General features: G+C 60.5%; 100 protein-coding genes, 1 pseudogene and 1 riboswitch (1 of these 102 cut by a window edge). Of the genes and pseudogenes, 24 read left to right on the top strand and 77 right to left on the bottom strand.

The features are described 5' to 3' along the window. A protein-coding gene (locus CIC07_RS02030) for a S8 family peptidase (protein WP_157742003.1) crosses the window boundary here: on the bottom strand, positions 1-619 show its 5' portion. 560 nt of this gene lie to the left of the window's left edge; 619 of the gene's 1,179 nt are visible here — the first part of the coding sequence; it begins with the start codon at positions 617-619; the stop codon falls past the left edge of the window. 292 nt (positions 620-911) lie between these two features. Continuing rightward, positions 912-1,085, bottom strand: coding sequence for a hypothetical protein (locus CIC07_RS02025; RefSeq protein ID WP_157742001.1), 174 nt, complete (start codon positions 1,083-1,085; stop codon positions 912-914). A gap of 123 nt (positions 1,086-1,208) precedes the next feature. Between CIC07_RS02025 and CIC07_RS02020 the strand changes: the two genes are divergently transcribed. Continuing rightward, on the top strand, positions 1,209-3,071 hold the full coding sequence (locus CIC07_RS02020; protein WP_076359007.1) for an ABC transporter substrate-binding protein: 1,863 nt from the start codon (positions 1,209-1,211) through the stop codon (positions 3,069-3,071). 330 nt (positions 3,072-3,401) lie between these two features. Here CIC07_RS02020 and CIC07_RS02015 read toward each other — a convergent pair whose 3' ends face one another. The 3 genes from CIC07_RS02015 to CIC07_RS02005 form a co-directional block, all read right to left on the bottom strand. Continuing rightward, positions 3,402-4,796, bottom strand: a complete 1,395-nt coding sequence (locus tag CIC07_RS02015; RefSeq protein ID WP_076359008.1) for a sensor histidine kinase — start codon at positions 4,794-4,796, stop codon at positions 3,402-3,404. Then, positions 4,793-5,479 (bottom strand): response regulator transcription factor, encoded by a 687-nt coding sequence (locus tag CIC07_RS02010; protein ID WP_076359009.1) that lies wholly within the window; start codon positions 5,477-5,479, stop codon positions 4,793-4,795. The genes CIC07_RS02015 and CIC07_RS02010 overlap by 4 nt, the downstream gene beginning before the upstream one ends. A 135-nt stretch (positions 5,480-5,614) precedes the next feature. Next, positions 5,615-7,192 carry a BclA C-terminal domain-containing protein gene (locus tag CIC07_RS02005; RefSeq protein WP_159442450.1) on the bottom strand — a complete coding sequence of 526 codons (1,578 nt, stop codon included), beginning with the start codon at positions 7,190-7,192 and terminating at the stop codon, positions 5,615-5,617. 301 nt (positions 7,193-7,493) lie between these two features. On the opposite strand from CIC07_RS02005, the gene CIC07_RS02000 reads away from it, so the two are divergent. Continuing rightward, positions 7,494-8,111 carry a TetR/AcrR family transcriptional regulator gene (locus CIC07_RS02000; RefSeq protein ID WP_076359010.1) on the top strand — a complete coding sequence of 206 codons (618 nt, stop codon included), beginning with the start codon at positions 7,494-7,496 and terminating at the stop codon, positions 8,109-8,111. A gap of 72 nt (positions 8,112-8,183) precedes the next feature. Here the strand turns inward: CIC07_RS02000 and CIC07_RS01995 are convergent, their stop codons facing one another. From CIC07_RS01995 to CIC07_RS01935, 13 genes are all read right to left on the bottom strand, one after another. Beyond that, positions 8,184-10,013, bottom strand: coding sequence for a stalk domain-containing protein (locus tag CIC07_RS01995; protein WP_076359011.1), 1,830 nt, complete (start codon positions 10,011-10,013; stop codon positions 8,184-8,186). A 176-nt stretch (positions 10,014-10,189) separates the two neighbouring features. Further along, entirely contained in the window at positions 10,190-10,936 is a 747-nt protein-coding gene (locus CIC07_RS01990; protein ID WP_076359012.1) for an SDR family NAD(P)-dependent oxidoreductase, read from the bottom strand. Between the two features lie 355 nt (positions 10,937-11,291). Further along, complete coding sequence (locus CIC07_RS01985) at positions 11,292-11,465, bottom strand: hypothetical protein (RefSeq protein WP_165895284.1); 174 nt, start codon at positions 11,463-11,465, stop codon at positions 11,292-11,294. A 232-nt stretch (positions 11,466-11,697) separates the two neighbouring features. Then, positions 11,698-12,162 carry a RidA family protein gene (locus tag CIC07_RS01980; RefSeq protein ID WP_076359013.1) on the bottom strand — a complete coding sequence of 155 codons (465 nt, stop codon included), beginning with the start codon at positions 12,160-12,162 and terminating at the stop codon, positions 11,698-11,700. 85 nt (positions 12,163-12,247) lie between these two features. Then, positions 12,248-13,867 (bottom strand): N-acyl-D-amino-acid deacylase family protein, encoded by a 1,620-nt coding sequence (locus CIC07_RS01975; protein WP_076359014.1) that lies wholly within the window; start codon positions 13,865-13,867, stop codon positions 12,248-12,250. Positions 13,868-13,885: 18 nt separating this feature from the next. Beyond that, the gene (locus CIC07_RS01970; protein ID WP_234993055.1) at positions 13,886-15,202 is read right to left on the bottom strand and encodes an alanine racemase; all 1,317 of its coding nucleotides are present in this window, start codon (positions 15,200-15,202) and stop codon (positions 13,886-13,888) included. Next, complete coding sequence (locus tag CIC07_RS01965; RefSeq protein ID WP_076359015.1) at positions 15,202-15,861, bottom strand: helix-turn-helix transcriptional regulator; 660 nt, start codon at positions 15,859-15,861, stop codon at positions 15,202-15,204. Before CIC07_RS01965 ends, CIC07_RS01970 begins: the two co-directional genes overlap by 1 nt. Before the next feature lie 267 nt (positions 15,862-16,128). Continuing rightward, entirely contained in the window at positions 16,129-17,889 is a 1,761-nt protein-coding gene (locus tag CIC07_RS01960) for a glycoside hydrolase family 2 protein (RefSeq protein WP_076359016.1), read from the bottom strand. 48 nt (positions 17,890-17,937) lie between these two features. Then, the gene (locus CIC07_RS01955) at positions 17,938-20,289 is read right to left on the bottom strand and encodes a glycoside hydrolase family 43 protein (RefSeq protein WP_157741998.1); all 2,352 of its coding nucleotides are present in this window, start codon (positions 20,287-20,289) and stop codon (positions 17,938-17,940) included. A 106-nt stretch (positions 20,290-20,395) separates the two neighbouring features. Beyond that, a complete protein-coding gene (locus CIC07_RS01950; protein ID WP_076359017.1) occupies positions 20,396-21,235 on the bottom strand; it encodes a carbohydrate ABC transporter permease in 840 nt (279 codons plus the stop codon). Between the two features lie 24 nt (positions 21,236-21,259). Next, entirely contained in the window at positions 21,260-22,141 is an 882-nt protein-coding gene (locus tag CIC07_RS01945) for a carbohydrate ABC transporter permease (protein ID WP_076359018.1), read from the bottom strand. 75 nt (positions 22,142-22,216) lie between these two features. Next, positions 22,217-23,599 carry an ABC transporter substrate-binding protein gene (locus CIC07_RS01940; RefSeq protein WP_076359019.1) on the bottom strand — a complete coding sequence of 461 codons (1,383 nt, stop codon included), beginning with the start codon at positions 23,597-23,599 and terminating at the stop codon, positions 22,217-22,219. A gap of 300 nt (positions 23,600-23,899) precedes the next feature. Beyond that, entirely contained in the window at positions 23,900-24,823 is a 924-nt protein-coding gene (locus CIC07_RS01935; RefSeq protein WP_076359020.1) for an ArsR/SmtB family transcription factor, read from the bottom strand. A 273-nt stretch (positions 24,824-25,096) separates the two neighbouring features. Here CIC07_RS01935 and CIC07_RS01930 point away from each other — a divergent pair, with 273 nt between their 5' ends. Continuing rightward, on the top strand, positions 25,097-27,586 hold the full coding sequence (locus CIC07_RS01930; protein WP_076359021.1) for a family 43 glycosylhydrolase: 2,490 nt from the start codon (positions 25,097-25,099) through the stop codon (positions 27,584-27,586). 100 nt (positions 27,587-27,686) lie between these two features. Here CIC07_RS01930 and CIC07_RS01925 read toward each other — a convergent pair whose 3' ends face one another. Then, positions 27,687-28,616 carry an aldo/keto reductase gene (locus tag CIC07_RS01925; protein WP_076359022.1) on the bottom strand — a complete coding sequence of 310 codons (930 nt, stop codon included), beginning with the start codon at positions 28,614-28,616 and terminating at the stop codon, positions 27,687-27,689. A gap of 210 nt (positions 28,617-28,826) precedes the next feature. On the opposite strand from CIC07_RS01925, the gene CIC07_RS01920 reads away from it, so the two are divergent. Further along, positions 28,827-29,411, top strand: a complete 585-nt coding sequence (locus CIC07_RS01920) for a TetR/AcrR family transcriptional regulator (protein ID WP_076359023.1) — start codon at positions 28,827-28,829, stop codon at positions 29,409-29,411. 59 nt (positions 29,412-29,470) lie between these two features. On the opposite strand, the gene CIC07_RS01915 is transcribed toward CIC07_RS01920, so the two are convergent. Next, positions 29,471-29,629, bottom strand: coding sequence for a hypothetical protein (locus tag CIC07_RS01915; protein ID WP_157741996.1), 159 nt, complete (start codon positions 29,627-29,629; stop codon positions 29,471-29,473). Between CIC07_RS01915 and CIC07_RS01910 the strand changes: the two genes are divergently transcribed. The 7 genes from CIC07_RS01910 (at position 29,628) to CIC07_RS01880 (ending at position 37,218) form a co-directional block, all read left to right on the top strand. After that, positions 29,628-30,449 (top strand): ABC transporter permease subunit, encoded by an 822-nt coding sequence (locus tag CIC07_RS01910; RefSeq protein ID WP_076359024.1) that lies wholly within the window; start codon positions 29,628-29,630, stop codon positions 30,447-30,449. The genes CIC07_RS01915 and CIC07_RS01910 overlap by 2 nt on opposite strands. Before the next feature lie 78 nt (positions 30,450-30,527). After that, complete coding sequence (locus tag CIC07_RS01905; RefSeq protein WP_076359025.1) at positions 30,528-31,601, top strand: taurine ABC transporter substrate-binding protein; 1,074 nt, start codon at positions 30,528-30,530, stop codon at positions 31,599-31,601. Between the two features lie 57 nt (positions 31,602-31,658). Beyond that, positions 31,659-32,576 carry an ABC transporter ATP-binding protein gene (locus CIC07_RS01900; protein ID WP_076359026.1) on the top strand — a complete coding sequence of 306 codons (918 nt, stop codon included), beginning with the start codon at positions 31,659-31,661 and terminating at the stop codon, positions 32,574-32,576. Positions 32,577-32,698: 122 nt separating this feature from the next. Then, on the top strand, positions 32,699-33,823 hold the full coding sequence (ssuD, locus tag CIC07_RS01895; protein ID WP_076359027.1) for an FMNH2-dependent alkanesulfonate monooxygenase: 1,125 nt from the start codon (positions 32,699-32,701) through the stop codon (positions 33,821-33,823). 59 nt (positions 33,824-33,882) lie between these two features. Further along, positions 33,883-33,992: riboswitch (TPP riboswitch) on the top strand. 154 nt (positions 33,993-34,146) lie between these two features. After that, positions 34,147-34,752: an ECF transporter S component gene (locus CIC07_RS01890; RefSeq protein WP_076359028.1), complete on the top strand. Its 606-nt coding sequence runs from the start codon at positions 34,147-34,149 to the stop codon at positions 34,750-34,752. A gap of 4 nt (positions 34,753-34,756) precedes the next feature. Then, positions 34,757-36,439: an ABC transporter ATP-binding protein gene (locus CIC07_RS01885; RefSeq protein WP_234993056.1), complete on the top strand. Its 1,683-nt coding sequence runs from the start codon at positions 34,757-34,759 to the stop codon at positions 36,437-36,439. Continuing rightward, positions 36,430-37,218, top strand: a complete 789-nt coding sequence (locus tag CIC07_RS01880) for an energy-coupling factor transporter transmembrane component T family protein (protein WP_076359029.1) — start codon at positions 36,430-36,432, stop codon at positions 37,216-37,218. The genes CIC07_RS01885 and CIC07_RS01880 overlap by 10 nt, the downstream gene beginning before the upstream one ends. Positions 37,219-37,435: 217 nt before the next feature. Here the strand turns inward: CIC07_RS01880 and CIC07_RS01875 are convergent, their stop codons facing one another. The 12 genes from CIC07_RS01875 to CIC07_RS01820 form a co-directional block, all read right to left on the bottom strand. Then, positions 37,436-39,379, bottom strand: coding sequence for a M28 family metallopeptidase (locus CIC07_RS01875; RefSeq protein WP_076359030.1), 1,944 nt, complete (start codon positions 39,377-39,379; stop codon positions 37,436-37,438). A 298-nt stretch (positions 39,380-39,677) separates the two neighbouring features. Then, on the bottom strand, positions 39,678-39,878 hold the full coding sequence (locus tag CIC07_RS01870) for a cold-shock protein (RefSeq protein WP_048745005.1): 201 nt from the start codon (positions 39,876-39,878) through the stop codon (positions 39,678-39,680). Between the two features lie 166 nt (positions 39,879-40,044). Continuing rightward, on the bottom strand, positions 40,045-41,592 hold the full coding sequence (locus CIC07_RS01865; RefSeq protein ID WP_159442452.1) for a sigma-70 family RNA polymerase sigma factor: 1,548 nt from the start codon (positions 41,590-41,592) through the stop codon (positions 40,045-40,047). A gap of 171 nt (positions 41,593-41,763) precedes the next feature. Further along, complete coding sequence (locus CIC07_RS01860) at positions 41,764-41,967, bottom strand: DUF6953 family protein (RefSeq protein ID WP_076359135.1); 204 nt, start codon at positions 41,965-41,967, stop codon at positions 41,764-41,766. A gap of 186 nt (positions 41,968-42,153) precedes the next feature. After that, positions 42,154-42,777 (bottom strand): C40 family peptidase, encoded by a 624-nt coding sequence (locus CIC07_RS01855; protein WP_076359032.1) that lies wholly within the window; start codon positions 42,775-42,777, stop codon positions 42,154-42,156. A 429-nt stretch (positions 42,778-43,206) separates the two neighbouring features. Next, a complete protein-coding gene (locus CIC07_RS01850; RefSeq protein WP_076359034.1) occupies positions 43,207-43,989 on the bottom strand; it encodes a sulfite exporter TauE/SafE family protein in 783 nt (260 codons plus the stop codon). A 64-nt stretch (positions 43,990-44,053) separates the two neighbouring features. Continuing rightward, positions 44,054-45,181 (bottom strand): MBL fold metallo-hydrolase, encoded by a 1,128-nt coding sequence (locus CIC07_RS01845; protein WP_076359035.1) that lies wholly within the window; start codon positions 45,179-45,181, stop codon positions 44,054-44,056. Positions 45,182-45,261: 80 nt separating this feature from the next. Then, the gene (locus CIC07_RS01840) at positions 45,262-45,837 is read right to left on the bottom strand and encodes a sulfurtransferase TusA family protein (RefSeq protein WP_076359036.1); all 576 of its coding nucleotides are present in this window, start codon (positions 45,835-45,837) and stop codon (positions 45,262-45,264) included. Positions 45,838-45,907: 70 nt separating this feature from the next. Continuing rightward, positions 45,908-46,204: a rhodanese-like domain-containing protein gene (locus CIC07_RS01835; protein ID WP_076359037.1), complete on the bottom strand. Its 297-nt coding sequence runs from the start codon at positions 46,202-46,204 to the stop codon at positions 45,908-45,910. A gap of 59 nt (positions 46,205-46,263) precedes the next feature. Next, the gene (locus CIC07_RS01830) at positions 46,264-46,749 is read right to left on the bottom strand and encodes a DsrE/DsrF/DrsH-like family protein (RefSeq protein WP_076359038.1); all 486 of its coding nucleotides are present in this window, start codon (positions 46,747-46,749) and stop codon (positions 46,264-46,266) included. A 68-nt stretch (positions 46,750-46,817) separates the two neighbouring features. After that, positions 46,818-47,045: a sulfurtransferase TusA family protein gene (locus tag CIC07_RS01825; RefSeq protein ID WP_076359039.1), complete on the bottom strand. Its 228-nt coding sequence runs from the start codon at positions 47,043-47,045 to the stop codon at positions 46,818-46,820. A gap of 109 nt (positions 47,046-47,154) precedes the next feature. Beyond that, a complete protein-coding gene (locus CIC07_RS01820) occupies positions 47,155-47,415 on the bottom strand; it encodes a metal-sensitive transcriptional regulator (protein WP_076359040.1) in 261 nt (86 codons plus the stop codon). A gap of 182 nt (positions 47,416-47,597) precedes the next feature. On the opposite strand from CIC07_RS01820, the gene CIC07_RS01815 reads away from it, so the two are divergent. Continuing rightward, complete coding sequence (locus CIC07_RS01815; RefSeq protein ID WP_083688608.1) at positions 47,598-48,047, top strand: DUF6376 family protein; 450 nt, start codon at positions 47,598-47,600, stop codon at positions 48,045-48,047. A 112-nt stretch (positions 48,048-48,159) separates the two neighbouring features. Here CIC07_RS01815 and CIC07_RS01810 read toward each other — a convergent pair whose 3' ends face one another. The 3 genes from CIC07_RS01810 to CIC07_RS01800 form a co-directional block, all read right to left on the bottom strand. After that, entirely contained in the window at positions 48,160-48,720 is a 561-nt protein-coding gene (locus tag CIC07_RS01810; RefSeq protein WP_076359041.1) for a DUF420 domain-containing protein, read from the bottom strand. Between the two features lie 127 nt (positions 48,721-48,847). Beyond that, entirely contained in the window at positions 48,848-49,711 is an 864-nt protein-coding gene (locus CIC07_RS01805; protein WP_076359042.1) for a class I SAM-dependent methyltransferase, read from the bottom strand. Positions 49,712-49,901: 190 nt separating this feature from the next. Then, positions 49,902-51,167: a WD40/YVTN/BNR-like repeat-containing protein gene (locus CIC07_RS01800; RefSeq protein ID WP_076359043.1), complete on the bottom strand. Its 1,266-nt coding sequence runs from the start codon at positions 51,165-51,167 to the stop codon at positions 49,902-49,904. Positions 51,168-51,347: 180 nt separating this feature from the next. Between CIC07_RS01800 and CIC07_RS01795 the strand changes: the two genes are divergently transcribed. Beyond that, positions 51,348-52,832, top strand: a complete 1,485-nt coding sequence (locus tag CIC07_RS01795) for an amidase family protein (protein WP_076359044.1) — start codon at positions 51,348-51,350, stop codon at positions 52,830-52,832. 133 nt (positions 52,833-52,965) lie between these two features. Here CIC07_RS01795 and CIC07_RS01790 read toward each other — a convergent pair whose 3' ends face one another. After that, entirely contained in the window at positions 52,966-57,324 is a 4,359-nt protein-coding gene (locus tag CIC07_RS01790; protein WP_083688610.1) for a glycosyl hydrolase, read from the bottom strand. A gap of 341 nt (positions 57,325-57,665) precedes the next feature. Here CIC07_RS01790 and CIC07_RS01785 point away from each other — a divergent pair, with 341 nt between their 5' ends. Continuing rightward, on the top strand, positions 57,666-58,274 hold the full coding sequence (locus CIC07_RS01785; protein WP_234993057.1) for a manganese efflux pump: 609 nt from the start codon (positions 57,666-57,668) through the stop codon (positions 58,272-58,274). A gap of 4 nt (positions 58,275-58,278) precedes the next feature. On the opposite strand, the gene CIC07_RS01780 is transcribed toward CIC07_RS01785, so the two are convergent. After that, complete coding sequence (locus tag CIC07_RS01780; RefSeq protein ID WP_234993058.1) at positions 58,279-58,923, bottom strand: peptide-methionine (S)-S-oxide reductase MsrA; 645 nt, start codon at positions 58,921-58,923, stop codon at positions 58,279-58,281. A gap of 152 nt (positions 58,924-59,075) precedes the next feature. Between CIC07_RS01780 and CIC07_RS01775 the strand changes: the two genes are divergently transcribed. Beyond that, positions 59,076-60,962 (top strand): S-layer homology domain-containing protein, encoded by a 1,887-nt coding sequence (locus tag CIC07_RS01775; protein ID WP_076359046.1) that lies wholly within the window; start codon positions 59,076-59,078, stop codon positions 60,960-60,962. A gap of 111 nt (positions 60,963-61,073) precedes the next feature. On the opposite strand, the gene CIC07_RS01770 is transcribed toward CIC07_RS01775, so the two are convergent. After that, the gene (locus CIC07_RS01770) at positions 61,074-62,660 is read right to left on the bottom strand and encodes an MDR family MFS transporter (protein WP_076359047.1); all 1,587 of its coding nucleotides are present in this window, start codon (positions 62,658-62,660) and stop codon (positions 61,074-61,076) included. Between the two features lie 176 nt (positions 62,661-62,836). On the opposite strand from CIC07_RS01770, the gene CIC07_RS01765 reads away from it, so the two are divergent. From CIC07_RS01765 to CIC07_RS01760, 3 genes and pseudogenes are all read left to right on the top strand, one after another. Then, positions 62,837-63,739: a TetR/AcrR family transcriptional regulator gene (locus tag CIC07_RS01765; RefSeq protein WP_159442453.1), complete on the top strand. Its 903-nt coding sequence runs from the start codon at positions 62,837-62,839 to the stop codon at positions 63,737-63,739. Positions 63,740-63,807: 68 nt separating this feature from the next. After that, positions 63,808-64,262: pseudogene (locus CIC07_RS25805) on the top strand (DUF6978 family protein). Further along, positions 64,249-65,022, top strand: coding sequence for a DUF1829 domain-containing protein (locus CIC07_RS01760; protein WP_076359049.1), 774 nt, complete (start codon positions 64,249-64,251; stop codon positions 65,020-65,022). The pseudogene CIC07_RS25805 and the gene CIC07_RS01760 overlap by 14 nt, the downstream one beginning before the upstream one ends. Before the next feature lie 99 nt (positions 65,023-65,121). Here the strand turns inward: CIC07_RS01760 and gntK are convergent, their stop codons facing one another. The 30 genes from gntK to CIC07_RS01610 form a co-directional block, all read right to left on the bottom strand. Further along, a complete protein-coding gene (gene gntK / locus CIC07_RS01755; protein WP_076359139.1) occupies positions 65,122-66,645 on the bottom strand; it encodes a gluconokinase in 1,524 nt (507 codons plus the stop codon). Positions 66,646-66,923: 278 nt separating this feature from the next. After that, complete coding sequence (locus CIC07_RS01750) at positions 66,924-68,282, bottom strand: GntP family permease (protein WP_076359050.1); 1,359 nt, start codon at positions 68,280-68,282, stop codon at positions 66,924-66,926. Between the two features lie 21 nt (positions 68,283-68,303). Further along, positions 68,304-69,947, bottom strand: coding sequence for a response regulator transcription factor (locus tag CIC07_RS01745; RefSeq protein ID WP_076359051.1), 1,644 nt, complete (start codon positions 69,945-69,947; stop codon positions 68,304-68,306). Continuing rightward, positions 69,925-71,760, bottom strand: coding sequence for a sensor histidine kinase (locus CIC07_RS01740; RefSeq protein WP_234993059.1), 1,836 nt, complete (start codon positions 71,758-71,760; stop codon positions 69,925-69,927). The genes CIC07_RS01745 and CIC07_RS01740 overlap by 23 nt, the downstream gene beginning before the upstream one ends. After that, entirely contained in the window at positions 71,717-73,039 is a 1,323-nt protein-coding gene (locus tag CIC07_RS01735) for an ABC transporter substrate-binding protein (RefSeq protein WP_076359053.1), read from the bottom strand. The genes CIC07_RS01740 and CIC07_RS01735 overlap by 44 nt, the downstream gene beginning before the upstream one ends. A gap of 1,105 nt (positions 73,040-74,144) precedes the next feature. Further along, entirely contained in the window at positions 74,145-74,471 is a 327-nt protein-coding gene (locus tag CIC07_RS01730; protein WP_048744404.1) for a DMT family transporter, read from the bottom strand. Between the two features lie 269 nt (positions 74,472-74,740). Further along, on the bottom strand, positions 74,741-75,571 hold the full coding sequence (locus tag CIC07_RS01725) for an energy-coupling factor transporter transmembrane component T family protein (RefSeq protein WP_076359054.1): 831 nt from the start codon (positions 75,569-75,571) through the stop codon (positions 74,741-74,743). Then, on the bottom strand, positions 75,568-77,286 hold the full coding sequence (locus tag CIC07_RS01720) for an ABC transporter ATP-binding protein (RefSeq protein WP_076359055.1): 1,719 nt from the start codon (positions 77,284-77,286) through the stop codon (positions 75,568-75,570). The genes CIC07_RS01725 and CIC07_RS01720 overlap by 4 nt, the downstream gene beginning before the upstream one ends. 146 nt (positions 77,287-77,432) lie before the next feature. Further along, positions 77,433-77,996 (bottom strand): ECF-type riboflavin transporter substrate-binding protein, encoded by a 564-nt coding sequence (locus CIC07_RS01715; protein WP_076359056.1) that lies wholly within the window; start codon positions 77,994-77,996, stop codon positions 77,433-77,435. Positions 77,997-78,723: 727 nt separating this feature from the next. Beyond that, positions 78,724-79,119, bottom strand: coding sequence for a hypothetical protein (locus tag CIC07_RS01710; protein ID WP_139334454.1), 396 nt, complete (start codon positions 79,117-79,119; stop codon positions 78,724-78,726). 149 nt (positions 79,120-79,268) lie between these two features. Continuing rightward, positions 79,269-80,621 (bottom strand): LLM class flavin-dependent oxidoreductase, encoded by a 1,353-nt coding sequence (locus tag CIC07_RS01705; RefSeq protein ID WP_076359057.1) that lies wholly within the window; start codon positions 80,619-80,621, stop codon positions 79,269-79,271. A 17-nt stretch (positions 80,622-80,638) separates the two neighbouring features. After that, on the bottom strand, positions 80,639-81,115 hold the full coding sequence (locus CIC07_RS01700) for a DinB family protein (RefSeq protein ID WP_234993060.1): 477 nt from the start codon (positions 81,113-81,115) through the stop codon (positions 80,639-80,641). Beyond that, a complete protein-coding gene (locus tag CIC07_RS01695; RefSeq protein ID WP_076359140.1) occupies positions 81,112-82,332 on the bottom strand; it encodes an amidohydrolase in 1,221 nt (406 codons plus the stop codon). The genes CIC07_RS01700 and CIC07_RS01695 overlap by 4 nt, the downstream gene beginning before the upstream one ends. 167 nt (positions 82,333-82,499) lie before the next feature. Beyond that, complete coding sequence (locus CIC07_RS01690; protein ID WP_076359059.1) at positions 82,500-83,567, bottom strand: LLM class flavin-dependent oxidoreductase; 1,068 nt, start codon at positions 83,565-83,567, stop codon at positions 82,500-82,502. A 30-nt stretch (positions 83,568-83,597) separates the two neighbouring features. Then, complete coding sequence (locus CIC07_RS01685; RefSeq protein ID WP_076359060.1) at positions 83,598-84,350, bottom strand: amino acid ABC transporter ATP-binding protein; 753 nt, start codon at positions 84,348-84,350, stop codon at positions 83,598-83,600. Beyond that, complete coding sequence (locus tag CIC07_RS01680; protein WP_076359061.1) at positions 84,347-85,057, bottom strand: amino acid ABC transporter permease; 711 nt, start codon at positions 85,055-85,057, stop codon at positions 84,347-84,349. The genes CIC07_RS01685 and CIC07_RS01680 overlap by 4 nt, the downstream gene beginning before the upstream one ends. Beyond that, the gene (locus tag CIC07_RS01675; RefSeq protein WP_076359062.1) at positions 85,054-85,830 is read right to left on the bottom strand and encodes an amino acid ABC transporter permease; all 777 of its coding nucleotides are present in this window, start codon (positions 85,828-85,830) and stop codon (positions 85,054-85,056) included. The genes CIC07_RS01680 and CIC07_RS01675 overlap by 4 nt, the downstream gene beginning before the upstream one ends. 28 nt (positions 85,831-85,858) lie before the next feature. Then, positions 85,859-86,710, bottom strand: a complete 852-nt coding sequence (locus CIC07_RS01670; RefSeq protein ID WP_076359063.1) for a transporter substrate-binding domain-containing protein — start codon at positions 86,708-86,710, stop codon at positions 85,859-85,861. Between the two features lie 128 nt (positions 86,711-86,838). Further along, on the bottom strand, positions 86,839-87,345 hold the full coding sequence (locus CIC07_RS01665) for a GNAT family N-acetyltransferase (protein WP_076359064.1): 507 nt from the start codon (positions 87,343-87,345) through the stop codon (positions 86,839-86,841). A 433-nt stretch (positions 87,346-87,778) separates the two neighbouring features. Then, positions 87,779-88,657, bottom strand: a complete 879-nt coding sequence (locus tag CIC07_RS01660) for a LysR family transcriptional regulator (RefSeq protein ID WP_076359065.1) — start codon at positions 88,655-88,657, stop codon at positions 87,779-87,781. Between the two features lie 219 nt (positions 88,658-88,876). Beyond that, on the bottom strand, positions 88,877-89,362 hold the full coding sequence (locus CIC07_RS01655; protein ID WP_076359066.1) for a GNAT family N-acetyltransferase: 486 nt from the start codon (positions 89,360-89,362) through the stop codon (positions 88,877-88,879). An 89-nt stretch (positions 89,363-89,451) separates the two neighbouring features. After that, a complete protein-coding gene (locus tag CIC07_RS01650) occupies positions 89,452-89,697 on the bottom strand; it encodes a cold-shock protein (protein WP_048744384.1) in 246 nt (81 codons plus the stop codon). A gap of 68 nt (positions 89,698-89,765) precedes the next feature. After that, positions 89,766-89,969, bottom strand: coding sequence for a cold-shock protein (locus CIC07_RS01645; protein WP_048744382.1), 204 nt, complete (start codon positions 89,967-89,969; stop codon positions 89,766-89,768). Between the two features lie 318 nt (positions 89,970-90,287). Further along, a complete protein-coding gene (locus tag CIC07_RS01640; RefSeq protein WP_076359067.1) occupies positions 90,288-92,312 on the bottom strand; it encodes an elongation factor G in 2,025 nt (674 codons plus the stop codon). 147 nt (positions 92,313-92,459) lie between these two features. Further along, positions 92,460-93,398 (bottom strand): DUF8832 domain-containing protein, encoded by a 939-nt coding sequence (locus tag CIC07_RS01635; RefSeq protein ID WP_083688613.1) that lies wholly within the window; start codon positions 93,396-93,398, stop codon positions 92,460-92,462. Between the two features lie 78 nt (positions 93,399-93,476). Further along, the gene (locus CIC07_RS01630; RefSeq protein ID WP_234993069.1) at positions 93,477-95,858 is read right to left on the bottom strand and encodes a heavy metal translocating P-type ATPase; all 2,382 of its coding nucleotides are present in this window, start codon (positions 95,856-95,858) and stop codon (positions 93,477-93,479) included. 204 nt (positions 95,859-96,062) lie between these two features. Beyond that, positions 96,063-96,392 (bottom strand): metal-sensitive transcriptional regulator, encoded by a 330-nt coding sequence (locus tag CIC07_RS01625; RefSeq protein WP_021878103.1) that lies wholly within the window; start codon positions 96,390-96,392, stop codon positions 96,063-96,065. 171 nt (positions 96,393-96,563) lie between these two features. Next, positions 96,564-97,526, bottom strand: a complete 963-nt coding sequence (locus CIC07_RS01620) for a 2,3-diaminopropionate biosynthesis protein SbnB (protein ID WP_076359069.1) — start codon at positions 97,524-97,526, stop codon at positions 96,564-96,566. 2 nt (positions 97,527-97,528) lie between these two features. Beyond that, complete coding sequence (sbnA, locus tag CIC07_RS01615) at positions 97,529-98,509, bottom strand: 2,3-diaminopropionate biosynthesis protein SbnA (RefSeq protein WP_076359070.1); 981 nt, start codon at positions 98,507-98,509, stop codon at positions 97,529-97,531. After that, positions 98,506-99,747 (bottom strand): phenylacetate--CoA ligase family protein, encoded by a 1,242-nt coding sequence (locus CIC07_RS01610; RefSeq protein WP_076359071.1) that lies wholly within the window; start codon positions 99,745-99,747, stop codon positions 98,506-98,508. The genes sbnA and CIC07_RS01610 overlap by 4 nt, the downstream gene beginning before the upstream one ends. Positions 99,748-100,128: 381 nt before the next feature. Between CIC07_RS01610 and CIC07_RS01605 the strand changes: the two genes are divergently transcribed. Further along, positions 100,129-100,893, top strand: a complete 765-nt coding sequence (locus tag CIC07_RS01605; protein WP_234993061.1) for a YheC/YheD family protein — start codon at positions 100,129-100,131, stop codon at positions 100,891-100,893. Positions 100,894-100,998: 105 nt separating this feature from the next. Here the strand turns inward: CIC07_RS01605 and CIC07_RS01600 are convergent, their stop codons facing one another. From CIC07_RS01600 to CIC07_RS01590, 3 genes are all read right to left on the bottom strand, one after another. Continuing rightward, on the bottom strand, positions 100,999-101,454 hold the full coding sequence (locus tag CIC07_RS01600) for an SRPBCC family protein (protein ID WP_076359072.1): 456 nt from the start codon (positions 101,452-101,454) through the stop codon (positions 100,999-101,001). Between the two features lie 225 nt (positions 101,455-101,679). Beyond that, a complete protein-coding gene (locus tag CIC07_RS01595) occupies positions 101,680-102,135 on the bottom strand; it encodes an SRPBCC family protein (RefSeq protein WP_076359073.1) in 456 nt (151 codons plus the stop codon). Positions 102,136-102,174: 39 nt separating this feature from the next. Further along, positions 102,175-103,812 carry an FAD-binding protein gene (locus CIC07_RS01590; RefSeq protein WP_076359074.1) on the bottom strand — a complete coding sequence of 546 codons (1,638 nt, stop codon included), beginning with the start codon at positions 103,810-103,812 and terminating at the stop codon, positions 102,175-102,177. A 263-nt stretch (positions 103,813-104,075) separates the two neighbouring features. Between CIC07_RS01590 and CIC07_RS01585 the strand changes: the two genes are divergently transcribed. Next, positions 104,076-104,699, top strand: a complete 624-nt coding sequence (locus CIC07_RS01585) for a TetR/AcrR family transcriptional regulator (RefSeq protein WP_076359075.1) — start codon at positions 104,076-104,078, stop codon at positions 104,697-104,699. 110 nt (positions 104,700-104,809) lie between these two features. Here the strand turns inward: CIC07_RS01585 and CIC07_RS01580 are convergent, their stop codons facing one another. The 3 genes from CIC07_RS01580 to CIC07_RS01570 are packed head-to-tail and all read right to left on the bottom strand — an operon-like array spanning position 104,810 to position 107,185. Continuing rightward, a complete protein-coding gene (locus CIC07_RS01580; protein WP_076359076.1) occupies positions 104,810-105,451 on the bottom strand; it encodes a restriction endonuclease in 642 nt (213 codons plus the stop codon). A gap of 16 nt (positions 105,452-105,467) precedes the next feature. After that, positions 105,468-106,088 (bottom strand): glycerol-3-phosphate acyltransferase, encoded by a 621-nt coding sequence (locus CIC07_RS01575; protein WP_234993062.1) that lies wholly within the window; start codon positions 106,086-106,088, stop codon positions 105,468-105,470. Continuing rightward, positions 106,085-107,185: a glycosyltransferase family 2 protein gene (locus CIC07_RS01570; protein ID WP_076359077.1), complete on the bottom strand. Its 1,101-nt coding sequence runs from the start codon at positions 107,183-107,185 to the stop codon at positions 106,085-106,087. Before CIC07_RS01570 ends, CIC07_RS01575 begins: the two co-directional genes overlap by 4 nt. A 229-nt stretch (positions 107,186-107,414) precedes the next feature. On the opposite strand from CIC07_RS01570, the gene CIC07_RS01565 reads away from it, so the two are divergent. The 4 genes from CIC07_RS01565 (at position 107,415) to CIC07_RS01550 (ending at position 112,598) form a co-directional block, all read left to right on the top strand. After that, complete coding sequence (locus tag CIC07_RS01565; protein WP_076359078.1) at positions 107,415-109,211, top strand: sulfatase family protein; 1,797 nt, start codon at positions 107,415-107,417, stop codon at positions 109,209-109,211. 120 nt (positions 109,212-109,331) lie between these two features. After that, complete coding sequence (locus CIC07_RS01560) at positions 109,332-110,627, top strand: MFS transporter (protein WP_157741992.1); 1,296 nt, start codon at positions 109,332-109,334, stop codon at positions 110,625-110,627. A 533-nt stretch (positions 110,628-111,160) separates the two neighbouring features. Then, positions 111,161-111,799 (top strand): SGNH/GDSL hydrolase family protein, encoded by a 639-nt coding sequence (locus CIC07_RS01555; protein ID WP_076359079.1) that lies wholly within the window; start codon positions 111,161-111,163, stop codon positions 111,797-111,799. Between the two features lie 169 nt (positions 111,800-111,968). Further along, complete coding sequence (locus tag CIC07_RS01550) at positions 111,969-112,598, top strand: YfbR-like 5'-deoxynucleotidase (protein WP_076359080.1); 630 nt, start codon at positions 111,969-111,971, stop codon at positions 112,596-112,598. A gap of 370 nt (positions 112,599-112,968) precedes the next feature. Here the strand turns inward: CIC07_RS01550 and CIC07_RS01545 are convergent, their stop codons facing one another. The 3 genes from CIC07_RS01545 to CIC07_RS01535 all read right to left on the bottom strand — a co-directional run bounded on the left by CIC07_RS01545 (position 112,969) and on the right by CIC07_RS01535 (position 115,283). Then, complete coding sequence (locus tag CIC07_RS01545) at positions 112,969-113,193, bottom strand: MerR family transcriptional regulator (RefSeq protein WP_076359081.1); 225 nt, start codon at positions 113,191-113,193, stop codon at positions 112,969-112,971. A gap of 294 nt (positions 113,194-113,487) precedes the next feature. Then, the gene (locus tag CIC07_RS01540) at positions 113,488-114,375 is read right to left on the bottom strand and encodes a carbohydrate ABC transporter permease (protein WP_076359082.1); all 888 of its coding nucleotides are present in this window, start codon (positions 114,373-114,375) and stop codon (positions 113,488-113,490) included. Positions 114,376-114,392: 17 nt separating this feature from the next. Further along, positions 114,393-115,283, bottom strand: coding sequence for an ABC transporter permease (locus CIC07_RS01535; RefSeq protein ID WP_076359083.1), 891 nt, complete (start codon positions 115,281-115,283; stop codon positions 114,393-114,395). Between the last annotated feature and the right edge of the window lie 60 nt (positions 115,284-115,343).

Raw genomic sequence — 115,343 nt, 5'->3', positions numbered from 1 at the left:
CCGGAGCGATGCCGGCGATGCCGATTCCGTTGCCGGTAGCTGCGGCCGCAATGCCGGCTACATGGGTACCGTGGCCGTTCTGATCCTCCGGCGGCTGTCCGGGCTGCACGAAGTCTTGTCCAGCCAGCAGCTTGGCCGACAAGTCGGGATGGCTCCCATCCACTCCCGTATCCACGACGGCGATGATGACGGAAGCATGGCCGGAAGCCTTGTCCCATGCCTGATCCGCATGAATCAGCTTGGGACCGTATTGGAGCGGATAATAGGCATCGTTCGGCGTCTGGCAGCTCCGGTAAATATAATTCGGCTCGGCGTATTCCACCTCCGGATGCTCGTGGTAGGCGTCGCGCAGCAGACGCGCGCTGCGGGAGGCTCGTCTGCCTTTGACATGATGCAGCTTCCCGCTTCCGCGCTCCGCGATGATCTTGCCGCCGCATTGCTCATGAACCCGGTAGCGCGCCTCATGCGCCACTCCGTCATGAAACTTCACGAGCAGCTCGCCGGGCTCGTGCTCCGGCATGCTTCTCTCTAGTATCCACCCTCGCCAAGCCGCGCCCGACCATGCGGCAGCAGCCAAAACCGCCGCCCCTGCGGCAGGCAGCCATGTCATGACATCCATTCCGACCACGCTCCTTCGACCTTGCAGCCTTGACTGCCCTATTACTCTATGGATGCCGGGGAAGCATGGCATGGATGGATGCCTTTGAATCTATTAAATATGCGAATGCCCGAATCCGGGCCATCAAAAGAGGAAAGGATTGCCTTGGCGTTTCCCCTTTACACAAGCAAACAAAAACCCTCCTGTACCGGAGCGCCCGGCAGGAGGGCTGAAGGCTTGCTTATGATTTCTCTGTCTCTATGCCCGATTCCGGCAAGGGCGCGGCAGCCCGGCGAAGATGCGGCAGCCGCCATCATTTCCGGATCAAGGCGCCGAATGCCGCCAATGCATGCCATCTCCTCTTGACCGGCCGCCGTACCGCTGCCGGGCCTTTTTCAATGTCTTCCCACATTCGGATCGGGTTCTCCCCTCTCATCTCCGATTGTTTCAGCTCCGCCATTTTTTCCATGAAATACTCTTCCATCATCCATCATTCCTCCTCGGCTTCCTTGCTTTTATTATGCTCTGTGCAAAAAGGGTTAAAAAGCGTATAATCACCTCAACACTTTTCCCCTTTTAACCATCCGCACCGCAGAGGAGGCCAACCTCAATGTATGCTCAGGAACGCTACTTGACCCTGCTTGGCCGATTTTTGGGTGACGCGGACTCGGCCCTGCCGGTCGAAGCGACGCTCGAGGATATTGCCGCGGCGCTGTTCTGCACCCCGCGCAACGCCAAGCATATTCTCCGCAAGCTGGAAGACGAGGGGCTGATCCGGTGGCTGCCGGGCAGAGGCCGCGGCCACCGCTCCAAAATCGCCTTCTTGGCCGACAAGCGGGATTATCTGCTGGAGCTGCTGCGAAGCCATGCAGGCAAAGGCGACTACAAGCAAGCCTTCGAGCTGATGGAAGGATACGGCAACGAAGCCGAGAAGGCCGAATTCATGACGTGGCTGGACGGCAGCTTTGGGTACCGCAAGGAACAGGACCAGGGAGGAGCCTATGCGGCCGACACGCTCCGCTTTCCCGTCGTCTCGTCCTTCGAGACCTTCGATCCGGCACGGATCAACTATGCCCTGGACGGTCATCTGGCCCGCCAGATCTACGACCGCCTCCTTCAGTTCGACGATGTCGAGCAGGTCATGCTGCCTGGAGCCGCCCATCACTGGACCTCCAGCGACGACGCCAGGGAATGGACGTTCTTTCTCCGGAAAGGCATCCGGTTCCATCACGGTCCGGAGCTGACGTCCGCCGACGTGAAGTTCACCTTCGACCGGCTTCGAGCCTCCGCGCACAACGGCTGGCTGATGAGAGGCGTGCACGAGATCGAGACGATCGGCCCTCGCGTCGTCCGCTTCCACCTCCGCAAGCCGAACCATATTTTCAGCCGGTTCGTATGCGCCGCTGCCGCTTCGCTGCTGCCTGCCGGCTTCGGCGGACGCGACGAGCAGGAGTTCTGGAAGCTGCCGTCCGGCAGCGGACCTTTTCGGATGACCCAGGCAAGCGACAGCTGCGTGGAGCTCGCCGCCCATCCGTCCTATCATCTGGGCCGGCCCTACCTCGACGGCGTGGACATCGTCATCATGCCGAAGGACTTCCGGCCCCGGATCGAAGGCACGCCCGAAATCTTCCGGCCTCGGGACGGATCGGGTAAAAGCTGGGCGCGGGAGCACGCCTCCGCCACGGCCGACTGGCTCGCGCTGCAAAGGCTGTGCCGCGGCTGCACTCTCCTGTCCTGGAATCTGCGGCGCAGCGGCCCCCAGCAATCCGAGGCCTTCCGCCGAGCGGTAAGAATGATCTTGGATCCCGTGCGGTTGGTCGCCGATCTGGGAGGCGACCGCGCCCTGCCGGCCTACAGCTTTCTGCCCGAGGTCAGCATGGCGCGCACGCCCGAGCCGCCGCGGACCGAGCGCATCCGCACGGCTTTGCGGGATTCGGAGTATGACGGAGCTCCTCTGCAGCTCATGGCCAACCCCAAGTACGGCGAAGATGTCCAGTGGATCCAGGAGCGGCTCCGGGAATGGGGCATCGAGATCGAACTGCGGCTCAGCCCGACTGCTTCCTGCCGGAATACAGGGACGAATGGAGCCGATCTCACGGTTTTCGGCCTGGTCCTTGCCGATGATGAGGTCGATGAAATCGAAGCCTACGAGCATGGCAGCTGCGTCATGTCGAACTACTTCGACGAAGAAAGAAGGGCCTGGATCCGGGAGCGCGTTGATGCCGCCCTAGCCGAATCTCTGCCGGAGAAGCGCAGCCAGATCATGAGGCAGATCGAGGAGCAGCTGCGCGACGAGGCTTCGCTGATCTTCCTTCATCACCAGCAGCTCCAGACCTACCTGCATCCCAGCGTCCAAGGCGCCAGGCTGAACACGCTCGGTTGGATCGACTTCAAGGAAGTCTGGCTCGAGAGCTGCCTGGACGTCGGCGGAGGCAGGGAAGCCGGAAAGCCGCTGTCCGGCTCCTTGAGCTGAAAGAGACGGAAGCATCCACAGCAAAGACCCGTTCGCCCAAGACGAACGGGTCTTTGCTGTGGGAGATCACAAGGCCGGCACAAACCTGCTGGTCCGCAACCCAGCCAAGGCCGTCTTGCCAATCATGGCCGCTGCACGAGCCAGGGCCGTCTTCGCCATCATGGCCGCTGCACGAGGCAGGGGACCGTCTTGCAAGCCATGGCAACCCATAGGCTGCTGCAGAATCTATGGACCGGATCTATAGGCCCTAATCCGGCAAGCCAGCGGCAACATTCGGCGGAGGGGCAGCCCATCGGAATTCATTTCGGCCCGAAGCTGCCGTACGCAACGCTAGAGGGGCAGCCGCACCTTCATGACCGTCCCCCGCCCGAGCTTGCTCTCCGCCTCCACGGAACCCCCGTGCAGGTTGACGATCCGCTTCACGATGGACAATCCGAGCCCGCTGCCGCTGCCTCCTTCTCCATCGTGGCGGCGCGATTTGTCCGCTTTGTGGAACCGCTCGAAGATGCGGGATAGCTCATCCGGCGCGATGCCCGGACCCGTATCGCGGACCGATACGCTCCAGAAGCCGCCCTCTTGACTGAGCTCGATGCCCAGGACGCCTCCCCGGCCCGTGAATTTGACGGCATTGCCGATCAGATTCAGCCACACCTCGTACATGAGGCTCTGGTCGGCGGTCACGGTCGTCTCGGGCAATTCCAGCTCCAGCTGGAGCTCCTTGTCTGTCCACTGCCACTCCAGCATGAGGAGCGCTTGGCGAAGCTGCTCATCCAGCCGGTATGGCTGCCGGTCCAGCACCCGCTCCTGCCTGTCGACGTCGGCAAGCATCAGCAGCTGGCGGCTGAGCGAGGACAGCCTCCGGCTCTCCTCGTCGATGACGGTCAGATAACGCCGGGTCTCCAGCGCATCCGGGGCCGGCTTGCTGTCGAGCAGGGTGCGGATGAAACCCCGGATGGACGTCAGCGGCGACTGGAATTCATGGGACACATTCGCCACGAACTCCTGGCGCATCCGGTCCAGATCGCGGATGGACCGAGCCATCGTCGAGAAGCGGCGGCCGAGCTCGCCGATCTCATCGCGCCGGGACGTGTCGATGCTCACCTCGTAATCGCCTCCGGCGATGCGCTGCGCCGCTCTCGTCAGCCGCTTCACCGGGTGCACGATGAGGCTGCTCAGGGCGGCGATCAGCAGCAGGCTGATGCCGAACGTGCTGACGAGCAGCACCGCCACGATGACGCGCACTTCCCCGATCTGGCGCTCCAGATCGGGACGGATGAAGACGGCAGCCGTTCCTTCCTCCGTTTTCAGCGGGAAGCCGTACGTATTGCGGGCGCTGTTCTCGAAGTAGGCGAACAGCTTGAAGCGCCTGTTCTCCTCCGACATGCCATGGTAAGCGCCCCCCTCCCTCACCTTCTCCACCTGGCTTGGGGATGGAAACCGCTCGTGGCGGAAAGGGGTCCCATAGGCGCGCTTGTCGCCTGATGGACCGACCGTATACAGCTGGTAGCCAAGGCCCGCGATGCCTCCGAGCAGCGTCGGCAGATCCTCCTGCGGCGCTCCGTCATGCAAGGCCCTGACTTGCTCCGCTGCCTGCTCCATGTTCGCTTCGTTGTTGGCGTTGAGCCGGTAATCGTAATAGAGGCTGGTGAGCAGCATGCCTCCGATGCTGCTGAGCAGCGCGATCAGGACAAAGGTAAGGACAATGCGGAAATACAGGCTCTTCACGAAAGGCCGCCCCCGGTCTCCAGCTTGTAGCCGAGGCCGCGGATCGTCGTGATGACGAAGTCGTCCCGGTAAGGCTCGAATCTCTCCCTCAACCGCTTCACATGCACGTCGACGGTCCGGCTGTCTCCCTCATAATCCGTTCCCCAGATCATGGAGATGAGCTGCTCCCGGGTATGGATGCGGCCCGGCTGGCTGGCCAGCTGGGCCAGCAGCTGGAATTCGCGCAGCGGCAGGACGATGCTCTGCCCTGCGGCATCGACCTCATAGCTTGCGCGGTCAATCGTCACTCCCCCCAGCCGGATGACCTCCGAGCTGGCCATCCGGTACCGACGCAGCAGCGCCCTGATCCGGAACAGCAGCTCCTGCGGCTCGAACGGCTTCACGAGGTAATCGTCCGTTCCGGCCTCGAAGCCCTTCTCCTTGTCGGCCATCGTTCCCTTGGCGGTAAGCAGAATAACCGGCAAGTCGTACTGCCGGCGGATCTCTTCCGTGAGCTCCAGCCCGTCCTTCAAGGGCATCATGACGTCGACGACGGCCAGATGCACCTGCTCGGCCTCCAGCACGGATACGGCTTGCCGTCCGTCCGCGGCTTCGCTCACGGCGTAGCCCTCGCGCGTCAGCACGAGCCTCAGCAGCTCCCGGATATGGGAATCATCGTCGGCGACGAGAATATGGATTCGCATGCTTGACAGCCTCCGCATCGGAAATAGGTTCAATGTCCGTATCATGCCTGATCGGCGGCGGGAAAGCAACCAAGCGCTGGACAAGCAAAAAAGGAGCCGCCCGGCAAAGGCTTGGCTCCTCTCTTATCGTCAAAGCTAGCCGACCTTAACCAGCGTCAGCGCGGCACCCTGGCTGCCGGCCTTGATGATTACCGTCTGCCCAGAGCCCGAGTTGTTCGCGACTCGCAGGCTGACCTGATTTCCAGCGTTCAGATTCAGGAGTCCGGTTCCCTGCCAGATATAATCTTCAAAGTCCGGCGAGGTCGTCAGCTGCGGAAGAGGCATGCCGTCGACTACCACGCCTACATCCAGGTTCGCATTCTGGGTCGTGCGCAGCGAATAGGACACGTAGTACCAGCCGCTGGTCATCACGGTGATGGTGTCCGCGCCGTGAAAGAAAACCGAGTCCGAAGCGGTAAAACCCGGCAGCGGCACAAGCATCGATGAATTGGAATTCAAGGGAACGTTCATGCCATTCGTATTATAGGCAAATACGGACGCCGTGAAAGCCGGCCCTGCATCGCCTTTGTCGCCTTTGGCGCCTTGAATGCCTTGAACGCCTTGAGTGCCTTGAACGCCTTGCGGACCAATCGCTCCCTGAGGGCCTGCCGCTCCAGCGGGTCCTGCCGGTCCTGCTGCGCCGGTGTCTCCTTTGTCCCCCTTGGCACCGGCATCGCCTTTGGCTCCTTGAGCTCCCGTCGGGCCTGCCGGTCCGGCTGCGCCTGTGTCGCCCTTATCGCCCTTGGCTCCTGCAGCTCCCGTCGGGCCTGCCGGTCCGGCTGCGCCTGTGTCGCCCTTATCGCCCTTGGCTCCTGCAGCTCCCGTCGGGCCTGCCGGTCCGGCCGCGCCTGTGTCGCCCTTATCGCCTTTGGCACCTTGAGCCCCCGTCGGGCCTGCCGGTCCGGCCGCGCCTGTGTCGCCCTTATCGCCTTTGGCTCCTTGAGCCCCCGTCGGCCCAGCCGCTCCGGCCGCGCCTGTGTCGCCCTTATCGCCCTTGGCACCTGCAGCTCCCGCCGGTCCCGTCGCTCCGGTGGCGCCCGTTGATCCTGGCGCGCCTGTGGAGCCGGTTGCTCCAGCCGCTCCCGGATCCCCTTTATCCCCTTTGGCTCCCGTATCGCCTTTCTCGCCTTTATCCCCCTTTTCCGCGGAAGCCGGAACGGAAGGCTCTTTCTTGCTTTGCAGGGTCAGCTGTTTCGCGGCGGCATTCCATTCAACCGATACGCCCAAGGCCATAGACAGCGCGCGTACAGGCAAGTACAGCGTGCCGTCAAGCGAGAGCGGCAGCAGCTGCTTTCCAGCGGCGTCGGCCAGCTTGGTCTCGACTCCGTTCAGATAGAAGGCGACCGCAACCGGTTCCGCTGCGACCTGCTTCCCTGCAGGAACCGATTCAACCGCTTCGGCGGAGGCTGAATTCTGCTGGCTCGTGAGATAGACCGCTTTCTTCGAGCTGTCCCAATCCGCTTGAATCCCTGTCGCGGCGGCAATCGACCGAAGAGGCACATACAGCGTTCCACTGACATTGATGGAATTCGCCAGCATCCGGCTTTCTCCGACGACGATTGGAGTATGGCCCGTCACGGCTTGCTGCTTCGGCGCAGCGCCGGCGACTGCCGCTGCCAGTACAGAAGCGAGCAGCAAAGCGGATACGGCTGCGCTCGTTTTTTTCAACAACATCGTTAATCCCCCCAAGAGTGTATAAATAAGTTCTCGAATGATGATTCCGCCCAATCCCAATTGAAAAGCAGCATAAAAAGGATGTACAAGACTGGAAATCGAGAGCCTGAATATCATTCCGAACCGTATAAATATACCATTGCCTTTTATTTTTGAATATATCTCCACGGAAATGCACCTGCAACACCACTAAAGGCGGTGATTGGAGGCGCAATCGCCGCGACCAGCCGAAATCCTTCCTCTTTGCCTGCCAAAATACTATACTTGCAAGAGAATAATACGGTCAGAAAGGAACCCTCCCATGACACCTAGCAAAACCGATCCGCGCGTGCTGCGTACACGCCGGCTGCTGCGCGAAGCTCTCGTCCAGCTCATGGAAGAGCGTGGAATGGACAATTTCTCCGTCCAGGAGCTCGCGGATCAGGCGACCATCAAACGAGCCACCTTCTATTTGCATTACGAGGACAAGCAGGCCTTGCTGGATGAATATATCGGCGAGCTTCTGCAGGAGCTCCGGGATGCCGTCTCGACCTCCGAAGCCGATGGCGAAGGGTTCGATTATCTCCGGGGAGAGCCTCATCCAAGCTTCGTGAAGCTGTTCCATCATATAGCCGAGCGTTATTCCGTCTACTATGCCATGCTGGTCCGCAACCGCGTACCCCAGCTTGCTTCGGGAATGCTCCACGTCATCCACGACTTCGTGTCGGACGGAATGGCCTTCGCCCAGCCTGACGACAGCCTGCTCACGGCCAGGCGCGAGGTTGCCGTCAAATACGCGGAAGCCGCCATTCTCGAGGTCGTCATCTGGTGGATCGAGAAGCAGATGCCGTACGAGGAGAGGGATATCGCCGCCCAGCTGATGAATCTGTCCATCCTCGGTCCCTATAAGGTGCTGCCTCAGCAGAAGCCCCGGGCCTGAGGCTGCAGCAAAAAAGCAAGGAGGACCCGATCGGTCCTCCTTGTTCACATGGTCATCGGCTGATCCAGGGATTTACCACTGCGGGACCGATGAGACCGAGGGTTCCATCTCGCCGATTCCGGTCAAATACTCCATGACATACATGCTGCCGTCCACCGAGGAAGGGAACAGCCAATCATCGTAAAGATCGCCGAATTGAGCAGACAGCCAATCATCGGTGTATTTATTGCTCAACGCACCGAACATTTTATAGAGATCTCCGGCCGTGCCCGTCATCTTCCGGCCGTTTTCGTCCGTCCAGGTCACTTTGGTCTTTGGATCCATCTTCGGAATGTTCTCCTGTTGGACGGAAAGGCTGCCGTTCTTATTCTTGAAGTAGATCCGAACCGAGCTCTCGTACGGGTGTCCCTTCAAAATCATATACCCCGTCATGTCTCCCGCCGCTGGAACAGCATACATGCCGTTGTAGGTGACGTACGGCTTTGCCGTGACGACCAGCTGCCCTTTTCCGACCGCTACCGTCATTTGCTGCTTGGAGCCATCCCAGGTAAGCTTGGCCCCCAACGCGGCTGCGAGAAGATCCGCCGAAAACAGCGTTTCCCCTTTGCTCTCGAATGTCTTCCCTTTCAGCATGATCTTCCGGCCGTCCACCTTGGCTGCCGCACTCCCCTTGGAGAGAACGACCGATTGGGCGCCCACCTTGATGCTGAACGACTTGGAGGCGGCATCATAAGAAGAAGTCCCGCCCAGCGCCTGGAAGACCGAACGGATAGGCAGATACGCAACTCCGTTTACCACCTGGGCTCCCGTCAGGGCTTGCTTCAAGCTCGAGGAGATTTTCACGGTCTGCTGCAGGCCGCCGACTTCTACGGTCATGCTGGCTTCCCCCACGGCGAGCGACTTGATCGTGCCGTCGCTCGTCTGTTTCAACAGATGCGGCTTGTCGATCGTTATCGCCGCTTGATTCAGCGGCAATTCCGAGCTTTTGCCTCCAGCCTGTACGAGCTGGATCGTCCCGTTCACTTGTCCCCCGACATATAGGCTGCTCGCCGCAAGCTTGACCTTCATGCTTTCCGGGCTTTGAGGCTGCAAAGGACGGGCTTCCCCCGACCGGAAAAATACCCAGGACCCGTCTGTTTTGCGGGCATAGAAAGCATCCGATTCCGTCGACGCGATCACGTTCCTGATCGAATCGATTCCGGACACCAAGGAGGATTCGTCATTGATCCGGACCGTCCCGTCCTTCATGGCGATGAACAGCGAGCCGTTTTCCGAGTAGGAGATATCGGCGCCTTCTGTAGTCAAGCTATAAGGTCGGAATCTGTAAAAATCATAGACGACGATCCGTCCATCGTTGTACAACACGGCCGATTGCAAACCGCTGACTTCAATCTTGACGATCGCCTCAGGATCGGAGATTTTGTCGAGCTCGACAGGCTCGCTGTACGACGGGTAGTAACGCTTGATTTCTCCGTTCTCTGTCACAAAAGCGATCATTTCGGCCGATTCGTCAAACAGCCTTACCCCCTTGAAGGAGGCCGATTTTTGCCCGGCCCTCCAAAGGGACCCGTCCTTCAGCAGCCAGTATGTACCGCTTGCTTGCTTGACTCCGCTCACATCGGCGACGACATGCGGGCCTTGCGCGGAGGACCATTTGACCAGCTTTCCGTTGCCGGTCGCACCGAAACCGGCCTTGGAGCTTCCTCCGATCTGGACAAGGCCCAGCGATGAACTGGATGCTCCGCTCGCAAACAGGACACGGCCATCATCAAACAGCTGCGAACCATCCGCAAGCACGCTGATGATCTGCCCCATTCCCGCCGCCGCGGACACCTTGACGCCTGCAGAAAAAAGAAGAAGAACACAAATCATTACCGACAAATTCCGACTCATTCTGCTCATTATCTGACTTCCTCCTCATTACTTGGAAAATATAGTCATATTGTACCATGTCCATCCTGGTGCTGTATGCTGATTTCTTTCCTTTCAGGGCATTTAGACCTAGACCTGAAGCGGCAAAAAAAAGGCCGGCCCCGTCACGGTTCGTGATCGGGCCGGCCTTTTTCTTTTGCCTTGACTTAGAGCGCCGTCCAGCCGCCGTCGATGACCAGCTCGGCGCCGGTCATGAAGCGGGCTTCGTCGGAAGCGAGGAACAGCACGCCGTATGCGACATCCTCCGGCTTGCCCATGTAAGGAAGCTGTGTGAACGTCTGGTAGAACGGCATCGCGTCCTTCATGGAAGGCTCCGTCATCGGGGTCACGATGATGCCGGGATGGACGGAGTTGACGCGGATGCTCTGCTTGGCGTATTCGACCGCCGCTGCCTTGGTCAGCGTGCGGAGGCCGCCCTTGGCCGCTGTGTAGGCGCTCGATCCGGCCATGCCGACGATGCCGCCGATCGAGGAAATGTTGACGATAGAGCCGGAGCCGGCCTTCTGCATCTCCGGAATGACAACTTTCATGCCGAGGACACAGCCGGTCAGGTTGATGTCCAGGACGCGATTCCACTCCGTCAGGTCGAAGCTCGCGATCGTCCGCGTCGACGCAATGCCGGCATTGTTGACGAGGATATCCACCTTGCTGTAGAGACGGACTGCCTCATCGACGACATGCTGCCACTCTTCCTCGGAAGCGACGTTATGCTTGATCGCTGTCGCCTCGCCGCCAGCCGCCCTGATCTCGGCGGCGACCTTCTCCAGCTCGGAGATATTCACATCCGTCATCACGACCCGGGCTCCCTCGCGGGCGAACAGGCGGGCTTCCTCCGCTCCCATGCCGGTTGCCGCACCGGTTACAATTGCTGTTTTGCCCTCTAAACGCGCCATATAAAAAATCTCCTCTCGGATTACGGATTGGTCCTGCAGCGGTGCTTGCAACCGCTTTAGCGTCACAAGAAGAGTATAAGACATTTCGTCTATTTTGTGAAGTAATGATCATTATGTATATTAAGTTGGGTTTGGAAAAAATATATAGATAATTTTCCGCAGCCGCCTTTCTTCGACATTCCGTCTGTCATTTCCCAGGAAATCGACTTTTGATCGCAGGAACATTCTCTGGGAAAAGCAATAGCTTAGACTTCATGATGACTGCCCGTCTGGAGTGATAGCTCAACCATTATTGGGAGAGCCATAGATGGAAAAAGCACGGCGCAGATGGACTGCGGCGCGCTTTTGGAAGGATTTATCTGGTATGCTTTTCAGCCTTATCGCGTTTCTCTTCTGAGCGGCATGCTTGTCCCAGAGACTCGGCGAATTCGGCCTCGTTGCTGGAGCCCAGCTTGGCTCCGAACTGATCCAGCCTTCCGGGATGCCCTGCGGGACCTGTGTTTTTCGGCTTGCTGTTTCGTCCTGACATCGTTGTCGCCCTCCAAAGGAATCATAATGACTGCCCTATAGGTTCCCCGATTGCTGAAGCGAATTATACAGCCCCGCGATTTTTGTGGCGAGCCCTATCCCTCCTTCAAGGGAATAGGTCCGCTCAACAACAGAAGGGATGCCCCGAAGTCATTTCCATGACTTCCAGGACATCCCCTTGACCAATCAATCAGACATGCGGGATAAGCGTTCTCAGCTTGCCGGAAAAGGCTCTAGCTGCGGATTTCGGCGATCAGCTCGATCTCGACGGGCGTGTGGAACGGCAGGTCGCTCGTGCCGATAGCGCTGCGGGCATGGCGGCCGTTCTCGCCGAACACCTCGATGAGCAGATCGGATGCGGCGTTCATGACGTAAGGCTGGTCGCCGAAGCCGGGAGCGCTGTTCACGAAGCCGAGCAGCTTGACGATTTTGACGACGCGGTCAAGGTCGCCCAGGTATGCCTTCATCGCCGCGAGCAGGTTGATCACGATCTGGCGCGCGGCTTCCCGGCCCTGTTCGATCGTCAGGTCGGAGCCGACCTTGCCCTCATGCATGAGGACGCCGTCGATGCGGCAATCGAAGCCGGACGTGTAAATCAGGTTGCCGGTCTGGTTGACCGGTATGTAGGAGAATTTCGGAGCCGGAAGCTCTGGAAGCGCGATGCCGAGCTCGGCGAGGCGTTGGTCGATTTTAGACATGTTCATCGATCCTTTCGATTTGGGGATAGTTGGGGGAGGCGAGGCCTCTGCGCCTCAGGCTTCACCGCATGAGACGCGCGGCGTTTCAGAGCGTGCCGTGCCCGCTGCCGCAGGCGCATGAGGCTGCGCGGAGGAAGCCTCCGGCGCGCTCTCCGGTATGCACGCCGTCCTGCATCGCGACGCGCCCGGAGACGACCACATGCGAGATGCCCTCCGGCTGCTGCTTGGGATCGGCGAAGGTAGCGGTATCCTGGATCGTATCCGGATTGAAAACGACGAGGTCGGCGGCATAATCCGGCACGATCAGGCCCCGCTTGCCGAGACGGAAGCGCTGCACCGGGAACGAGGTCAGCTTGCGCACCGCATCCTCCAGCGTCAGCACCCGCTCCTCGCGCACGTATTTGGCAAAGACGCGGGGAAAAGTTCCATACAGCCTTGGATGCGGCTTGCCGGTCTCGCAGGTGAGGCTGTCCGAGGCGATCAGGGAGCGGGGATAGGCGATGACCTGGCGGACGTCGTCATCCGACATGTGGAAGTAAACGATCGGCACCTGGCCGTCCTCTTCCAGCAGCAGATCCATCATGCAGTCGGCGGGATGGACGCCTCGCATGACGGCGATTTCCTCGATATGCTTCCCCTCCAGGGCAGCGTTGGCGCCGCTCGCCGAGGCGACGAAGACGCTCTGCCAGCCGGTGGAGCAGACGAGGTTGTCCCAGTCGTCCTGCTCCCGGTCGAGCTCCTCGCGGATGCGGCGGCGCAGGACGGGATCGCGGAACGCTTCCAGCGCTCCCGGGATGCCCCCCTCCAGCACCCATGGAGGCAGGATCGTCGTCAGCGACGTCGAGCCCGCCGAATACGGGTACACGTCCACGGTCGCATCCATGCCTCTGGCGCGGGCGTCCTCCACGAGCTCCATCGCTTCAAGAGCCTTGCCCCAGTTGATCTTTCCGGCTGCCTTGAGATGGCTGATATGGAGCGGAATGCCCGCTTTCTCGGCGATCCAGATGACCTCGCGCACCGAAGGCAGCAGATTGTTGCCCTCGCCCCGGATATGCGTGCTCAGCAGGCCGTCGTAGCGGGGCAGCACCGTGCACAGCTCCGCAAGCTCTTCCTTGGACGTATAGCTGCCGGGGGAGTAGAGCAGGCCGATCGACAGGCCGATCGCGCCGGCGCGCAGCCCCTCCTCCAGCAGCTCCTTCATCCGATGCAGCTCCGCGGCGGTCGCCGGACGGTTGTCGAAGCCCATGACGGCGATCCGCAAGGCGCCGTGGGCGACATAGGTCGCCATATGCTCGGCGGGAGCGGATCGGGCGACGTAGTCCATGTATTCGCCGACCGTATTCCACTGCCAGTCATGCCGAGTGCTGCCGATGACAGGGGAGATGTAGCTGCGCAGCAGCTCCTCCCGGTCCGGGAATACCGGCGCCGGAGCAAGCCCGCAATTGCCGACGACCTCGGCGGTGACGCCCTGGCTGAGCTTGATCTCGCTGAGCGGATGGTCGAGGATCATCAGATCCGAATGGCAGTGGCCGTCGATGAAGCCGGGGGAAATGACGCGTCCCTGGACGTCGATCGTCTGCGCCGCCTCCGCGTCCACGCGGCCGACAGCGGCGATCCTTCCATCCTTCACGCCGACGTCGCCGCGAAACCACGGATTGCCGCTCCCGTCCACGATGCGTCCGTTTTTGAGCACTAAATCCAGCATGTCGCCTTTCGCTCCCTTCTATTGGATGCAGCCGCGCGCGGCGACCGCAACTTGCCGCAGCCCGCCGTCCCTATCGCTGATGTACACGCTGGAATGAAGATTCACTGTGCTGCAGATATGGTTCGGAATGACGCGCAGCAGGTCGCCCGGCTGGCAGTCGTCCTCCGGGCGTATCCGGATGACGCCATGCTCCTCGTTCATCCGCTCGAACACGGCATGCGGCAGGCCGACGACATGGCCGAAGCCCTGCAGCTGCAGCGGCGCGCCTCCCGGCTGCACATCGGTCGCGAACGTCTTGCTGCCTCCGTCGATGACGATGCGGTCCGGCGCCGGACGGCTGACGACTGTCGCCCATACTTCGGCCGCGCAATCATCCAGCTTGCAGAGGCCGAAGGCCGCCTGCATCCGGTCGTGGAACACATACGTGCCGGGCCGGATCTCCGTGACGCCCTCGATCTCGGCGGCATACACCGCCGTCGGAGTCGAGCCGACGCTCACGTCGCGGATCGGCACGCCTCCCCGGCGCAGCTCCTGTGCGACGGCAGCCATCATGCGGCCTTCCTCGTGGCCGGCCGTCTGCAGATCCATCGTCGGAGCCCCGCCGAGCATCGCGCCGCGGTACGTGAAGATGCCCGTCAGCTCCAGGCCGGGCATCGCCGCGATCTCCCGCGCCAGCGGCAGCGCCGCCTCCGGCGCGACCCCCGTGCGCCGGAGGCCGCTCTCGATCTCGAGACGGACCTCGAGCGCGATGCCGGCGGCCTCGGCGGCCGCCGACAAATGCCGCGCTCCCGCGGCGCTGTCGACGCCGACGGCGAGCCGGCACCGCTGCGCGAGGCTGGCGGCGCGCCGCGCCTTGGCGGCGCCCATGACGGGATAGGCGATGAAGATATCGCCGATCCCGCCATCCGCCATCACCTCCGCCTCCGACAGCTTGGCGGCGGTGATGCCGACGGCTCCCGCAGCAAGCTGCCGGGCCGCGAGCTCCGGCAGCTTGTGCGTCTTCACATGCGGGCGCAGCTTCACGCCACGCTTCGCCGCCGCTTCCGCCATGGACGCGATATTGGCGTCCACGCGCACGCTGCGGATCAGGACAAAGGGAGTCTGCGGACCTTCATCGCCGAACTTCCCGCCAGTCAGACTGCCGCTCCCCGGTACTGCCTCGGCGGCTTGCTCCGGCATATCTCCGGCATCCAGCCGCTCCGCCGCCGGCCGTCCTCCGCCGGTCCCCCCTTCAGACGCTGCGATCACCGCCTGGGCGGCAGCCTCCTGCCCCGACCGCTCCTCTGCCCATTCAGGAGCGCCCGCTTCCAATCCTTCCCGTTCCTTCTCGCCCATCAGCTCTGCTCCCCTTCCGCATCCGCCGCCTTGGCTTCCTCCAGATCGCTGTACAGCGTGTACTTCGAGATGCCCAGATAAGCGCATACCTTCTCGCCCGCCTTCTTGACCAGAAACGCGCCTTTGCGGTCCAGCAGCGCGATGAATCGGATCCTCTCCTCGCGGCTCATGAGCGCAGGCGGCCGTCCGACGGCGTCCTCCGCCTCCTGGATCAGCGAATCCAGCAGATCGCTGACGTTGCTGACGAACGATTCCTGGACCGGCGGCAGCTCCTGCATGCCGACCAATCCCTGCAGCGCCTTCTCGGCGGCGAGCAGCTCCGAGATGTCGAAGTTGATGCACAGGGCGCCGATCGCCGTTCCTGCGTCATTCTTCAAGTAGATCGAAGTCGATCTCAGCAGCCGTCCATCCTTGGTCCGGGTGACGTAGTTCTGCCGATGGCCGCCCTCCGACGTGCCTCTCATCACCTCGAGTCCGAGGTTCGTGCCGGGATCGCCGACCTTCCGTCCCGTCACGTGGCCGTGCTCGATATGCACGATCGTGCTCTCATAAGGCTGCGACCAGTCATGCACGACGACCTCGCAGCGCTCTCCGAACTGGGCCGCGATGCCCTGCGCCAGCTCCCGCAGCAGCGGCAGCGTTTGCGATACCGATTCCATTTCCCCCGCTCCTCTTGACCGCTTGGATTCTCTTTGCCTCTTATCCTACACCCGCTCCTTCTTCCAGGCAAACTTTTTTTCAGTTTCCTGACTTTTGTTCATGCCTCCGCCTCGCCGGCCAGTGGAATAGAACCGCTCGCCGCCGCGTCCTGGACCGAACCGCCGCAGAAAGCAAGCAAGAAATGCGAAAACGGGATGAAGCCGGTTTCTCGGCTTCATCCCGTTTTTCTCCCCGCATACCCCGCATACCCCGCATACCCCGCATAGCTAGAAGGAATTGATTTCCCTGATCTTCTCCAGAGGAATCTTCGGCTTGCGGTCCTCCGTCAGCAGGCCGTTGACCTCCTGCTGCACATCCGTGATCTGGGTGTAGCAGTAGCCCGAGATATATTCGGTCTGCTGGATGGCCTCATGGATGCTGCGGAACCGCTCCAGGAAGCTTTCCTCCGAGCCGACCTGATTGCCGTAGCCCCATCCCTCCTCGGATTTGAAGGCGATGCCGCCGAACTCGCTCACGATGACCGGCTGCCCCTTGTAGGCGTAGCTGTCCGCAAACGCGTATTTCCAGTGGTTGAAGCTGCGCATGTTGCCGGTGATCTCGTCCTTGCCCGCATACCGCCGGCGGAATTCCTCCCCGCTCTCGACATAGTCATGCAGCGTGAGGATGTCGGATACGGTATGCTCCCAGCCATCGTTGGACACGACCGGACGGTTCGGATCGAAAGCCTTCGTCAGATGGTAGATCGCTTCCGTGAACTTCTGCTGCCGGACATCCTTGGCGATGTTCATGACGCCCCACGATTCATTGAACGGCACCCACGTCACGATGGAAGGATGGTTGTACTGCTGCCGGACGACCTCCATCCATTCCCGGGTGAACCTCTCTACGGCCCGGTCGTTGAATTCGAAGGTGGCGGCCATCTCCGACCATACGAGCACTCCCTTTACATCGCACCAGTACAGGAAGCGGGCATCCTCCACCTTCATATGCTTCCGGACGCCGTTGTACCCCATTTCCAGCAGCTTGTCGATATCCTCGAGAATGGCTTCCTCCGAGGGCGGCGTCAAATGCGTATCCGGCCAGTAGCCTTGATCCAGAATGAGCTTCTGGTAGATGGGGGCATTGTTCAGCAGGACGCGATCCTTCTCGATCGATATTTTCCTCATGCCGAAATAGGCGTATACATGGTCGACCTCGGCGCCGTTTTTGTACAGGATGAACTCGACGTCATACAGATTCGGATGCGCCGGCGACCAGTGGCAGTGCTTCCACGGGCCGTTGGCTTCATGGACAAGGTCGACATCCAGCTGCAGCCACGGACGGTCGATGGCGAGGCTCACCTGCTTGACCGGCTTCCCTTTCAGGCTGACGAGCGTCTCGAGGCGGATATCGTCCGCCGCTCCGGCCCCTTGCACCTGATATTCGAACCGGATGGACCGCGCGTCCAGATCCGGCGTCATCTTGACGGCCTCCACATAGGACGGCTCCACATATTCCAGCCAGACCGTCTGCCAGATGCCGGTCGTCTGGACATAGAAGCATTCGAAGCTGTCCTTCACCCAGCGCTGCTTGCCGCGCGGCTGGGCCGCGTCGAGGCTGTCCTCCGCCTTCAAGGTGATGATGTTGCCCTGTCCGTATTTCAGGTAAGGGGCGATATCGAAATGGAACTCTGCGTAACCGCCTTGATGGATTCCGACATAACTTCCGTTGATCCACAGCTTGGCCTTGTAATCCACCGCCTGGAAGTGGAGCAGGGCCAGCTTGCCCTCCGCCTCGGCGGGAACGTCCAGCTCGCGGCTGTACCAGACATAGGCATGATGGGACTCGTCGCCGATGCCGCTCGCCTTGGTCTCGTAGGTGAAGGGCACTTGAATTGTCCGATCTCCGCCGAAACGCTCCGGCCAGCCCAGCCGCTCTCCTTCGTTGCCGTCGTCGAAGCCGAACTGCCAGGCTCCGTTCAGATTGATCCATTCGTCCCGCACGAACTGCGGCCTCGGATAGTCCTTGATGTATCTTTTCGTTGTCATCTGTCTTCTCTCCCGTTCCATTAACGCGCCTGGTCGCAGCGTTCTCTGTCATTCATGGCCGACCGGCCGCACTTCAAGACCGGAAATGATCCAGTCCCGGGACGAGGAGCGAAAGCCGATTCTTCCCTGCAGGATCGCATCGGGGTCCAGCACATCCAGAAGCGGCTCCCCGTCTTCCCGGAATACCCTTATCCGGCCGCCTTCCAGCTTCACGGATACTTCGGACGGCTGGCCGGGCCGCAGCTCCAGCAGCGCCGAATCGAGCTCTTCCTTCCGCTCGTACACGATCTTCTCGAGAATGATCCTGCCGCTGCGGAACAGAAGCTGATACCCGATGAACGAGTCCGCCACCTGAGCCGGATAGTCCGATTCACGGCTCGTCCGCAGCAGCACGGCCGCCTCTCCCGCATCCTCTCCGTCCGCCTGCAGCCGGAAACCGACCTCGTAATCGCCCCACCGGACATCGCCCGCGAACAGCTTGCTGTCGCGGCCGGCTTCCGCGATCCGGCTGCCGGCCCCGCTCTGCTCCCAGCCCCCGAAGAGCTCCTGCTTCTCCAGCTCGGCCTGCGCCGAACCGCCCGCCTCCGCCGACTCCAGCACCTCGATGTACCGGATGCGGGAAACCCCGGCAGACGTCTGCTTGACGGCCAGCCACTGCAGTCCGCCCTTCAGCTCCAGCTCTCCGAGCGGCACCTTCGTCCACTCCGACTCCGAGGAGAACAGGGCGGCGTCAAGCTCCGCCTTGAGCTTCCGGCCCGAGGCCTCCACCTCCAGAGCGGCTCCTTCCGAGCCGCGCTCCGCCATGACGGCGATCCGGTAGCGGCCGTCCTTCTTCACCTGAACGGGAAAGGCCAGCTCCCCGTTCCTGCCCAGCTCCGCGGCCAGACTCCCGTCCGGCGTGCCGGCCGTGCCGGCCTTGAGCGGGGAGGAAGGATTGCCGGCGGCATGGGCTGCCTCCAGCGTCCCGGGCACAGGCTTGACCGCGCTTCGGTCGCTGCTGCCCCCCGCTTCGTTCGAGAAGGCGGTATAGGACAGCGCCGGACCGGCGCCTTGCGGCCACCGGTATCCGATCTTTCCGGACACGCCCGTCCACGCCTTCACGTCGGCAAGCAGCAGGCCGTCCCAATAAATTCTCGTCCCGTCGCCATCCGATTCGGCACGCAGCGCGTGGAGGACGTTCAGTTCCGTCCCCTGAGGCAGATCGGCCGAGAAGACGGCCTTTTCCGCTCCGCCCGCCTGCTCCGCCATGACCAGCTTTTTCTGCCGGCCGTCTACACGCAGGACGCGGCTGTCGCGCCCGTCCCGGTAGGAGAGCAGCATTTCCAGAGCAGCCTCGCCGCCCTTCTCCTTGCCGTCCGGCTGGACAACGACATTGAACTCGGCCGTATAGCGGTTGTCCGTGCTCTGCCTGCTTACCCAGGATCGGCCGCTTCCGGAAGCAGGCATGGCTGCCTGCTCCCACTTGTCGGGCGATGGAGACGAGCCGGGACGGTCATGAAACACGGGCGGCTTGGGAGCTTCCGCCGGAATGCCCCAGGTCAGGCCCAGCACGCTCATCTTGTCGCCGCTGAAGGCGAGCCGGTCCATATTGAGATGGCGGACGGGAGGCCCCTCCGCCGAACGGCCCTCCAGATTGTGATAGAAGATGTAGTAGGAATCGAGATCGGGCCCAAGCACGGTGGAGCTGTGGCCGAGGCCGTTGAACCCCTCCTCTGTGGACAGCAGGATCGGGTTGTTGTCCGGAATCCGGTACGGACCGGCCGGCGATTCGTCGGAGACGGCGTAGTTGACGCGATAGCCGCGGCTGAACACATGGTTGCCTGTGTAGGTCATGTAATACTTGCCTCCGCGCTTGACGATCATCGACCCCTCCGTCCAGTGTCCGAGCGAAGCGCCAAGCTTCTCTCCCGTGCCGATCGTATAGGGGTCGCTCATAGGCGCGGCCATGATGCCGCCGAATTCGGCATGCGTGAACGTCCAGCTGCCGTCGTCGTCGATGAACACGGACCCGTCGATCGTGAGGCCCAGATTGCCGGTCTGCGCTAGGAACGGTCCGGTCGGCTTATCGCTGCGCAGGACGTAATGCCCTTTGCCGGCCGGAGAGGTGTACATATAGAAGAATCCGTTCCAGTAGACGACCTCGGGAGCATACGCCCCTTCCGTGAGCGGTTCCTCGGCGACCAGGCCCTCATAGGTCCAATTCGCCAGATCGGCCGAGCTCCAGGCCTTCACTCCGATCCGCCCGTCCTTCGTGCTGCAATACAGGTAATACTGTCCGTCATGGCGCAGGACATAAGGATCGCCGATGCCGTAATCCTCCCATTCCTGCGGGAGCGTCATCGGATTTTGATAGGAGGCTCCCATCTGCACCGTGCTGCGCGCGGCCGGATTCATATCCATTTCTCCCCTTCCCCAAAGGATGGCGGCAGCTCCTGCGGCACATGCCATGCCGGCAAGGAGCACGGCCCGATTCCTTCTTTTGATTGCTGACGGCTCCATCCTCGGCTCAGCCTTTGATCCCGCTGATCGCGAGCGATTCGATGAAGTAGCGCTGGGCCATGAAGAACACGATGATGACCGGCACAAGCGCGATGAGCGAAGCGGCCATGAGCGAGGGATAATTGGACGTCGAGATATAGTTGGACTGCATGCTGGCGATGAGCACCTGGATCGTCTGCCTCTCCGGCGTATGCAGGTAGATGAGCGGTCCCATGAAATCGTTCCAGATGCCCATGAAGCCAAGAGCCGCTTGAGCCGCGATCGCCGGCTTGGCGATGGGCAGCGCGACGGTGGCGAACGTGCGGAAGTAACCGCATCCGTCGATTTTGGCCGCGTCGATCAGATCGTTCGGGATGGAGCCCTGCATGAATTGCCGGAAGAAGAAGATCGTCACGATATTCCCGAACAGTCCCGGAACGATGAGCGGCAGCAGCGTATCCACCCAGCCCAGCTCGGAGAAGCCGATGTATTGGGGAATCATGACGACCGAATAGGGAATCATCATCGTTCCGAGCAGGGCGAGAAAGATTCCTTCCTTGAACGGAAAATTGAATTTGGCAAACGAATAAGCCGCCATGGCGGCCACGAACAGCCCGACCGACAGCACGGCGACCACGACGATGGCGCTGTTCAGGAAGCCGTGCAGCAGCGGAGCTTTGGACCATACATCCGTATAGTTGCTCCATGTCGACGGCTTCGGAATCCATTGGGGCGGAACATCGAACACATGCTGCTGGGTCTTGAGCGACGTCGACAGCGTCCAGGCCAGCGGCCCGAGCATGACGATCGAGCCGGCCAGCAGCAGCACATAGATCAAGCTGTTCATCAAGCGTCTTTCTCTGACCATAGTCTACTCCTCCTTAAGGAACGCCTAGTCCTGGTAGACCCAACGCTTGGAGAAGCGGAATTGGATCAGGGTCAGAATGAAGATGATCACTCCCAGCACCCAGGCGACCGAGCTGGCGAAGCCCATATTGAAGTACTTGAACGCTTCCTGGAAAATGTAGTACACAATCGTCGCTCCGCTGTACTCCGGCCCGCCGTCCGCCGCGAGAATATACATCTGGCTGAACGACTGGAACGTGCCGATGACGCCCATCACCACGACGAAGAAATGGATGGGAGACAGCAGCGGCAGCGTGATGTAGCGGAATTGATGCCATCGCTTCGCGCCGTCGACTTCCGCCGCCTCGTAATAGCTGGAGGATATCCCCTGCAGGCCGGCCAGGTACAGGACCATCGTGCCGCCGACTCCTCCCCACAAGCCCATCAGCAGGAAGGACGGCTTGACCCAGTTCGGGTCGCCCAGCCAGTTCGGACCCTGCACGCCGAAGATTTTCCAGATGAATTCGTTGATGATGCCGTAATCGTAGTTGAGCAGCCACTGCCAGAGCAGGGAGACCGCGATGATCGGCGAGATGACGGGGATGTAGTAGATCGTCCGGAAGAGGCTCACGCCCTTGAGCGGACGGTTCATCATGAGCGCCAGCGCCATGGCGGAGACCATGCCCAGCGGAATTCCGAGCAGCAGATAAAACGTGTTGTACATGGATTTGTAGAATTTCTCGTCATGGGCCAGCTTCCCGAAGTTGTCCAGGCCGGTGAACTTGGCCGGAGACATCATGTCCCAGGACATGAAGCTGAGGCCCAGCGAGGTTAGAAGGGGGGCCAGCCCGAAGATGAGGAAGCCGAGAACCGGCGGCGCTACAAACAGCAGGGACCATAGCATTTCTTTTCGCCGATAGCCTGTCATAAACGATCCTCCCCGGCACGAAGCCGGAAGGAAGGCGGCAAAAGCCGAGGCCGCTCTCCTTCCGAGCCAAGCCTGTTACTTGTTGTCTTCGTCGTAGATTTTCTGCAGCTTCGGCTGCTCTTCCTTGACGAACTCCGCAGCCGTCTTCTTGCCGGTCCACACCTGGCTGGCATCCTGCCAGAACGTATCGATCCACTTCACGCTCTTGGAGTTCACCTCGATCGGAGGACGTCCGTAGTCTTCGATGATATCGAGGAACACTTGGCGGCTCTGCGGCGCTTTGTCCATCTGCAGGAACTCGCCCTTGGCCATGTCGACGAGGTTCGGCACCGCTTGCCCGAGCTCGTAGTTCTGCTTCTGCGACTCCCGGTCGAGGCTCAGATAGGAAGCCAGAGCGAACGCATCCTCCGGATGCTTCGTTGTATTCGACACGGCGAATCCGAGAGAGCCGAGCCAGGTCGCGGTTTTGCCCGTATTCGGGCTTGCCGGCCAAGCGGCGATATCCCATTTGAACGGAACGTTCCAGAAGCCGGGCTGATCCCAAGGCCCCATCGGGAACATCGCCACTTTGCCCGCGACGAACCGCGCATAGCCGTTCTGGGCTTTCTCGTCATCCGGGGACGGGCTGACCTTGTGCACGAGGCTGAGATCCGCCACGAACTGCATCGCCTGGGCGAATTCCGGCGTATCGATCGTCACCTTGCCGGTGCTGTAATCGATCCAATCCCCGCCGTTGGCCCATACGGCGGACTCCGTCGAATAAGCGGCGATTCCGAACGTGTCGATTTTCCCGCGGGCGTTTGCCGTCGTCAGCTTTTTGGCGTCGGCGACCATGTCGTCCCACGTATACTCTCCCGCCTTCGCGCTTGGATAAGGCAGGCCGGCCTTGTCGAACAAATCCTTGTTGTAGGCGAGAGCCCAAGGCCCGACATCCTTCGGCAGGCCGTACAGGCTGCCCTGGCCGACCGTCTTGCCGTCGTAGCGGTAACGGTCCAGCCCCTGCTTCCACACATTGCTCGGATCGACCGCTTGGTTGCTTTCAAGGTAGGAATCCATGTTCAGCAGCAGGCCGCTGCTGGCGAGCTTGTTGAAATGCGCGCCGCCCGCATAGAACACATCCGGCGTTTTCTTGGCGGCGATCAGGGTGTCGAGCTTCTGGTAATACTCGCCCGACGGAACGACGGTGTACTTCACTTTCTTATTCGGGTGTTCTTTCATGTAAGCATCGATCAGCTTCTGGAATACGGCTTTTTCGCTGTCCCCGCCCCACCCCATGAACTCGATCTCGGACTTGGAGTCCGTCTTGGGGCTTGCCGCTCCCGATGTCGGCGATGGAGACGACGCTTCTCCGGTCGGAGCCGGCGCGTCTCCCCCGTTGCCGGAGCAGGCCGACAATCCCAATCCCGAAACCAGCACAAGCGCAAGCGATACGGCGGACCATTTGCTTTTCAGAACCATGGATACGCTCCCCCTGACAATATTGGCTTGAAACAAATAAGGCCAAACACCGGAGCCGCGGTTCCGTAAGGATCGGGCGCCGATTGCAATGGGCCGGATCATCCACTCCGAATATTTGTTTTGTTACAACTTATTTGTTTATATCCAGAATATAACGGTTTCAATCCAACTATGTCAACGCTTTCTTTCCGTTTTTTTGTTTATAACCAGAAAGAATCGCCTCTCTGTCTCTATCTTTGGCGCGCAAACGGAAAAAGCCCGCTGTCCTTTCCCGGACGGCGGGCCTTGCGGAAGACCATCTCAATCGTGCTGCAGCCTCATGACGATCCCTTGCGGATAGTCGCCGAAGCCTTTGCCGAACAGATTCATTCCACCCTGATGCTTCGCGTCGGGCCTCAGGCCGATGCGGAAGCTGATGTACGGCTTGTCCTGCAGGTCCAGGTCCTCCAGCGTAACGGATGAGCAGCGCTCGTTGTCGATCGTGCTGCGCCCTTCATCGACGCCCCATGTCTTGAGCAGGCCGTGCTGCGTGCTGTTGTCGTTCCACCAAGCCGGATTCAGCTTGCCCCTGTGGTCGCCGAAATCGCCCGGCGAAATCCAGGAGCCGATCTCCTTGCCGTTGATCCAGGCCGTGATTTCCGAAGGCCAGTCGTTGTTGTAATTCGGCGCCTCCGAGCACAGCTCCAGGGAGAACTCCAGGGATGTGACCTTGGCTCCCTGCGGCAGCTTTTTGGGAAAGCGGTATTCGACCCAGCCCTTGCGCAGCCAGATGATTTCCGCCGAGCGGCTGTCCGGGTGGTAGAAGTTGTCGGGATCATCCTCGGCGAACAGCATGCCGGCGCTGTTCGCCATTCCGCAGGTAGGCTGGATATCGAACTGGATGAAGTGGCCGATCGGCATCTCCACCTCGACGAGCTTGCTCGTGTTGTGGTAGAACGCGATCGGATTCAGAATCATGCGCACATCGTCGAAGTTCCGGCTGCACACCTTCATGGCCCCCCGAGTGGCCGGCTGCAGCTCGGTGAGGATCAGCTCCGCCTCCTCCAGCACCTTCACGTTCGTAGCCGCCGTCGATACGGGAATGTCCAGAGCTTCGGCAATCTCGATGATATTCACGTTCGGCTTGGACAGCAGCAGCCGGATGATGCCGATCCGGGTATGCGTGCTGAGCGCATGCGCCACCTTGACCAGACGGTCCGGGTCTTCAATAGACAGCTCAAGCATGTTCCAAACTCCCTTCCTGACATTCTTCCCATAATATAAGGCTTAATCGGCTCATATGTCCAGTTTTATTGGAATAAACATTTAATATTGTTTTAATACATATATTTTGAAATTATCTCTTCCGCATGAAGTCCGCTTTTGCTATACTCCGTTCTGCAAGCGCTGTCAAATCAACCGGAAGAAAGGAGGAGAGTTGAAGCCTCGCCCCTCTGATTCCATCCTTGTATCGCCGAGCTTCTCCGATCCGCCATTGAAAAGGAGATGAAATGCCACATGAAGAAATGGAAGTCTTTTCTTGCCGCCGCCGCAGTCCTGCTCCTGCTCCCCTCCGCCGCTCATGCCTACAGCAATCCTTACACCCTCTCCTCCTCCTGGAAGTGGGTCAACGGGGATTTCTACGGCGAGGGCGATCCTTACATCCTGAAATTCAACGGTGTCTATTACCTCTATGTCAGCACGGTCGATGACCAGATCGGCGTGAAGGTATGGTCCTCCACCGATCTCGCTTCCTGGACTTACCGCGGGCTGTGCGCTTCGGATCCCGTAACCAAGGCCGCCTATGCGCCCGAGATCGTTTATTGGAATGGAATGTTCTATATGTACACCTCTCCGGGAGGAGGCGGGCATTACGTCCTGTCGAGCGGCAGCCCCGTCGGTCCGTTCACGCCGCAGACCGGCAATCTCGGCATGGGCATCGACGGCAGCGTCTTCATCGACGACGACGGGAAATGGTATTTTTATTCCACCGGCGCGGACCGGATCGATTCCCGTCCGATGACCTCGCCGACCGCTTTCGGAGCGGCGGGTTCGACCGGCCTGTCGATGGCGGGATGGACGGAAGGCTCCACGACGTTCAAGCGCAACGGCAAGTATTTCATGACCTATACCGGCAACCATGTCTGGAGCACCGCCTATCGGGTCAACTATGCGTCCGGGGCTTCTCCTCTCTCCGGCTTCTCCCCCGCCCAGAGCCAGAACCCGATCCTGATCGCCACGGAGGGCTCCAACGTAGGCCTCGGACACAATTCCATCGTCAAAGGTCCGGATCTGGATTCGGACTACATCGTCTACCACAGCCACGCTTCCCAAGGCAACGCCGTCTATCCGGGCCGCAAAATGAATCTGGACCGCATCGTCTGGAACGGAGACCGGATGTCCGTCCTCGGTCCGACGACGGCAAGCCAGCCGAACCCGGCCGCGCCGTCGTTCGAGGACCGTTTCGCGCGCGCCGCGATCGGCTCCGGCTGGACCAATGTCGGCGGCGGAACCTGGGGCATCTACAACCAGGAGCTGATGTGGCAGGATACGATCGGGACGACGGCCTGGTACCGGCAAGTGACGGCGGCCTCGACAGCTTCCGATTACACCGCGGAGTTCCATGCCAAGCAGATGAAGATGGGCACAAGCTCTTCGCCGCTGTATGGAGCCGTATTTTCCTATACGGATGAGAACAACTACGGAACGGCCCTCCTGAACCGCAAGCTGAATCGTCTCGAAACCCATTTCGTCGTCGGCGGCGCCAGTCAGGGCTGGGAGTATTCCCCTCTCCCCGCAGGTTATGATTATACCAAGTGGCATCAGATCCGGGTGGAGAAGAACGGCGCCTCCTTCGCCGTCTACGTCGACGGCATGAAGAAGCAGTCCCGCAGCGTAAGCGGCCTTGGCGGCGGGAAAATCGGCTATGCCACCCAGGACGCCCATGCCGACTTCGGCTATGTGGCGTTCAGCAACGATGTCGGCGGCAGCAGCGCCTGGAATGCGTACAAACCGCTTCCAGGGACGATCGAAGCCGTCCACTACCGCAAAGGCGGGGAAGGGACCGGCTATCACGATCTGACGCCTGCCAACATCGGCGGCTCCTATCGCAGCGATGACGTGGACATCCGCTCGTCGGCGGCGGAGGGCAAGGAGGTCGTCGGCTGGAACCAGACGGGGGAATGGCTGCTCTACCGGGTCAATGTCGCCGAGAGCGGCATGTATGACATGAGCGCGCGGCTCGCCACGACCTTCCCGAACGTCAGCTTCCGCGTATGGGACGGGGCGGCGGATTTGACCGGAGTCGTGCAGTCGGCCGGAAGCGGCGGCTGGGAGAACTGGGTGAACGTCTCGAAGAAAGGCCTCTATCTGACCGCCGGCTATCATGAGCTCCGCTTCGAGACGGTCCAGGGGGAGTTCGACTTCAGCAGCCTGTCGTTCGAGAGGGGACAGACGCCCTCTCCGCTGGCCGACGACTTCAACGACGGCAACGACAACGGCTGGACGCGGTATGAAGGCGATTGGTCCGTCGCTTCCGGCGAGCTGAGCGCGGCTGCCGGCGGTCCCGCCAAGACGGTCATCGGCTCCGGCCTATGGTCCGACTATACGGTCGAGGCGGACGTGAAGCTGGTCGGGACGACCGGGGACGCCGGCATGCTCGTGCGGGCCAGCAATCCGTCGAACGGCAAGGTGCTCGCGAACAATCCCGATTACATCCAGGCCTACTATGCGTTCATCAAGCCCGACGGAGTCTATCTCGGCAAAATGAATTACGGCTATCAAACGCTGGCATCGGCGCCGGCCGCGCTCGCCGCCGGCGTCTGGCACCGGATGAAGGTCGTCGCCGAGGGAGCCTCCATCCGCGTCTACGTCGACGATATGAACGCTCCCAAGCTGAGTTATGCGGATCATAGCGCCCTTCCGTTCCTCCACGGCAAGGCCGGCCTCCGCTCCATGAACAACGCCACCCGATTCGACAACTTCTCCGTCTACGCAAGCCTCAGCTGAACAAGCAAGCCCTGCCGGACCGCGCTCAAGCGCAGTCCGGCAGGGCTTTTCGGGTTGACATGCTCGCCGACAAGACGGCGGCGCTGCCTAGCGAGCGGAGCTACCGGCCGATATTCGGCACATCCTGCGGGTGCGGCTCCGTGACGAGCTTCACCGCATCTGCGTTGCCCTGAACCTGCTCCGGATTTTTGCAGCCGGGAATGACGGAAGTCACGGCCGGATGGCGAAGGCACCAGGCCAGCGCCCAGGCTGCCATATGGACGCCCTCCGGCACTTCCTCCTCCGCGATCCGGCGCACCTCCTCCAGCCGCTGCCGAACCTGCTCCGCATCCTGGCGATGCCGCACGTCCGTCTCGCCGAACTCCGTGCCGGGCTTGTACTTGCCGCTCAGGAAGCCGCTCGCCAGCGGCACCCGCGCCAGCACGCCGAGATCCTGCTCCAGGCAGGAAGGGAATACCCGCTCCTCCGGCTTGCGGTCGAGCCGGTTGTACACGACCTGGATCGCTTGCGAGCCGACCTTCGAGGAGGCGGCCGTCTGATGCAGGTTGTCGTTGCTCCCGATCGACGTTCCCAGATGCCGGATCTTGCCGGCCTGCGCCTGCTTGTCCAGCGCGGTCCACAGCCCGTCGCTGTCGAAGGCGGCATCCGGGCCGGAATGGAACTGATACAGATCCACGTAGTCGGTCTGCAGAGCCTTGAGCGATGCGTCCAGCTGCCTCACGACATCGTCTCCGGAGAATACGTCCGTACGCTTGAAGCGCTCGTGGAAATGATGGCCGAACTTCGTCGCGATGATCCAGTCCTCGCGCCTCCGCCTGCCGATGTAGTTTCCGATGAAAGCCTCCGACAGATGGTCTCCGTAACATTCCGCCGTGTCGATCAGGTTGATGCCGAGCTCGGCGCCCTTGTCCAAAATCGCGTCGACCTCGTCCTGCGCGAAATCCATGCCCCATTCTCCGCCGAACTGCCAGGTGCCGATGCCGACGACCGAGACGTTGAGCTCCGTTTTGCCTAAACGGCGATACTTCATGTCCATCCCTCCTTATCCACAGATTACCTCCTGGACGGTCGCCCAAGCAACTTTCCGCAGCCCGCCTTCCAGAACGGAGCCTGTCGGTCCGCTTCGCAGCCCATGTCCGCCTGTTGGTCAAATATAAAACCAACATATCCGCTAGGAATAATTATTTTTTCATTGACTTCTGTACCGTCCGGTCCGTATAGTAACGGCAGGAGGTGCGCCATGGCCGCCGCTTCAAAACGAAACGCCATTCTCCGAGTCGCCTGCAAGCTGGTGCGCGAGCAAGGAGCCTCCAAGCTGACTTTGGACGCCGTCGCCCGCGAAGCGGGCATCAGCAAGGGAGGCCTCCTGTACCACTTCCCCAGCAAGGAAGCGCTCATCCAGGCGACGCTGGACGATTTCCTGGACCGCTTCGAGAACCAGACGGAGGCCAGGGCTGCGGCAGGCTGCGGATCCCATCCATGGACGCGAGCCTACCTGACCCAAAGCTTCCAGACAAGTCCCGATGACTTGGAGACGAGCGCCGCCGTGCTGGCCGCCGCCTCCGGCAACCCCGCCCTGCTGTCTCCCATGAGGGAAAGGTACGAGGCGTGGCAGAGCCGGATCGTCTCCGAAAGCCGTTCCCCTGCCCTGGCTACGATCGCCCGGCTGGCCGCGGACGGACTTTTCTTCTGCGAGCTGTTCCATCTCGCCCCGCTGGAGCCTCGGCTCCGCTCCGAAGTGCTCGACGCGCTGCTTGGACTGGCGGATGCACCGTCACCATCACCGCCATCGGCACGGCTTGAAGTTCCAACCGAATATCCCTGATCCGATCCGACCAACGGAAGTATCAATCCTGGCAGCTGAGGGATTGATTTTTTTGCGTTTCAGCCCATCTCACCCTTGAATCCCGTCGTGCCCGCCGCCTGATTTCTCCATGCGCCGGCGCCTGACGCCGCCGCTTCGCCGAGCGGACTTCTTCCTCGGCAGCCGTTCGTCCAGCGGCTCGGCGCCCCATTCCTCGCAGAAGGGAGCATCCGTCTCATGGCCATAGCCCCATCCGCCGCGAACAAAAGGGAAGCCAGGCGCAGCCGCGCCGAGTCCCGCTTGCTGCCGGCAGCCGTCTCGGCCGGCTCCGTCATGGCCGTCCTGCTGCTCTGGTGGCTTTCCGGGCGCCTCGGCTGGGTAAACCCGCTGTTCCTGCCGCCGCCCGCCGACGTCTGGACCGCCTTCGCGGATATCGCGCAGCACGGCTACAAGGACTCGTCGCTCGCCGCCCATGTCGGAGCGAGCCTGCGCCGGATTCTGATCGCCATCGCGCTCGCGGCCGCTACGGCCGTGCCTCTCGGAATCCTTTGCGGACGGAACCGCTGGCTGAGGGCCGTATTCGATCCATTCGTCGAATTCTACCGCCCTCTGCCTCCGCTCGCCTACTACTCGCTGCTCGTGCTCTGGTTCGGCATCGCCGACGAATCCAAGATCGTCCTGCTCTTCCTTAGCGGCTTCTCGCCTCTGTTCATCGCCGCCGTCCACAGCAGCCGCCAGGTGCCGGCAGAGCGCATTAACGGCGCCCGCTCCCTGGGAGCGCGCGGCTGGAGGCTGTACGCCTACGTCATCCTGCCTTCCTGCCTTCCCGATGTGCTGACCGGGCTGCGCACCGCCGTGGGAGTCACCTACTCCACGCTAGTCGCCGCGGAGATGGTCGCAGCCATCTCCGGCATGGGCTGGATGGTGCTGGACGCCAGCAAATATCTTCGCAGCGACATCATCTATGCCGGCATCATTCTCATGGGAATCATCGCGATCGCCATCGATTCCTCTCTCCGGCTGCTGATCCGCCAAGCATCGCCCTGGACCCGCGGCTGACGCCTTCGGAGCCGATCAGCCGCCGTCCGCCGTTCCTGCCGTTCCCCATTCCTATTCCGATCAGGAGGCTTCATCGCTATGAACAGACTGTTTCATGCCCGGTCCTCTCGCCGCCAGCTGCGCGGCCTTCTCGTGACCCTCTCCCTAACGCTTCTCCTGCTTGCCCTTGCGGCATGCGGCTCCTCCGACGGAAAAAGCTCGAATCAAGCCGGAGGAAGCTCCGCCCTGCCGAAGGAAATCCGGATCGGCTATCAGGTCAGCCCGAACGGCGAGCTGATGGCCAAAGCTCTTGGACTGGCCGAGAAGAAATTTCCCGGCGCCAAAGTATCGTGGCTGAAGTTCGACGCCGGACGCGACGTCAACACCGCCATGGCCGGAGGCAGCATCGACTTCGGCATGGTCGGCACGCCGCCGGGAGCATCCGGCATCGCGCAGGGACTGCCCGACGAGATCTACTACATCCACGACATCATCGGCGAGAGCGAGGCGCTCGTCGTGAAGACGTCGGCAGGCATCGGCAGCCTGGAGGACCTGAAGGGCAAGACGATCGCCACCACCTTCAGCTCCACCTCCCATTTCAGCCTGCTCTCCGCCTTGAAGCAGAAGGCCATCGATCCGTCGGGGATCAAGATCATCGACATGCCCGCCCCCGAAATGGCCGCAGCGTGGCAAAGAGGCGACATCGACGGAGCCTACATCTGGCAGCCGGTCCAGTCCAAGCTGATCGCCGACGGAGGCAAGGTCATCGTCACCTCCAAGGAAGTCGCGGCCGGAGGCGGCATTACCGGAGAATTCGGCGTCGTGAGCAAGGAGTTCGCCTCCAAGTACCCGGAAGCCGTCCAAGGTTATATCGAGGTGCTCGACGAGGGGACCAGGTATTACCGGGACCATGCCGAGGACGCGTCCGTCCTGCTCGCCAAGGAGCTCGGCCTCTCCCCGGAAGAGACGCTGACGGCGATGAGGCAGATCACCGTGCTGGACGCCTCCGAGCAGACTTTGCCCGAGTACATGGGCACGCCCGACAAGCCCGGAGCCTTCGCGGCGCTGCTGAAGGAAACGGCCGATTTCCTCGTGGAGCAGAAGTCGATCAAGTCCGCGCCCGACCTGAAGACGTTCCAGGAAGCGGTCCGCAGCGATTTTTATTCAAAGTAACGGCCTGAGGCGTGCGCAACGCCTGCATTCCCATACCGCTCATGAGGAGGAACCGCCATGACCGTGACAGCCCAACGAACGGGCACCGCATCCGTGCCTGTGCCGCCGCCCGGCGAAGCCGCTGCAGGCCGCATCCGTCTGGAGCATATCTCCCTTCGCTACGGTCCGGCTTCGCCGGCTGCCCCTTCCGTGCTGCAGGACATTGGCCTGAAGCTGGCGGGAGATGAATTCATCTGCGTCCTCGGTCCGTCCGGATGCGGCAAGTCCTCCCTGCTGAATCTGATCGCAGGGTACATCCAGCCGACGGAGGGCCGCATCGTCATCGACGGAGCGGAGCATTCCGCTCCGGATACCAAGGTAGGCGTCGTCTTCCAGCATGCCAACCTGTTCCCGTGGCTTTCCGTTGCCCGCAATGTCGAGTTCGGCCTGAAAATGGCCGGCATGCCCAAAGCCGAGCGCCGCCGGAAGGCAGCAGCCTATCTGGAGCTCGTCGGCCTTGCCTCCGCCGCGTCCATGTATCCCCACCAGCTGTCCGGAGGAATGAAGCAGCGGGCGGCCATCGCCCGCACGCTGGCCGCCGACCCCAGCATCATCCTCATGGATGAGCCGTTCAGCGCGCTGGACGCCCTGACGCGCGAGTCCATGCAGACGCATGTCGGCGAGATCTGGAAGAAGACGGGCAAATGCATTCTTTTCATCACGCATGACGTCGACGAGGCGCTGCTGCTCGGCCGGCGGATCCTGCTCCTGCATCCGTCTCCGGGCCGGATCGTCGAGGACTTCGCCAACCCTCTGCACGAGGAAGGAACGATACCGCTGCGATCCAGCCGGGAGTTCGCCGAGCTCCGCGAATGGCTGATCGGACGCATCGCGGATGGCGCGCCGGCAGGCGCGGCCAGGCAAGGACTCGCCGGACGAGCGGACGCGATGCCGTTCGCAGGCCCGTCATCCGGGCAGGAGCCTTCCCGTTCTTAGATTCATCGTTAGACGGGAGCGGCCCGTCGCAGGTTCATCAGCCTGTCGGACCGCTCGATCCGGACGGCTGGCCCCCGCTTATCCTGAACAGGATATCGGACAAAATAGCAGGAGGAGACATCATGGAACTATTCTGGTACCTCCCTACCATGGGAGACGGGCGCTACTTGGGCACGACGCAAGGCGCCAAAATTACCGATCTGCCTTATTTCCGGCAAATCGCCCAGGCCGTCGACAGGCTCGGCTATACCGGCATGCTCGTGCCGACCGGCCATGCCTGCGAGGACGGCTGGGTCGTCGCATCCGCGCTCATGACCGCCACGGAGCGCCTCCGCTTTCTCGTGGCCGTCCGTCCGGCAGGCGTCTCGGTGACGATCGCCGCCCGCATGGCGGCTACGTTCGAGCGGCTTTCCTCGGGCAGGCTGCTCGTGAACGTCGTCACCGGAGGCGATCCGCATGAAATGCGGGGAGACGGCATTTTTCTGAGCCATGCCGACCGGTACGAGGCTACGGACGAGTTCCTTCAAGTATGGCATCGCCTGATGGCCGGCGAGGAGGTCACCTTCCGCGGCAAGCATATCCAGGTGGAAGGAGCCCGGCTCCAATATCCCCCCTTCGGCCGCAAGTCGCCGCCGCTCTATATCGGAGCCTCCTCGGAAGCCGGCCATGCCGTAGCCGCCAAGCATATCGACACCTATCTGACCTGGGCCGAAACGCCGGAGATGGTGGCGGCCAAAATCGCGGATGTCCGCTCCCGCGCCCACGCTCTCGGCAGGCAGGTCGACATCGGCCTGCGGGTGCAGATCATCGTCCGCGAGACGGCGGAGGAAGCCTGGGACGCAGCCCGGCGGCTCATCCGCCATGTCAGCGAGGAGGACGCCCGGAGCGCGCAGGCTGTGCTGGACCGGTTCGATTCGGTCGGCCAGCGCCGCATGACGCAGCTGGTCCGCGACAGCGAAGGGCAGGACGAGATCTCTCCCAACCTGTGGACCGGCATCGGCCGCGTGCGCGGCGGAGTCGGCACCGCGCTCGTCGGCGATCCCGAATCGGTCGCGCTTCGTTTGAAGGAATATGCGGCGCTCGGCATCGACAGGTTCATCCTGTCGGGCTATCCTCACCTGGAAGAGGCGTACCGCATCGCGGAGCTGCTGTTCCCGCTGCTGCCCGTCTCCTGCCCGTCCCGTCCGCAGGAGCCGGACTGGTCGCCGATGGGCGAGCTGCTCGCGGAGAATATCGCTCCCCGCTGACCGGCGCCATAATGCCTCTTGCCGCTTCCAGATTTTCACGTTATAGTAAGGACAATTTCCATAGCATGCATGGGGGCTCGATGAAGTCGGGCTGAGACTGCGGCCGTATGCCGCTGACCATTGATCTGATCTGGGTAATGCCAGCGTAGAGAGAATGCACCGCGCCGCCGGGCCTTATGCCCATCCTGCGCGGATATGCCTTTATTCCCTCTGCCCGCCGGCTCCCGGCGGGCTTTTCCTATGCCCCCGGGAGGAGGCCGGGCCGGGTCAGCAGCCATCTGTGGGGAACATTCCATTTTTCCTTGAGAGGGAGTCTGATGCTTATGTCCACCGCCATGCCCAATGCCGACCGTCCAAAAGGACTGACGCTCGCCGACATTCTCGTCACGCTTGTCGTAGCCGTCGTTTTCGGCATCATCTACCGCATCTGGAATCCGATGTACGACATTCTCAAGCCGCTCGGCCTGCATGCGGAGCAGCTCAGCTACGGCATGTGGTTCATGGCCGGCACCTTCGCCTTCCTCCTGATCCGCAAGCCCGGAGCGGCGCTGCTCGCCGAGACGGCCGCGGCCGCGCTGGAAGCGTTCATGGGCGGATCGTGGGGCGCCTCGACGCTCGTCTACGGCGTGCTGCAGGGCCTCGGCGCCGAAATCATCTTCGCCGCCTTCCTGTACCGGAAGGCAGGTCCGATCGTGACGATCCTTGCGTCTCTCGGCTCCGCCGTCGTCTCCATTTTCATCGACGCGCACTACAGCTACATCGATAAAATGACCGCCTGGAACTACACCCTGTTCGTCTCCATGCGTCTGCTCGGCAGCGTCGTCATCGCCGGCCTGTTCGCCTGGGCGCTGGCCAAGGCGCTGGAGCGCACCGGCGTGCTGAGCCTCATCCACCCGGCCTCGGACAAGGATTACGAGGCGCTGGGGTAAGGCGATGAACGCTGCAGACGTCATCCTGAAAGGCTGCATTCGCAGCCGCACTCCGACGAACGGCAGGGAGACCGGCGCGGCTTCGACGCCGCTTGCAGCTCCCGCATCCGCCATCGGGAGCGGCTTGCCCTCTATGGCGAATGCCTCGGCAATCGGCTCCGAACGGCGGCGCCATGCCGGCGAGGCTGTGCCTGCAGCAAGACGGCCGGTGCCGCCCGTACACGATGCCGGGCCAGCGGCGCGCGTGGAGAACCTGCGGCTCCGTTATCCCGGAGAAGACTCTCCGCTCCTCTTCAAAGGACTGAGCCTGACCATCGAACACGGCCAGAAGGTGCTGCTGCTCGGACCGAGCGGCTGCGGGAAGTCGACGCTGCTGCAGGTGCTCGGCGGCTTGGTGCCGTCGGCCATCCGCATCCCGATGAAGGCGGACTGCTGCCTTGTCCCTGCCCGGCCCGGCTATGTGTTCCAGGATCCGGACTCCCAGTTCTGCATGCCGTATGCCGACGAAGAAATCGCCTTCGCGCTGGAGAACGCGGGCATTTCGCGCGGGCAAATGCCGGACCGCATCTCCCGCTGTCTTGATGAGGTCGGCCTGTGTCTGGCAGACCCCCATTTTCCGGTAGCCGGCATGTCCCAGGGAATGAAGCAGCGGCTTGCCATCGCGGCCATGATCGCCATGGAGCCCGATGCTCTGCTGCTCGACGAGCCGACCGCTCTCCTGGACGAGGAGGGCACGCGGCAGGTATGGAGCTCTCTCCGCTCCGTCTGGGGCGGACGGACCGTCATCATCGTCGAGCACAAGATCGCCGGCATCGCCGAAGATATGGACCGCGTCATCGTATTCGGACCCGACGGGAGCATCATGGCCGACGGCTCTCCCCGCCTCGTGTTCCGGGAGCATCGGAAGCTGCTGCGGGAATACGGGATCTGGTACCCCGGCTTCTGGGAGGATTACGATCATAATGCCGCAATCCGCCCCGCAACGATGTCTCCGTCGCCTGCCGCCCGTTCCGCCGAATTGCTGCTCGGGCTGGACGGCCTGGAAGGATGGCGCGGCGGCCGGCCCAAGGTGCGGACCGGCCCGCTCGCGGTGAACGCCGGCGACTGGATCGCCGTCACCGGCGTCAACGGAGCCGGCAAGAGCACGCTTCTGCTCGCCATCATGAAGCTGGTCAAGACCAAGGGAATCCTGCACATTCCCGGCATTCCGGTCCAAAGCCTGAAAAAGCCCGGGGATATGGCCAAGCATGCCGCGCTGAGCTTCCAGAATCCCGAGTTCCAGTTCGTGACGGACACCGTCCTCGACGAGCTCGCCTACTCCTTGCCTCGTCCGCTGCGGGAGCCCGAGCGAAGCAGCCGGGCAAGGACACTCATGGAGAACTATGCGCTCGACGGCCTTGGCGGCCGCCATCCCTACCAGCTGTCGATGGGACAGAAGCGCAGGCTCAGCGTCGCTGCCGCCATGGTCGGCGGCCAGCGCTTGCTGCTGCTGGATGAGCCGACCTTCGGCCTCGACGCGAGCGGCACGGTGCGGATGATGGAGCAGCTGGAACGGCTTCGCTCCGACGGCTGCGCGATTCTCATGATCACCCACGATCCGGAGCTGGTCCGGCGCTTCGCGACCCGGCAGTGGCTCGTCGACGGCGGGCTTGTTACGGAAAGGAGCGGCGGCACGGCATGCATCTGACCTTTTCCCATCGAGAAACCTGGCTGCATCGCGTCAACCCGACGCTGAAGCTCGCCGCGTCCGTGCTGCTGTTCGTCGCCGCCCTGTTCGTCCACGACCCCAATGTCATGGCGCTGCTCGCAGCCGCATCCCTGCTGCCGCTGCTCGCTACCGGGCACCCGCCTTTGCGCGTGCTGCTGTATGCCTCTCCGTTCCTGCTTGTGTTCGTGTCGTCGGCCTCCGGCATGATCATGTTCGGCACCGGCGCTACGCTCTGGTTCGAGCTGGGCCTCATCCGAATCACGGAGGAAAGCTTCTACCGCGGGCTGCATCTCGGGCTCCGCTCGGTCCAGGTCGCGGCAGTCGGACTCGCCTTCGCGCTGACGACCCGTCCGGTCGCCTTATTCTACTCGCTGATGCAGCAGCTCCGGATGCCGCCCAAGTATGCCTACAGCTTCCTGGCCGCGCTCAATATGGTTCCGCTGCTGGCGGATGAATTCTTCACGCTCCGCCAAGCGCTCCAGATCCGGGGAGCCGGCCCCGGACGCCTAGGAATCTACGGCCGCCTGCGCATGTATGCCCTGCCGCTGCTGGCCCAGAGCATCCGGCGCGCCCACCGGATGGCCGCCGCCATGGAGGCGCGACGCTTCCACAGCGGCAGCGGCAAGCGCACGTACTATTACATCTATGGCTGGTCGCGCATCGACGGCCTGTATGCGGTCTCCATCGCCGCTCTCTGGCTGCTGGCTTGGCTGCTCGGCACTCATTATCCCTTGCTTGCCGCAACCGACGTCCGTTGACGGACGAGGGTTGCCAGGGAAGCAGCCGTCGCGGCGGTTCATGAAATACCGAAACAGACCCTGGAGTACTGCCCTCTCCAGGGTCTGTTTCTGCGGATGGACGTACTTGCCGTTTTAACGGCTGCCTCATCCCGGGGAATCTGCGCCAATCCATATGCCCGAGCAGAGCGTCCGTTATCCTCCGTACGGCGTCGGCTCCCCCTGGAGTTCCCTTCGCTCAAGCCAGGCCCTTCCAGTCGATTCCCTTCAGCAGCGCGGCCGTCTCCGCATCGTCAAGCTCCCATTTTGGAGACATGCCCGTATCCGTCATCACGTAGGCAACCAGGGTGGCTTTGTAGTCCTTTCCTCCGGAGTTGAACGGGTACAGCACCGAATAAGCTGTTCCGGCGCGATCATAGATCGTGAATTCCAAACCGTTTCTCATGACCTCTCGAGATGGGATCATACCGGAATCCTGCAGGAACGAGCTTCCCTCTCCGTTCAGCACGGATAAAAACAGAACCGAACCATTCTTCCCTTCATAGCTGAGACTCAATTCATTGATATCCTTTTTTTCAAATGTCTTGTCCGACGTATAAATCCGATTCGGCTCCAACTCATCCACATTTCCCGCTCCGAAAGCTTTTTCGTCCAGGATGGCAATCACGCTTCGGAGAGAATATCCCCCCACGCTCTGCGGGAGAGAATACCCCGGATATCGATTCTGGAATTCCTCTTTTTCCATGTTTTGATAGGGGTTCGAGACCAGCTCCCGAATGTCCTGTTCTTTATTCTCGAACAGCTCGTACTGCTTGAACGCCAGCTTGGCCATCTCTCTCTGCACCAGCTGCTGCTTGACGTCCTGGTATTCATACATCGATTTCTCCCGGCCGAACGGATATGCCTCCGCGTGATTATGCTCCAGCTTCGCCTCTTCGTCCTGCTTTTGGACAAAGTCGAGAATGATGCCGGAAATTCGCGACAGCTCCCCGTAATCAAGATCCTCTGCCCGGTCCCGGACAGTCCGAACGCCGTTCGGCTCCTCCAGCCCGAACGACACCGCAGGCAGAGAATAATAGCCGAAGGAGGCATGGTCGCCGTCAAAGCTGTTGCGTGTCTCCGCATTGAAGCCGCCTTGCTTCAATTCATCCGCCAGCGAGGTCACCAACCGATTCCTCGTGTTGTCGGCAAGCAAGTTGAGCTTGCTGCCTTTGACCCCCATCGCATCCAGGTTAACCGCAGAAATGTGTACATGGGGATCATAGATGGAATTGACGAGCTCCTGGCTTCCCTGAAGCCCGTTTTCCCTCCCGTTGAAGGCGCAAAAGATGATGTCGGAATAAAACGGCCTCTCTTCCGAAAGGGCCTTCAACGATTCCGCTAGCCCTGCGAGCACGCTGACAGCCGCGGCCCGGGAAGCGCCCTCATAGACCTTCCCCGCGTCCGAGCCCAGGGAATCTAGAGGCGCCGAAAGGACGAGGACGTGGTGATCCGGTCCGCTTGCGGACGTACCTGAGATTTTGCCGATGACGCTGGCGGCCTTCGCCTCTTCCTTGTCCTCATACTTCATGCGCAGAGAGATGCTTTCAATTTCCTCCTGCTTCTTCTTCAGAAAGCCATATGTATCGTCATTGATATCCACGACGGGCACATTAAGATTCCGCCGGGCGGGATATGGCTTGAACATGTCCGTGCGGGCCAGGATGAACCGCGTGCTCCTTCTCTGCGCCCGATCGAGCTCTTCCTCCGATGCCGCCACGAATGCGGTGCCGGCCGTCAGCGAGTCGATGGAATCCTCGCCCATCATCAGCTCGGCCGCAGCGTCGAGATCCATCCGGATGACGCGTTCCCGGAAATGCTTTCCGTACACCAGCTCCTTGACGCTGCCGTCCTTCATCGTCACCTTCAGGCTGATCTCCTTGCGTTCTGCCGCCTGGTACGGAAATAGGACCCGGTAGTCGTCCCCGCTGTATTTCTCCAGGCCGATGCGGGCGAATTCCTCTCCAATCGCTTGGACAGCCTCTTCGTTGCCGGCCGTCCCGGCCAGCCTGCCCTCCATCTTCTTCGCCGTCAGCAGCTTGACGATCCGCTCCTGCGGCGGCCGCTCCCCCGAGGCCTCGCAGCCGGCCAGCAGGATGGCAGAGGCGATGGCCAGAAGGAGTAAAGCACGCCATGCTCGCAAGCGATTTCCCCCTGTCTATTCATTAGTCAGGGCAATTTTACCAACATCAAACCCTTATTTCTACCCATTATTCCCTATTGTTGTCGATTTCCCCAGCATTCGCGAGAAATCGACAACCCTATATTCGGTTCCTCTTCCGATTCCGGCCGCCCTCATCGCGGCCTGCGCTCCATGCCAAAAAAGGGAATGAATGATGCCGCTGTCTTTGAATCCATCGGCAGGATCGGGTTCATTCCAATCCCTCGCTCAAAACAAAAAAACCGGGATCCTGGGATCCCGGTTCTCTTTGCAATCAAGCTTACAGCTTAACTACGTTTTCAGCCTGCGGTCCGCGGCTGCCTTCTACGACGTTGAACTCCACGCTTTGACCTTCGTCAAGCGTTTTGAAGCCTTCGCCCGTGATTGCGGAGAAGTGGACGAATACGTCGCCGCCACCTTCAACCTCGATAAAGCCGTAGCCTTTCTCGGCGTTGAACCATTTCACAGTTCCTCTTTGCATGTTGACACCTCCTGCCCTGGTTACCCTGGTGAAGATACGACATAAGCGAAGCGGGTTACGGCAGGCCTTTCGGTACGCTCAAGTAACTGTTCAGCTATGCGAATTCATCCGAGTAGATATTACGCCTATACTACCATAGGCAGAATTGTCACGCAACAAGTCTGTATCAATCCTTGCCCGAAACGGCCGAATTCTCCACCAGCCGCCCCGTCTGTCCGTCCCAGAGCCACTCCGGGCGGCTGCCCGAAACATGAGCGCCTCCGTACCAGTCGTCCCACTCCCCGCCTTCGCTGCGGTTGGCCTCGCCGTCCAGCACCCGCTTTCCGAATGCCGTCAGCGCGAGCGTTCCCTGCCGGAATGCCGCACCACGGCCAGGCGGCGGACCCGAATCGCCGTCCATCCAGGCAAGCAATGGCTCAGGCTGCTCCGCAAGCCCGTTCAGGATATGGCGAAATTGCAGATCCCCCATTCCGAGCAGCTGCATCTTCACGGTGAAGATGCGGAACATCCCATCCGCCGCGAGATCCCCCTCCCTTGCCAGCTCCAGAATCGCGCGCTCCGCGCTGCCCAGCCCGTCCCGGGAGGAAGGAAAGCGCGCCAGATGTGCCCGGAACGCATCGTGAGCCAGCGGCAGAGCGGACATATCGCCGTCCAGCAGCCGCTGCAGCCTCATCGGATCTCCGGACGCATACGCTTCCCATAAGCCGCTCCCAAGCTCCAGCTGCTCTTTCCCGACCGACTGCCATGTGCCGGACAATGCCCCCAGCTGCCTTCCGGACAGCTGGCCGAGCCCGATGAAGGGCTCCACGCCCGGATACTCCCCGATGCAGAGCAGGCTGAGCTTGACCGATTCCGGCATCCGCCCCGCGAGCTCATGCAGCAGATAGGCGAGCATGCTCTGGTCGTACAGATCATGCTCGAACCATAGCACGGCCTCGCCGAAGCGTTCCAACTCTCCCAGCCTGGCTTCCTGAGCCTCGCAGGCAGACAGGTACTCCTCGCGCGGCACTCCCAGCGTCTGCTCCAGATATTCCGCCCGAAGCTCCCTGCCAGCCTTGTCTGCGCCGTCTGCAAAGACAGGGCCATGGTTGTACACTTCCCGCCAAGCGACGATCTCGCCGCCGATGCCGGACTCCCGCAGCTTCTGCGCGGCGCAGTCTCCGTTCGTGATATGAAGCATGTTGTCTCCTCCTCCGTATAGATCCTTCAGCATGGCGGCGGCATCCGCTACCGGCATGGCGCGCCTGAGGGAACGGCGGGCGTCGTGCAGCCTCTTCTTGAGCGTCGATGAAGGCACGCCCAGGAAGGCAGACATCTCTCCGAGCGAGTACCCCCGCCAGTAATACAGCTCGGCCGCGGTCCGCTGCTTCGCAGGCAGAGAGGCCAGCGATTGCCGCAGCTCCTCTGCCTCCAGACGCCGCTCCACCTGTTCTTCCAGCGACTCTCCATTCGCCGGCAGCAAGGCATCCTCATATGGAGCCGAGGGCAGCTTCCGGCGCCGCATCATCCGGTAGCACTGCCGCTCCACGATGGTGCGGAACCAACCCGGGAAAGCTTCGACGTCCTGCAGGGAATGCCTATGCAGATAAGCCTGCGTGAAAGCCTCCTGCACCGCATCCTCGATGTCGTCGGAGTCCGGCAGCCTCTCCCTCGCGACGGCCGCCGCCATCGGCGAGAATTTCCGGACGAGCCTTTCGAATTCCGATCGATCCACGATTCCGTTCCCCCTTCGTCTCCATCTCTCCTTAAGTGCCATCCAAGCGGCCTAAGGTTACCGGGATGCGGCAAAAAAAGGACACCTCTCCGTCTCCGTCACAGGAAAATCCGGTAAGGCGCCCTTGCCGATGCTAATTAATAGGGAACGCAGAGGCATGCATCGAGCCCCTTACGTCCACGCCCAGAAAAACCCGTCCCTGTCCCAGGCGACCCTGCCCCGGTGCAGCTTGCGGAAAGCCTTCTTCACTTCCTTCTCCAGCGAGGCATGGCCTTGCCCGTTCGTGAACACATACTGCTCCCCGAATTGCTCCCGTACGTGGGCGATGGCTTCTTCCTGGCGAAGCATGCCCCGGTTCTCGATCTCGCCGACCATCCACTTCGCAATCTGCTGCTCCACGTGCGTAGCCTTCACTTCCTGTGGCTGCTGCGGTTCCTGTAACACATCCGTTTCCTGCGACTCCCTAGAACCTCTCGTTTCTTGTGTCTCTATCGTTTCCTGCGTCTCGACCGTTCCCTGCTCTTCTTGCTTGCCTTGCTGCTCCATCGTTCCGCACCGCCTTCAGCCTGATTCTGCTGCCATCAGTATAGCATGTCCGGCTTCCGCCGCCGAATCCGGCAGACGCTCGCGGTCCAGAAAAGGATAATCATATAAAGGCCCTTCATAAATTTTTTCGAGTCGGGGATGAAGGAGGAAATCATGAGGAGCGACCAGCGCAGACGGCTGTTCGAACAGACCGAATCCGCTCCGTTCCAGCGCCTCGGCCACGAACTGCGAGCAGAAGTAACGGTCGCGGGGCTCGATCCGGATATTCAAGGCGATTCCAAGCAGTCCGATCAGGTTGTACCTGCATCGCTCTCCGGCCCTTCCAAAGCCATCAAGCACCGTGCCTGCATGCTTGTACTGCTCCTCGGTCGCGCTCAGACGCAGCAGCACGCATCTTGTATCGGGGTGCCGGCGGAATATGCCGCCGTATATATCCTCTTCCACGAATCCGGCAGCGAGGGGGTTCGACAGGCTCTTGCGTCCAAAACTGTACGCCCGATGCAGATCCAGATCGAGCGCCAGCGAAGCGTGATTGTAAGGCGCTCCGGTGAAGCGTTTGATCAGCCTCGTAAACAGAGTGCCCGTGTCCGTAAGCAGGATGTACACATTTCTTGGCTTTCGCTGTTCTTGGCCGCCCATCCGCCCGCCCTCCTCGCTTTTTTGTTGGCTGAGCCTCAGGATAACATGGCGGCGACCCGCGCATAAGCGTCTGGAGGTTGAGCATGCGCTGGACCTTAGGCGGGCTTGTTCGGCCGCCGAAGTCCGACGACGTCGATAAAAGCCCCGCAGCGGGGGCTTTCTCCGTCTCTATAAGAGCATATTGGACTCCATTGAATCCTGGAATAAATAAAGGTCTCTTTCCTTGTCGACGGCAAGCGCTTCAAGGCTTGTCTGGCCATTTCGCCATGAACCTGCTATCCCGGGCTGCTTCGGGTCCGTTGCTTCCCCTGCCCAGCGTCTAGCGTCAGAACATAGCTGTACTTTGCGGCATGCTTCTGCTCATCCGTCCGAATCTCGAACAGCATATCCCGCTCGTATCGGTCCGGCAGTATCCGGGCAGAAGCCGGCTTACAGCATATCGATCCATATCTTGGCCGCTGTCGCAAGGATCAGCAGCGCCAGGATGACTTGCAGCAGCTTGGTGTTCATCTTCTTGCCCACGGCTGCGCCCAGCGGAGAGGCAATCAGACTGGCGACGACCATGATGGCAGCCGGAAAATAATCCACTTGCCCGGTCGACACCTTGCCGATGGTCGAGCCGATCGAGGAGATGAAGGTAATCGCGAGCGAAGAGGCGATCGTCATCCGGGTCGGAATCTTCAGCACGACAAGCATGATCGGCACAAGCAGGAAAGCTCCCGCCGCCCCGACGATGCCGGCGCCGATACCCACTATCAGCGCCAGGATGGCCGCCAGCCATTTGTTGAAGCGGACCTTGTCCAGAGGGATGTCATCGACACCCTTGTTAGGAATGAACATCATGACCGCTGCGATCGAGGCCAGCAAGCCGTAGATGACGTTTATGCCGCCCTCGCTCATTCCTTTGGAGCCGAAGCCGCCTACAAAGCTTCCGATGAGAATCGCTCCGCCCATATAAAGAATCAGCGTTTTATTGAGGTAACCGCCCTTGCGGTACGCCCAGACGCCGCCGATCGTAGCGAACAGCACCTGCACCGCGCTTATGCCGGACACCTCATGGGCCGTGAATGCCGTAAGCCCGACCATCGGCGGGATGTACAGCAGCATCGGATATTTGATGATGGAGCCGCCGATGCCGACCATGCCCGATATATAAGAGCCGATAAAGCCGATGAGAAAGATCGTGACGATAAATGCAAGATCTAGATCCATAATTGAAATCTCCTTTGTTCGAAGAGAAAGGGGCCGTCATGGCCCCTTTCCCTCTCCGGGTAGCTTAGCGGACCGCACAACGGTTCGGTCCGATCTCCATTTCGCGCTGCTCGTTCTCATCGGGATTCAGGCGTCCCATGTTCGTCTGCCGGATATCCTGATAAGCGTTCGGCTGCGGAGGCAGATTCTCCGTCACCATAGCGCGGAACTCGACCTCGTCGTCCATATCCAAGCCGTGGTTGTCCCGCATCAGCTCTTCCAGCCTGCGTGCCACAGTACCGTCCTCATTGAGCTCGTCCATGATCATGAAGTGGGCAGGCAGCACGATCAGCTCCCCGGAAAGCCCTCTGTACCGGCTGTACAGAGTCTCGCGCAGATCGCCAACCCAGTCCTCGGCCATCCCGGCCAGATCGGGCCGTCCGATGGAGTCGACAAACAGGATATCGCCTGTCAGCAGATAGCGCCCGTCGATAATGAACGAGGTCGAGCCGAACGTGTGCCCTGGCGAAGACAGCGCCTCGATTCCGATCCTTGCCGAGCCGATCCGGACCTCGCCGCCATCCTCGAGCGGACGGTAGGAATAGACGACCTCCCCGGCATCCTTGGGAGGCAGCCAGTATTCCGCTCCGGTCGTCTCCGCGATATGCCGGCCGCCCGAGATATGGTCCGCATGCAGGTGCGTGTCGAACACATGCTTGATCCTGGCCCCGATGCCTGCAGCGAAGTTGAGATAGACCTCCGTCATCCGTGCGGCGTCGAACAACGCGGCTTCGCCTCCGGACACCGCCATATAGGAGAGGCAGCCTTTGCCGATGCGGACGAACTGGTACAGCTCTCCGCCATTCTTGAGATCGCCGGCTTTGAGTGGAACGAGATGCTCGCTCCAGGCTTTCATGCCTCCTTTGAGATAGGCGACATCGCGGCCTTGTTCCGCCAGCATATCCGCCACCATGACGGAGGAGCCTTCCTTGGCGCAGACCACAAGAATCTCCTTGTCCGCCGGAAGCTGGTCCAGAACCTCTTCGACGCCATCCAGCAGATCGAAATAGGGCACGTTCAGATGGGTGATTCCCGCTCCTTCGATCTTCCAATCCTCGAAGTCGGATTTGTTCCGGACGTCGAGAACAAACAGCTCCTCTTTATGAATCGCTTTCCATGCTGCCTCATTTGCATCCATTGCCCTTACCGCCACTTCACTCTTCCTCCTCATACTGCAAAGATATTCTTCGGCTTCCCGCCGCTAGCGGCTCTATGAACGACCCCGAACCTGACCTAGTTTGCCAGCCCTTCGGTGGCGCCCTTCCAGCCGCTCATGCCCGGCATTACGTTGCGGACGCGTGCGAACCCGGCTGCCGCCAGCTTTTGCGCGGCGAGATCGCTGCGCAAGCCGGTTCGGCAGATGACGTAGATCTCTTTGTTCTTTTCCAGTTCTCCCAGCCTTCCGTCCAGCTCGCCAAGCGGCATCGACAACGATCCCGGGATGTGCCCGAAAGCATATTCCGCCGCTTCCCTCACATCAAGCACGATCGGCTTGTCATGCGAAGCCAAGCGGACTTCGACCTCAGCAATGTCGACGATAGCCTCGAAGCGGGTCTCCGCCGCTTCCTCACCGGAGGCCTTGCGCAAATAATGCTTCATGACATCGCCTTCTTCTACCGTGCCTAGATAGTGATGTCCGGAGCCCTGCGCCCAAGCCTGCAGATCGGCTTTGGAGCCTTTGTCCGTGGCTGTCACCTCCAGCACCTGGCCGGCCGGGAGCTCCTTCATTTGTTTCTTGGTTTTTACGATTGGCATCGGACAGGCCAATCCTCTTGCATCCAGCTTTTGGTCGCTTTTGATTGCATGCATCTTTCTTCCCTCCGCATTTATACCCTATGGGGTATTCTTCGAGATAAAAAAATTTATTCAGCCTCCGCTGCTATTCCGTCGGCCCATCCCACTCTGCCATGCCGCCTGCCATGTTGATGACGCGGTAACCAAAGCTATCCAGGTACTCTGCCGCACGGCCGCTTCTTCCTCCCGATCGGCATACCAGAACATATTCCTTGTCCTTGTCCAGCTCTTGCTTCCTGAACTCGACAAGCCCGAGGGGAATATTGACGGCTCCAGGAATCCTTCCTGCCGCGACCTCACTCGTCTCCCTGACATCGATGACATGCAGCAGAAATCCAGCCTCCAGCTGCTTCCTTACTTCTTCGGCGGATACATTCTTCATTTGTTCTCCCCCTTTCAGCTTCTGCGGGCGCTCAAGCCTGGCCGACCCCTCTGCTCCCATCAGATGAACAGATTCACATGGCCATCCTGAGCATCGCCCAGATAGGCCGCCACTCCCGCATACTGGATTCCGTCCAGCAGCTCTTCCTTCTGCAGACCGAGCAGATCCATCGTCATCGTGCAGGCCACAAGCTTGATATCCTGTTCATGAGCCATTTCAATGAGCTGCGGCAGCGGAACAGCGTTGTGCTTCTTCATAATGTCCTTGATCATCCTGGGGCCTGCCCCGGCGAAATTCATCCGCGACAATCCCATTTTGTCCGCTCCTCGCGGCATCATCAGTCCGAACATCTTTTCCATGAAGCCTTTCGGCTTCGGAAGAGCAGCCGCCTCGTCTTTACGCAGGGCGTTCAATCCCCAGAACGTATGGAAGATCGTCACTTCGTGGTCATAGGCCGCCGCTCCGTTGGCAATAATATAAGCTGCCATGGCCTTGTCGTAATCTCCGCTGAACAGTACGATCGTGGTTCTCTTTGTTTCTGTCATCAAGTTCATCCTCTCCGCTCTTCAATCAATACATATACCCCTATATGTATTTATCATCTTAAAAAAAATTATCCCTTTCGAATCCAGAACTTCAGCACCGTTCCTTCTGTCATCGATTGGAGCAGCTCATTGCCGCTTGACCTGGCCCAAGCCGACAGGTCGTTCAAAGCGCCTTGATCCGTTGTATGAATCTCCAAAATCTGACCGCTCTCCATGGTCTTCATCACCTTCTTTGTCTTGACGATCGGCATCGGGCAGGCTAGCCCCTTGGCATCCAGTTGTTTGTCGGCGTTCATACGATCATCCTCCTTCTTGGTTTGGACTGTATACCCATAGGGGTATGTTAAAGGATAAAAAAAGGGGTGTCAACCTTCGCTTTGCCCGCAAAATAATCCAAATGCACGCTCAGCGGCTTTTGACAAGCAGATTGACAGCCTCCGTAATGAGCTTCTCCGCATCCCGGCCGTTTTCTTCTTCCTTGCGGACGCACTCCACCAGATTGGAGCTGACGATGACTCCGATTGTCCGGTCAATGGCCGTACGTGCGGCGGACAGTTGGGAGATGACATCCTTGCAATGCTCTTCGTCATCCATCATCTTCAAGATCCCGCGAAGCTGTCCCTCGATCCGTTTGACGCGGTTTTTGACCTGTTCGTTGTATTCCATCCTCATCGTCCTCCTTGTCAGCCCTTCATTCAACTCGTGAAATATCCGCTGCGGCGGTTCGAGCTTGATTTCAATCTATACCCATACGGGTATAAAGTCAAATTTCAGTTTCTGTCAAACCTGAAACCGTCCGCCTGCAGAATCGGTACTATAGACATACCGCAAACGAAAGGTGGACGCTTATGATCAAAAAACATCTGCTGCCCCTGCTCCTCGTTCCCGCCCTTTTCCTGCAGGGCTGCTCCTTTCTCGGAGGAGTCGGCGACTCCTTGAGCTACACGAACGAAACCGTCGCCTATATCAACGAAGCCGCCGACTTCTCGAAGCAGCTGCCCGAGATGACGCAGCAAGCCCTGTCCGACCCCGCCGCACTGGAGCAGCTCACGGCGGAGCTGCAAGCCATGCAGGCGGACATCACCGCCTTCAAGGATCTCCAGGCGCCCGAATTCGCCGCGGAGCTCGACCAGCAGCTGACCGCTTACAGCGATACGCTGAGCACGCAGATCAGCGGCCTGCTGGAGCAGGCAGAGGCCGGCGCCGTCAGCCTGCAGGCTCTGGAGCAGTCGCAGATCATGCAGACGACATCGCAGATCACGCAAATACTGGAGCAGGTCAAGCAGCTGGGATCGTAAGGCTGATCGATCGGGCACAACCTGCACTTGCATGGCTTGTCCAGGAATAGACAAAGAGGCCGTTCCCAAGCCAGCCATCGGCTTGAGAACGGCCTCTTTCACTTGCGGCCTCTCAATAATAAGGAGCCATGAACAGATACACGATGACGCCCGTGAAGCTCACATACAGCCAGATCGGCATCGCCCAGCGGACGATCTTCTTGTGCTTGGCCACCTGCATCGTCCATCCCCATACGAGCGCGAACAGCGCGAGGGGAACGATGACGGCCGCCAGGAAGCTGTGGCTGATCAGGATCGTGAAGTAGATCGGGCGCAGAATGCCTTCGCCGCCGTACTTCGCCGTATCGGGAGAGACGTAATGGAACGTCAGGTACGTGACGAGGAACAGCAGCGTCGAGGTGAACGCGGCGAGAATGAAGCCCTTGTGAAGCCGGATATTTTTCCGGATGATCGCGATGAGCGCGGCTACAAGGAAGATGAATGTGAAGCTGTTCAGAATCGCGTTGATCCGGGGCAGGATCGTGACGTCGAAGCTGACCTCGCCGCCATATCCGATCGGACCGAAGAACAGCAGCAGGATAATCGCGTTGGCCGCGATGGATATGCCGATGATCCACGCCGTGAAGTTGCGGGTCGTGGACGGCTTGTACGAATCGGGGGATTGGCTGCTCAAAAGGAAACCCTCCTTGGGATGCCGCCGTACCGGTAACCGGATGCGGACTTGTCTTGTCTTCATTATAGGCCAAGACGAACAGCCGCTCCGCCGGCTTGTGTGACAACAACTTGAAACTTGCCTCTGTTCAGCCCTTCGCGGACTGGTCCGCGACGAACGCAAGCACCGCCATCGGCCGCACGATCCGGCCGGATTCGGCATAGGACCGCAGCAGCTTCAGCTGGGAGCGGACCAGCTGCTTGGCCTTGTCCGGCATCGGAAGCGGCGAATCGAGCTCTGCAGGAGCTTCCGCCAGCGTCAGCTCCATCTCCCACCGCGCGTCGTGCATTTCCGGCGAGTGGATGGCCGCCTGGCGGGTGATCGCCCACCCTGCTCCGGCCGCCAGCTCGCGGATATCCTCGGGAGTGAACAAGGTCCGGACATTCGAGAAGCTGTTCACCTTGTAGCATTCCACCTGCGACTGGATGAGCACGGCCATAAAATGCGCCAGCTGTTCCGGCTGCCCGATCTCCATATCCCATTCGGCGAAGCAAAGCTTGGACGCCCAGCCCCGGACCTTCGCCAGGATAGCGGCCAGCTCCTCGAACGACTTCAAATACCAGGAGCAGTGGGAAAGCACGACATAATCGAACTCCTTCTCCCCAAAGACCGTTTCATCCGACAAGACGTCGATGCCGTAATCCATCCGGATCCGGCTCCCCAGCGGAGACGCCTTCAGCTTCGCGGCCGCTTCGCCCACCGTCATCGGCGACCCGTAATCCGGCGGAGCGATATCGACGCCGTGCACGAACCCCTGCTCGCCGGCAAAATGCGCCAGCACCGCCGTCGTGTCGCCTTGGCCGCAGCCGATTTCCAGAATGCGGCTTCCTTCTTTTATTTCCCAAAAACGGACCAGCTTAATACGATGCTCGGTCTGAATCCGCTGGACGTCGGATAATTGCCCCTCCAGGCCCATTCCCTCCACGATAGCTTCGATAATGGCATTGCTCATCGGCAGCCTCTCCTTCCATGAACCGTTTCTTGCCCTGTCCCCACTTTAAACCTCGGCAGCCTTGCAGGCAATCCCTGCAGGACACCCCGTTTTCCGGTCATCCATAAGAATAGGATCCGGAGCAGGATCCGGAGCAGGACAAGACGCTCTATGCGCGGACGCCATCCCCCGGAGAAGCCGGCGGCCGGCATCAAGAGGCGGCAGTCCAGGTCGCGCCTCCGTCCTTCGTACGGAGCAGCGCCGTCTCTTCCTCCCCGTTCTTCCCAAGCAGCAGCCAGCCGTCTCCGGCTCCCGTGAACTGCATGATTATCGGCACCGGGAACCTGCGCAGCAGCTCCCTAAGCGCCGGGCCGGCCGGGATCTCCCGCCAGGAGGAGCCTCCATCCGCAGTCGCCACCAGCCCGCCGTTCCTCCAGCCCCAGCCGTGCCGCGCATCCGCAAAGGCCGCCGCCCGCTCCAGGTTCCAGGGCTGGAACGACCAGTGATTCCCGCCGTCATTCGTGACATAGGCATCCAGCCTCCGGCGATCCGCTCCCTCGTTCAAATAAACCAGCGCGAACCCGAATTGCGCCTGCCCTCCCGGGAACTCGGGACCTCCCGCCCCGTACCGGACATCGGATGCGGGCTCGATCCGAACCTTGCTCCAAGCCTTTCCTCCGTCCTTCGTCCGGTACAGCACCGGGGCCGGGTCATGGGATCCGAAGGCGAGCCACCCGTTGCTGGCGTCGGTGAAATGCATGCCCGTGACCGCTTCCCGCTCCGGCAGCATGCCCTTGGCTTCTCCCGCATAGGACGATCCGGCGGAAGGCTTCCAAGACAGCCCTCCGTCAGCCGTCACATATAGAGTCTTCTCCGTCGATCCCATCGCCGCATCGGCGGAAGTCATCAGCCAGCCCTGCGACGGAGTGACGAATTGCATCCCTGTCGGCTCCGTCCGCACCGGCAGCCTGGACTCCTTCCACGTTCTGCCCCCGTCATCCGTCCGGAACACGAGCGTCGGGCCTTGGTCCGGAGCCATGCAGATCCAGCCGTGCATCGCATCGAAGAAATAAACGGCCTTCCCCGCATCCAAGCCGCCCGGGAAGGCGGAAGCCGCGGGAGGCGCTGCGTCCTGCCAATCCTCTCCGCCGTTGTCGGTCCGATAAAACTTGTCTCCGGTCCGCTCCCATGCGTAGCCGTGATCGCCATCGAGCCACTGCATGCCGGTCAAACGGCCCCTGGATGCGGCATTGCCCGCACCGGCATCGGCCGGCACCGCCGGAATCGGCTCCTTGCGGACATCCGCCGCTCCCGCTGCGGGGGAACCGCCGGCCTTGCCGGATGACTGGCCGGCAGGCACCGAAGCTGCCGCAGAGCCTTCCGGCCAAGACTCGTCCTGCCGCTGCTGGCCGCAGCTGCCGAGAATCAAGCAGGAGGCTGTCAGCAGAACCGCCGCCAGATGAAGCTTTTTATCCACGCCATCGCCCCCTCTACAATCTTACGGACGCCAATGGCAGGCTCGAAGTTGCCGCGGCCTTGCCGAAATGATGCCGTGCCTGCCGTCTTGCCGCTTCTGCCCTTCTATCCGCTAGCAGGACTTCGGGTCCATTCGTCGAACAAATGCTAACCGGAATATGGCCTAAGGGAGTGTCTCGACATGGAAAAAAAGAACCACGATGGTTGGATAGAGGCAGATATCGCTGCGTTGCAGGCGGCGATGGAAGCCGGCTCGCTGTCGGCGGCCGCTTGCGTCCGCTGGTACCTGGAGCGGATCGAACGGCTCAACCCGAAGCTGAAAGCGGTGCTGGAAATCAACCCGGACGCCCTTGAAATCGCGGAGGCGCTCGACGCGGAGCGGCTGGAGCGCGGATCCCGCGGACCGCTTCACGGCATCCCGATCCTGCTCAAGGATAACATCGATACAGGCGACCGCATGCATACCAGCGCCGGCTCGCTCGCTCTTGCGGAGCATTTCGCCAGGACGGATTCGGCGGTCGCCGAGCAGCTAAGGGCTGCCGGAGCTGTCTTCCTGGGCAAGGCCAACATGACGGAATGGGCGAATTTCATGTCGGGCACGATGCGGTCGGGATATAGCTCCAGAGGCGGCCAGACGCTCAATCCTTACGGTCCCGGCGAGCTGTTCGTCGGCGGCTCAAGCTCCGGCTCCGGCGCGGCGGTTGCCGCGAATCTGTGCGCGGCCGCCATCGGCACCGAAACCTCGGGCTCGATCATCAGCCCATCCTCGCAAAACGGCCTTGTCGGCCTCAAGCCGACGATCGGGCTCGTCAGCCGCAGAGGCATCATCCCGATCTCGCACAGCCAGGATTCGGCCGGTCCGATGGCTCGTACGGTCAGGGACGCCGCGATCCTGCTCGGCGCCATGACGGCGGCGGACCCGAGGGATGACGCCATGCAGGAACAACGGCGGAAAGCCTATGCGGACTATACGCCCTTCCTGGACGCGAACGGGCTGCAAGGGGCGAGAATCGGCATTCCGCGTCATTATTATCAAGGACTGGATGAAGCTCGGGCGGCGATCATCGAGCGGGCGATCGCCTTGTGCAAGGATCGCGGAGCGATTATCGTCGACCCGGTCTCGATGCCTTGCGAGAACGCGAAATGGGATTGGGACGTGATGAGGTTCGAATTCAAAAAAGGGCTGAACGATTATCTGGCCCAAGCAGGCTCCGGCGCTTCCGTCCGGACGCTCGATGAACTGATTTCCTATAACGAAGCGAATCGGGACGCCGCTCTGAAGTATGGGCAAGACACGCTGATCGGGTCCAATGAAACGAGCGGCACCTTGTCCGAACCGGTGTACGCCGAGAGCTTGCGCCTCAACCATGAGGTATCCCGGGACCAAGGCATCGATCATGCCATCCGCGCTTACAAGCTGGATGCGCTGTTGTTCCTGGGCAACGAGGAAGGGCTCGATGTGTCCGCGCGCGCGGGATATCCCGTCATAACCGTGCCGGGCGGCTGCGCGGAAACAGGCGCCATCGGCGATGAAGGCTATACGACCAAAGGGCCGCAGGGGATCACCTTCGTCGGAGCCGCCTACAGCGAGCCGGTGCTTCTCCGGCTGGCCTATGCTTATGAACAAGCGAGCCTACACCGCATTGCACCGTCCGATCCGGACTGAACTCCCGAATAGATGGACCGGCTTCGTTCATGCAGACGTTCTCCAAAAGAGAGCGGAATCAAACAGCGGCGGAAGGCCGGGCTCGCGCCCGGCTTCCGCCGCTGTTCGGTTCAGGAGAACAATAATGGGGCCGCTATTCCAGAATCACGTCGTCGATAAACACCTTGCCGCCGCCAGACGCCTTGGCAATCTGCACGCCGATCGCCTGGATGAACGACTTGTCGATCTTGCCTCCATTGGCATCCTTCGTGTCGATGAGGTCGAGGGTGATCCACTGGTATTCGTCCGTCAGCTGAACGGTTCCCGAGGATGCCCAAGCCCATCCGCTGCCATGCTTGATGAACAGCTGGGCCGAAGCGCTCCCGCCGGAGATGCGGGCCTTGACCTTGATCCTGGAAGCGTTCGTGAAGTCGAGCGCCCCGTAGCGGGTCAGCTCGCTCGTCGCTTCCCCGGAGACGTTCGCCGGGATGGCCGAGCTGAGGGCCTTGCCGGCGCCCTCGTCCTCCAGAGCCGGAGCGGACAGGCTCAAGCCGTTGCTGTCGACGCCCCAGTTCGATGCCGAGGACTCGAAATCGTACAGCACTCCAAGCGGAAGGCCGCCATTCGCGCTGCCGTTCGGAACCGTGCCCGCATCGGGGTCGGTCAGCGCCTTGATATCGTCGAAGTACATCGAGCTGGTCAGTTGATTGCCGCCGGGCACGGCGTTGGTGTAGATCGAGAACGCCTGCACGTTGGCCAGCTTCAGCTTGGTCAGCGTGCCGGTCGCTCCGTTGGCCGGAGCGAATTCATTGAACGGAGCCGTGACGAGCCTCGCTTCCGTTCCGGTCGTGTCCGGGTAATACTCGTAGGTTTTGCCGTCCGCATTGATCTGCATGACGAGCTTCTGGCCCTTGCCGTCCGGCTGGTACCAGAACTGGAGCGCATTGAAGCCCGACCAGTCCACGCCGCCGAGCGACTTGGTGATGCCGGCATAACCGCTGCCTGCCAGCGTGTACGTGTATTTCAGGCCGTAGCTGCCGCTGTTCTTGTGCGCGCTGTCCAGCGCGGTACTCGTGGAATCGCCGCCGGCATGGACGAATTTGGAGCCGAGCGCTTCGTTGCTGCCGAGATAGCCCTCGAAGTCGTCGACCATCGCCGGATCAAGCACGGCATCGGCATACGTGCTGTACAGCTTGATATTGTCGATGTAGACCGGAATGGAGCTGTCCGCGTTCAAGCCGCTGCCGACAAGGGACAGGGCGATCGAGCCGGCCTGCTTCAGCTTGTCCGCGTCGGCGAAATCAATGACTGGCGCATAGCGGTAGTAATCCACGCCGCCGATCGTGACGATCGGAAGATCGCTCAGGGATACTTGAGTCGTGCCCATTCCATATTTGTCTTCCCAATCCGGGGGCAGCTGGCCGACAGCCTGAAGGCTTCCCTTGCCTTCGCTTTTCGCCCCTGCGGACACAGGCACGTACGCCTCGAATTTGACCCGGTTGACGCCGCTCAGGTCTGCCGCTCCGGCGACCTCCTTGGCGTTCTTCAGCTCCAGCTTCATCTCCTGCCAAGTATCGCTGTAGACGAGGCCGCCAACCGTCAGCTTCAGGGCGGAGCTTCCGTTGAATTCGGCGGCATCGATCGCGTCGACGCTCGCTTGATAGCCGCCGTTGTTCTGCACGCCTTCAATGCCGGACTCGAAGTCGTACGTCCCGACCTCGATCTCCGGAACCTTCACGAATACCGTGTTTGTCTGCTCATGCAGCACGGAGCCGTCCTCCGCGTAGACCTTCACGGTCAGGGCAGCCGTCTTGCCGTTCAGGGCGCCGGCAGGCGACCATACGGCCGTATAATATCCGCTGGCGGAATCCAGAGTCAGCGGAATTTCCCGATCCGAGCCTTCGACGAGATACACCGCTTTGGACGGAGCCGCATTCAGCACCCGTACCCGGATCACGGCCGTGTTGGAGCGGATCGTGCTCTGGTCGGTCGGAGAAGCCACATGGACGAACGGCTGCTCCCCGGATGTGTCGGCCTTGCGGTCGTAGGCTCCCGTTACGCCGGCTGCGAACAGGGAGTACGGCTCGTTGTAGAACCGGATGAAGTCGGGCAGCATCTGGTTTTCCTGCCCGTCCGGCATCGGGTAGGGAACATAGGTGGAATCCGGCCCGAAGTTGGCCCATGTCAGCATGTAGGCCATTCTTTTCGCGTCGGGATCCGATTGCAGCGCCGCGGACAGCCTCGTGAAGAAGTCCGGCGTCGAGTTGCCGCTTGTCATCATCTTCTGGTAGCCAAATTCCGTCAAGGCGGCGACCTTGTCCCGTGCGTCCGCGATTCCGGAGACCGTCTTCGCTTCCGTCACGACGCCGTCGAACCAACTCTGTCCTTCGCCGTTGTAATAGCTGTCGAAGCCGATGATATCCGCATAGTCGTCGCCCGGATAGGTTTCCAGGTAGCGGCTCTCGTCCGTGCCGAAGCCCCCTCCCGGCGAGAAGCCGTACAGGAAGTTGCGGACCTCCTTCTTGTCCCGCAGGTACTCCACGGTATAACGGTAGATTTCCTTGTACTCGTCCTTGGTCGTGAAGGCGGCTCCCCACCAGAACCAGCTGCCGTTCTGCTCGTGGAACGGACGGAAGATGACCGGAATCGGATCGCCGTTGTCATCCTTGAGATGATGGGCGAAGTCGGCGATGTTGTCGAGGAAGGCGTTGAACTCCGCGTTCTTGTCCCCGCCGGGGAGAATGTGGGAGACGACATTGCCCTTCACGTCGTAGAAGCTGCCGCCCGTGACGAAGTTCGGCATATGCGAGCTGAGCGTCAGCACGCCGCCGTCGTCATAGGCCTTCTTCATGACGGCGGCCAGGTTGTCGCGGCTCTGCTCGAAGTCGCCGGCCACGCCCGGCTTCTCCTTGCCTTCCAGGCTGAGCGTGTCCCAGCCGAAGAGCGCCGGATATTCGCCTACGGCGTTTTTGGCGTCGGACTGCGTGCCGTCCCGATCCGTGATCGACAGCCCTTCCGTCGTAGCGTGCTGCTGGCCGAACAGGATGTTTTTGCCGCGCAGCTCGTTCAGGTAGAGAAACAGCGAGCGCGTCTGGGCGCTTGCCTTGCGGTCAACCAGATTGACCGCAGCAGGCGCTGGCGTCACGGTTGGGACCGGCGTCGATGTAGGGGCAGCTGTCGGCGACGGAGCAACCGTCGGTGCCGGTGTTGCCGTAGGCTCTGTCGTCGGTGCAGGCGTTGCGGTCGGTGCAGGCGTTGCGGTCGGTGCAGGCGTTGCGGTCGGTGCAGGCGTTGCGGTCGGCGCAGGCGTTGGCGCTGCCGCAGTCGGCGCAGGTGTCACGGAAGGAGTCGTCGACGTCGACGGTGTCGCGGTCGGAAGCGGGCTTCCGGACGGCTTCAGGACCCCGTTCTCCACCGAGTAGCTGCCCTTCTCGATTACACTTCCGTTCCAGGCCGCTCCGGAGACATTCACGGTCAGGCTTCCGATGGAGAAGCTGCCGCTCGCCGTCATGGAGGCTGCGGCGTTGATCTCTACGGAAGCGACTTTTGTCCCTCCTTCAAGCTCAACCTTGGACGGGCTGCTCACGACCAGACGGCTGATCTCCGTTCCGCTTGCCCATACGCGGACTTGTCCGTCCGGACGGTTGACGAGCACCTCGTTCAGCCTGGAATCGCGGATATGGACGGAGTTCGGGCCTCCGCCCGCGATGAAGGTTTTGCCTGCGACCTTGACGCCGTCCAGCGTCGCATCGCCGCTGCCGATGCCGGGCGTCAGGTAGAGATTGCCGCTGACCGACAGCCCCTTCAGGACGACGCCGTCATGATTGATCAGCGCATTGCCCGCCACCTTGCCTTCAGCGGATGTGCCTGCTTGCGCGTAGTACCCGGCCACGAGCTTGTTCAGCAGCGTGACCGCCTCGGCTCGGGTCATGTCGCCGGACGGCCGGAACGACCCGTCCGGGTATCCGCTCAGCATGCCCGCCAGCGACTGGACGGCTTGCCGGGCGTAACCGCTGATTTGAGCGGCGTCGATAAAAGTCAAGCCTCCGGAAGCGCTGTCATTCGATTCCAGCTGAAATACCCGGGAAAGCATGGCTGCCGCGTCCTGGCGGGAGATGGCCGCCAGCGGAAGCGCTTTGTTCCCGGCGACGCCCTCATAATAACCGGCGCTTCTGGCCGAGGAGAGCGCAGACTGGTACCAGGCGCCTTCCTTGACGTCGCTGAAGGGCTGGCCGGATGCGCCCGAGAAGCCGAACAGCTTGTTGATCAAGGTCGCGAATTCCGCTCGCGTAATGCTTCCGTCCGGCTTGAAGCTGCCATCCGGATATCCGGCTGCGACACCGTTCGCCATCCATTGGGAGATCGCCTCGCGAGCCCAGTGTCCTTGCGTATCTGTTGCGCCTTGGCCGGCTGTCTGCCCTGCCGGAGCTGCGGCTGCTGCCGCCGACAGGACGGGCGCTGTCGCCAAGGCGGCTGTAAGGAGCGCAGCGAGCATTTTGGGAGTTCTCTTCATCTATATCCTCCTCGAGTGGATTGGGTTCAAACCGCCGCTGAATGCCGTTTTGATATGTAAGCGGTTTATTTACCCATTATATAAGTCCCCCGCAGGCGAAAAACAGGCTCCCGGTTATGATTAATAGCTCTCTGTTGTCTTTCTTTGTTAGCGCCCGTTAGCTTCACCCCTCTTGCCGCATCGAGGCATCTGAGCACAAAAAAAGCCCGGCTCCGGGCTCTCATGTATGCCGGAAGAGGCGGCAATACCCGATTCAGCAGCCCCCTTGTCGATCGAGGCCATGTCCGGCACTCCCGAGCCCATGGGCGCATAGGCTAAGAAGCATATTCAAGGATGGAGGAATGACCATGCACTGGCTCAGCATCATCGGCATCGGAATTGCCGCCAATCTCGACAATCTCGGGATCGGGATCGCTTTTGGCGCGAAGAGAACGCTGATTCCATTCCGATCGAACCTTCTGATCGCGCTCCTCTCCATGGCCGCGACATGTCTCGCCATGCTTGGCGGCCATTTCCTCGCCGACTTTCTCGATCCCGATGCCGCCAACGGCATCGGCGGAGCGCTCATCGCCGTCATGGGCATCCTGGCGCTCATATCCGGCTTGAGAGAGGCAAGCAGGGCTGGATTGGCGGCTTCGCCAAGCGGCGGCACCCTCCTTCAAAACCCCCTGCGGGCCGACCGCGACGGCAATCAGATTCTGTCCTGGAGCGAATGCTGGGCTTTGGGGCTCGCCTTGTCGCTCAACTGCATCGCCAGCGGCATCGGAGCCGGAGCCACCGGACTGTCCGTGACGGGCGTGACGCTCTCGATCGGGATCTTCTCGCTGATAACGGTCGGCATCGGGGCCGGCATCGGCGTCCGCTTGGCCCGCACATGGCTGGGCCGCTACTCCAACGCGATCGGCGGCCTTCTGCTCGCGGCCATCGGACTCTACGAGATCTTCATCTGACCGGCTACCAGCGGATCTCCTTGAGCGCCGCCGCATACTGCCTCTTCCGTTGTTCCGCAAGCTCCCAGCCGGCCATCTCCTCCAGAATCCGCTGGCGGTTCGTATAGCCTTTGGCCAGCCCGTTGAGACGGGCAGCCAGCGTCGAGGCTTCCATTTCCGCGCGGGACGGGAACAAGGCGTCCAGCTTCTTCACCGCATCGGGAAACCTTTTGAGGTTATGCTTCTGATGCCGCTCCTCCGCCGCCCAGAATTCCGCCGTCTCGGCAATCTCCGTATCCGGCACGGGCTTTCCTTCGAGCGCCAGGCCGCCCAGCTTCTCCCGGATCGCCTCCAGCTGCTCCCGGCCGCTCCAAAAGACGATGGACTGGTACTGCCTGTCCTTGTACCCGTTGATAGTGGCCGGATTATGGCTGCTCCAGAACAAATCGAGCAGCTCGCGGTAGGAGATGGCCGAGGGGTCGTATTGAAGCTGCACCGTCTCCGAATGGTCCCCCATATGCCTGTAATCCGGGTTGCGCGATGTCCCTCCGGCATAACCGGTCCGCGTACGCAGCACCCCGGGCAGCGAGCCGAACAGCGCCTCCGGCCCCCAGAAGCAGCCCATGGCGAAGGCGGCGCTGGCTTTCATGTCATGAAGATCATTTCCCATTCTTCCTGCCTCCTTAGTGAACCTCCCGCATCCGAGCCTTTCCGAATTCGATCTATTGTTGGCTGCTCCTCTTTCAATTATCTCCATTCATCCCGATAATATAGTAAAATACTCCCATACTCATCCGATCTTCCAGCAAAGGAGCAGGACTTATGAATCAATTGAAACTGAAGGTTGTATGGATCGCTCTCTCTATTACCCTTTTGCTTCCGACTTTCGCGCACGCTGCGGAGGACAAGCCTTCTTTCACCGATGTAAGCGGGACCTTCTGGGCGCGCGACGCCATCGACAGCCTGGTGCAGCTAGGGGTGCTCAAGGGCTTCGAGGACCGCAGCTTCAAGCCTCAGGCACCTGTCACCCGCGAGCAGTTCGCCCAGATCCTGACGCTGAGCTTCTATCTGGATCTTCCGACGGACAAGCTCCAATCGTTCCAGGATGTATCCTCTTCCCGCTGGTCCTACTCCGCCATCGAGGCCTCCAAGGATTTTTTGACGGGATATTACCCGCCCAGCGGCAAGGCTTTCTTTGACCCGACAGGGAAGGCCACCCGCGAGGACGTAGCGGTAGCGCTCGTCAAGACGCTCGGCTACCAGCCCGACGACCTGGTGGACAAAGACATCTTGAGCCGCTTCCATGACGACGACGAGATTTCACCTAACCTCCGCAATTACGTGGCTCTCGCCGTAGAGAAGAAGCTTCTTACCGGATACAACGACTGGACTCTCAAGCCTGCCGACGGCGTCACCAGGGCCGAGGCCGCATCGCTTGTCTATCGCGTCATCAAAAACGCCTCGGGAGACAGCCAGGCATCCCTGTCCCTCAATGTCGAGGCACCGGAAAAGACATCCTCCCCGACGTTCTACATCACCGGCGATGTGACGAAGGGAGCCAGCGTTTTCATCAACAGCAAAGAGGCGGAGGTCAATCAAGGCCAGTTCCGCGTAGCCGTCCAGCTCCAGGATGAAGGCACCTATACGTATACCGTGACGGCCCGTATTCCAGGAGGCAAGACCCAAACCGTGACCAGAAAAGTCGTCTTTGAAAAGGGAGCTCCGGTACTGGAAGTAACCGGCGTGCCGGAATCGACGGACAAGCAGTCGGTTACGGTGTCCTGGAAAGTCAAAGACGACAACGATTATGATCCCGAGGTCTACGTGAACGATGAAAGGCGGAGCTACGGAAGCTCCCTGGAAATCCAGCTCAAGGAAGGCGTCAATACGATCAAGGTGAGGGCGACGAACCGTTACGGCCGCTCCACTGAGGTCGTCAAGCAGGTCCTGTTCCAAGCCGGCGGCCCCGCCTTGACGGTAGGGGAGCTGCCTGCCTCCACGAACAAGGAAACCGTAACCGTCACATGGACCGTCAAGGACGGGAATGATAACTCCCCCAAGGTCTACGTCAACGATAAGCTTCAACCCTACGGAAGCAGCACCGTGGTCGCCCTCAAGCAAGGCGTCAATGCCATTGTCGTCCGCGCCGTGAACTCCCTCGGGAAGGAAACCGTGGTGGCGAAATCCATTTCCTTTGCCAGCGATGGCCCCGTTCTGAAGGTCGGCGACGTACCCGAAAGCACGACGAAGAGCACCTTCAGACTGACTTGGACGGTAACGGACTCCAACGACAGCAGCCCGAAAGTATACGTGAACGATGAACAGAGTCCATACGGCTATGCCTCCTTCACCCTCAAATCCGGAGCCAACACGTTCAAAGTCAAAGCCGTTAACAAACTGGGGCAAACGGCGGAGACGATACGCACCATCACCTTCAATCCGTCCGCTCCGGTCCTCACTCTCGGATACGCCCCGGAGAAAACATCCTCCGCACGTGTGACGCTGACATGGACCGTATCGGATGAGAATGATTACTCGCCCAAACTATTCCTGAACGATCAATTGATCTACAGCGGCGGCGGAAGCGTCAGCCTGGATCTGAAGCCAGGCCTCAATACCTTCAAGCTCGCAGCCGCCAACAGCTATGGCAAAACGACCGAGATCACCTATACCGTCACCCTGGAAGAAGCTGCACTTGTCCCAGGCTGATTTCAATGCCTCCTACCAAACAACGCTCCCCGGAATAGGGGAGCGTTGTTGCTGCTTATCTCGAGGATGCCTCTGCTGCGTTGTTTCCTGCTCAACGAGCCTTAATGAGCCTTAATGAGCCGCATGAACGGACTGGCCGTCCTTGGCGTTCTCGGAATCCCGCTGGATCCGCTTGCCTCCGACCAGCAGCGCGACCAGGATGCCCAGCGCGACGAACACGAGCCCGGTAAGAGCCACCGTCTCGAAGGAATCCACCCAAGCCTGCTGGATGAACAGCACAACCTTGTCCTTGAGCTCCGCCGGAAGCGGGAATTTGTCGGGATACACGATGACGCTGAACAGGTCCACGCCGCTCTTCTCGATGCCCTCGACCGCCTGGACGACGTCGCCGCTGCCGCCGGCCTTCGCCTCTGCGGACATCGTCTCGACATTGGAGCGCAGCGTATTGTTCATGACGACGTTGAGCACCGTGACGCCGATCGTGCCGCCGATGGAACGGAAAAAGGTCGATGCGGACGTGACCGTGCCGAGCCGGGTTTTCGGGAATTCGTTCTGCACGGCGATCATCAGCGTCGGCATGACCAGACCCATGCCGAGTCCGAGAATGACCATGTACACATAAGCGGTCCACTGCGATGTGTCCAGCCCCATCGTGCTGACCAGGTAGAAGCCGCCCGTCGTGACGAGCATGCCCGCTGCCAGAACGGTGCGGTATTTGATGCGGAGCAGGAGCTGGCCGCCGATCACGCTCGCGACGATCAGCGCGATCATCATCGGAGTCATCGTGGAGCCGGCTTTTGTCGGGGACACCCCGAGAATGCCCTGCATATACAGCGGCACGAACATGATGGCTCCGAACATGCCCAGGCCCAGCAGGAAGCCGAGGCCGTTCGTCACCGAGAAGACGCGGTTGCGGAACAGCGAGAGATCGAGCACGGGCTCGGCCGCGGACTTCTCCGCCAGAAGAAACAATGCCGTAAAGAGGAGCGCTCCGCCGAAGATCAGGCAGCTTGTGCCCGACGTCCAGGCGAACTTGTCGCCGCCGAAGGTCAGTCCGTACAAGAACAGGATCAGAGCCGGAACGAGCGTGACGATGCCCAGGTAGTCGATGTTGGCCTTGCCTTCCAGGCGGACCGTCTCCTGCTTCAGCCCGATGTAGATCAGAAGCGCGGAGATGATGCCGAAGGGCACGTTCATCAGGAAGATCCAGTGCCAGCTGACGTTGTCGACGATGACGCCGCCGATGAATGGACCGATCACCGAGCTGAGGCCGAAGATCGCCCCGAATACGCCCTGCCACTTGGCCCGCTGCTCGGCGGTGAAAATATCGCCGATGATCGTCTGCGACAGCGGCATCAGCATGCCGCCGCCTATGCCCTGGAGGCCGCGGTACAATACCAGCTGCTCCATGGAGGTGGCCGTGGCGCACATCGCGGAGCCCGCGGCGAATATGATGGCCCCGATCAGATAGAGCAGCCGGCGGCCGTACATGTCCGACAGCTTGCCGACGATCGGAACGACGACGGTCGAAGCGATCATGTAGGCGGTCGTCACCCAGGCGAAAATCTCGAAGCCTTGCAGCTCGGTGATGATGGTCGGCATCGCCGTGCCTACAATCGTCTGCTCCAAGGCGCTGAAAAACATTCCCATGATAAGGCCGGTAAGCACCCATCTCCGGTTGATGCCGGTTGATTGCATGTTGATCCCTCGCTTTTTGACCGTTCGGTCATATGGTATAATGAAGCCGGAAGAGAATAGAAAAGCTTATCAAGCCTATGATTTTATTTGCTTTCCCAATCCTATCCATTCAAAACACAGCACTTATTATAGTTCTGTTTGACCGCTTGGTCAACTGCTTTGGGGGCGAGTTATTCATGGATAAAAGAGAACGGATCCTACATCACGCCATGGAGCAATTCATGCAGAAAGGCTATCACCAGACGACCATGCAGGATATCGCGGACGCGGCCGGCATCGCCAAGGGCGGAATCTACTTCTACTTCAAATCGAAGGAGGAATTGATTCAATCCGTATTCGAATCCTATCTCGAGCGCATGTCGGCCATGCTGACGGCTACGGCAGCCCGCTATGAGCCGGGCTCCAGGGAGAGCCTCTTCCAGCAGATCAAAACCCAGCTGGACGAGCTGACCTCCCACAGCAAGATGCTGCTCCTGTTCTCCAGCGGCCAAATCAGCCTGAGCGAGCGGATGAGGGAGCTCTCCATGAATGCGCGCCTCCGTTCGTTCGTCTGGTTCCGCAACCAGCTGGTCGGCGTCTACGGCGCGAGGATCGAGCCTCACGCCTTCGACCTGACCGCGCTCGCGACAGGGCTGGTCAGCGAGTATATCGGCTTTATCCTGCTGAATGACGTCCGGCTGAGCTCGGCGAAACTCGCCAGGATGATTGTCCGGCGGCTGGAAGACTCCGTCCGCGGGCTAGAGAATTCCGGGGACGAGCCTGTGCTGACTTCGGAGGCATTCCGCACCTTCTACCCCGAGGGGGACTTCGGGGACGGGGCAGAACGGCGCCGCCTCGTCGAGGCGGCAGCAGCTCTGCTCAAGCGGCTGGAGCCGGAGCTCGAGAGCGATGCCGGCCGGATCCATCGGCATGCGGCCGGCATGCTCCAAGAGGAGACGGCTTCACCTGCTCCAAGGCCGGTGGTGATCGAGGGCATGCTGGCGCTGCTTCAGGCCGTGGACGGCTTGAGCGGATGGCCGGAGACGGCGGCGGTCCGAACGGCGCTGGCCGCTTGGAACGACACAAGCAAGCAATCCTGAAAATGTCCCCTTCTATTTTCCAGATATGGTATAAATAAATCATACACTGGGCAAAGAGGGGATTTTCTTTGATTACGGATATTGAAGCAGAACGACTGCTGCGCTTATTGAAGGAGCTCGTAGTAAATCGCCCAATAGCATTTCCTCCTTTAAAAGCGTTTGTAACCCTCGAAGCGGTTGCTCCAGGAACAAACGAACAGTTTCAAATCGACATTGTCCGAAAAACTCTTCACGTGCGGAAATGCACTTATCAAACACGGCACAAAAAGTCCGTCCCTTCATTACGAGTTGATATCGGCGGCCCACCTCATACGAACCCAGATGGCGTCGAAATCCCCTGTCCGCACATTCATGTTTACAAGAAAACTATGAGGACAAATGGGCTTATCCCCTTCACATGCATATGAACACAGACCCCGATGACTTGGTTCAGGTATTAATTGACTTCCTGGAGTATAATAATGTAACGAATCCTCCTAATGTAATTCGTCAAGTCGAGGTGACAGACATTGAACCTAGTTGAACAATTATCGGAATCATATGTGAACTGGCTGAGGCAAAAAATCGTATTCAAAGAGATTAACGACGACGCCATTGAAATAACGACTCCTTTTATGGATAGGCATAATGATCACTTCCAAATCTACGTCCAGCAATCGAAGTCCAATAAATTAATGGTGAGCGATGCTGGATATGTCATAACCGATTTGCTTTTATCGGGTTGCGACGTATTTTCATCCCCCAAACGAGAACAGATGCTTCGTACCATTCTCAATGGTTACGGCGTGAAGGTTTCAACGAATAAAGAACTGTATGTTGAAACAACTTTGGAGAGTTTCCCGCAAAAGAAACATATGCTTGTCCAGGCTATGATGACCGTTAACGATATGTTCATGACGTCTAGGCAGAACGTACAGAGCATATTCCTTGAGGAAGTCGATCATTTTCTATTCGAAAACGACATTCGGTTTGTTGAAAACATTAACTTCACAGGAAAGTCAGGCTTTCCACAAACCTTTCACTTTGCCGTTCCAAGATCCAAAGAAAAACCTGAGCGAATCTTGCAAGCCATAAATAATCCAACCATGCAGTATGCTGAAACTCTTTTGTTTGCGTGGACCGATTCCAAACAGAACCGCAGACCCGATTCCAAGCTTTACGCGCTTTTAAATGACTCCGAGAAAAAAATAAGGCCAGGGATTTTAAACGCTTTTCATGAGTATGAGGTCGAACCTGTCTTATGGTCTCAAAAAGGGCAGTATCTGGGTGAATTAGTTGGGTGAAAGGAAGCAAATACTTAAAAAAGCAAGCTTAATAACTATAAACCATTAAAGCTGAAAAGGCCGCCAGCCGGATTACCGGCTGGCGGCCTTTCTTTATGTTCACACCCATTTGCTCTGAAAATCCGCGATGCTCTTGTACTCGTCCTGCAGCAGCCGCGACACGCGGATATAGATCCGGGCAAGCTCTTGGTAGATCTCCGTATGCTTGGGAATCGGCTCATGCCGATAAGTGCCGCCGACCATCTCCGACACGACGCCGAGAGAACCGACCTCTCCGATCGCGTACAGGCCGAGAATCGCCGCACCGAGGCAGGAGCTCTCGACGCTCTCCGGCACATGCACCTGCTGGTTGAAGATGTCGGCCATCATCTGACGCCACAGCTCCGAGCGGGCGAAGCCGCCGGTGGCCTGGATTTTGCCCGGCTCTCCGATCAGCTCCTGCAGAGCCAGGAAGACGGTGTACAGATTGAGGATGACGCCTTCCATCGCGGCTCTGATCAGATGCTCCTTCTTGTGGTGAAGCCCCAGGCCGAAGTAGGAGCCCCGGGCATTGGAATCCCAGAGCGGAGCCCGCTCTCCGGACAGGAACGGATGGAAGATCAGGCCGTCCGAGCCCGGCTTGACGCGAGCGGCGATATCCGAGAGCAGATCGTACGGATCGCGGCCGATCCGCAGCGCCGTCTCCTTCTCGGAAGCTCCGAGCTGGTCGCGGATCCAGCGGAAGATCATGCCGCCGTTGTTGACCGGCCCCCCGATGACATACATGTCCTCCGTAAGCACGTAGCAGAAGATCCGTCCCTTGGGATCGACGCGCGGCTTGTCGGTCACGGTGCGGATCGCCCCGCTCGTGCCGATCGTCACGGCGACGACGCCGGGGTCGATCGCATTGACGCCCAGATTCGAGAGCACGCCGTCGTTGGCTCCGACGACGAACGGAGTCTCGGCCGGCAGGCCCATATGCTCCGCCCACGTCCCGTCCAGGCCCGTCATGACATGGCGGGTCGGGACCAGGCGGGACAGCTTGGACGGGTCGACGCCCGCCACTTCCAGCGCGCCCGCGTCCCAGTCCAGCTCATGGATGTTGAACAGACCCGTCGCCGAGGCGATGGAATGGTCCACGACGTACTCCCCGAACAGCTTGTGGAACACGAACTCCTTGATGGAGATGAACTTGTCCGCCTTGCCGAACAGCCCGCCTTCCTCGTTCCGCAGCCAGAGCAGCTTCGCCAGCGGCGACATCGGATGGATCGGCGTGCCGGTGCGCAGGTAGATCTCATGCCCGTCATGCTCGCTCTTGATGATGTCCGCCCAGCGGGCGCTGCGGCTGTCCGCCCAGGTGATGCAGCGGGTGAGCGGCTTGCCCGTCCCGTCGACGGCGATCAGGCTGTGCATGGCGGCGCTGAACGACACGCATCTCACCTGTGCCGGGTCCACTCCGCTCTCCAGCATGACCTGCTTGATTGAGCCGACGACGGCGGCGAAAATCTCCTCCGGGTTCTGCTCCGCGGTCGCCGGCGTCGGCGAATAAAGCGGATATTCGATATGATGCACGGCCTTAAGCTTGCCGTCTGTCGTGAACAGGACGGACTTGGTGCTCGTCGTTCCGATGTCGGTGCCGATCATATAGGCTTGGCCCACTTTTCAACCTCCTCCCGATGGATGGCCGTATTGAACGCAGACATGGATGCCGCATTACGGTCGCTGTTGAAGACGGAGTGCCGGACCGAACCCTCGGCAGAGGGCGAAGCCCGCCGTTTTCAAAAGCGAACGCTCAACGGCTTCGGAGAAAAACCCTTCGTGCGCATGCGGATGCTTCTCCGGAGCCTATCCATGTTCGGCTTTTTCCGGTCAACCTGCAAAGGGAAAAGCGAACGCCGGCGTCCGCCTCTCCCCGTTATGAGTTAAATAAACAGATCCAGCACAAGAATGAACCCGAGCGCCGCCACCGAAATGATCGTCTCCAGCGCCGTCCATGTCTGCAGCGTCTCCTTCACGGTCATGCCGAAGTATTCCTTGATCAGCCAGAAGCCGGAGTCGTTGACATGGGACAGGATCAGCGATCCCGCTCCCGTCGCCAGCACGAGCAGCTCGGGGCTGACGCCCGGCATGGCGACGGCGATCGGAGCCACGATGCCGGCCGCGGTCATCATCGATACGGTCGCAGAGCCCGTCGCGACGCGGATCAATGCCGCGATGCCCCAGCCGAGCAGAATCGGGGACAGATGGGACGAGGTCGCCAGCTCCGCGATGTAATCGCCGATGCCGGAATCCAGCAGCACGCGGTTGAACGCGCCTCCCGCTCCGATGACGAGCAGGATCGTCGCCGTCGGCGCCAGGCAGTCGTTGGAGAACTTCAGCACCTTCTCGCGGCTCATGCCGCGGAAGAAGCCGAGGCTGAAGAACGAATAGATGGTCGCGATGAGCAGGGCGACAACGGGGTCGCCGACGAACTTGAAGAAATCGTACAGGCCGGCATAATCCGCCTTGCCCTTGAGCGATACGTCTGCGATCGATGCCGCCAGCATCAGGATAACCGGAACGAGAATCGTGAATACGGTGTTGAAGAAGCCGGGAAGCTCCTTGTTGTCCACGTTCTCCGTCAGCTGGTCGCCGATCGCCTTCGGCACTTCCTTATGGATGCGCTTGCCGATCCAGCTGCCGTACAGCGGGCCTGCGATGATGGCGGTAGGCAGGCCGACAATGAGCGAGAAAAGAATCGTCTTGCCGACATCGGCGTTGAAGATGCCTACGGCCGTCATGGCTGCCGGATGCGGCGGCACAAGGCCGTGCACGACGGACAGGCCCGCGACGAGAGGCACGCCGATCTTCACGAGCGACACGCCAGTCTGGCGGGCGATCGTGAACACGAGCGGGATGAGCAGGACGAAGCCGACCTGGAAGAAGACCGGGATGCCGACGATGAACGCGACGACCATCATCGCCCAGTGGACGTTGCGCTGGCCGAACAGCCGGATCAGCGTCGTGGCGATGCGCTCGGCGCCGCCGGATTCGGCCATCATCTTGCCCAGCATCGTGCCGAGCGCCAGGACGATCGCCAGCAGGCCGAGCGTGTTGCCCATGCCCGTCTTAATGGAGTCGACGATGCCCACGGGGCCGTCCTTGACGGAGAGCAGCGGCATGCCGGCCGCCAGTCCGACGCCGATCGCCGTGACGATAAGCGCGACGAACGGATTGATTTTCGCGACCGTGATCAGCAGAAGCAGCACAACGATGGCGAGCAGAACGATTACTAACAGCATAATACAATCACCTCTTGATTGTCATTTGGTCGGGTTGCCGGGTTGAACATCCGCATACAGGTCCCGGTATTCCTGCGGCGTCATGCCGAACTGCTTCTTGAACGCGAAATTGAAGGAATGCGGCCTCTGGTAGCCGAGGCTGGCCGCGATCTCATAGATTTTGGCGGAGCCGCCCTTCAGCAGCTCCTCGGCCTTGCCCATGCGGGCCGCCTGCATGTAATCGCTCAGGTTCTCCCCCGTCTCCAGCTTGTACAGCTTGGAGAGATAGACCGGGTGGAGATGGACCCGGTCCGCCACCGCCTGCAGCGACAGGTCGCCGGTAATCTGCTCCTCGACGTACCTCTGGATCGCGCGGATCAGATCCGCCCGCGAATCCTTCGTCTCCTTCTGCATGTCCTCGCGGATGCGCCGCAGCGTCCGCAGCGACCATTCCTTCAGCTGGTTCACCGAGCGGAACGGAGGCGCCTCGGTCATCGCCGCGTAATCGCCGCCGAGCAGATCCGACAGCTGGCGGCCGTTCTTGTGGGCGATATAGGCATAGGCACCGGCCAGCGTGAAATAAACCTCGAGCAGCAGCTCCTGCGAGCCGGCCCCATCGGATTCCAGCTCGGCGAACACCCGCCGCAGCTTGTTCTCCATCTCGCCCCATTTGCCCGCGTCGAACAAGCGGATCAGCGCAGGCGGCTCATAGAGGCTCTCCAGCGGCTTGATGCCGGCATCGAGACCGGTATCCTCGAGCCTCATGAACAGCTCCCGCTCGTCGCCGATCCGGCCTCGGAAGGAATCCACGAGCCGGCCGTACAGGCCGGGAATCTCCTCCGGGAACCTTCCTTCCTGGCAGACCATGACGGAAATTTTCGCCTTCAGGTACGAGGAGACCGCCGTCTGCAGATCCGCAGCCGTGCGCTCGAACCAGGCGGCATCATGGCCATGAGGCGAATCCAGGCGCGGAGCCATGGCGTACACATAGTATCCGTAGGCATCCTTGGCCGGCCAGATTGCGTAGCGCGTGCCGAACAGCTCTCCGGCCATGTTGCCGATCGCGTATTCCTTCCATTCCGGATTTGGCGGTCCGTACTGGAGGAACAGCTCGTCGAGCCGCACGACCATGAGCGAGCAGCGGCTCCACTCTCCGCCGGAGAGGTCCAGCAGCTCCATCTTCTCCCGCAGAGCGGCCTCTTCGGGAATCCGTCCCTGCAGCAGATCGAGCAGCAGGGAAGCCCGCATGAGCGGCAGATTTTCCTTCAGCGCGTAGCTCAGCCGCTGCTGGGAGATGACCTCCTCCCATTCCTCCTCGAGCTTGCCGATGGCCGAGCGGACGGCGGCGGTCAGCTCTTCCTCCTTCACCGGCTTGAGCAGATACGCCTCCGCCTGATGGCGGATCGCTTCCTTGGCATAGTTGAAGTCGGAGTAGCCCGACAGCAGGATGCATTTCGTCTTCGGCCAGCTGCTGCGGATCTCCGCGATCAGCTCCAGCCCCGACATGCCCGGCATCCGGATATCGGATACGACGATGTCGATCGAGAACTGCCGCAGCAGCTCCAGAGCCTCCACGCCGGAGTAAGCCTTGAATACCTGCTCGACACCGATGTCCTGCCAATCGACGGTCGCCGCCAGCCGGTCGACCACATGGGCCTCGTCATCAACGATGAGCAGCTGCCCCATCTTCTCCGCCTCCTTCTTCCTCGGTTGGGCCGCCGCTACCGTTGCCGCAGCGCCATCTCAGCTCCGCGCGGAAGCCCCCGTCCTGCCCGGCATCCAGCAGCAGCCCGGAACGGCCGCCGAACTGGTACCGCAGCCGCTGATGCACGTTCCAGGTGCCGCAGCCGATCTCGTCCGACATCGGCTCGCTGAGCTGCCTGCGCAGCCGGTCCAGCCCCGCGGCGTCCAAGCCGGCGCCGTTGTCCTTCACGACGAGGCTGCACCAGCCGCCTTCCTGCCGGCCTTCGATGACGATGCAGCCTCCCTCGAGGCGCGGCTCGATGCCGTGCACGATGGAGTTCTCCACGAGCGGCTGCAGCAGCAGCCTCGGAATGAGGACCTCCTGCAGCTCTTCCGGCACGTCGATCTCGTATTGAAGCCGGTCCATCCTCAGGTTGTGGATCGTCAGGTAGCTGCGCACCAGCTCCAGCTCCTCCCGCACGGGAACGAGCTGGTTTTCCAGACGGGTCGAGTAGCGGTAGTAGTCGGCGAGGTTTTCCGCCATCGCGATGACCGCATCCCGGTCCTCCATCATCGCCGAGTTGGCGATGAAGAACAGCGAGTTGTAGAGGAAATGCGGATTGATCTGCGACTGCAGCTGCTTGAGCGTCGCCTCGCGGGAGCGCAGCCGCTCCGTGTATACGTCCTCGACCAGCACCTGGATTTTGCCCGCCATCTCGTTGTAATGCCCGATCAGATCGTCGAACTCGCTCCCCGCCTTGTAATCGATCCTCGAGGAGAAGTCCCCGCTGCTCATGCGGCGCACGCCGCGGATCATCTTCTGCAGCGGAATCTGCACGTTGCGGTAGAGCAGCAGCGCCGAGACGAATCCGATCAGTACAAGCGCGGCGATCGAGCCGTAGAACCAGTTGCGGACGGATGTGATGGGACTGAGGATCCGCTGGACCGGGACGTAATCGGCCAAATACCAGCCGAGCTGAGCGGACTTCACATAGCTGACCAGATAGGACTGGCCGCCGGTCTCGATCGTCTGCTGGCCTCTGGGCGCCTCCGTCCGGCTCAGCACTCCGTCCCGGATGGCCTCCGCCATGGCGCGGTCCGAGCTGCTGCCCATAATGAGCTCCTGACCGGGACGGTACAGGAAGGGATCGCTGCGCTTGTCCTTGCGGTACAGATCCAGCAGATCCCGCAGCGCCTCCGCCGGGAAGCGCACCTGGAACACCGCGTCCGCCTCGCCTGCTAGTCTGGCGTCCGCAGGCTCGGCCGTCTCGCGGAGGAACGTTCCCGCCGGGTTGCCCCGCGACAGATCCTCCTCGTACGTCCATTCCTTGCGGATGGGCTTGTCCCAGCCCCAGACGGCCGCTCCGTTGACGTAGATGTTCGAGCTCAGCACCGAGCTCTGCCGCGGCAGAGCGATCGACAGGTCGTTCGTCCAGCTGCCGGAAGCGCTCTGCAGGCTCAGCTTCTCCCGGATCCGCGACTGCGCCTTCAGCGGGTTGGTCTGCGCCTCCCCTTCTCCGGCGACGTAGTCGCGGATATGGGGGTCGTAGCTGAGGATGACCGGGAACAGCGACAGGCTCTCCATGACGCTGTCCATCCGGTTCGCGAAGAAGCCGAGCTCGCTGAGGTTGGAGGAGCGCAGCTGCTCTTCCACGATCTTTTCCGCCTGACGGTTGGAATAGCTGTACAGCAGCAGGACCGGAATCAGCAGCAGCGCCAGGACGGCGACCACCTTGGTGAACAGGGACACCCTGCGCCGACCGGTCCCGAGGCTATTCGCGATCCAGAATCGATTGAAGAACCGCATTCTGCTCATCCGCCTTCTGCTTGATGTCCGGGTAGCCCGTCATCACCCGCTGCACGATTTCCCCTACCGCTTCCCGCGCTTCGGCCACATGGACCGCCACCGGACGGTCGTGGTCGATGCCGGTATCTCCGTAGCCGCGGATCACAGCCGCCAGCTCCGGCGGGAACGCCGCCGTGCCTTCCGGCAGGCTCCATACGGACTTGCGGGCGCCGGTATTGCCCAGCGCCTGAGCGGCCAGGACGTTCTCCTTGCTGGTCGCCCAGCGGATGAACGCCCACGCCGCGTCCTTGTCGGCCGTCCGGGGATTCATCGCCATGCCCCAGGAGGTGATGCTGTAGGTCCGGGAGCCTCCCGAGCCCGCGGGGAACGGCGCGAAGCCGACCTTGTCCGCCACCTTGGAGCGTCCGGGGTCCGTGACGCTGTGGTAGATGGATGTCGCATCCGTGTAAAAGGCCGCTTTGCCTTCCGCGAAAAACGCGATCGCCTGCGGCCAGGACATGTTGATGACATCCGGAGGTCCGTAATCCCGGAGCAGCCCTCCGTACAGCTTGAACGCCCGGATCGCCTCGGGCGTATTGATGGCGGCCTTGCCGCCTGAGGTGAAGTCCCCGCCTTCGGAATAAAGAAACGACGATACCTGCGTCACGAGCGGCGAGCGCTGGCCTCGGGAGACGAAGCCATAAATGCCGCTGGCCGGATCATGGAGCTTCCGCGCCGCCTCGGCCAGCTCTTGAAGCGTCTTCGGAACCGGAATTCCGGCCTGCCGCAGCAGATCCTTGCGGTAATACAGCACGCCCTGCTCCGTAACGACCGGAATGCCCGCCAGCTGTCCGTCCACCGTAGCGGAGCGGACAGCCTGGGGCGAGAAATCGCTCCAGTCGTAAGCCGCGTCCTGCTTCACATAGCCGTCCAGATGCTCCAGCCAGCCGTTGCGGTCGAACATCCGCCCTTCCTGCAGCGGCCGGTACATGAACACATCCGGCGTGCCCGTGCCGCTCGTCAGCTGCAATATAAGCTTCTGGGTAAGCTGATCTTCAAAATAACTTTGGACGATGACGTTCATGCCCGTCTCCGCCTCGAATTCAGGCAGGAGCGGCTTGATGACATCGGCCCAAGGATGGTTTGCCGCCGCGAACACGAGGGTTTGGCCTTGAAACGGCTTGTCCGGCCCTGCTCCGCCTTCTCCGCCGGACCCTGGTCCCGCGCAGCCGGCGAGCAGCGCCATTGCCGCGAGCAGCGCCATTGCCGCCAGGCGGCCTGTTCTGGCCGCTTTTGGCCCGTATTTCATGCTGCTTCCCCCTTGCTGCCCTTCGGCATGCTTAACGATAACCCAGCGCGCAAGCACGGGATATAACGAATACTAAATATAATAACCACCGTTCAAGCAATTGTTGCGGGAAAGGGAGATTCAGGGAAAAGAAAGACTCCTCTGGATAACGGAGGTTCATTTTCACGAGGACATAGCTCGATGCTGCCTCCTGTGCCTCCTGTGCTATTCGGTGTATAGGCCCTTTGCCGAGGCTGTTATCGGTTATTTCATGGATGCCTCACCTCTATGGCAGATGTTTTGGCTGTGGGTGCGGCCGCATTATGGTTAGTTGGATGCTTGCGGGGCGTTGCGGGGCGTTGCGGGGCTTGCGGGGCTTGCGGGGCTTGTTAATTACTTGAGGTTTGTTTATGGACCTATTGACTGCGGGTGTTATCGCAGTAGTAAGAGGGATTGGTAACCAAAAAACGCCGGATGAAGACAGTCTAGAAGCCTTCCTGTCAGTTAACGGACATACGATCCGCTATTTGCACAAATTTACCCATTCAAAAAAATTTAACGGACATAGGATCCCCTATTTGGAGGAATGGCCCCTGAAAATAGGCTTTTAACCTCAAATAACGGATCCTATGTCCGATAAGTGCATGAATGGGCGGTTTTCCCAAAAATAGCGGATCCTATGTCCGATACGATTTCATGTCCGACTCGACCCAGGTCCGTTACATTTTATGGCTGACACTAAACCCTTAACCCTCCGATTGCGAAGCCTTCGTCCTTTCAGATCCTATGGGTCCGATTGCGAAGCCTTCGTCCTTTCAGATCCTATGGGTCCGATTGCAAAGCCTTCGCCCTTTCAGATCCTATGGGTCCGATTGCGAAGCCTTCGCCCTTCCAGATCCTATGGGTCCGATTGCGAAGCCTTCGTCCTTTCAGATCCTATGGGTCCGATTGCGAAGCCTTCGCCCTTTCAAACCCTATGCGTGCAATGGAGGAGCCTTCGTCCTTTCAAATTGCAGTGCCTGCGCCCTTTCAAACCCTATGCGCGCAATTGCGCAGCCATCGCCCTTTGCCAATTCTGCGGAATCTATGGATTCCCTGTCCGTCACCTCGGCTTCGCCAATGACCTTTAGTGCGCAGCGCCCTTCAAATTCAGCACGACAACGCCGGCGACGATGAGCGCGATGCCGATCGCGGTCGTCATGCTCGCCGTTTCCTTGAACACGATGATGCCGATGGCAGCCGTGATGACGGTCCCGACACCGGACCAGATCGCATACGCGATTCCGAGCGGAATATGCTGAAGAGCGAGCGACAAGCAGTAGAACGCGATGCCGAATCCGGCTACCGTGCCCAGGCTCGGCCACAGCCTGCTGAAGCCGCTGGATGCCTTGAGCATGGACGTCCCGAAGATTTCGCTGACGATGGCCGCAGCCAGAAACAAGTACCCCTTCATGCCGAACACCTTCCCCGAAAGGCCCAAGTGAACGCGGGCCGAATGAACAATCCGTTCCAGTATACCATCCCATCCCGCGCCTCGCCCCTCAACCTCGCCTCCTCTCTTCTCGGACCGCAGAGTCTTCTGTCCACCTTGCAAAAGCTCGGACCGCAGGGTCTTCTGCCCACCTTGCCAAATCTCGGACCGCAGGGTCTTCTGCCCACCTTGCAAAAGGAAGCGCTCAACGGCAAACGCCAAAACCCCGGCCTCCGGGGCCGGGGTTCCTGTTAGTGAAACGGATTGTAGAACCGCGAGCCGTCGCGGAAGGTGAGCCAAGCCGCCGCGGCAGCGATGGCGACGGCAAGCGCCACAGCCGCGTAATCGCCCGCCCGGAAGGGCCGGGCATTGTACCAGGTGCGGCTGCGCCCACGCCCGAAGCCCCTCAGCTCCATCGCGGCGCTCACCGTCTCGATCCGCTGCACGCTTGTAAGAATCAGCGGCATGAGGATGCCGACGACGTTCTTCAGCCTCTTGAGCAGCTTCTCCTTGCGGGAAATATCGATGCCGCGAGCCTGCGCCGAGTGCGAGATGTTCTGGAAGTCCCGCTGGATGTCCGGAATGTAGCGCAGGGCGATGCTGACCGAGTAGGCGATGCGGTAGCTGATGCCGATCCGGTTCAGGCTGGAGGCGAACTCGCCGGGATGGGTCGTCAGGATGAACAGCAGCGCCATCGGAATCACAGTCATATATTTGAGGGCGATATTGAACTGATAGAACAGCTGCTCCTTCGTGACCCAGTACCGTCCCGCCAGATGCAGCAGATCGTGCCGGATGCCGTAGATCTTGACGCCCTCCAGCGGAGAGAACAGGAAGATGGCGATATGGTTCAGCAGGAAGAAAAACAGAATTAAATAGAGCACGAAGCCGTAGTCGGCGAATTTGACCCTGGACACGGCAAAGGCGGCGACCGCTAGAAGAAGCATGAACGCCAGCGCCCTCGTGTCGTACGTCATCATCGCCGTCACCGACCAGAGGGCGAAAAACGCCAGCTTGGCGGCGCCGCCAAGACGGTGGATCGGAGAATCCTGGTGGCGGTAAGCGATCATCCTGGCTTTCATGAGCGTCTCGCCTCCCTGTCGCGGGCGATGAAGCGCCGCACGAATTCTCTCGGCTCCCCGATGCCGGCGCGGGATGCGAGACGCTGGAGCGAAGTCTCCCTGAGACTCGCCTCCTCCACGAGAGCGGCGTCGGTCAGCACATCAGCCGGCAGGGCGTCGGCGAGCACCCGCCCCTCGCCGATGACCAGCGTCCGCTCCGCGTATTCCAGCAGCAGATGCATGTCATGCGTGATGACGACGATGCTTTTGCCCCGTCGGTTCAGCTCCAGCAGGAATTCCATCATCTCGTTGTAATGGCGGAAATCCTGTCCCGCCGTGGGCTCGTCGAGGATGATGACCTCCGGATCCAGAACGAGGATGGACGCGATCGTGACCCGCTTCTTCTGCCCGTAGCTTAGCGCCGAGATCGGCCAGCTGCGGAAGGGATGCAAGCCGCAGATCTTCAGAGTCTCCAGCACGCGCTCGGAGATCTCCTCTTCGCCGACCCCTCGCAGCTGCAGGCCAAGCGCGACTTCGTCATAGATGAGATGCTTGGAGATCATATGGTTGGGGTTTTGCATGACATAGCCGATCCGCTCCGAGCGCTCCTTGATCGTATCCCCCGCGATATCCCGTCCCCGATAAAGAATCCGTCCCGAAGTCGGGCGTCCGAAGCCGCAGATCAGCCTGGAAAGAGTCGACTTGCCTGCGCCGTTGCGGCCGACGATGCCGACCAGCTCACCCGCTCCGATCGAGAGCGACAGGCCGGACAGCACCTCCTTGCCCGCTTCGTAGGCATACGAGATGTCTTCCAGCTCCAGCACCGGCTCCCGCGCCAAGAGAGGCTGCGCGGTCTCCGCCGCCTCATGCCAGGCTTGCAGCCGATCCGCGGCTCCGTTCTCCAGCGAGACAGTCTCGATGCTGGCCGGCTTCAGCTCCGGACCGATGGGACATCCAGCGTATCTCAGCGCCGTCAGGTAAAGCGGCTCGCGAAGCCCCAGCCCACGCAGCGTCGAGGAGCTCAGCAGCTCCTCCGGGCTAAGATCCGCGACAATACGCCCTTCTCCCATGACGATGATCCGGTCCACGCTCCGGTGCAGAACTTCCTCCAAGCGATGCTCGACGATGATGACGGTGCAGCCCGTCTGCCTGTGGATGTCGTCGATCATCTCCACCGCGAGTCTTCCCGCCTCGGGATCGAGGCTGGCCAGCGGCTCGTCGAACAGCAGGATGCCAGCTTCCCCGACGAGAACGCCGGCCATCGAGGTGCGCTGCTTCTGTCCGCCGGACAGCGATTGCGGAGACGCATCCAGATGACCTTCCATGCCTACGCTGCGGGCAGCAGCCGTTACTTTCGCCTTCATCTCGGCTTGCGGCAAGCCGTCGTTCTCCAGAGTGAACGCGATGTCCTCGGCCACGGTCATGCCGACGAACTGCCCGTCGGGATCCTGCAGCACCGTGCCGACCTTGCGCGACAGCGCGAAAATATCCAGCTCGGCCAGGTTCCCGCCGCCAATGAGAGCTTCCCCTTCCATTTCTCCGGAGTGGAAATGGGGGACAAGCCCGTTGATGCAGTGCGCGAGCGTGCTTTTGCCGGACCCGGAAGGACCGACGATGAGCACCTTTTCGCCCTCATGGATAACCAGATCGATATCGTGCAAGGTAGGCTCGCTCTGGGCGCGGTATTGGAAAGAAAATCCCTTGAATTCGGCCGCCGGCCTACGGTTGTCTCCCATGTTGATCGACCTCTTTCTGCTAGAGCCTCGGCCCTGTGGATGAAGAAAAGCCGGCTGCTTGGCGCCGGCTTCGGAGCATGCTGGAAATCCCTTGAAGCAAATATGGAAACCATGCGTTCCACAGCTGCAGGTCCAGCATTCGCGGATTACGCTTCCCGGGTCAGGCTGCCTTTCTTGACGCGGGTTCTGCCGTAGGCGGCGAGGAGCAGGGTGCCGAGGATGGCTACCGTCACAATATTGGATGCTCCGGCTACCAGTCCCTGCGTATACACCTTGTTCGCCGGCTCGGCGTAGATGAGGATGTCCAGCGACGGCGCGATCACGAACCAGGCGACGGCATTGGCTGCGATCTGATAGAGATTGAAGCGGATGATCGTCTTGATGCTGAAGTTCCCGTCGTCAATAGCCGCTCTCACCTTGCCCGAAGCCAGGCCGATGATGAGGCCCACGGCTGCGGATGCGATGATCCAGCTGAACCATGGCGTGCCGTATGTAAGATCCTTGAGCGTGTGTCCGATGAAGCCGATCAGCACTCCAGCCAGCGGTCCGTACAGGACGGCGAACAGTGCAAGCAGTGCATAGGTCGTCTCCACGTTGGTGTCCGGAATCCAGGTTGGAATCGATCCGAATCGGCCCAAAATGGTGAACAGCGCAGAGCCGATTCCGATCGCTACGACCGTCTCGATCGGATTTCGTTTGGAAAAAGCCATGCTTTTCTCCCCCTAATTGAGAGCTTGTCAGCTCGATGTTAGGAAGATTATATATCGGAATACTCGGGATTTACAATTCTTATTTTAGTCGCGTTCTGCGTACACATCCCTTTAAGGAGTTCAGCACCGCCTCTGCGAGCGCTGCTCCATGAAACCGCATCCCTCACTGACAAGGATATGCTGTCGGGATGATTCCGGCTTACCGGACGGATGGATTTCGAATAGCTTGAGCTTGTGGCGGGACTGTCTGACGGCAAATACAGCTTGATCTATCCTTCAAGTGCTGAAATTACTGCCCGCCGTTACGTCCACTTCATAGAAAAAGGATACAACCTAGCAGAGTTCCCCACATAGCTGCATCCTTCTTGTTTTTTTTGTACGAGACTATGCCTGCATCAAATCGCTTCAAGAGAGATGTTTTGTCTACACTATCTGTCCGCTGAGGCCAGAGCAGCAAGTTATCCCCAATGTATGAGTCCGTGTACAACATCGACAAAGGTAAACTCAGAGGAATCATGGGATCCATACACTAGACGTTGTTGGGTCACATTATTGTTCTGCTTCCCGTCTAATGTAAGGGTATCTCTTGTACCAAATGAAAGTTCCTTATCGAACACAACGATGTTTCGCTTTTCAAGACTCTCTGTTTCATCTACAAGTTGAACATCGACCAGTTTCAATGAATTTTTCATTTCTTTGACTGTAAAAACGTGAAGTCTTTTTAACATTAGATTTTAGACTCCGAATACACGACTGTAGTGGAATCATGAGGAGCCCATCCATATTTTTGAGTTATTGTGTTCCCGGTATATGTCGATGTACCTTTAACATATCGACTCCATGTTGCATTTCCAAGCGATTGCCCACCACCACGATATTTATCAAAAGCACCAATTGTCCTGTGTATAACTACTAAAAACATAGTCGAAAGAAGCGTCAGACCAGCCGGAAACCCCAATCTTCCCGTTCCTTTCTCTCTTACAACCGGATATTCAACCTCTTTTTCAGTACCATTTAAATCCACATTCCATGCTTTAGGTGCCGGAAGTTCATCCCGTGAGGGGAAGCTCTCCATACAATAAAAAAAGGAGCCCGACGCTGTGCCAGCCGCCTGAAGCTCCATTTAGGTAATTCGCACACCATGCCTCCAACCGGGGTAAAGGATGCCTTCCCGATTGCCAGCTTCTCTTCTCTATAATCCACAAGGGGAAGACCAGCCCGCTGAATTCATTCCGAACGCTCTCCCTGAGGAAGGGTACACGCAATCCGCCTTCAGCCTTTTTGCACCGTCTCCTTCTCCTGCCCTGTCCTCCGCTCCGCATAACGGTTCGCCGGCACCGGCAGGCCGAGATTGCCCCGCAGCGTATCCGCTTCATACTCGACGCGGAACAAGCCGCGGGCCTGCAGGATCGGAACGACCTCGTCAATGAAATCCTCCAGCGCGTTCGGGACGCCGCTGCCGATCATGAAGCCGTCCGCTCCGCCGCCCTCGAACCATTCCTGAACCCGGTCCGCCACCTGCTGTGCCGTTCCGATGAAGAGGGGACGAGGCGTCGCCACCTGCAGCGCGGCCTCGCGCAGCGTCAGTCCCTGCTCCCGGGCCGTCTTCTTGATGCGGTCGGTCGTGCTCTGGAAGCTGTTCTTGCCGAGATCCCCAAGCTCAGGGAAAGGCGCATCGGGATCGTATTGCGAGAAGTCGTGATGCTCGAAGAAGCGGCCCAGATAGAGCAGCGCGTTCTCCGTGGAGACAAGCGCCGCCGTCTCCCGGTATTTGCGCTCGGCTTCCTCCTCCGTCCTCCCGATGATCGGTCCGATGCCCGGAAAGATGAGCACATCGTCGGGATTGCGGCCGAAGGCGGCCGCACGGCGCTTGATGTCCGCATAGAAGGACGCGGCCTCCTCCAGCGTTTCATGCCCGGCGAAGATCGCATCGGCTTCCTTGGCCGCATAGTCGCGGCCCACCTCGGACGCTCCGGCCTGGAAAATGACGGGATGCCCTTGGCGGGAGCGCGAGATGTTGAGGGGACCCTTGACGGAGAAGAACTCGCCTTCGTGGTTCAAGGCATGCATTTTGTCCGGATCGAAGAAAACGCCCGACTCCTTGTCGCGCACGAAGGCGTCGTCCTCCCAAGAATCCCACAAGCCGCGCGTCACTTGCAGATACTCCGTCGCGATGCGGTATCTCTTGTCGTGATCGGGGTGCTCCTTCTTGCTGAAGTTGGAAGCCGAGCCCTCCAAAGGAGAGGTGACAATGTTCCAGCCCGCACGGCCGTCGCTGATTTTGTCGATGGAGGCGAACTGCCTCGCTACCGTGAACGGCTCGCTGTACGAGGTGGACAAGGTGCCGACGAGGCCGATCCTCGAGCTGACGGCCGCCAGCGCGCTCAGAATCGTAATCGGCTCGAAGCGGTCGAGGAAATGCGGGATCGACTTTTCATTGATGTAAAGGCCGTCCGCCACGAACACCAGGTCGAACTTCCCTTCCTCCGCCCTGCGGGTCCATTCCTTGTACAGCGGGAAATTGGTGCTCGCATCCGACTGGATGTCGGGATGCCGCCACAGGGACGTGCTGCTGCCGACGCCGTGAAGCATCGCCCCCAGCCTTAATTGCCTTCGTTTGGCCATCTCCATACCCCTCCTTGTCAGTGGACGGACAGCGCCGTCTGCTTGATTCGCTCGATCTGGCCCAGATGGCCCTGCACATGGCGGATGAATCCCCGGACGATATCCGGAATCCGCACCGTCTCTCCCTTGAAGTTGACGCCCGTCTTGGCGAGGCCCGCTTCATCCAGGCGGCCCAGCAGCAGGCTGTTGAACTGCAGCAGCGCCTTGAAGGCCGCAAGGATGTCTTCAGCCCGGCCTTGATTGGACTTTTGTCCGGATACCCAGCGGTCCTGATCGAAGGCCGGCAGTCTCGCCTCCGTATCCGCGAGAATATCCCGGATCCGGAAGGAGACGACGATGCTGTGATCCGCCAGATGCGCCAATACCTCGGTGATGCTCCATTTGCCCGGAGCTTCCCGAAGCTGGAGCTGCTCTTCGCTCAATCCTTCAATGGCTCGCTGCAGCTGTTCATGCGTCTGCAGGAATGCCTGCAGATCGACTCGACTATCGCTCAAGACGATTCCTCCTCTGAACATGGATGGTCCCGCTTATCCCGCCGCTCCTGCCCTTTGTGCCGCAGCACCCGTTCTGCCAGCTCCGCGAGGAAGGACGCCGCCAGAGGCAGCGCCGACTCATCGAGGTCGAAGGCCGGATGATGCCATTCCTGCGGTCCGGAGGTGCCGAAGAAGGCGAACAGGCCGGGCGCTTCCTTCTGATAAAAAGCGAAATCCTCGCCGGCCGGAGATGGACTCGGCTCGACCGCCTCCAGCCCCAAAGCCCGGGCCGACGCTGCCGCCAGCTTCGCCAGCTCCGCGTCGTTGTTCACCGGAGGCGGCCCCTCGACCCAGCGGACCGACGCCTCGGCTCCGAGCGCCGACGCCACGCCCTCCGCCACTTCCCGGAACCGGCGCAGCACCCGCTCCCGCACCGCCTCGTCGAAGGTGCGGACCGTGCCGTCGAGCACCGCCTTGTCGGGAATGATGTTCCAAGACGTTCCGCTGTGCAGCTTCGTCACACTGACGACGGCGCTCTGCAGCGCTCCTACGTTGCGGCTGGCGACGGTCTGAAGCGCCGTCACGATGTGGGCAGCGGCTACGATGGGATCGATCCCGGCCTCGGGCACGGCGGCGTGCGAGCCGCGGCCCTCCACCTCGACGACGAAGCCGTCAGCCGCCGCCATAAGCGGCCCGTTCTTGATGCCCACAGTGCCGACGGGCAGATCGGGCTTGTTGTGCAGGCCGAGCACGGCAGATACATCCGCGAGCGCTCCGCTCGCAATGACCTTGCGGGCTCCGGTCGCCTTCTCCTCCGCCGGCTGGAACAGCAGCCGCACGGTACCCGGGATATCCGCCTCCCGCTCCTTGAGCAGAAGCGCCGCGCCGATGGCTGCCGCCGTATGGAAATCATGCCCGCAAGCATGCATTTTGCCTGCATGCTCGGAAGCGAACGGCAGTCCCGTCTCCTCCTGAATCGGCAGCGCGTCGATATCGGCCCGCACGGCCACGACCGGCCCCTCCCGCAGGCCGCCGATCTCCGCGACGAGGCCGGTGCGCAGCGGATATTCGTCTGCGATCCGGATGCCCGCGGCCTGCAGCCATTCCCGGATGCGGCGGGTCGTCTCGACTTCCTCATGCGACAGCTCGGGATGGCGGTGCAGCTCCCGGCGAATTTCAACGAGCCTATCCGCCAGCTCCGCCGCCCTGTCCTTCAGCTTGTCGGCAGCAGCTTGTATCACGATCGGCTCCTCCTTTCCACGGATCCAAGAGCCTTATCGGCCTGTATGCCTCTCGATCCCTGCCCTATCTTAGCGGACTGCCGGCCGCCCATCAGGCCAGCGGCCGGCATCCGCTTTCCTCTAGATATCCAGCCAGCTGCTGCGATCGAGCCATCCGCCCGCTCTCACGCAAGCTTGCCGGCAGGCAGCCTCCCGGCTTCGCCCGCTTCCTCATCCTGGGCGGCGGCTTCCGCTGCGAGCTCGGCCAGCAGCTCGTACGAGCGGAGCCTTTTGTCAAAATCCGGCACGTTCGTCGTCACGATGAATTCCTCGATGCCTGCCGCGTCCCGGAGCGCATCCAGCCTGGCCCGCACCGTTTCCTTGGATCCGGCAATAATGACGGGCTCCTTCTCCTCGATCCGGTAGGACTCGCCCGAAGTGCGGCCGTATTCCTCGGCCTGCTCCAGCGTGCCGAGCGTAACGGACTTGCCGCTCGCCAGATGCACCTTCACCACCTTCTGCGGCGGCAGCTGCGCCAGCGCCTCCTCGTCCGTCTCCGCCGCGATGGCGGCTACAGCGAGCAGGCCCTCCGGGACGGCGCCGCCGGAAGCGTCGAAGTTCTCCACATATTCCCTCAGCGCTTGAACGGCTGCTTCCTCATCGGCGCCGATGAACAGCGAGAAGACGTACGGCAGGCCGAGCAGCGCCGCAGAGCGGGCGCTCGCAACGGTCGCGCCGAGCACGTACACCTTCGGCGCCACGGCCGGGACGGGAGTCGCCCGCAGGCCCGCCTGGGCATGCTCCTCAGGAAGCGGCGTTCCTCCGACGTAAGCCGTCAGCTCCTCGATCTTCTCCGTCAGCGACGGCTGCTCCGCCGCCGCATGCTTCTGCAGAGCCTGCGTGCTGCGGGGCAGGCCGCCGGGCGCCCTGCCGACTCCAAGGTCGACGCGGCCCGGCGCCAGCGCGGCCAGCACATGGAAATTTTCCGCCACCTTGTACGGGCTGTAATGCTGGATCATGATGCCTCCCGATCCGATCCGGATCGACTCCGTCCGGGCCAGCAGATGCGAGATCAGCACCTCGGGCGAGGAGCCCGCCAAATGCTCGGTGTCATGATGCTCGGATACCCAGAACCTGCGGAAGCCGAGTTGCTCCGCCTTCTGCGCGAGCCGGACCGTACGGGCCAGCGCTTGCTCCGGCGTATCGCCGGGATAGATCGGACTCTGGTCCAAAACGCTTACGGCAAAGGACATGCTGCTCCCTCCTGCTCTCTCTAATCAAAATCAAATCGTATAGCTGGCCTCCGGCGTGATCCGCTTCAGGAACTGGCGCGTGCGCTCTTCCTTCGGATTCCGGAACAGCTCGACCGGAGGTCCTTCCTCGACGATGACGCCGCCGTCCATGAACACGACATGGTTCGCCACGTCCTGGGCGAAGCCCATCTCATGCGTCACGACGATCATCGTGATGCCTTCCTTGGCGATGCGGCGGATGACCGCCAGCACTTCCCCGACCAGCTCGGGATCGAGCGCCGACGTCGGCTCGTCGAACAGGATGACCTCCGGCTCCAGCGCCAGCGCCCGGGCAATTCCGACCCGCTGCTGCTGGCCTCCGGACAGCTGGCTCGGATAGGCGTCCAGCTTCTCGCCGAGACCGACCTTCTCCAGCAGCCGGACGCTGCGCTCGCGGGCTTCCGCCTTCGGGAGCTTGCGGGCGACCAGGAGTCCTTCCATCACGTTCTCCAGCGCGGTCTTATGCCGGAACAGATTGTATTGCTGAAATACCATGGCTGTCTTCCGGCGCAGCTCGTGAACATCCTTGCGGCTGATCGACCGGAAGTCGGTCGAGAAGCCGGCGATATGGATGCTCCCCTCGCTCGGTTTCTCCAGATAGTTCAGGCAGCGGAGCAGCGTCGTCTTGCCCGATCCGCTCGGCCCCAGTATCGCGACCACCTCGCCCTTCTCCACCTGCAGGTCGATGCCCTTCAGCACCTCATGCCGGCCGAACGACAGCTTGATTCCCTTCAGCTTGATCATGTCACGCCTCCCCGGTTGTACAGACTGATCCGCCGCTCGACCAGCGCGGATATCCTCTCCAGCACGATGGTCAGCCCCCAGAAGATGGCCGCCGCCGCGAGGAAGGCCTCGAAGAACTTCCAGTTGGTCGAGGCGACGATTTCCGCCTGCGCGTTGATGTCGACGACCGACACGACAAACGCGAGCGTCGAGGCATGCATCATGCCGATGACGAAGTTGGACAGATTCGGCACGCTTGCCGCCAGCGCTTGGGGGAATACGATCCGCCGCAGCGCCTGCGCCGTCGTCATGCCGACCGACAGCGCCGCTTCCAGCTGGCCGCGGCTCACGGACAGCAGGCCGGAGCGGATGACTTCGGAGCCGTAGGCGGAAGCCGTCACCGAGAAGGACAGGAACGCGAAGCCGATCATCGGTATTCGGGCCGAATTCCATCCCCAGCCGTATTGCTGCGACAGCCCGTCGATCAGCAGCGGCAGCCCCGCGTAGATGAGCAGCAGATGCGTCAGCATCGGCGTGCCGCGGATCACCGTCACGCAGCCTGCCGCAAGCCTGCCCAGAACCGGAACGCGGAAATAGCGGAGCAGGGCGAGCGCGGTTCCTGCCGACAGCCCGCAGACGACGGATACGAGCGTCAGGATGAGCGTTGTCGGCACGGCCGGCAGCAGCTCGAGAAAAGCGGTCCAGATAAAGGATGGATCCAGATTCATGAGGGCGTGCCTCCCTTCAGCTCCGCCGCCAGCTGCCTCATCGAGACCCGCCGCAGGCGGAATTTGCTTGCGGCCGCTTCGGAGCCGCGCTCATGCCGGAGCAGCCTCTTCTCGCCGAGCAGCAGCAGCTTTTCCAGCACGAAAGCAATGACGAAGTAAACGAAGGCCAGCGCCAGATACGCCTCGAAAAAATGCTGCGTGAGCGAAGCCAGCGTCTGCGCCTTGCCGGTCATCTCCATGACGCCGAGCGTGAAGGCGAGCGACGTGTCCTTGAGCAGCGCCAGAATCATATTGGAAAACACCGGCACGGCGATGGCGAGCGCCTGCGGCGCCACGATTCTCGCGAACGCCTGAGGGCCCCGCATGCCGATCGAGTACGCCGCCTCGACCTGCCCCCGATCCACCGCCAGGATGGAAGCCCGGATCGTCTCCGAGACGTAAGCCCCGGTATGGAGGCCGTAGGTCAGGATGACAAAGACGAGCACAGGCGTCTTCGAGACGTCGATGCCGATCCACTTCAGCACCTCCGGCAAGCCATAGTAGAAGAGGAACAGCTGGATGAGAATCGGCGTCCCCCGGAAGAACGAGGCGTACGCCATGGACAGCTGCTCCAGCACCGGAATCCGGTACAGCCGTGGCAGCGCGGCGAGCAGGCCTGCCAGCAGGCCCGCCAGGAGCGAGCAGCCCACGATGAGCAGAGTCAAGTTCAGCGTAGATGCCAGCTTCGGAATGAATTTCAGCACGTAGGCGAAATCAAACGGCAAGCCGCCCATTCCCATCCCCTCCTCTCCGCGCGACGGCTTACTTGCTCGCGCTGTCCTCCGTAAAGTCGCCACCAAGCCATTGCTCGCTGAGCTTGGCCAGCGTTCCGTCGGCCTTCACTTCCTCCAGCGCCTTGTCGATGTCGTCGGACAGCTTCTGCGACTCCGGCTCGCCCTTGCGGAAGACGAACAGGATATCCGCTTCGCTGAGCGGCTTGCCTACCGTCTTGAGCTTGCGCTGCGGATCGATGAGCGACAGGGAGAAGTCCGCTCCGACAGCCGCGTCCACGCGGCCCGTCGTAATCTGGCTCACGGTATCGTTGGCTGCGCCGCTGGAGTAGACGATCTTGAGCGCATCGCCATGCTCCTTGTTGTAGTTGAGCAGGATCTGGGCTTCCGCGCTTGTCGCCCCGGCAATGAACTTCTTGCCCTTCAGGTCGTCGAGCGACTCAATGGGGTCGTTGTTGTCCTTGGCGACGATGATCTTGTTGCGCCAGTGGGCGTAAGGAACCTTGTTGAACAGATATTTTTCTTCCCGCTCCGGATTCTTCTCGAACTCATGGGCGGCAAAATCGATTTTCCTCGCGTCCAGGCTCAGCAGAATGCTCTTGAACTCCATCGTCTGGAACTCGAACTCATACTGGGGCAGCCGCTTGTCGATCTCGCGCACCAGCTCCACGTCGAAGCCGGTCAGCTTGCCGTTCTCATCGATAAAGCATACTTTCGGAAATTGGGTTCCCGTGCCGACGACGATCTTCTTCACCGGCGCGGAGGTCTCCTGGCCTGCGGATGCGGCCTTGGCCCCCTCCGCACCGTTTTCTTTGGCTCCGCAAGCCGCCAGCAGCAGCGTCAGCAGGATGGCGGCGGCTACGCCGGCCGTTTTCTTTTTCATGATAAAATCCCCCTCCCCCTTATGGACAGTCGAAATCGGAATGGCTATCGGGCGAATCGGCTTGAAGGCGAATCAAGCTGACCGTGCCGGTCTCCACGTCTGTCATCGAGCGGCGCTCAGCTTGCAGCTCAGACAGGCTCGAAGGCGGACCCGACTTCCTTGCGCAGCAGATGCATCGTGCCGTCGCCGTTGCCGGAATCGAACGCCTGGAACCGCTTGTAGCCGCGGCGCTCATACATGGAGAGCAGCCATGGATGCTTCTCGGCGGTCGCCAGCGTCACGGCAGGCTCGTGCAGCCCATCGCGTATGATCTGCTTCTCCACCCAATCCAGCAGCCTGCCTCCCAGCCCCGTACCCTGGAATTCTGGGGCCGCCGCGAACCATTTCAGGAATGGAAGCCTCCCGAACGATTCCGGCAAAGGCTCTCTGTTCAGCGTGATCGTCGCGGCGATCACTCCGTCCAGCTCCAGCACGTAACAGTCATTGGCCTCGATGTTGGCTTCGATCAGCTTCAGATCCGCATGCGCAGCCGGCCAGCGGAGCTCGAGCTCGCGGATCTGCGCATAAGCTCCATAAACGACCTCCTGGAGACGCTGAGCGTCCCGCTTGACGGCTTTGCGGTATATTTCCCCCATGGACTTCTCCTCCTGCCGGCAAATTGATAATTGATAATTCCCATGCATTTAGTAAGGATTGTGTTTGTTCCACTGTACCATCGTCTGCCCGCGACGGCTAATAGAGAAGATCTATTCGTCGATAGAAAGTGCCGAAGCAGCAGCTGGCTCGCCGAAGGACAGGCCTCGGCGCCAGGAGCAAGGTCCAGACGAATGCTGTGGCCCCGTTGACGGAGGGGTGGGCGCGCTTGAAGGAACCCATGGATTCTGCGGTGCCAGGAAAGGAAGGCCGAAGACGTCTGGAGACGGCTTTTGCTTCGGCGACGGAGACGGCTTTTGCTTCGGCGACGGAGACGGCTTTTGCTCCGGCGTAGGGACAGCATGTCAGCGGTCTGGAGCCGTCTCTTGCTCCAGCGTCTGGAGCCGCCTCTTCCTCCGGCGATGGGAACGGCGGCTACAGCTCCAGCAGCGGACGGAACCCCCGGATCGCTTCCACGATCTCGATGTTCTCTCCGCTGGGCGCGATGAGGCTTGTATGAAGGGAGATGCCCGCGATTTCCTTGACATCGACGGGAATCAGGCGGCCTTCGCCGACTTCGCGGCGGACGCAGATGCCCGGCAGGAAACAGATGCCGGCACGGTGCATGACCAGCTTTTTGGCTGTCTCGGAATTATCGGCTTGGAATACGATGTCGGGGGGATGCTCCAGGCTTTCGAAGACGCGATGGACCCGCTGCCAGTCCAGGGAGCCGCATTCAAAGAAGATCAGCTTCTGCGAGCCGATCTCCTCGATCGGAATGACGCCTCTGCCGGCGAAAGGGTGGTCTTCATGCACGTACAGCTTGATGGGATCCTCGTAAAGGGGAAAGGATTGCAGGGAGGGATGGGCGAGCCTGCGGACAAAGGCGAGATCCAGCTCCTTGTCCAGCAGCTTGGCCGCCAGCTCGTCGGATGTTCCCGTCGTCAGCTTGAATGTCAGCCGGGGGAAACGTTCCTGCAGGAGCGGCAGCAAGTCGGGAATCAAATAATTCGATACGGACACCGTGCTTCCGATCCGCAGCTCTCCCGGCAGCGTCCGCCTCTGCTGGATATGGAGCTTGCCCTTGCGGAACGTCTGGAGAATCTGCTGCGCGTAAGGAAGGAACTGCTTCCCCTTCTCGGTCAGCGCGATCTGCTTGGCTTGGCGGTCGAAGAGACGGCTGTCCAGCTCGCGTTCAAGCGTCTGGATGCGGGCCGTCACCGAGGGCTGCGACAAATACAAGGCCTCGGCAGCCTTGTTGAAGCTGCCGTAGTGATGGACATAAACAAACGCCTCGATATTCTCGATGTTCATTTGACCGGCCCCTTTTCCTCACATTCCGCATGCGCTTAGTTGGAATTAGTTTTCTGGTATCGTACGCCCAGATGGGGATCAGTGTCAATCGCGGATTGTGATGGCTAGCCCGATGGCTTGCCCGAAGCCTGGCGCCTGCGCCTGCTGCCTATCGCAAGGAGCGAGCGGAACAAAAAAAGACAGCCTCCGAAAAAAATTCGGAGGCTGTCTCGCCTTCATTCATTTGTCCCGCTGCTCCAGAATGAACTCCATGATCCGGGTCTTGGTCCGGAACCCCTGCCGTTCATAGAAGCGGATAGCCGAAGGGTTGCACTCGAAAACGTTGAGATCGACCGCATCGGCGCCCCTGCCGCGGGCGTAGAGGATGACCTGCTCCATCAGCCTGGAGCCGAGACCGAGTCCGCGATGCTCCTCGTTCACGACCAGATCCCGGATGAACACCGTTTTCCTCGGCTGGAACACCGGTCTGTCCGGGGCTTCCTGCCACTCGAGGGCGGCATATCCAAGCAGGCTCCCGCCGTCGCCTTCCAGGACCATGACGTCCATCGCCCCGTCGTTCAGCCATCCTTCGTAGACGGCCCGGGTGAACTGGCCTTCCACCTTGCGATGCAGGTCCGGTCTGGCATCCGCGTGAAATTCGAATACTTGCTTGTTCAATGCGGCCACCGCCGCATAATCCTTCTCTTCCGCCAATCGAAAGTCCATGGCCGTCCCTCCAGAAGCTCTTAGTCCTGCATGCAAAAAAAGACCCGACGGATATCGGGTCTCCTCATTGCGGCATCGCTGCCGAATCCCTATGTTTCCTGCTGGCTGGCAGCCGCTTTTTTCTTGGCCGCCTGCAGGGCGCTGGTCGATTCCATAAGGACGGGTAGGTCTCGCATGCCCGAGGTCATCGGAGAAGAACAGATGGAGCAGACCGGCTCTTGCTCGAAAGCGTAATCCTTCCGCATCCATCCATTGCAGCCGTCTTTGGAACAAGTCCAGACGGGGGTCATCTCGGTGGGCAGTTCTTCTTGCGTCTTCTTTCGGGAATAGTACATGGAAACACTACCTCCTCCTCTATGAATCTAACAAAAAGGCCCTGCATCTAGCAGGGCGCTGGCGATGATTAGTATACTTTTACTACGTCTGCAGCTTGCAGACCGCGTTGGCCTTGAACAACGTTGAATTCAACGCGTTGGCCTTCGTCAAGAGTTTTGAAGCCTTCGCCCGTGATAGCGCTGAAGTGTACGAATACGTCTTCGCCGCCCTCAACTTCGATGAAACCGAAACCTTTTTCTGCGTTGAACCATTTAACTGTACCTGTTTGCATTTGTGTTACCTCCAAAATGTTTATTTGCATGTATGATCTTAAAAAGATCACCCATCGGAAAAGGCAGCGAAAGCGGCCCCTTCAAATACGTGACCCTTAACGTCTCATATACGATTTGTTAAGTATAACACACCTAATCGCAGATAGCAAAGCTTTGATTTGTAAATTTGCGGAAAATGAAGAAATCGGCTTGGGCCGGCTTTCCTGCGCGCTTCTTCCCAGGCTGCCGCGGGCTTGGGCCGTAGGCAAAGCCGGGCGGCCGGGCCTTGCCGCCTGCCGAAACCGCCTTCTCCGGTCCGTGACCGCGGGCTGCTGCCGTCAGCCCTGCTGCGTCAGCGCATTGCGGACGGCGAGGATGTACCGGGACTGATCCAGCGGATTCGCGCCGCGGCGCTTGCGCTCCGCCTGAACGTCGGCCGGCGCCTCCCGGTATCCCGAAAAGGCGGCGGACAGCGTGCCGCGGCCTTTGGTCAGCGACCCGAGCCGGGCCGGGAAGTCCAGGGAGGTGGCGACCGGCAGCAAGCCTTCCAGCTCCATGCGCCCGCCGCTCAGCACAGGCGGCTCGAACTCCCCGCGCATCGCGATGAGCTCGTTCATCAGCTTGCCGCCGAACTCCTCCGGCACGGACAAGCGGAAGCTCAGCAGCGGCTCCAGCAGCCTGGTCCCGACATTCGCAAGGCCGTCCATGATTCCCATAGGGGTGGCGACCACGAAGTCCAGCGGATGCGTATGCCATACATGATGCTCCCCTTCCAGCAGCGTCACGCCGAGGTCGGTGACTTCCCAGCCGCGCAGCCCTTGCTGGAGCGCCTCGGGAACGCGCCGCTCGACCTCGTTCTGATAGCTGCCGAGCAGCCGCTCCGGCTTGGCCAGGGAACGATACTGCAAGCCGCTGCCGCGCGGGGCCGGCTCGATGCGGAACCGGAGTATCGCCCAGCAGGGCTTGGGCATCGTATAAGCGACGAAGCCTTCTCCGGCTGACGCCGGCGTCTCCTTGTAGATGACCGATGGCGGGTCGAAGGAGACATCGAGCCCGAACCGGCTTCTGGCGACGGAAGCCAGCACTTCGATCTGGATCGGACCCATGACCTTCAGATGCAGCTCCCGATCCTCCGGAATCCACTGGAGATCGAGCAGCGGGTCCTCGTCGGCCAGCTCCTGGAAAGCGGCCACCACCTTCGGATACTCGGCCTCGTTCTTCCAGCGCGCCTGCACCGTCAGCAGCGGCACGGCCATCCGCAGGCTCCCCGGAACTTCCGCGTCCGTGCCCAGAATATCCCCGATGCGCGCCCGGCTGAGGCCGTATACCGCCGCCACGTCGCCCGCCTCCAGAATGCCGGCGTCCTCGGACTTGCGCATGTCGACGATCCGGATCTGGGTAATCTTCTCCTGGATGTCCTGGGTCATGTTGTAGACGGAATCACGGTTGCGCAGCGTGCCGCCATAGAGACGCACGTAGGCGATCCGTCCCATCGCGGCATCCTTCTCCAGCTTGAACACGAGGCCGGATACCGCTCCGCCGCTGTCTCCGCCGGCCTCGGGCAGCCATCTGACGATGGCGTCCATAAGGGCCGCGATGCCGATGCCGCGGCTCGCCGCCCCGAACAGCACGGGGAACAGCTCTGCCCCGGCGGCGCCGGCTGCAAGCCGTTCGGCCAGTTCTCCGGCTTGCAGCCCGCCCTGCTCCAAATAGCGCTCCAGCAGGTCCTCGCGGCTCTCGGCGACCGTTTCCGTCAGCAGCTCCCAATACCGCCGCTGATCGTCGGACAAGTCGCCCGCTCCGCCTCCTGCAAGGCCGCCCGGCTCCGGCAGCAGCTCGGCGCTGCCGGTAAAATGCTCCTCCAGCCCATGCGGCGCCTGGACAGGGACCGCTCCGGCGGTCAGCAGCCTGCGGATGCCCGCAAGAGCCTCCAGCGGATTCGCTCCAATGCGATCCAGCTTGTTGATGAAGAATACGGTCGGAATCTTCAGGCTGCGCAGAGCCTGCCAGATAACCTCGGTCTGCGACTGCACGCCTTCCACCGCGGACACGACCAGCACGGCGCCGTCCATCACGCGCAGCGAGCGCTCCACCTCCGAGAGGAAATCGACATGGCCCGGAGTGTCGACGAGGTTGACCTGCACGCCCCGGTGGACGAACCGCGTCGACGCCGCGCGCACCGATATTCCCCGCTCCCGCTCCACGTCGAGCGAATCGGTCTGCGCGGTGCCCGCATCCACGCTTCCGAGGGCGCGGATCCGTCCGCTTTCGTATAAGATGTGTTCCGTTGTCGTCGTTTTGCCCGCGTCGACATGGGCGAAGATGCCGACGTTGCGGATCGGGGCTCGGGTGGAAGATGGCATAGGAAGCAAGGTCCCCCTGTCAGGCAGTATGTATCCGCCTATTATACATGATAATAGAGTCCGGATGGCCGAACGACCGCCCCTGCATGCAAAAAAGCCCGGAATTCCTCAAGTGGAATCCGGGCTCGGAGTCAAAAATCTCCGGCGTCAAGGAACCTTGATGACGAACGGCACGGTGAACACTTCGCCGCCGCGCTTGAACTGGCCCCATATTTTGTAGATCCCGCTTTTCGGGAACGTCGTCATGAACCGGGCTTCAGGCCCGGATGCCTTCTCGTCCATCGGATGCACATGCAGGTAGCTCTCCGCGTCGGCAGTCAGGATGACGACATGGCCGACCGCGCCCAGATAGGGCTGCAGGTCCGTGACCGGCTTTTCGGTCCGGGCGTCCGCAATCGTATACGTAAGCATGGCTTCCTTCCCGGCGGCCAGGCCTTCGATGGAGAGGGCGATCTCGTTGCCGTCGACGACCTGGGTCAGATCGCCGTCCGGCTCGATCGGCTTGGCCTTATCCGCCGCTCCGCCTATGGACACCCCCTGCATCCTGCTCATCGCGCTGCCGCCCGCCGGCACGAAGTCCGCGATCAGCTTGTACTCTCCGCCGGCCGGAAATTCCGTCGCGATCTCAAAGACGCCTCCGCCCTTGTACTCCGGATGGATATGGCTGAAGTAAGACAGATCCTTGCTCACGATGATCATATGCTGCTTCTGCTCATGGGCGGTGTCGAACTGCTCGACCGGCTTGCCGCCGCTTGTGATGGCGACCCGGATGAGCGTCTCCCGCCTCGCCTCCGGCTGGCCGCCGCCCGCCAGCGTCCACTCGGCCTTCACATCGGAGGCCTCGGCGGCCGCCCCTTCCCCTTCGCCGCCTTCATGGGCATGTCCGGCGGAAGCGTCGGACGAGCCATGAGCATTGTGCTCCTGCCCCATATTCATATTCATATTCATCGAGCCGTGGGCGTTCTGCTCGGGCTCCATATTCATCGAGCCATGGCCTCCCTCTTGGTGGACCGTCTTGGAGCCGCAAGCGGACAGAAAGGCGGCCGCGACGACCAGCATGGCTGCCAGCTTCAACCGTTTCATCATCGATTCAATCCTTTCTGCGAAAGTTCCATTCATCCGAATTGGCTGCGTCCTTGCATTCGTCCCGTCGCGCCGCCGGCTCTACACCTTCATCCGCTGCAGGCGAAGGGCGTTCAGCACGACCGAGACGGAGCTGAGCGCCATCGCCGCTCCGGCGATCCATGGAGCCAGCAGGCCAAGAGCGGCCACCGGGATGCCGAGCGTATTGTAGCCGAGCGCCCAGAACAGATTCTGGCGGATGTTGCCCATCGTCCGGCGGCTCATGGCGATCGCGTCGGCGATGCTGTTCAGATCGCCGCGCATGAGCGTGACGTCGGCGGCTTCCATCGCCACATCCGTTCCGGTGCCGATGGCCATTCCGATATCCGCCGCGGCAAGCGCGGGGGCGTCGTTGATGCCGTCTCCGACCATCGCGACCTTTTTGCCATCGGCCTGCAGCCTTTTCACTTCCTCGGCCTTGCCCTCCGGCAGCACCTCGGCCCGGACCTGGTCGATTCCCGCCTGCCTGGCGACGGCTAGGGCCGTGCGCTCGTTGTCGCCGGTCATCATGATGACCTCGATGCCCATCGCCTTCAGCCGCGCCACCGCCGCAGCCGACGTTTCCTTGATCGTATCCGCCGCCGCGACCAGGCCCGCATACCGCCCGTCCGCCGCGATCAGCATCGCCGTCTTGCCCTCTTCCTCCAGCCTCTCCATCGAGGCCATGGCCTCATCGGCGGAGATGCCGCGCCTCTCCATAAGCCTGCGCGTTCCGGCCAGAATCTCATGCCCTTCCACGACCGCCCGGATGCCGTAGCCCGGGATCGCCTCGAACTCGACGGCGGCCGGGATGGGAATTCCGCGCGCCTCGATCCCCGAGACGATCGCTTCCGCAAGCGGATGCTCCGAGCTCTTCTCCGCGGCTCCGACGAGACGGAGGAACTCCCGCTCCTCCATGTGGCCGGCGACGACGACATCCGTCAGCTCCGGCATGCCCTTCGTCACGGTGCCCGTCTTGTCGAGGATGACGGCGTCGATCTTATGGGTGGACTCCAAATGCTCGCCGCCCTTGAACAGGACGCCCAGCTCTGCGGCGCGGCCGGAGCCCGCCATGATGGACGTAGGCGTCGCCAGGCCGAGGGCGCAGGGGCAGGCGATGACGAGGATGGCGATAGCCTTCTCCAGCGCTTCGGCGAAATTGCCGGGTGTTGCCCAGACATACCATACCAGGAATGCCATGACGGCGATGCCGACGACAATCGGCACGAAAATGCCGGAAATGACGTCCGCAACCCGCTGGATCGGGGCTTTGGAGCCTTGCGCTTCCTCGACGACCTTGATGATCCGGGCCAGCGCCGTTTCTTTGCCGACCTTGGTCGCCCTGATCTTCAGCCGTCCGTTCTTGTTGATCGTCGCGCCGATGACGAGGTCTCCGGCCCTCTTCTCCACCGGAATGCTCTCTCCCGTCAGCATCGATTCGTCGATGGAGGAGCTGCCTTCCAGCACTTCGCCGTCGACCGGAACCTTCTCGCCCGGCTTCACGACGACGATGTCGCCAGCGAGCACTTCCTCGAACGCGACCGTCGTCTCGGCTCCGTCCCGGATGACCAGCGCCGTCTTGGCTTGCAGCCCCATCAGCGTCTTGATCGCTTCGGAAGTGCGGCCCTTGGCCAGCGACTCGAACAGCTTGCCGAGAAGGACGAGCGTGATGAGCACGGCGCTTGTCTCGTAATACATCTGCGGACCATGATGAGCCATGCCGCCCATCCGCGCCCATTCGACGGTCAAATAAACGCTGTAGAAGTAAGCCGCCGAAGTGCCGAGGGACACCAGAACGTCCATATTGGCGCTCCGGTTGCGAAGGGCTTTGAAGGCCCCCGCGTAAAACTGCCTGCCGATGTAGAATTGGACCGGCGTCGCCAGCGCAAGCTGGAACCACGGATTCATGAACAGCTCCGGCATCGGGATCCAGGACAGGAAGGAGAAGTGTGCCGCCATCGACCACAGCAGCGGGAGCGAGAGAATCGCCGACAGGAGCAGCTTGCGCTTCTGGCGGGCGACGGCTTGCTGCCGGAGCTGAGATGGATCGGCGACCTCCTGCCTCGGGATGGCCTCATAGCCCAGCTTGGCTACTCTCGCTTGGAGGTCCGCGACCGATACGGCCGCCGGATTGTATTCCACCCTTGCGCTCTCGAGAGCGAAGTTCACGGCCGCCCCGGTCACGCCCGGCGTTTTGTTCAGCGTCTTCTCGATGCGCACGGCGCAGGCCGCGCAGTACATGCCGACGAGCTGGAGATCCGCTGTCTGCATGGCGGTATCGTATCCGAGCTTGCGGATCGTCTGCTGCAGCTGCGGCACGGTCACCTGATCGGGATCGTAGGTCACCGTCGCTCTTTCCAGAGCGAAGTTCACGTTCGCTTCCGCGACGCCCTCCAGCCTGTTCAGGCCTTTCTCGATCCGGTTCGCGCAAGCCGCGCAGGTCATGCCGGTCAGCTGCAGCGACGTTTGCTCCTTAGCCTGTTTGGATGCTTCCACTTGCGGACACCTCGCTTAGTTCCTTTATTGCCATCATTCAGCGGCCTTATTCTTACGCTTACTATACCCCTCTACCCTATATTCAGTCAATCAAAACTTATACCCCCCACCCCTATATTGAAGGCCATAGAAAAGGATTCTCTCGAATCCCGGTTATTTCATCAATTTGTTGATGGTGACCAGAAGCTCGTCGATGACCTCGCTCTCGCCGTCCTGGATGCGCTCGATGACGCAGCTCTTCATATGATGCTCCAGAAGCAGCCTGCCCACGCCATTCAGGGCGGACTGGACCGAAGAGATCTGATTGAGGACATCGTCGCAATAGACATCCTTCTCGATCAAGCCCTTGAGACCGCGGACCTGGCCCTCGATCCGGTTGAGGCGGCTGATGAGATTGCTTTTGGTTTTCTCGGAGTGATGGCTTTTGCGTCCGTCCGCCTCGCATGATTCATGCTTGTTCGTATCCTGCTGGAGCTCATCCATGGCATCACGCCCTTTTTGATTTCCAGTTTACCATAGCCCCCCCACCTATACCAGCACCCCGATTTTGAAATGGATCCGCGAAGCCCTGGCTGCTCTTCTAGGGCCGATGCTCGCCGTTGCCGGCCTGTTCCCCTGCCGTACGGCCCCACCGCCAACGGCCATCCCCAGCCTTCACGGCAATTCGATGCCCAGTCCCAGCTTCATTGCTTCCCTGTAATAATGCCCGGCGATCGCGATATCGAATATGCCCAGGCCCATCGGGTTGAAAAATACGGTCTCTCCCGGAAATTCGGCCAAGGCGTCCCGGCAGACGAGATCCGCAAGCGTCCGGACATCCTCTTCCTGGAGTCCGTGCCGGAGATGAAGCCGCTCGATGTCCGTGTTCTCGCGGCATACCTCCCGCCAGTCGTCCACGAAGACGGCGCGGATGCCGGCGACGCCCTCCGGCCTGAAATCCCGCAGCGATACGTTCAGCAGCAGCGAGCCCGGAGCAGGCGGCTCGTCGATGTACCGCTCCGCCGATACCGTGCATGTGGCGATCACGTTGGACCGGCGGCAAAGCTCCCGCCAATCCGCCGCGACCGCTGTCATTCCGCGCGCATTATCCGGCACGGTCTGCATATCGATGTCCCGCAGATCGTACAGCATGACTTCCTTCAGGCGGCTCCCGAGCAAGGCGGCGCACATGTCGAGATGCAGGCGGCCGATCGGGCCCCAGCCGATGATGCCGAGCCGGATGTCCCGATCCGGCCTCGAGCCGGCATAAGCCCGGAGCATGATGCCGCTCACTGCGGCCGCGCGCAGGCCGTTGAGCAGATTGCACCGGAGGAAGGCGAGCGGCAGGCCGTTCTCCGAATCGTTCAGAACGATCGCATTATGCGCCCGCGGCTGGCCGTTCTTGATGTTGCCGGGAAATCCGGCGATCCATTTGATGCCTGCCAGCGGATGAGGTCCGCCCAGATAGGCCGGCGTCGCGATGATCCGGTTGCCCGGTTCGGGAAACCGGAGATAAGTCTTGAGCGGAGCGGCGTATTCCCCGTGATCCATCGCCCGCACGGCATCCTCCGCGATGCCGGTCAGCTTCTCCCAATCCACCCCGGCTTCGCGGATGTGGCTGTCATTGAGATAGAGCATGCCTAATCCCCCCTGTTCCAGGCATCCGGATCGATGCCGAGCTCCCGCCTCACCCACTCGTCGTCATATACCGAGCTCATATACCGTTCGCCTCTGTCCGGCAGGATGGCCGCGCATATGGAGCCGGCCGGAATGCTGCGGGCGAGGCGCCGCACCGCCGCCACGACGCCCCCGGAGGACGCTCCCGCCAAAATCGCCTCCGCCCGGACCAGCTCCCGGCAGCCCCCGACGCAGTCGGCATCCGTTACCTTGACGACGATATCCGCCAGCTCGCCGCCGTGCAGCTCCGGCACGACAGCCGCTCCGAGGCCGGGGAGCTTGCGCGGCCCTCCCGTGCCCCCGAACAGGATGCTGCCCTCCGCGTCTACCGCGACGACCTTCGTCGTCCAGCCTCTGCTGCGGATATGATCGGCGCAGCCGCGGATCGTTCCGCAGGAGCTGACCCCGCAAAACAGATAGTCGACCTTCCCGAGCGCGTCCCCGATCTCCTTCATCGTCGTCTCCTGATGCGAACGGGCGTTGTCGGGATTTCCGTACTGGTTCGTCCAGTAGGCTTCCGGAAGCTGCGCGAGCAGTTCCTTGACCCTGGCGATCCGCGCCGGCAGGAATTCCCCCGTCGCTGCATCGGGACGCGCGACCAGCTCGATCTCTCCCCCGAAGCTCCGGATGATCTCCTTGTGCGCGTCGGTCGTCCGAGGATCGACGACGCAGATGAAGCGTATGCCCAAGTAACGGCACAGCTGGGCCAGGCTGATCGCCAGATTGCCTGAGCTCGATTCGATGACCGTGCTCCTCTCGGTCACGTCGCCGCGCCGGATGGCTTCCCGGAGCATATGGAGAGCCGGACGGTCCTTGGAGCTGCCGCCGGGGTTCATGCCCTCCAGCTTGCCGAATACTGCGAACGGCTCGCCCCGGAACAGCCGGTCCAGCCGGACGAGCGGCGTTGATCCGATGATGTCCGCAATGCCTCCATCCAGCTTCATCCGGATTCTCCTTGCCCATAATGGATTTTTTTGTTCTTGACCGAGCCCTGCTCTCCGGCGTCGTCCAAGGACTCCCGGACGACCTGAATTCCGCCCAGGATGCCGCTGCGGATCATCGTCCCGATGTCGGGATTGCGCTCCTCCAGCTCCTGCCGGATAAGCTCAAGCGCGGCATCGCTTCCCTGACCGCTGTCGACCGCGATCCGCAGCGAGTTCCCTTGGACCTGGACGCGGACGCTGGCGCTGCCGAGATGCCGGCAGACCGTATCCTCGATGTCGTAGATGCTGATCTTCTCTCCATGCTTGAGATCCGGTCCGATCCGCTTCACGAGGCTGTGGAAGCTCTGCCGGGGCACGCCCTCCACGTCGATCGTCCTGAGATCGCGCACGACGTCATACGTCACATAGCGAAGCGCAGGAAAGGCGTCGCGGATGGACGAGGTCAGCACGAGCACCTGCTCCCCGTCGGATAGCGGCGGGAGTCCCTCGCCAAGCTCTTCGGCGCTTACCCCTTCGGCGATGATTCCATCCGCCAGGAGATAACGGCCGCACCGATGCGAATACGAGGCGATCGTGCCGATCTCGATCGATCCGTACGTATCCGTGATTCTGTCTTCGCCGATTCCAAGCCGCTGCGCGGCCTGGCTCCGCCATCCCGGCGACGCCGTCTCGCCGACAAGGACGACATGGCGGATGCCGAGCGCCGCCGGCTCGCCGGCCGCAGCCAGCAGCCGATCCAGGATGGAGGGCATCGTATACAGCACCTCCGGCCGCAGCCGCTCCAGCGACTCGATCTGCTGCCGGATCGGCAGCCGGAAGGACAGGGACTCCGCCGTCATGCCCAGCTGCCGGAACACCTCGGCCGCCGTCGCTTCCGCATGGCCGGTCCCCATGTCCGATACGGCCGTCTTGTACCCGTACGGCTCCAGAATGTCCCGGAAGACGTCCAGCTTCACCCGCAGATAGCCGGCTTCGTCCTGCTCCGAGTAATAGATCGTCTTGCGGCGGCCCGAGCTCGTTCCCGACGTCCGGTAGCGGCGAAGCTCCGGCTGCAAGGCCAGAGGATTGCCGTCTGTGTAATAAAACCGCTCGAGAACGGACGACGTCACAAGCGGAAGCTCCGCCCCGTCCGATATTCCTGCCCGCCTCCCTGAGCCGGAGACGATAAGTCCGTCTAGCCAGGGAAAACGCCGCCTCATCCTTTCGGCGATTTCCCGCCTGCCGCCCGAAGTGTCCATATGCATATCCTCCCGCCTCATCCATGTGCCCACATTGCCGCTATATCGTATGCCCATTCCTCCGCTGGGGTGATTCGGCTTGCGGGCTGCCTTCAAGTGCCGGGTTATGGCCGACAGTCCGGGTTAACCGGCTGTCCGGGTTTGCCGCTCATCGGGGCCGCCGCTCATCGGGGCCGCCGCTCGCTGGCCGCAAAGAGGCAGATGCCCATACCCGGCTGACGGCGCCTACATAGAATAGAAGAATAGAGCCTCTGCCTGAGGGGGAAAGCCGGAATGAAGACAGCCAGAAACCGCGATGCAACACAAATCAGCAGCAAAGCCAAACGGAAGAGCAGGAGATCCGCTCCGGGGAGCAAGCGAAACAGGAGCGGCGTTCAAGCCGTGTCCAGCAAAATGGCCAAAACCGTCCTCCTGCTGCGCAGCGCCGAGCTGAGGAAGCATATTCCGGCTACCCGCCGGCTGAGCCGCGCCACGCTCGCCTCGATGCTGGGCCGCTACGGGATGGTCTATGTGAAACCCGATACCGGCTCGATGGGAATCGGGGTCATGCGCGTAGAGAAAAGCGGCGAAGGCTGCCGTTACCAAAGCGGCCAGAGCATCTTCGCCTTCAAGTCCGTATCCTCCTTGTTCCCGTCGCTGAGGCGGCAAGCCGGTTCCAGACGTTATCTCGTTCAGAAGGGCATCCGCATGCTCAAGCATGACGGACGGCCGTTCGACTTCCGCATCATGATCCAGCGGAATCCTGCCGGCCGCTGGCAATGCACCGGCACGGCCGCCCGCGTCGCCAGCCCGGGCAAAATCGTCTCCAACGGCAGCCAGGGCGGAACGATCTACACGCCGCAGGCTGTGCTTCATCCCGCTGCCGGCAAGTCCGGCACGATCCGGCTGCTGCGGCGGATGAACCGGCTGGCGCTGCTGACGGCGGCCGAATTCGGCCGCGCCTACCCGGCCATGAACGAGCTCGGCCTCGACATCGCTGTCGACCGCAAGCTGAAGCCGTGGATTCTCGAGGTCAACACGCGGCCGGATCCATGCCCGTTCACCAAGCTGGACGATCAGACAGCCATCCGCCGCATCGTCCGTTATGCCTCCGCTTACGGCCGCCGCTACAGCCTCGTCTGCGGCAAAGCCAAAAAAGCGCCCTGAAAGGGCGCCGGAGGATCCTGCGGTTGTCTATGAACAGATGAATAGAGCGCCGATTGGACTCTTGAGACGTGCAAGTAACGAAGCGTGAACGTGGCGCAGCGTTTTTCAGGACGGGATAGGCGGAGATTCCACAAGCTTGGCGGCGACAGCCTGCGTCAGCTCCTCGACGGTCTGGGGCACAAACGTCTTCATGACTCCGTTCATCATGAACCCCATCGCTCCCTTGCCGGAGATGTCCAGATGGCCCGTCAGCCGGGTAAGCCCGTCGCCAAGCGCCGAGGCTTCGAAATATCCTTCGCCGCCGACGCTGTCGGAGACGCCGTCGATCTGAAAGGACAGCCTGGACGGCTCGGTCCGGCCGGTGATGTCGATCTTCAGCTTGATGATTTTTTTCGTGAAGCCGAGATCGCCCTTGAACGTCCAGAGCGCTTCGCTGCCGCTGAGCAGCTCATGCTCGATATAACCGGGCATCAGCGGCATCCACTTGTCCATATCGCTGGCAAAGCTCCATGCGTCTTGAATGGATACCGGCACTTCAACTGAATGCGACGCGTCTGGCAAGGCTATCACTCTTCCTTCTCGTTGGATTAGTAAGCGCTCTCAAATAGGAAAAACAGCTTCCTCCCGGCGGGAGTTGTCCGGTCTCAAAGTTCAGACGCTCGGGTCCATCATAGCAAATTTCCCTATTGATGCCTATCTCAGCCGGTTCATGATCAGGAAATCAAACGGGCTGTCCTTAGCCGCTTTCGCGACGAACGGAACAGCCCCTATGGTTCGTTGGATCCCTTACGCCCGGACGTTGTTGAGTTCCGCAATCCTGACCGCGATCGCGGATGTCAGCTCTTGGGCCGTCTTCGGCACGAAGCTCTTCATGATGCTGTTGATCATCGGCCCCATGGCTCCCTTGGCCGTAATATCCAGATATCCGGTCATCCGGGTGCCGGCGGCGCCTTGCTCCTCCGCCTCGAAGTAGCCGTTGCCGGAGAAATTATCGGACAAGCCGGTGAGGTCGAAGGTGACCTTGGTCGGCTCGATCCATTCCTTGATGTCGATCCTCAGCTTGACGGTCTTCTTCATGAAGCCGAGATCGCCCTTGAACGACCAGGTGGACTGGCGGTCGTTCAGAATCTCATGACCGATATAGCCGGGCACGAGCGGAGCCCACTTGTCCATGTCGCTGACGAATGTCCAGATCACGTCGATGGAGACGGGAATGATTACCTGATGAGTACCGTTTGGCATATGAGATTCCTCTGCTTTCTGAATAAATAGTGCGGCGCTCTAGATGTTCCTTGGTTGGGAATTGCCGACGGCGATGCCGGCCAGGTAGCCGAAGGTCATAGCCGGGCCGATCGTGCCCCCGGCGCTGAGATAGGCTTGTCCCATGACGCCCATGGCCGCATTGCCGGCAGCGTACAAGCCCGGGATCGGCTTGCCTCGCAGGCTGATGACCTGGCCGTCCGCGTTGATTTTTGGACCGCCGTTCGTGCCGAGCGATCCGGCATAGATCGGCAGCGCGTAGAACGGAGCCTTCTCGATCGGGCCGAGATTGGCCTCGGGCGTGCCGCCGCCGGCGCCGAAGTTTTCGAAGAAGGTCGTTCCGCGGTGGAAGTCGGGATCTACTCCCTGCTTCGCGTTCTCGTTGTAGCGGCTGACCGTAGCCTCCAGAGCCTCCGCGTCCACGCCGATCTGCTCCGCCAGCTCGCGGATGCTGCCCGCCTGGTTCACCCACTCCGGGGTGTCCTCGCCCGGCATCATCGTGATGATCATCGTGCTGTCCTTGAGCTGCTGGTCGAAGATCATCCACACAGGGGCTTCATTCGGCCATTCGAGAGCGACCGGATCATACTCGTAGAACGACTTCGGCATGTCGTTGTAGGCCGTTCCCTCATGGACAAACCGCTTGCCGCGGCGGTTGACGATGATGCTGTTCGGGCCGAACCGGCCGCCTCCCAGCTGATTCATCACGCGGTCCTCGTATTCGAAGGTAGGATCTTGCATGGCCGGGTACCACCAGGCCTCGCTCATGTTGCCGAGAGCGGCTCCAGCCTCCATCGCCATGACAAGGCCGTCTCCATCGTTGCCTGCCGGAGAGAGCGGATGCGTGATGTCGCCTTTCAGGAACGTCTTGACGAGCTCCTTGTTCCATTCGAAGCCTCCCGATGCGATCACGACGCCTTTGCGCGTTCCGATCAAGCAAGGCTTGCCCTCCCGCTCTGCAACGATGCCGATGACCTCGCCCGCATCGTCCAGCACCAGCTCCTTGCCCGGCGTCTCCAGCCAGGTTTCGATGCCGCGGTCCAGGACGCCCTTGAACATCGAAGCGATCAGGGAGCGGCCCATCGTCACGATGTTGTTTTCCATCCGTTCGGCGATTTTGCCGAAGTCGACGCCTCCGATGGCTCCGCCTTCCTCCAGCGTAAGCGGCGGGAAGATCGGATTCTGGCGGATCAGCGCGCCCCACTCGCCGATCTCGTTCAGATCGAATGGAAGCGGATCGAGCGAACGTCCGCTCTTGGCTCCGGGCAGATGCCCGTAATAGGAAGGATAGGACATCGGAACCGCGAATCGCAGCGGTGTGTTCTCGTGCATGTAGTCGATCATTTTGCAGCCGTTGTCCACATACACCTCGAGCAGATCCGCATCCGGCTCCTTGCCTCCGGTCAGGCGGCGGATATACGTCAGCGCGTCCTCGCGGGTATCGCCGGCGCCTGCCTCCATCATGTAGCGGTTGAGCGGAATCCATGGGATGCCGCCGGAAAAAGCGGTCGTGCCTCCAATCTGATGCGTTTTCTCGAGAATGAGCACCTCGGCGCCTTGATCGGCAGCCGCAAGCGCGGCCGTTAGCGCCGCTCCCCCCGTTCCCATGACGACAACATCGACCTCGTGATCCCACTGAGCTGGTTTCTTCGCTGGCATGGCTCATCTCTCTCCGTTCAATTGGATAATGGGCGACAGGTCCGAAAGGGCAGGAGGCATCGCCAAAAAAAAGTAAGCGCTGTCATAAAGAAAGGAGAGCGAGCTTTCCGCATGCCGTCCTCCCTTCGGACAAAAATGATAGCATAACTATCATTTCCGGAATCATCGTAGCATATCCCGCCTTCCTTGACAACGTTGTCGCAAAAATGGCGGAGCGCTATAATACGAGAATAAAAGGACGACGGGAGCGGCAGACCGAAAACATGAACCCAGAAACGAGGCAGCGGCGCCTCCAAGCCGTCATCGATGCAGCGGAGCAAGTGTTTACGAGAAAAGGAATCGACAAGTCCACCATGCAGGATGTCGCCACCGAGGCGTGTATAGGCGTTGCAACCGTATTCCGTTTTTTTCCGAAAAAAGAGAAGCTCGTTGTCGCAGTCGCCACCAAAATGCTGGAGGAGGTGCTGCAAGAGTTCATTGCCGTTGCGGCCATGCAGGAGACAAGCCTGCGCAAGCTCGAAATCCTCTTCGACAGCTCCATCAAGCTGCTGGAGCGCAAGGACAGCTCCAGCGTCAAGCTGCTGGAGAACTTCGAGAGCTACGCGGCCCAGTTCACTGAGCCGCTGGACGATATCGGCGTGTTCAACGCCGTCTACCGGCAGATCTCCGGTGTGTTCGCCATCATCGTCGAGCAGGGCAAGCAGGATGGATCGATGCGCACAGACTTGCCGATTCCCGAAACCTTGAGTACGGTCATGAACACTTTCGCTCTGCTCGCCCGCAAGCTTTCCCTGCAGAAGAACATCCTGGTCGTCGAGCAGGACCTGGATCCCGCCGAGCAGCTTCAGATCCTGAAGCATATTTTCCTGGGTTATTTGAAGCCCTAACAAAGCTGGCCCCGCAGTCGCAAGACTGCGGGGCCAGCTTTGTTGGCCAATAATGGAGAATACAAAATGGTTGCCTCGAAGCTTCCAGGCTGAGATTTAGTACAAGACCATTACCGGAGACTCTTCTTCCATTTCGTCAGCTTGTCCTGCAAGATCAATCCGTTGATCAGTTTGATATTTAGCCTTTCGGCCGCTTCCTTTGCCGCTCTCGTAAAGTTGCTGGTCGTTACGATCCAGGCATCATAGCATCCATGAACCTGCTTCCCCGCTTTGAGCCGCAGGACGATGTCGTTCCCGACGTCGCGCTTCCACCGTTTGCACTGCACCGCGATTTTGTATCCTTCCTTGCCTTTCAGAATCAAATCAACCTCATGATCGCCGGATCCTCCCACTCTTTGGACCGTGTAGCCCTGAGCTGTATAGTAGAGTTCCATAAGCCGTTCGAAATCAGTCCCCGAAAGACTCTCCATGTCCGCCCGAATAAGCTCATGATCGGAAAGCTTCTTGGAGGAGACGTCGGCTCTGGGGCTGCTGACCGCGTCCTTCCGATGGGTCCGCTTCGCTGAACGGCGCTTGGATGTCCACACGGTCCCGATAATTTCTGCGAAGAGTACGGAAGCAAGGACGATTCCAAAGAAGAAACCCCAATGAAGACCGGGAATGCTGAAATACAGCATCAGTCCTCCAAGCACGAAAATCCCTCTCAACAAGTTGGCAAGCTGACGCCCTTCCGCCCGATAAGTTCTAGCCATATATCCTCATTTCCGATTATTTCTGCGCCCTCTCGAATCGTCTTAAATACCGCCGCAGCTCCTTCCGATGCGCATAGGCCAGCAGCAGGAAATTCACGCCCGAGAACACGACCAGCTCCGCGGAGTAGCGGCAGAGAAGCAAAAAAAGCAAAAGCAGAAGCATCCCCGCCACCACCTGAAAGCCGTCCGAGGAAGACGAGGATGGCTTGCCTTTGCCGATCCGCCGGAAACCGGCCAGCAGCAAAGCCAGAATGACGGCATAAGCAAGCGAAGCCTGAAAGCCCGTCAGCGCGCTCCACACCCCGAACGTGACCGCGATCGCCTTGCCTCCCCGCCAGCCGGCAAAGGGCGAAAACATATGGCCGAGCACGGCGGCCGCCGCCGGATAAACAAGGCCGTAGCCGGTCAGGCCTCCCCAACGAAGCAGAGCGAATACCGGCAGGTAACCTTTGAGGAAATCCAGCGCGATTCCCGCCAGTCCGTATCCATATCCGGCCGCTCTCCACAAGTTCAATGCGCCCGGGTTTCCGTCTCCCTTTTCCTTCAGGTCATGCTTCGCCAGCAATCCGAGCCAATAGGAGAACATCAGCGAGCCGGAGAGGAATGAGCCCGCCGTCCATATCAGCAGCCGCATCATCGCTCGCCGCGCCTCCTTACCGCAACCTGCCGGCCCTTCCAGGCTACGCTTCCGAAGAACGCCACCTGGTACACCGAGTACAGCATGACAAAGACGAAAAAGACCGTGCTCAGCATATGAACCGCCGGCATCCACACGCCGAACCTTCCCGTGCAGCGGAGGAAAGCGAACAGCTGCGCCGTGTACATCACATACCCGATCGCCAAGGGCAGCGCCAGAGACGTTCCGAGCAGAAATGGAGCCGCCTCCGATGCCAGCAGGCCGATGAGCCAGAGCGCGACAAGCAGCGTCGTCCAAGGGCTCAGCTTGCTCGTGCCGAGAATCGCTCCTTTGGCGAAGCCCTGCAGCTGGCTGCGGATGCCGTCCGGATACATGCGGAACGATACGGCTCCCTTGCCGATGTAATTCGTGACCGGGATGCCGGCCTGAACGAACTTCGCGCCCAGCCTCAGATCGTCCATCACCTCGGAACGCACGCCCTCATGGCCTTTCGCCCGTTCGTATTCCTCCCGCTTGACCAGAATGCACGAGCCATAAAAGCCCTTGTCCGGGTTGCCCCTTTCCATGGGAGAAGTAAACGCGAACAGGCCCAGCAGATTGGGAATCAGCGCCAGCCTCTCGTAGGTTTTGCCCGTCTCATGGTAAGGCACGACCGATACGGCCCCTCCTTCCCGCTCCCTGGCGGCCAGCAGGTCTTCCAGCGCATGGGGGGAGAGCCGGACATCCGCATCGAGAAAGGCGATATGGTCGCCCTCGCAATGCCGGTATCCGTTCCATACCGCCCAGTTCTTGCCCGTCCAGCCGGGCGGCAAAGGCTCGTTGACAACGACCTTCGCTCCGAAGCTCTCCGCAATGGCCCGCGTCCCGTCCTCCGACCCGTCGTCCACGACGATGACCTCGAAGGGGAGGCAGCTCTGATGCCGGAGAGATTGGAGCAGATGCGGCAGATTGGTTTCTTCGTTCCGGGCCGGAATGATGACCGAGAGCTTCCCCTCGAAAAGGAAAGAGCGAGCCGCGCCCGGAACCCTGTTCCTGCGGAACAATACAAAGCCGGCCGCCCATGCAGCCGCAAGCGCGGCGATGATCGCGATTCCCATTCCCTTCCTCCCCCGATCCGATGTACAAGTACCCATGGAACATGTATATGGCGGATGGAGGAGAAATAAGACCGCGCCGAACGGCGGCTGAAGCCGGTTGTACAGGATGCGGTTGGAGGAAGCGGCCTAACCCGGGTTTCCGCCCTGCGCACAGAATGCCGGCCCGCGACTGTTTCCCGGCCTTCCGGCATAGTCTGAATGACAAAACCCAACCTAGGATGTGGATGCGATGAAAGAAGCTCCCTTGCCTTCCCGTTCCACCGACAGACCCAATTTCCTCGTCCTTCTCGTCGACGAGGAGCGGTACCCTCCGATTTATGAAAAAGAGGAAATCAAAGCCTGGCGCAAGCAAAATCTCGTGGTCCAGGAGTCTTTGAAGGCCAACGGGCTGGAATTCCACCGGCATTATATCGGAAGCACGGCATGCTGTCCCAGCCGCGCCACCTTGTTTACCGGCCATTATCCGTCCCTCCACGGAGTCAGCCAGACGGACGGCATCGCGAAGAGCGCGTTCGACTCCGATATGTATTGGCTGAACAGCAATACGGTGCCTACGATGGGCAATTACTTCCGCGAAGCCGGCTACCAGACCTATTACAAGGGAAAGTGGCATATTTCAAACGCCGACATCACCATTCCCGGCACCCATAAAAGCCTCCCCAGCTATGATCCGTCGACAGGAGTGCCGGATCCGGAGCAGGAGCAGCTGTACGCCGATGCCCGCCGCTTGGAGAGCTACGGCTTCTCCAGCTGGATCGGGCCGGAGCCGCACGGGAAGAATCCCCGGAATTCCGCTTCTTCCGCCGCATTCGGGTTGAGCGGCCGCGACGAGGTATACGGTACGGAGGCCGCCGAGCTCATCGAAGCGCTCGACCGCTGCAAGGACGGCAAGGAGGAGATGGAGCCCTGGCTGATCGTCGCCTCCTTCGTGAATCCCCATGATATCGTCTTGTATGGCGCTCTAGCCGCGCAGCTGCCTGACTTCAGCTTCAAGGTGGAGCCGATGCCGCCGGTCGCCCCTCCTCCGACCCTGAACGAGTCTCTGGCCGCCAAGCCGCGCTGTCAGGCCAGCTATCGGGATATCTACCCTCGAGCCTTGCAGCCCATCATCGACAATCCCTTCTATCGACAGCTGTATTACCAGCTCCAAAAAAACGCCGACCTCCAGATGGCCAAAGTGATGGACGCCCTCGTCCGTTCATCGTTCGATGACAATACCATCGTCATTTTCACGTCCGATCATGGGGATCTGCTCGGCGCGCACGGCAACCTCCATCAGAAATTCTACTGCGCCTATGAAGAGATGCTTCACGTTCCCTTGGTCATTCATCATAAACGGCTCATTCCCGAGCATCGGGATATCCATGCCCTGACCAGCCATGTCGATCTCCTGCCGACGATGCTGGGACTCGCGAATGCGGATATGGCCGCGATCCGGCAGCGGCTGCAGACGAGATTCAGCGAGGCGCGGCCGCTCGTCGGACGCGACCTCGCTCCCTTGATCCGTGGGCAGGATGAAGGCGCGGCAGGGGATGAGCCGATCTATTTCATGACTGATGACGATGCGACCCGAGGCCAGCATCAAGTCAATCCGCTCGGAGTGCCCTATCCGTCCGTTGTCCAGCCCAACCATATCGAGACCGTGCTCGCGGCAGTGCAAGGACAGAACGCCAAGGAAATATGGAAGCTCTCCCGGTATTTCGACAACACTCAATTCTGGAGCGAGCCCGGGATACAGGACGAAACGATGCAGCCCGTCGGTGACAGGGCTTGCGGCGGAACGTATTCCGCATGGGTCAAGCAGATCAAAACCAAGCCGGTCCCGGACGAATTCGAGCTGTACAACTTGACCAGCGATCCGCTGGAAACATGCAATCTAGCCCATCCTCCGCATGCCTGCCAGGAGACGCCAAGCATCATGCGGGGGATGATGCAGGTGCTGGAGCAGCAGTCGAAACGGAAGCGGCTCTATCCGGCTCAGCCTCCCTCCCTTTCCGGCGCTTCCGGAGCGGCCGAGCGGCCTTAGAAGGGTCCGAACGGGAACGTTTCCAAAAAGAGGATCTATTTCCTCACCACTAAAGGATAAAGCCGCTCGCGAGCGAATAGCTTTCCAGATAGGCATGGATCGAAAAGGACGGTGCAGCCCGTGAAAAATCCGGATTCCTCCTCTGCCCGGCCGAAGGGAACGGATTCGGCCGCTTCCGTTGCCGCAACGGCATCCGTCTCTGACAAGGCCGGATGGAAGGGCAAAAGCCGCTGGTCCGTCATCGCCGCGTATTCCTTGCTGGCTGCAGCCACTCAGCTCCTGTGGGTGACCTATACGCCGATCACGACAGCTTCGGCCGCAGCCTGGGGCGTCTCCGTCGACGCCGTAGGCTGGCTGGCCCAGGTATTCCCTCTTCTCTATATTGTCCTGGCCCTGCCGTTCGGCTATTGGGCGGATCGGCGCTTCAAGCACTCGCTTGCTGCCGGGGCTTTGGCCACGGCGGCCGGCGCCCTGCTCCGGCTGGTTCCCGGCTACAGCTGGGCGCTGGCCGGCCAGATCGTCGTATCGATCGGCCAGCCGCTCGTCCTGAATGCTGTCAACAAGCTGGCCGGGCTGTACGCGGAGCCGTCCAAAAGGTCCGCCGCAATCGCAGCCGGCACGGCCAGCCTCTTCGTCGGCATCCTGGTCTCGACCGTGAGCGCCCCCTGGCTGCTGGAGTGGGGAGGCCTCTCCTCCGTGCATCGGGTCCAGGCGGCCATCGCGGTCGCCGCGGGAGGAGCCATGCTCTGGGCGCTCCGGATTCCTGCGCTCTACAGCGAGACGGCCGTGCCCGCCAGCGCCTTCGCCGCAGTCCGCTCCGTCTGGTCGCAGCCATGGGTTCGGCTCTACGGCCTCATTCTTTTTGCCGGATTCGGCATGTTCGTCACCATCACGACCTGGCTGGAGGTTCTGTCCCTTCCGGTCGGCATCGGCTCCAAGGAGGTCGGCATCGGCATCGGCGCGATGACGCTGGCCGGCATCCTGGGTGCCGCTCTCCTTCCGGGATGGGCCTCTTCCGGCAGCAGGGCGCGGCTGACGCTGCTGGCGTCCCTGCTCATGAGCGCGGCGGCGCTTGCCGCGCTCGCCTGGGGTCCTCCGCTGTGGCTGTTCATCGTCTTGTTCGCGGCGGCCGGCTTCCTGCTGCTGGCCAGCCTGCCCGTCATCCTCTCCTCCGCGGAGAGCCGCGCTCCGCTGAACGAAGCCGGCACCATCGCCGGCCTGCTGCTCCTGTTCGGCAATCTCGGCGGCGTTGTGCTGACCGTCGCCGCGCAGCTGCTGCTGGGCCGCCGGCTGGCTGCGATCGGACTGCTGATCGCCGTTGTCCTGCTGGCGCTGCCGGTGGCCTGGCGGTTTCCCCGCGGTGCTGACGGCGCTCAGGCGGCTTCTCCCGATGCTTCCTCGTCCGGTGGATCCTGACCTCGGTTGCCAAAAAGAAAAGCCCCTGCTGCCAAAGGCAGCGGGGACTTTTACTTGAGAGGACGGCTCGGCCGACAGCCGGGTCTTCCGTCACCCATCATGCACACCGGCGACAGAACCGATCTGCCGGACACAGAGCGAGCCGGAGCCGGATCTTGCCGGCGCTCTTGCTGGCGATGGCCCGCATCAGGAATTTGGCCGCGATGCCTCTATAGACATGGGCGCGAATCCGACTCCTACCATCCCCAGCACCTTGAGCCGGTACCCTTTTGGAATGGAACGCGATTTTACTTCCAACTGCTTCACAAGCTCTGCAAACGGTTCCTTAGACAACTTCGACGGCCCCCCGCGGCAATGAATGGATTTTTTTTATCCTCAGCTAGATTCCATGGAGCCTCCGGAACAATTCGGCCGCAATGTCCAAGCAACCTATGCGGCAACAAAATATCCTATCCTATGGACGCACAGATTTATTCGAGCCGCATAGCCGTTTGGCAAGCATACGAATATGAACAGGTAAGGTGATGGAAACTATGCTGTATACCGCTCTCGGCGACTCCATTACATTCGGGGAAAACGCCTCTTCATTCGCGAGGTCCTATCCTCGACTGGCCGTCGCATCCTTGAGCTCGCGCACCCGCAAGGTCGTCGGGAATGTCGTTGCCAGGCCCGGCTGGACCAGCGAGGATTTATGGCGTGCCGTGAAAGGCAATCCGGGCATCAGCCGCTCCGGCATCGTCTCGGTATGGATCGGAGGGGTCGATATGGCGGATGCCGCCTTGGCTTCGGTCGCGACCCGCAATCCGCCCGCCATTCAACAAGCTCTCTCCAACTATCGGCAAAATTTGAGCCAGATTCTAGGCCATCTGGAAAAAACAAGCCGCGCTCGCATCATCTGCTTCACGCAGTACAATCCTTTCCCGAACAGCTCGATCGCGGTTGCCGGAATCCGCGCGCTCAATCAGACGACAATGGAAGTCGCCCGCCGCCACCGCGTCTCGATCGCGCCCGCGCATAAGTGGTTTGAAGGCCGGCAAGCAAGCTTGATCTACGGCTACCGGGAAGGCAAGGTCGAAGACGCCTTGAGCGGTTTCATGCCGATCCACCCCAATGATCGAGGACATCAAGTCATCGCTTCGGGATTGATTCCTTATCTCGATTCCGGCAAGTAGGCTCGCAGATACCTGCACAACGGCAACGAACACCGCCCCTGCCGGACGGTGTTTTCGTTGGTTTATCCATTTATTTCCTGATTTCATTTATCGTCCATTAACAATTCGGCCATAAACTGATTGTACAGCCTCTCACTCCTACTCGCACGAAAGAAAGGACCGCCATCCCATGGGAATTCATGCGTATTTTCAATCGTTGAACGATCTCGAACGCATCATCCGCTGTCCCGGCAAGTTCAAGTTCGAAGAGCACAGCGTGTCGGCGCATTCCTGGAAAGTCGTCCAATACGCCAAAACGCTGGCAGATATCGAGGAAAGCAACGGCGTCGCCATCGACTGGAAGAAGCTGTACGAAATTACGAGCAGCCATGATTACGGCGAGATCTTCATCGGCGACATCAAAACGCCCGTCAAGCATCACTCCATGGAGCTGCGCGGCATGCTGCAGCAGGTGGAGGAAGGCATGATCGCCCTGTTCATCGAAGAGAATATTCCCGAGGAATTGAAGCCTATATTCCGCAGGCAGCTGCGCGAAGGCAAGGACGATTCCGTCGAAGGGCTCATTCTCGAGGTGGCCGACAAGCTCGATCAGGTGTACGAAGCGCTCACGGAGCTGCAGAGAGGCAACCGGGAAAAGGAATTCGTCACGATGTACCGGGAAGCGCTCGTCAAGATCAAGAAAATCAAGCTTCATTGCGTGGACTACTTCCTGGAGAACATCCTGCCCGACATCGTGAAGGAAAGCTCGGATTGTCCCTTCGATATCCGGAAGATCACGAAGGAGGCATTGGAGCTCTAAGGCTGGTTCCGCATGGCGGAGATTTATTTGCACCAGCCGTCCCCTCGACGCATCGCCCCCTTCTTTTACATAGTCCGCCTTTATTCCCTTATTTCATTCACATCCCCGAAGCCCCCTCTTTCCTTCCTCTCTGAGAGGAGATCCCCCTTTTCTCTCCACCCTCTAAAAAACAGCCTTGGTTGGAAAACAGAAAAAAGACACCCTTCCCAGGTGTCTGACTCAAATGAATGGAGGCAGAGGAGCAAATTCCGGCCTCCTTCTAAAGCAGCGGAACAACCATCCGTGGCGCCGCCACGCCATTCTGATGGGTCCGGATAAAGGCTCCCAATATAAAAAAAAACACCACATTGGTGTTAGTTGGAGCCTGTTCCTATCTCTTTACGAGCTCATCCACTTCGCTTTTCAACAACAGGTATCTATGGACACTTCTCATGATGGGCACTTTGGTCAGCCTGTTCTTATCCGCATAGGCTTTCATTTGATCCTTGGAAAGACCCAATAAATGACCTGCTTCCGTAACCGTCAGCACAATTTCATTGCTTGTGGCGTTGAAGGTTTTTTTGACCTTCAAATTCCAGTCTTCGAATGCATTCATTTCAGCGCATCCTTCCCTATTCAGAGCCAAGCAGCTTGATTGGCTTCACTATGCTCATTATAACAGAAGTTCGGGCTTTCTCCTAAACCATTCGCCGGCCCTCCTCTATCCCAGCCATCCACATCGGATTGGGAGGACGCTCCATAGATCATTCGGCTGCGGTTCCACAACCCGGCTCTCCCTTGACGCAAAGGGATTCAAAAGCGAACATCCACAGCCTCAAGGCTGTGGATGTCCACCATGGAGACGAGCCGCGATGATGTTAATCCCATGGCCTCCTCCCTGCAAGACTCCTTATTCCTTCACAGCACCCAGCATGATGCCGGATACGAAGTACCTTTGCAGGAACGGATATACGATCAGCATCGGCACCATAGCGATAAATACCTTGGCCGAATTCAGCGTCCGGTTGGACAGCTCGGACAGCTTCTTGTATTGCTCGGGGGTCAGATTGGTGCCGACCGGAATGTTGACGACAAGCTGCTGGATATACGTTTGGAGCGGGTATTTATCGGAAGTGTTCATCAGCACCAAGCCGTTGAAGAACTCATTCCAGTGATAGACGCTCAGGAACAGCGCCACTGCGGCCAGCACAGGGATGGAGCATGGGATATACACCCGGAAGAGGATCGACCACGGACCGGCGCCGTCGACTACGGCCGCCTCGCTCAGCTCCTTCGGCAGATTGCGGAAGAAGTTCATGATCAGGATCACGTCGAACACCGGCACGCCTCCGCCCAGCACCAGCGCCCAGATCGTATTGATCAAGTGATAGTTCTGAATCGTCAGATACCATGGGATCAGCCCCCCGTTGAACAGCATGCAGAAGACCAGAATCCACATGAACGTATTGCGCATCTTGAAATCCTTCTTCGGCCTGGCCAGCGGGTAGGCCATCAGTACGGTCATCAGCAAGGAGAACGACGTGCCGAGCACGGTGCGCTGGATGGAAATCCAGAACGCGTTGAAGAACAATCTGTCGTTGATGATCTCCTTATACGGCGTCAAGGAGAACCCGATCGGATAAATCGTAACCAAGCCTGCATTCGCGGCGGACTTGTCGGAGATCGATACACAGAAGGTATACCACAGCGGGTATATGCAGCTGATGAGCAGGAGGCCGAGAATGACGATATTCGCCATGTCGAACGTCCGCGAGCCTAACGTTGTATTTCGGACCACTGCAGCGCCCTCCTCCCTCAGAATACCGTGTAGTCGGCATAGCGATACGCCAGGCGATAGGAGATGAAAATCAGCACGAAGCTGATGACCGACTTGAACAATCCAGCCGCCGTCGCCAGCGAGTACTGAAGATTTTGCAGGCCCAGCCTGTACACCCATGTATCCAGAATATCTCCGGTCGAATACACGAGCGGATTATAAAGGTTGTACACTTGATCGAATCCGGCGTTCAGCACGTTGCCGAGACTCAAGACGCCCAGCAGCACGACCGTGGTCGTCAGCGCAGGCAGCGTGACATGCCGGATCAACTGCCAGCGGTTGGCGCCGTCAATGGCTGCGGCCTCATACAGATTGAGGTTGATGCCTGTCAGCGCCGCGAGATAGATAATGGAGTTGTAGCCGAATTCCTTCCACACGTCGGTGCCGATGAGCAGCTGCCGGAAGATGCCGGAATCGGCCATGAACAGCTTCGGATCGAAGCCGAACATCCCGGCGACCGTATTCACGACGCCATAATAGCCGAATATCCCGATCACAATCGTCGACAGGATGACCCACGACAGGAAATGCGGCAGGTAAACGACGGTCTGGACCAGCTTTTTGTAGCGCAGGCTGCGGATTTCGTTCAACAGGATGGCAAAGATAAGCGGAATAAGCAGATTGAGCACGATTTTGCCGACGGCGATAATAAAGGTATTGACGATAACCGTCTTGCTGTCGTTGAGCTGAAACATATACTTGAAGTTTTCCAGTCCGACCCACTGAGATTGGAGCAGCCCCGCTCCCGGATTATAGTTCTGGAATGCCATCAGAATTCCGAACATAGGCACAATGCTGAACATCACGAGCCAGACCATACCCGGCAGCAGCATCAGATAATAGTGTTTCTGATGGCCTAATTTCCTCATCATGGCCAACCTCCCGTCTCCCTAACAGGATCATGAAGCTTGCGGTTGCGCCGGAATGCC

The sequence above is a fragment of the Paenibacillus sp. RUD330 genome, assembly GCF_002243345.2.
GTDB lineage: Bacteria > Bacillota > Bacilli > Paenibacillales > Paenibacillaceae > Paenibacillus_O.
Note: the sequence above shows the minus strand (reverse complement) of the source record. Positions and strands in the feature narration are given on the sequence as shown.

What these genes read in the sequence shown, in the direction of transcription:
- CIC07_RS02025 (WP_157742001.1), bottom strand. Translation starts at nt 1,085, where the DNA reads ATGATGGAAGAGTATTTCATGGAAAAAATGGCGGAGCTGAAACAATCG.
- CIC07_RS02020 (WP_076359007.1), top strand. Translation starts at nt 1,209, where the DNA reads ATGTATGCTCAGGAACGCTACTTGACCCTGCTTGGCCGATTTTTGGGT.
- CIC07_RS02010 (WP_076359009.1), bottom strand. Translation starts at nt 5,479, where the DNA reads ATGCGAATCCATATTCTCGTCGCCGACGATGATTCCCATATCCGGGAG.
- CIC07_RS02005 (WP_159442450.1), bottom strand. Translation starts at nt 7,192, where the DNA reads ATGTTGTTGAAAAAAACGAGCGCAGCCGTATCCGCTTTGCTGCTCGCT.
- CIC07_RS02000 (WP_076359010.1), top strand. Translation starts at nt 7,494, where the DNA reads ATGACACCTAGCAAAACCGATCCGCGCGTGCTGCGTACACGCCGGCTG.
- CIC07_RS01995 (WP_076359011.1), bottom strand. Translation starts at nt 10,013, where the DNA reads ATGAGCAGAATGAGTCGGAATTTGTCGGTAATGATTTGTGTTCTTCTT.
- CIC07_RS01990 (WP_076359012.1), bottom strand. Translation starts at nt 10,936, where the DNA reads ATGGCGCGTTTAGAGGGCAAAACAGCAATTGTAACCGGTGCGGCAACC.
- CIC07_RS01985 (WP_165895284.1), bottom strand. Translation starts at nt 11,465, where the DNA reads ATGTCAGGACGAAACAGCAAGCCGAAAAACACAGGTCCCGCAGGGCAT.
- CIC07_RS01980 (WP_076359013.1), bottom strand. Translation starts at nt 12,162, where the DNA reads ATGTCTAAAATCGACCAACGCCTCGCCGAGCTCGGCATCGCGCTTCCA.
- CIC07_RS01975 (WP_076359014.1), bottom strand. Translation starts at nt 13,867, where the DNA reads ATGCTGGATTTAGTGCTCAAAAACGGACGCATCGTGGACGGGAGCGGC.
- CIC07_RS01970 (WP_234993055.1), bottom strand. Translation starts at nt 15,202, where the DNA reads ATGGGCGAGAAGGAACGGGAAGGATTGGAAGCGGGCGCTCCTGAATGG.
- CIC07_RS01965 (WP_076359015.1), bottom strand. Translation starts at nt 15,861, where the DNA reads ATGGAATCGGTATCGCAAACGCTGCCGCTGCTGCGGGAGCTGGCGCAG.
- CIC07_RS01960 (WP_076359016.1), bottom strand. Translation starts at nt 17,889, where the DNA reads ATGACAACGAAAAGATACATCAAGGACTATCCGAGGCCGCAGTTCGTG.
- CIC07_RS01955 (WP_157741998.1), bottom strand. Translation starts at nt 20,289, where the DNA reads ATGGATATGAATCCGGCCGCGCGCAGCACGGTGCAGATGGGAGCCTCC.
- CIC07_RS01950 (WP_076359017.1), bottom strand. Translation starts at nt 21,235, where the DNA reads ATGGTCAGAGAAAGACGCTTGATGAACAGCTTGATCTATGTGCTGCTG.
- CIC07_RS01945 (WP_076359018.1), bottom strand. Translation starts at nt 22,141, where the DNA reads ATGACAGGCTATCGGCGAAAAGAAATGCTATGGTCCCTGCTGTTTGTA.
- CIC07_RS01940 (WP_076359019.1), bottom strand. Translation starts at nt 23,599, where the DNA reads ATGGTTCTGAAAAGCAAATGGTCCGCCGTATCGCTTGCGCTTGTGCTG.
- CIC07_RS01935 (WP_076359020.1), bottom strand. Translation starts at nt 24,823, where the DNA reads ATGCTTGAGCTGTCTATTGAAGACCCGGACCGTCTGGTCAAGGTGGCG.
- CIC07_RS01930 (WP_076359021.1), top strand. Translation starts at nt 25,097, where the DNA reads ATGAAGAAATGGAAGTCTTTTCTTGCCGCCGCCGCAGTCCTGCTCCTG.
- CIC07_RS01925 (WP_076359022.1), bottom strand. Translation starts at nt 28,616, where the DNA reads ATGAAGTATCGCCGTTTAGGCAAAACGGAGCTCAACGTCTCGGTCGTC.
- CIC07_RS01920 (WP_076359023.1), top strand. Translation starts at nt 28,827, where the DNA reads ATGGCCGCCGCTTCAAAACGAAACGCCATTCTCCGAGTCGCCTGCAAG.
- CIC07_RS01910 (WP_076359024.1), top strand. Translation starts at nt 29,628, where the DNA reads ATGGCCATAGCCCCATCCGCCGCGAACAAAAGGGAAGCCAGGCGCAGC.
- CIC07_RS01915 (WP_157741996.1), bottom strand. Translation starts at nt 29,629, where the DNA reads ATGAGACGGATGCTCCCTTCTGCGAGGAATGGGGCGCCGAGCCGCTGG.
- CIC07_RS01905 (WP_076359025.1), top strand. Translation starts at nt 30,528, where the DNA reads ATGAACAGACTGTTTCATGCCCGGTCCTCTCGCCGCCAGCTGCGCGGC.
- CIC07_RS01900 (WP_076359026.1), top strand. Translation starts at nt 31,659, where the DNA reads ATGACCGTGACAGCCCAACGAACGGGCACCGCATCCGTGCCTGTGCCG.
- ssuD (WP_076359027.1), top strand. Translation starts at nt 32,699, where the DNA reads ATGGAACTATTCTGGTACCTCCCTACCATGGGAGACGGGCGCTACTTG.
- CIC07_RS01890 (WP_076359028.1), top strand. Translation starts at nt 34,147, where the DNA reads ATGTCCACCGCCATGCCCAATGCCGACCGTCCAAAAGGACTGACGCTC.
- CIC07_RS01885 (WP_234993056.1), top strand. Translation starts at nt 34,757, where the DNA reads ATGAACGCTGCAGACGTCATCCTGAAAGGCTGCATTCGCAGCCGCACT.
- CIC07_RS01880 (WP_076359029.1), top strand. Translation starts at nt 36,430, where the DNA reads ATGCATCTGACCTTTTCCCATCGAGAAACCTGGCTGCATCGCGTCAAC.
- CIC07_RS01870 (WP_048745005.1), bottom strand. Translation starts at nt 39,878, where the DNA reads ATGCAAAGAGGAACTGTGAAATGGTTCAACGCCGAGAAAGGCTACGGC.
- CIC07_RS01860 (WP_076359135.1), bottom strand. Translation starts at nt 41,967, where the DNA reads ATGGTCGGCGAGATCGAGAACCGGGGCATGCTTCGCCAGGAAGAAGCC.
- CIC07_RS01855 (WP_076359032.1), bottom strand. Translation starts at nt 42,777, where the DNA reads ATGGGCGGCCAAGAACAGCGAAAGCCAAGAAATGTGTACATCCTGCTT.
- CIC07_RS01850 (WP_076359034.1), bottom strand. Translation starts at nt 43,989, where the DNA reads ATGGATCTAGATCTTGCATTTATCGTCACGATCTTTCTCATCGGCTTT.
- CIC07_RS01840 (WP_076359036.1), bottom strand. Translation starts at nt 45,837, where the DNA reads ATGCATGCAATCAAAAGCGACCAAAAGCTGGATGCAAGAGGATTGGCC.
- CIC07_RS01835 (WP_076359037.1), bottom strand. Translation starts at nt 46,204, where the DNA reads ATGAAGAATGTATCCGCCGAAGAAGTAAGGAAGCAGCTGGAGGCTGGA.
- CIC07_RS01830 (WP_076359038.1), bottom strand. Translation starts at nt 46,749, where the DNA reads ATGACAGAAACAAAGAGAACCACGATCGTACTGTTCAGCGGAGATTAC.
- CIC07_RS01825 (WP_076359039.1), bottom strand. Translation starts at nt 47,045, where the DNA reads ATGAACGCCGACAAACAACTGGATGCCAAGGGGCTAGCCTGCCCGATG.
- CIC07_RS01820 (WP_076359040.1), bottom strand. Translation starts at nt 47,415, where the DNA reads ATGGAATACAACGAACAGGTCAAAAACCGCGTCAAACGGATCGAGGGA.
- CIC07_RS01815 (WP_083688608.1), top strand. Translation starts at nt 47,598, where the DNA reads ATGATCAAAAAACATCTGCTGCCCCTGCTCCTCGTTCCCGCCCTTTTC.
- CIC07_RS01805 (WP_076359042.1), bottom strand. Translation starts at nt 49,711, where the DNA reads ATGAGCAATGCCATTATCGAAGCTATCGTGGAGGGAATGGGCCTGGAG.
- CIC07_RS01795 (WP_076359044.1), top strand. Translation starts at nt 51,348, where the DNA reads ATGGAAAAAAAGAACCACGATGGTTGGATAGAGGCAGATATCGCTGCG.
- CIC07_RS01790 (WP_083688610.1), bottom strand. Translation starts at nt 57,324, where the DNA reads ATGAAGAGAACTCCCAAAATGCTCGCTGCGCTCCTTACAGCCGCCTTG.
- CIC07_RS01785 (WP_234993057.1), top strand. Translation starts at nt 57,666, where the DNA reads ATGACCATGCACTGGCTCAGCATCATCGGCATCGGAATTGCCGCCAAT.
- CIC07_RS01780 (WP_234993058.1), bottom strand. Translation starts at nt 58,923, where the DNA reads ATGGGAAATGATCTTCATGACATGAAAGCCAGCGCCGCCTTCGCCATG.
- CIC07_RS01775 (WP_076359046.1), top strand. Translation starts at nt 59,076, where the DNA reads ATGAATCAATTGAAACTGAAGGTTGTATGGATCGCTCTCTCTATTACC.
- CIC07_RS01770 (WP_076359047.1), bottom strand. Translation starts at nt 62,660, where the DNA reads ATGCAATCAACCGGCATCAACCGGAGATGGGTGCTTACCGGCCTTATC.
- CIC07_RS01765 (WP_159442453.1), top strand. Translation starts at nt 62,837, where the DNA reads ATGGATAAAAGAGAACGGATCCTACATCACGCCATGGAGCAATTCATG.
- gntK (WP_076359139.1), bottom strand. Translation starts at nt 66,645, where the DNA reads ATGATCGGCACCGACATCGGAACGACGAGCACCAAGTCCGTCCTGTTC.
- CIC07_RS01750 (WP_076359050.1), bottom strand. Translation starts at nt 68,282, where the DNA reads ATGCTGTTAGTAATCGTTCTGCTCGCCATCGTTGTGCTGCTTCTGCTG.
- CIC07_RS01745 (WP_076359051.1), bottom strand. Translation starts at nt 69,947, where the DNA reads ATGGGGCAGCTGCTCATCGTTGATGACGAGGCCCATGTGGTCGACCGG.
- CIC07_RS01740 (WP_234993059.1), bottom strand. Translation starts at nt 71,760, where the DNA reads ATGAGCAGAATGCGGTTCTTCAATCGATTCTGGATCGCGAATAGCCTC.
- CIC07_RS01735 (WP_076359053.1), bottom strand. Translation starts at nt 73,039, where the DNA reads ATGAAATACGGGCCAAAAGCGGCCAGAACAGGCCGCCTGGCGGCAATG.
- CIC07_RS01730 (WP_048744404.1), bottom strand. Translation starts at nt 74,471, where the DNA reads ATGAAGGGGTACTTGTTTCTGGCTGCGGCCATCGTCAGCGAAATCTTC.
- CIC07_RS01725 (WP_076359054.1), bottom strand. Translation starts at nt 75,571, where the DNA reads ATGAAAGCCAGGATGATCGCTTACCGCCACCAGGATTCTCCGATCCAC.
- CIC07_RS01720 (WP_076359055.1), bottom strand. Translation starts at nt 77,286, where the DNA reads ATGGGAGACAACCGTAGGCCGGCGGCCGAATTCAAGGGATTTTCTTTC.
- CIC07_RS01715 (WP_076359056.1), bottom strand. Translation starts at nt 77,996, where the DNA reads ATGGCTTTTTCCAAACGAAATCCGATCGAGACGGTCGTAGCGATCGGA.
- CIC07_RS01710 (WP_139334454.1), bottom strand. Translation starts at nt 79,119, where the DNA reads ATGGAGCTTCAGGCGGCTGGCACAGCGTCGGGCTCCTTTTTTTATTGT.
- CIC07_RS01705 (WP_076359057.1), bottom strand. Translation starts at nt 80,621, where the DNA reads ATGGCCAAACGAAGGCAATTAAGGCTGGGGGCGATGCTTCACGGCGTC.
- CIC07_RS01690 (WP_076359059.1), bottom strand. Translation starts at nt 83,567, where the DNA reads ATGTCCTTTGCCGTAAGCGTTTTGGACCAGAGTCCGATCTATCCCGGC.
- CIC07_RS01685 (WP_076359060.1), bottom strand. Translation starts at nt 84,350, where the DNA reads ATGATCAAGCTGAAGGGAATCAAGCTGTCGTTCGGCCGGCATGAGGTG.
- CIC07_RS01680 (WP_076359061.1), bottom strand. Translation starts at nt 85,057, where the DNA reads ATGAATCTGGATCCATCCTTTATCTGGACCGCTTTTCTCGAGCTGCTG.
- CIC07_RS01675 (WP_076359062.1), bottom strand. Translation starts at nt 85,830, where the DNA reads ATGGGCGGCTTGCCGTTTGATTTCGCCTACGTGCTGAAATTCATTCCG.
- CIC07_RS01670 (WP_076359063.1), bottom strand. Translation starts at nt 86,710, where the DNA reads ATGAAAAAGAAAACGGCCGGCGTAGCCGCCGCCATCCTGCTGACGCTG.
- CIC07_RS01665 (WP_076359064.1), bottom strand. Translation starts at nt 87,345, where the DNA reads ATGGGGGAAATATACCGCAAAGCCGTCAAGCGGGACGCTCAGCGTCTC.
- CIC07_RS01660 (WP_076359065.1), bottom strand. Translation starts at nt 88,657, where the DNA reads ATGAACATCGAGAATATCGAGGCGTTTGTTTATGTCCATCACTACGGC.
- CIC07_RS01655 (WP_076359066.1), bottom strand. Translation starts at nt 89,362, where the DNA reads ATGGACTTTCGATTGGCGGAAGAGAAGGATTATGCGGCGGTGGCCGCA.
- CIC07_RS01650 (WP_048744384.1), bottom strand. Translation starts at nt 89,697, where the DNA reads ATGTACTATTCCCGAAAGAAGACGCAAGAAGAACTGCCCACCGAGATG.
- CIC07_RS01645 (WP_048744382.1), bottom strand. Translation starts at nt 89,969, where the DNA reads ATGCAAACAGGTACAGTTAAATGGTTCAACGCAGAAAAAGGTTTCGGT.
- CIC07_RS01640 (WP_076359067.1), bottom strand. Translation starts at nt 92,312, where the DNA reads ATGCCATCTTCCACCCGAGCCCCGATCCGCAACGTCGGCATCTTCGCC.
- CIC07_RS01635 (WP_083688613.1), bottom strand. Translation starts at nt 93,398, where the DNA reads ATGATGAAACGGTTGAAGCTGGCAGCCATGCTGGTCGTCGCGGCCGCC.
- CIC07_RS01630 (WP_234993069.1), bottom strand. Translation starts at nt 95,858, where the DNA reads ATGACCTGCGCGGCTTGCGCGAACCGGATCGAGAAAGGCCTGAACAGG.
- CIC07_RS01625 (WP_021878103.1), bottom strand. Translation starts at nt 96,392, where the DNA reads ATGGATGAGCTCCAGCAGGATACGAACAAGCATGAATCATGCGAGGCG.
- CIC07_RS01620 (WP_076359069.1), bottom strand. Translation starts at nt 97,526, where the DNA reads ATGCTCTATCTCAATGACAGCCACATCCGCGAAGCCGGGGTGGATTGG.
- sbnA (WP_076359070.1), bottom strand. Translation starts at nt 98,509, where the DNA reads ATGAAGCTGGATGGAGGCATTGCGGACATCATCGGATCAACGCCGCTC.
- CIC07_RS01610 (WP_076359071.1), bottom strand. Translation starts at nt 99,747, where the DNA reads ATGGACACTTCGGGCGGCAGGCGGGAAATCGCCGAAAGGATGAGGCGG.
- CIC07_RS01595 (WP_076359073.1), bottom strand. Translation starts at nt 102,135, where the DNA reads ATGCCAAACGGTACTCATCAGGTAATCATTCCCGTCTCCATCGACGTG.
- CIC07_RS01590 (WP_076359074.1), bottom strand. Translation starts at nt 103,812, where the DNA reads ATGCCAGCGAAGAAACCAGCTCAGTGGGATCACGAGGTCGATGTTGTC.
- CIC07_RS01585 (WP_076359075.1), top strand. Translation starts at nt 104,076, where the DNA reads ATGAACCCAGAAACGAGGCAGCGGCGCCTCCAAGCCGTCATCGATGCA.
- CIC07_RS01580 (WP_076359076.1), bottom strand. Translation starts at nt 105,451, where the DNA reads ATGGCTAGAACTTATCGGGCGGAAGGGCGTCAGCTTGCCAACTTGTTG.
- CIC07_RS01575 (WP_234993062.1), bottom strand. Translation starts at nt 106,088, where the DNA reads ATGATGCGGCTGCTGATATGGACGGCGGGCTCATTCCTCTCCGGCTCG.
- CIC07_RS01570 (WP_076359077.1), bottom strand. Translation starts at nt 107,185, where the DNA reads ATGGGAATCGCGATCATCGCCGCGCTTGCGGCTGCATGGGCGGCCGGC.
- CIC07_RS01565 (WP_076359078.1), top strand. Translation starts at nt 107,415, where the DNA reads ATGAAAGAAGCTCCCTTGCCTTCCCGTTCCACCGACAGACCCAATTTC.
- CIC07_RS01555 (WP_076359079.1), top strand. Translation starts at nt 111,161, where the DNA reads ATGCTGTATACCGCTCTCGGCGACTCCATTACATTCGGGGAAAACGCC.
- CIC07_RS01550 (WP_076359080.1), top strand. Translation starts at nt 111,969, where the DNA reads ATGGGAATTCATGCGTATTTTCAATCGTTGAACGATCTCGAACGCATC.
- CIC07_RS01545 (WP_076359081.1), bottom strand. Translation starts at nt 113,193, where the DNA reads ATGAATGCATTCGAAGACTGGAATTTGAAGGTCAAAAAAACCTTCAAC.
- CIC07_RS01535 (WP_076359083.1), bottom strand. Translation starts at nt 115,283, where the DNA reads ATGAGGAAATTAGGCCATCAGAAACACTATTATCTGATGCTGCTGCCG.